The organism is Embleya hyalina (assembly GCF_003967355.1).
GTDB classification, from domain to species: Bacteria; Actinomycetota; Actinomycetes; order Streptomycetales; family Streptomycetaceae; genus Embleya; species Embleya hyalina.
In genome coordinates, this window is the sequence record NZ_BIFH01000052.1 from 12480 (window position 1) to 103633 (window position 91154).

Below are 91154 nucleotides of genomic sequence, written 5' to 3' on the forward strand. Positions count from 1 at the left end.
CACGGCACGGACGGAGGTCCCTCGGCGGGTGGCCGTCTCCGCACGGGCGGGCGCCCCCACGCGGGCGGGCGTCACCGCGCGGGCGCGCGTGACTCGGCGGGCGGCCGGCACGGCACGGGCGGGCGCCACTCGCCGGGTGGCGTTCTCCGTGCGGACGGCCGACATCGCGCGGCGGGCGAGGCCCGGTGGGCAGCTGTCACCGTGTGGTCGACCGCCTCGACGGTCGACCACCACCGCACGACGGCCCGCCCCGACGATCGGCCCTCACCGCACGCACATCGCCATCACGCACGCGTCGTCCTCGTACCGGGTGTGCCCCAGTCGACTGAGTACCACGTCCACGCACGTCCGCGCGCTCGCCCCGAGCACCAGCGGCCCCAGGCCCAGGAGCGCGCGGACCGCCTCCTCCGTACCCCGCCCACGTCGCTCGACCAGCCCGTCGGTGAAGATCAACAGCACGTCCCCGGACCTGAGTTCGACCCGGTCCTCGACGAACTCCGGCTCGTCCAACGCCCCGAGCAACACCCCGAACGGCGCCGCCAGCGCGTGCCCGACCCCGTCCCGGTACAGCAGCGGCGGCGGATGTCCGCCCTGTGCCCACGTCAACACCCGCGTCGCCGGCGCGAATCGGGCACACACGGCGGTGGCCACCTTGTCCGACGGAAGCGTATGCACCACGATCCGATTCAGCGCCGCCAGCATCGCGGCGGGACCGGCCCCGGTCATCGCCACCCCCTGGAGCGCACCGCGCAGCGTGGTCATCCCGGACGCCGCCGCGACCCCGTGCCCGGACATGTCGCCGACCGCGAGCAGCACGTCCCCGTCCGGCAGCGCGAGCGCGTCGTACCAGTCGCCGCCCACCTTCGAGTCCTGCTCGGCGGGAAAGTAGCGGGTGGCCACCTCGATCCCGGGCAGCTCGATCGGCCGGGTCCACCACGGCATCACCACCCGCTGCAGCTCGGCGGCGATGCGATGCTCCGAGCGCAACAGTCGCCGCTGGGCCAGCAATTGTGCCCGGGTCTCGGTCAACGCCTGCTGGGTGCGCCGGAGTTCGGTGATGTCGCGCAGCAGGGCCCAGATCGCGTGCGGGGTGCCGTCGGCGTCGAGGACCGGTTCGCCGACGAACTGGACGGACACCCGGGTGCCGTCGCGGCGCACGATCCGGAACTCGCCCTCGACGCCGTTCGCCTGTTCGAGTAATTCCCGCACCAGGTCGGCGACGAACGCCCGGTCCTCGGCCGCCGCGTGCTCGGCCAACGCGGCCAGCGGCAGCGGTCCCAGCGCCCGGTCCCGGTCGAACAGCGCGTACATCTCCGCGGACCAGCGCACGTCGTCGCGATCCAGGTGCCATTCGGCGCTGGCCACCGGACCCGAGCCGGGCGCGGCCCCGCGCGGCGCGGAGGTCCCGCGCTGCTCGGGCAACAGCCCGCTCGGATCCGGCTCGACGAACAACCGGCGCAGGTGCCGCCAGGGCAGCGCGGCGTCCTCGACGTCCTCGACCGTGAAGGGCGTCAAGGTGGTGGTGAAGGGCGCCGCCGGCCCGACATCCGAGGGCCGCACCACGCTGCGCGCGGGCGTACAGGCCGCGAGCCCCGGATCGTCCGCCTGCCGGTGCTCGGGGTCTTCGGTGTCCACACTCAGCCGGGCCAGATACTCCGCCGCCTGCCCGAGGCTGCACGCGAGCAGGTCGCACAGCAGGCCGCGTCGGTACGCGTCGTCGCCGGCCGCGGGATCCGCACCCGCGAGGCCCGGACCCGGTCCCGGCAGACCGCCCGGCCCCGCGACGGGGCCGAATCCGCTTCGCAGGGCGTCGAGTTCGGCGCGCATTCGGCCGATGTGCGCACGCCATTGGGACGGATCCACCACGGCGGCTGCGTCCACGGGGTGTTCGGGCCGTTCGCGCATCCGCTCGCGCTCCTCCGGACATGACCTGGCAGGGGTGCAATGAACTGTCGCACATCAAAGGCCCGGACGCGGATGAAACCACGGTAACCGGCATGCTTGTGGCGGATTGCCTATTTCGGCTGTCCGGAGATGGCGAAAGGGGCCCGATCGCGACCACGATCGAGCCCCCTGCGGCCCACGCGAACAGAACCGGACACCCCACCCGACCGGATTCGGGCAGCGGCGTCGCCACACGGCGTGTCGCGACGCCGGGCACCGGTCCGCAGTGTCGCCCCCGCCGGGCACGGATCAGCCCAACTCGTTCCCCAGGATCGAGATGAACGAGACCATGTCGCCCGGATATCCGCCCAGGTTGTGGGTCAGCGCCAACTTGCGCCCATCCGCCGGGATCCGCCGCTCCGCCGGCGCCACGCCGCGCAGTTGCAGCCACGCCTCGAACATCATCCGCAGCCCGGACGCGCCCACCGGGTGCCCGAAGCTCTTCAGCCCGCCGTCCGGGTTGACCGGCAGCCGACCGTCCAGGTCGAACGCGCCGGCCAGCACGTCCTTCCACGCGGTGCCACGATCGGCGAACCGCAGGTCCTCCATCAGGACCAGCTCGGTCGGCGTGAAGCAGTCGTGCACCTCGGCCATCGCCAGCTCTTCGCGCGGATCGGTGACCCCGGCCTGGCGGTACGCGTCCTCGGCGCAGGCGGCGATCTCCCGGAACGTGGTGTAGTCGTACTCCGGGTCGATCACCCCCGAGCCGTTGCCCGCCACCAGGGACAAGGCCTTGATGTACAGCGGCTTGTCCGTGTACAGGTGCGCGTCCTCGGCCCGGACCACGATCGCCGCCGCCGCGCCGTCCGCGACGCCCGCGCAGTCGAACACGCCCAGCTGCCCGGCGAGTTTGGGCATCGCGGAGATCTTCTCCGCGGCGATCTCCTTGCGGAACTGCGCACGCGGGTTGCGCGCGCCGTTGTAGTGGTTCTTCGCCGCGATGTGCGACAACACCTCGCGCATCTCGCCCTCGGAGACGCCGTACTTCTCGCCGTACGCGGGCACCACCATCGAGAACATGGCCGCCGCCGTGAGCGTGCGGGCGGTGCCGTCACCGGGGATCGGGAAGGCGTTCAGGCCCTGGAACCCGCCGTCCTTGACCTTCTCCACGCCCACCGCCATGGCCACGTCGTACGCGCCGGACGCGACCGCGTAGGCGGCCTGGCGCAGCGCGTCCGACCCGGTCGCGCACATGTTCTCCACGCGCGTGACCGGCTTGCCCTGGAGCTGCAACGGCTTGGCCAGGGTCAACCCGGACATGCCCGACTGCGCGGTGCCCAGCCAGTACGCGTCGACCTGCTCCTTGCGCACGCCCGCGTCGGCGAACGCCTCGGCGGTCGCCTCGATCAACAGGTCGTCGGTGCCCCGGTCCCAGTGCTCGACGAAGGGTGTGCAGCCCATCCCGACGATGGCGACGCGGTCCTTGATGCCGTGCGATCCCATGCCTATGCCTCCTCGGCGGCTCGGGCGGTCCGCACGGGGCGGGCCTTCCAGAAGTAGTTGTGGATCCCGTCGGCGGTGCCCAGTCGGCGGAAGGTCGGCTCGACCCGATCCCCGATGGCGACCTCGCTCGCGTCCATGTCGGTCAACTCGATCGGCAGCCGGCCGCCGTTGTCGAAGTCCACGACGGCGAACACCACCGGCGGGCTGGGGGAGTAGGCCATCCGGTCCACGGTGAACGTCTTGACCGTGCCGAGCACGTCGGCGGTGGGCACCGGCTCCATGTCGTCCAGGTTGCCACCGGTCATCGACACCCGCTGCGGTGGCAGGTGCACCGCGCCGCTCTCCCGGTCCCGGGCGCCGACGAAGCCGTACTTCCAGTCCACCGAGCGCACCGCGGCCGAGGACGAGGTACGGGCGGGCTCGGGACGGCGCGGCGGCTCGACCGGCAGCAGCCCGCGCCAGGCCAGGTACTTCCCGTACGGCAGCGGCGCGCCGCCGGCGATCTGCTCGGTGACCGTGCGGGTGGGCCGGTAGGCCGCGAGCGCTTCGCCGGCGCGGAAGAGGAACACGTCGGCGCCGTCGGACAGCACGACCAGCGCGATCACCGCGCCCGGGGCGGCGGCCTCGAGCGTGGCGGCCAGCAGCAGGCCCGGGTGGGCCGCGCCGGTGTTGCCGACGGTGCCCGAGAGGTCGTCGCCGAGCACCCCCTCGCGCAGCCCGAGCCGGCGCCCGAGGCCGGCGACCGCGCGCCCGTGCAGGCCGGCGACCACCGCGTGGTCCACCCCGTCGGCGGTCAGGCCGGTGGCCTTGAGCGCGTCGGTCCAGGCCCGGCGGCCCGCGGCGAGGTAGTTGTTCTCGCCGAACTTCTCCTCCCACAACTTCGACCGCACGTCGCCGGGGGTGCGCCAGCGGTCGACGAACTCGGCCGTGGCGGCGGCGCCGCCCAGATACTCGGCCAGGACCGGGCCGTCGGCGGGGCCGCCGACCAGGAGCGCGGACGCGCCGTCGCCGCCGGCCGCCTCGTCGGGGCTGCCGGGCAGGCCGACCCGGATGTCCGCGCCGACCACGAGCGCGCTGTCGGCGCCGGTCAGGGCGAGCCGGAGCAGCCCGGCCGCGGAGCGCACCGAGCCGCCGGCGTCCATCGCCGGCACCGAGCCGTCCAGGCGCAGCGCCGCGTGGATCGCCGTCGCGTTGGTGCGGTCCGTGTACGCGGGGGCGACCGTGGCGAACAGCAGCGCGCGCGGGTCGGCCCCGGGCGTGGCGCGCAGCGTGTTGCGGGCGGCCTCCACGCCCAGGGTGGTGGTGTCCTCGTCGAAGGACGCGACCGTACGGGTGCCCCGACCGCCCCCGGTGCCGGCCACGGCGGCGATGGTCTTGCGGTCGAGGCGCCGGTAGGGCAGGTAGGCCCCGTATCCGAGGATGCCGCGTCCCGTCGAAACTGCGGTTCCGTCAGTCGTCATTTCTCCGCTTCCGCCTCGTTCCACTCGGGTTCGTCGCGTTGCTGGGTTGCTCGGTTGCTGCGTGGTGCCGTGGCGGCGCCGGGTGTCCGGGCCGCCGCCGCGGTGGCTGGTGGGTCGGGCCGTCGGCTACGGCGTCTCCAGTCCGATCGCCCCGGCGGCCGCGAGTCGGTCGATCTCCTCGCGGGACATGCCCAGTTCGGTGCCCAGGACCTCGGCGGTGTGCTCGCCCACCCACGGCACCCGGCTCTCCGGGCCCTCGGCGACGCGGGAGAGCTTGACCGGGTTGCCCGGGGACAGGATCGGCGCCGGCTCCCCGTCGGTGCGCTCCATCTCGACGAGCATGTGGCGATTGCGGACGTGCTCGTCGTCGATCACGTCGCCCGGGTTGTACACCGGCCCCGACGCGACCCCGACGCCGCTCAGCGCCGCGCACGCCTGCAGGCGCGACTTGTCCGCGGCCCACGCCTCGATGCCGGGGCGCAGGATGTCCTCGATGTGGTCGAACCACTCCTGCGGTCCGCTCAGCCGGGGGTCGGTGCGCCACTGCGGCTTCCCGACCAGGTCGGCCAGCGCCGCGAACATGTGCGGACGGGCGCACTGGATCAGGAAGTAGCCGTCGAAGGCCCGGAACGAGTGGTTGATCAGCGGGGCCAGGCCCGGATCCTTGAGCCCCATCGACCAGTAGCTGATGCCCGCGTCGTTGAGCGCGACCATGGCGTCGAACATGGAGATGTCCACGTACTGGCCGACGCCGGTGGCGTCGCGGTGGCGCAGCGCGGCGAGCACCCCGATCACCGCGAACAGCGCCGAGCCGGAGTCGCCGAGCGCGCCGAGCGGGGACACCACGGGCGCGGTGTTCGGGTCCCGCTTGAAGTCGTACAGGCCGGCCATGCCCTCGGCGACCGGGGCGTACGCGGGCCAGGAGGCGTAGGGCGACTCGGTGGTGTTGCCGAAGCCGGACACCGACAGGTAGATCGCGCGCGGATTGACGGCGGCGATGTCCTCGAAGCCGAGCCCGAGCCGGCCGGCCGTGCCGGGCTTGAAGTTCTCGCAGACGATGTCCGCCTTCTCGGCCAGGCGCAGCACTATCTCGCGGCCCTCGGGATGCTTGAGGTCGACGGTCACGCTGCGCTTGCCGAGGTTGTTGCGCAGGAAGGTGACGCCGACGCTGCGGCCGAGCGGATCGCTCATCATCGGCAGCGCGGCGCGCCCGGACTCGCCGACGCCCGGCGACTCGATCTTGACCACCTCGGCGCCCAGACGGGCCAGCATCTGGGTGGCGTAGGGGAGCGCCTGCATCTGTTCGATGGCCAGGACCCGGATCCCGTCGAGCGGCTTTCCGAAGCGTTGCAGGTCGGCGCCTGCCACCTCGCCCAAGCGCATGGTCACTCACTCCCTGTCGTGCGGTCGTACGTGTGCCGCGCGGTCGGCCGGCCGGCCGAGCCTGCTGCAGCCGTGCGGCCGGCCCCGGGCCCGGACCCTCGGCAAAGCGCCGACCGGGCACCCCACACGAGTGCCCAATAGTCGCGAGACAGGCACCTCGTCACCATAGCTGACGGGCAGTCAGATGAGCATGGGTCGAGTTCCGTGCCGCTCGTCACGCGCCCGATTCGGGTGACACGCGAGGGCCCGTCGGCGTGTCCGCGGGGCGGTCGGGCACAAGCCGGCGGCACCGGCGACCCGCGCCGGTCGTTCGACCGCCCCATCCGCCCCCGCCCGGGACCGGGGCCGGGAACGAGTCCGGGACCGCTGCCGCCCGCACACGCGAGGTCCGTATCGCCTCCGTCCGCGTCCACCTGCCCGGACGACGTCCCCGAAGCCGCGGCCCAGGCCGCCGAATGGCCAACCGCCCCGGCACCCGCGAAAGCGCGCCGCGCCCAGCGCCCGCCGAGTCGGCCCCGACGGCGAATCGCTGTATTGTTGGTTGAGCCATGCAGATAACGCACGGCGAGCGACAAGGGGGCGGTCATCGATACCGCGACGACACCGTGCGACGAGCCGACAGCCGGCCGCGCACCCGACGAACTGGGACGCCAACTCGCGCGTCTCATGCGGCTCTCGGCCGCGGCCAAGGCGCGCAGTCGCGCCGAAGGCGGTCCGATTCCCGATGGGGGAGACCGGCTGCTGCTGGCCTATCTGGTCATGGAGGGACCCCGCCGGGTCACCGACCTGGCCGCGATGACCTATCTGGACGTGTCCACGGTCAGCCGACAGATCGCCTCGCTGGTCCAGCGCGGTCTCGTCGAGCGCCGCCCGGACCCCAACGACGGTCGCGGCACGCTGCTCGCGGTGACCGACGCCGGCGAGCAGGCCTTCGAGGTGTACCGCAGCCGCCGGCAGGCCGAGCTGGACCGGGTCACCCGCGACTGGTCCGCCGACGAACGCCGGACGTTCGTGCATCTCCTGGCCCGCTTCAACGACGACCTCGAACGCGAACAGGCACCGGCGCGCGACGCCATGCCGGGCGCGCCGGAAGGCCCCACCGCATGACCGACACGAAACCGCAGGTCCGGCCGCAGCAGGCGGCGGGAGACAGCGGCCTGACCCACCGCCAGATCATGACGATCATGTACGGCCTGATGGCCGGCATGTTCCTCGCCGCGCTCGACCAGACGATCGTCTCCACCGCGATCCGCACCATCTCCGACGACCTGCACGGGCTCAGCCAGCAGGCGTGGGCGACCACCGCCTACCTCATCACCTCGACGATCGCCACGCCGCTCTACGGCAAGCTCTCCGACCTGTATGGGCGGCGACCGTTCTACCTCGCGGCCATCACGATCTTCGTGGTCGGCTCGGCCGCCTGTACGTTCTCCACCTCGATGTACGAGCTGGCCGGCTTCCGCGCCCTCCAGGGCCTCGGCGCCGGCGGCCTGATGTCGCTCGCCTTCGCGATCATCGGCGACGTCGTGGCGCCCCGCGAACGTGCCCGCTACCAGGGCTACTTCCTCGCCGTCTTCGGCACCTCGAGCGTGCTCGGGCCGCTGGTCGGCGGGTTCTTCGCGGGCCAGGACGAGATCCTGGGCATCGCCGGCTGGCGCTGGGTCTTCCTGGTCAACGTGCCCGTCGGCGTGGTCGCGCTGCTCGTGGTCGGCAAGGTGCTGCGCATCCCGCACACCCGCCGGCCGCACCGCATCGACTGGTTCGGCGCGATCACCCTCGCCATGGGCGTGGTCCCGCTGCTGATCGTCGCCGAGCAGGGCCGTGAATGGGGGTGGGGTTCGGGAGTCTCGCTCGCCTGCTACCTGATCGGCGCCGTCGGCGTGGTCAGCTGGATCCTCGTCGAGCGCCGCATGGGTGAGGACGCGCTGATCCCGATGCGCCTGTTCTCCGACCGCATCTTCAGCCTGGCGTCGCTCATCGGCGTCATCTTCGGCATGGCGATGTTCGGCGGGTTCATGCTGATCCCGCAGTACTTCCAGATCGTCAAGGGCGCCAGCCCGACCAAGGCCGGCCTGCTGATGATCCCGGTCATGGTCGGCATGATGGGCTCGTCCATCCTGTCCGGCCAGATCACCTCCAAGACCGGCCGGTACAAGATCTTCCCGATCCTCGGCACCGGCATCGCGGCGATAGCGATGGGCCTGTTCGCGCTCTACGTCGACGCCGAGACGTCCATCGTGACCACCAGCATGTTCATGGTCCTGCTCGGCATCGGCCTCGGTCAGTGCATGCAGACGCTGATCCTGGTGGTGCAGAACGCGGTACCGCCCCGGGACATGGGCGTGGCCACCTCGGCGGCCACCTTCTTCCGGCAGATGGGCGCCACCGCCGGTACCGCGGTGTTCCTGTCCGTGCTGTTCAGCAACGTCTCCGGGGAGATCGCCAAGGCGTTCACCCGCGACGCGCGGACACCCGCGTTCAAGTCCGCGCTCTCCGACCCCGCCGTGCTCGCCGATCCGGCCAACGGGCCGGTGATCGAGATGGCCCGCAATCCCGGACCGGGCGGCGCGCAGGGCTCCGGTGTACTCAGCGACTCGTCGTTCATCCAGCACCTCGACCCACGCTTGGCCGCGCCGTTCAAGGAGGGTTTCTCCGAGGCGATGCAGCTGGTGTTCCTGATCGCCGCGTGCGTGATGGCGGTGGCGTTCGTCCTGGTGTTCTTCATCAAGGAAGTACCCCTGCGCACCATGTCCGGCCTGGAGGCGAAGGCCGCCGAGGAGGCGGAGCGCGCCGCCGAGGGGGCCGCCGCCGAGGCGCCCCGGGAGCCCGCCGCGACCGGCTCCGGCGCGACCGCCCGAACGGAGACCTCACCCGAACAGGACGCCCGCCGCGCGGCGGGCAGACGCTGGCCCGAGAACGACTGACCGCCGTGCGTGTGCCGGACGGACCCGACCGGGTCCGTCCGGCACACACACGATCGGGTACGGGCACACCGCCGGCTCACGCGAGCCGACCCGCCCGCCTCCGCACCATGCCCAGGCCGACCCACAGCGCCACGCCCAGGTTCACCACGGCCAACACCACGAACGTGAGCACCGCCGCGTGCGCCGAGGCATGCGCGCCGGCGCCCGTCGTGGACAGGAACATGGTGCCGAACGTGGCCACCCCCACCACGCCGCCGAACTGCATCAGCGTGACCAGTACCCCGCTCGCGTCGCCCGCGTGCTCGGGCCGGACCCGCCCCAGCGCGCTCGCCATCAGCGGCCCGAGCACCGCGCCCTGCCCCAGGCCCATCCCGGCCAGGCCGACCGCCAGCGCCACGCCGCCGTCCCGCCCGCCGTGCACCGAGGCCGCCATGCCCACGTACGACACGGACACCAGCGCGAAGCCCAGATACCCCAGGTGGGCCCGAATCCGCTCGGGCAACCGCCCCCACCACAACCCGGAGACGGCGAACCCGATCGCGCACGGCACATACGTCAGACCGGCTCGCAGCGGACTGTCGCCGAGCCCCGACTGGAGGTGCAGCGCGAGAGTGAACAGGAACCCGTTGTAGCTCGCCACCCCGACCAACAGCATGATCCCGCCGGAGAGCAGCCCGGGGGAGCGCAACACCGCGCCCGGCACCAGCGGCGATCCGCCGCGCGCCGACACCCGGCGCTCCACCAGGGCGAACGTGCCCATCCCGGCCAGCCCCGCGGCGAGCACCAGCCACCCCCACACCGGCCAGCCCTGCTCGTGCCCCATCACCAGCGGCACCACCAGGGCCAACATCGCCGGCGCCAGCACCAGTACGCCCGGCACATCCAGCCGTCCCCAGCCCGTGTGCTCGTCCGGCCCCGGCCGGTCGCCGCCCAGCGCACGCCACCCGACCGCGAGCAACAGCACCCCCAGCGGCACGTTGACCAGGAACACCGGCCGCCAACTCGTGCCCCACAGATCCGCGTCGACCAGCACCCCGCCCACGATCTGCCCGACGACCGCGCCGCCGGCTATCGCGGTCTGGTACAGCCCCATCGCCGCGGTCCGCCGCCGTCCCTCGAACCGGCGCTGGATCAGCGTCAACACCTGCGGCACCAACAACGCGGCCCCCGCGCCCTGCAGGCACCGGAACGCCACCAACTCCCCGGTGGAACCGGCCAGCCCACAGGCCAGCGAGGCCACCGTGAACAACCCGAGCCCGGCCAGGTACGCCCGCCCGTACCCGAGGATCGCACCCACCCGCGACCCGGTGATCAGCAACATCGCGTACACGATCGTGTAGCCCGCGATCACCCACTGCAGCCCGGCGCCCGACGTATGCAGGTCCGAACGCATCACCGGAGCCGCCACATTGACGATCGAGGAGTCGAGCACCGCCATGAACTGCCCGGCCACCAGCACCACGAGCAGCAGCGTGCCCGCGCCCCCGCCCCGATTCCCCTCCTCCCGGCGGCCCTTCGCCGCCCGGCGCCGCTCCCGGGCGGTCGACACCCGGGAGCCTCCCCCGTCGGGAGCGGTCGATCCGACCACCCCGGCCGCCGGGGTCGTCACCCGCTCCCCGTCCCCGTGCCGGGCGCCGCCGCCCGACTTCACATCCGTATCGTTCATGGCAGCGACTCTGCCCGCCGCCGGGTACCCGGACCAGTAGCCTGGTTATCCTGGTATCACCAGGCACCTGGCAATCGAGGCGACGATCGGCGCAGGATGGGTCGATGACCGGCAGCCCGCGCACCGACGCCACCCACCGCCCGGCCGCCCCGCGCCGGGTCGACCCGCCGACCGGGCCGGCCCCGATCCCGGCAGCGGCCCCGACCGCCGACGCCGGGCGGGCCGCGCCGGAATACGTCCGCCCCGAACGTGCCGCCTCCCGAGCCGAGTTGGGCGCCTTCCTGCGCAGCCGGCGCGAGCGGATCAGCCCGGAGCAGGTCGGCCTGCCCGCCGGCCGCCGACGCCGCACGCCCGGGCTGCGCCGCGAGGAGGTCGCACAACTGTCCGGCGTGGGCGTGACCTGGTACACCTGGCTCGAACAGGGCCGCCCGATCAACGTCAGCGCCCAGGTCATCGGCGGCATCGCCCGCACGCTGCGGCTCGACTGCGTCGAGTACGAACACGTCAAGCGGCTGGCCTGCGTGCCGAGCCTGGCCACGCTGCGCGCCGAGGACGAGGTGGACTCGGACACCCAGACCGTCCTCGACGACTTCGCCACGCTGCCGGCGGTGGTCCTGAACGGCCGCTACGACGTCCTCGCCTGCAACGCGCTCTACGCCCGGATGTTCCCGAGCCTGGTGGCGGCACCGAGGGAGCGGCGCAACGTGATCTGGGAGTTGTTCACCCGACCCGCGTGCTGCAACCCCTTCCACGAGTGGCGGCAGGAGTGCGTGGGCGTGGTCGGCGTGTTGCGCGGCAGCTACGCGCGCAATGTCGGCGATCCGCTGTGGACCGCGTTCGTCGACGAACTGATCGCCGCCAGTCCCGAGTTCGCGACGGCCTGGGCGGCCCATCCGGTCTCGCTCACCCGCACCCGGACCAAACTCTTCCGCCACCGCGACGTCGGGGTGCTGCACGTCCGGGGGATGCCCACCGACCTCGCCACCTCACCGGGCCAGCGAATGAGCGTCTACGTGCCGCAGGACGAGGTGACGCGCGAACGACTGGCCCGGCTGGCCGCGCCCGACTTCGTCCCGAGCCCGCCGCACGTACATTCGCCTTCGCCGAGGTAAGCCGAAGGGCCGGAGGATCGAGATCCTCCGGCCCTTCGATACTGCCCGTGCGCGATACTGGGATTGAACCAGTGACCTCTTCCGTGTCAGGGAAGCGCTCTCCCGCTGAGCTAATCGCGCGGGTGGTGTAGCGGTACGACGGTTGTACGGCGTGCGCGATACTGGGATTGAACCAGTGACCTCTTCCGTGTCAGGGAAGCGCTCTCCCGCTGAGCTAATCGCGCGGGCAGATCACCCTCGGCACCAGGCCCGGGTTCTCTTGGAGGTGGAGACGGGATTTGAACCCGTGTAGACGGCTTTGCAGGCCGTTGCCTCGCCTCTCGGCCACTCCACCAAGTGAAGGAACCATAGTGGTTGCCCACCACATTCCTCTACTTCTTCCGAGCGGACGACGAGATTCGAACTCGCGACCCTCACCTTGGCAAGGTGATGCTCTACCAACTGAGCCACGTCCGCCTGTCGACCCGGGTTGCGTTTCCGCGTCCCGGCGACGTTGAGAACTTTAGCGGATCCGAGGGCCATCACAAAAACCGATTCCCCGCGGACCCCGCCGCGCGACCCGCGCAACCTGCGAAAACGACCGAGGCCGGCCCGAACCGAGAAGGTTCGAACCGGCCTTCGGCGAGCGCCGACGGGGGCTCGTCCAGTACATCGGGCCGCCGTCGCGACGCCCACCGTCCGCCGTCCCGACGGCAGGTGTTCAGCCGCCGTGCGGCCGGTGGACGGACACGGCGCTCCATCGTGCGAGCGCCGGGAACCGCGAGGTCACCCGCGCCGCTCCCCGGAGGGCGCCGGTTCGGCCTCGACCGCGGCAGCCACCGGAACCGAGGGAGCCGGCACCTCGTCCGCGCTCGCGTCGGCCGCACGCTCGACCGCCGCGGCAGGCGACTGAGCGGGAACCTGCGGCAGTTCGGAAGCCCCGGCCTCGACCGCCACCACGTCGGACGCGACCTCGCCCGACTCACCCGGCGAAACGCGCGCCACGGCCGGTACGCCGGCCGCCGCTTCTTCGACCTCGACGGCCGGCACAACCGCTGTCGCCGCGTCGGCCTCGACGGCCGGTACGACGGATGTCGCAGCATCGGCCGATTCGACTTCGGCGGCCGGTACGCCGGCTGCTTCCACAACAGCCGACTCGACGTCCACGGCCGGCACAACGGTTGTGGCTGCTTCGACCGCTTCAACCTCGACCGCCGGCACGACCGCTGTCGCCGCATCGACCGACTCGGCCTCTACGGCCGGTACGACGGCTGTCCCCACAGCGGCGGACTCGACGTCCACGGCCGGCACAACGGTTGTCGCCGCTTCGACCTCCGCAGCCGGCCCGACCGCAGTCGCCGCGTCGGCCGCTTCGACCTTGGCGGCGGGCCCGACCGCTGTCGCCGCGTCGGCCGACTCGGCCTCTACGGCCGGCACGACGGCTGTCCCCACAGCGGCGGACTCGACGTCCACGGCCGGCACGAGGGTTGTCGCCGCTTCGACCTCCGCAGCCGCGTCGGTCGTTTCGACCTTGGCGGCGGGCACGACGGTTGTGGCTGCTTCGACCGCTTCGCCCTCGGCGGCCGGGACGACCGCCGGTGCCGCTTCCGCCGAGCCGGCCCCTTCACGTGACTCGGCCGCGTCGACCGGTGTGGCGCCGGGAGCCTCCGTCCCCGCCGTCGGCGGCGCCGCAGGGCGCGGCGGCGCGGACGCGGCCGGGGTCGCGGGAGCGACCGGCGCCTGCGGGACCGGCGGCGCGCCGGTCGGCACCGGCGAAGCGAACGCGCCGGCCGCACCGGGCGCGGTCGGCACCGGCGGAGCGAAGTACTGCCCGGTCGGCGCCTGCGCCGGATAGGCCGCCCACGGCGTCGGCGCCCCCGCCGGGAAACCGCCCACCGCTCCCGGAGCCGGGACCAGCCCCGACGCGAACGCCAGCGCCTCCCGCTCGTGCTGGAACGTGGTGATCCTCCGCACCACGAAAATCGCCGCGACCGCCGCCAGGACCAGCACGATGTCCGCCGCCCCCGACAGGATGTCGATGGTCTGCAGCCGATCGGCGTCCGACAACTCGATGTCGTCACCCAGCGGGTATGACAGCCGGCTCGCGAAGAACAACACCGACGCGCCGACCAGCAGCACCCACCAGGTCCACAACAGCGGCAGCCGCCCGGGCGTACGACCGCCGCGCTCGGCGGTCCGGGGGTCGCTCGCGCGCCACACGTCGTGCAGGATCAGCTTCGGGAACCACAGGCTCACCACCGGCACCAGCCAGCCACCGACCGCCCACCCGGTGGACAGGTGCTGCTTGGACGGGCCGAACAGGTCCACGTTGGCACGGGCCCGATACATCCAGATGATGAACAGCACCGCCGTCGCGATCATCGACAACACCAGGAACGTGATCGCCCCCGCCACCAGCGAGTCCGAGTCCTCGGCCCGGGTGCGCAGCGTGTCCGTGACACCGAGGTCGCCGGCGTCGACGATCTGCCGGAGCACGTCGGCCCGGTGGAAGAACGCCGCCGCGCACAGCCCCGCGAACACCGCCGACAGCGGCAGCAGGATGTACAACGTCACGGCGAGCCCGCGCAGCGAGCGGAACGGCTGCGGCATCCAGCCGCCGAAGGGCGAGGCCGGATACGGCCCCGGCATGCCATAGGGCGCCTGCGGCGCGAAGGCACCCGGCGCGGCCGGAGGATAGGCGCCCGGATACACCCCGGTGGGATACACCCCGGTGGGCGCGGGTGCGGGCGGAGCGTACGGATCCGGCGGCGTGGGCGCCGAGGGCGCCGCCGGGGCCGCGGTCGACCCGGTGACCACGGGGGCCGACACGGCGCCGGCCTGCTGCGGCGCGACGGCCGGAACGGCGCCGCAGTACGAACAGCGGTCGGCCCGCGTAGACCAGGTGTCGCAGGCGGAACAGTGCACGGATGAACGTCCTTCGATCGCGTGATGCGGTGGAGACTTCGACGGGTCGGGCGAACCGGCCCGGAGGGGTGGTCGCCGGTCTCGGGGTCGCCGGGTTCCATCCACCCGTGCCGCATCATGCCGTGCCCGAGCGTCACACGGGAACGGGGAATCGATTCAGGGCACTTCCGGGCGCGTCGCACCGGCGCGCGGGGGGCGCCCGCGGCGACCGACGCCGGGCCGCCCGGGCCGATCGGCCGCCTTCTACAATGGCGTTCTGACCCGCGCGCCGATCCTCAAGCAGGTGCCGCGGTCGCGACCCCGGAACGAACACGTGAGCCAGCCTCCCCCCATCGCCCACCTCGGCGGGCGCTTGGCCACCGGACTGCGGGATGTCACCCGTGACCCGGCAGCCCTGGACTCGCACGGCTTCTGGGCCGTGGTCGCCGACTTCGAGGGCGACCCGATCTGCGCCCGCTTCGACCACGTGCGCCCGGCCCCGCTGCCCGCCGCCCCGTGGACCGGTCCGCCCGCCCACACGTGGACCGACTCGCTCGGCGCCGACGCGTACCGCGCGGGGGTGCGCCGGATTCGCGAGTACATCGCCGCCGGCGACGTGTACCAGGTCAACCTGTGCCGCATGCTCAGCGCCCCGCTGCCCGCCGACGCCGACATCGTCGGCCTGGCGGGCCGGCTCGCGCTGGGCAACCCCGCCCCGTACGCCGGGGTGATCCGACTGCCCGAGCACGGCGTACAGGTCGCGTGCGCGTCGCCGGAGCTGTACCTGCACCGCGTCGGCGACCGGGTCAGCTCCGGCCCGATCAAGGGCACCGGCCGGACCGAGGCCGACCTGCTGCCCAAGGACCACGCCGAGAACGTGATGATCGTCGACCTGGTCCGCAACGACCTGGGCCGGGCCGCCGCGATCGGCTCGGTCACCGTGCCCGAGTTGTGCGTGGTCGAGCGGCACCCGGGCCTGGTCCACCTCGTCTCCACCGTCGCCGGCACGCTGGCCCCCGGTGTCGGCTGGCCCGAACTGTTCGCCGCGACGTTCCCGCCGGGCTCGGTCAGCGGCGCCCCCAAGAGCAGCGCGCTGCGCATCATCGAGGAACTGGAGCCGGTCCCGCGCGGCCCGTACTGCGGCGCGATCGGCTGGGTGGACGCGGACCGCCGCGAGGGCTCGCTCGCGGTGGGCATACGCAGCTTCTTCGTCCGGGACGGCCGCCTGTGCTTCGGCACCGGCGCGGGCATCACGTACGACTCCGACCCGCAGCGCGAGTGGGAGGAGACCCGCCTCAAGGCGCGGAACCTGCTCGCGGTGGCGACGGGGGAGCACCGGTCGGAGCCGGTCGGGGCCGGTCGGCGGCCGGACGCCGCGGGGGGGCACTCGCCGGCCTCGGCGGACGCCGGCGGCCGAGAGCACCCCGCGGGCCCGGAGCACATCGGCGCCCGCGAGCGAGCGACGGCCGCGGAGCGCCCCGGCGAGCGCCCGCGTCCCACGACGCCGGTCGCCCCCGGATACCCACCCGAGCCCGGGACCGGGCAGGATCGGGCCGCGCGGGATCGCGGCGGACCCCATCCCGCGGACACCTCGGAGGGCACATGAGCAGGATCTGGTTGAACGACCGCCTCGTGGACGACGAACACGCGGTGGTCCGGGTGGACGACCACGGGCTGACCGTCGGCGACGGCGTCTTCGAAACGCTGAAGGCCCGCGACGGACAGGCCTTCGCGACGACTCGGCACCTGGCCCGGCTGACCCGCTCCGCACGCGGTCTCGGGCTGCCCGACCCCGACCTCGACCTGGTTCGCCACGCGTGCGCCGAGGTGCTGGCGGCCGACCCGCTGCCGGGCATCGCCCGCCTGCGGATCACCTACACGGGCGGCCGCTCGCCACTGGGCTCCGAGCGTGGCAGAGCGGCGCCGACCCTGGTGGTCGCCCTCGCCCCGGCCAAACCCCGAGGGGAGAGCACCGCCGTGGTCACCGTCCCGTGGACCCGCAACGAGAACGCGCCGACCACCGGGCTCAAGACCACCAGCTACGCCGACAACGTGGTGATGCTCGGCCACGCCGCCCGGCACGGCGCGAGCGAGGCGCTGTTCGCGAACACCGCGGGCAACCTGTGCGAGGGCACCGGCTCCAACGTGTTCCTGGTCCTCGACGGCCGCCTGGTCACCCCGCCGCTGTCGGCCGGCTGCCTGGCCGGCGTCTCGCGCGCGCTGGTCCTCGAATGGGTCGGCGCCGAGGAGATCGACCTGCCGCTGGCCGCGCTCGCCGACGCGGAGGAGGTGTTCCTGACCTCGTCGTTGCGCGACATCCAGGCGGTGCACCGGATCGACGAGCACACCCGCACCGCGCCCGGCCCGCTCACCCGCAAGGCGATGGAGATCTTCACCGCCCGCGCCGCCGCCGACATCGACCCCTGACCCGGCCCGTCGGCCCGCCCGGGCCCCGTCCGTACCGGTGTGCCGGCCCGCCCCGATCCGCGCCCGTGATCTCGTGGTAGGCGCTCCGGCGCAGGTTGACCGGGTCCGCGCGCGGGCAGCACTGCCGATGACGGGGCGCACCATCGGGAAGGCGGGGGACGCGATGACCACCACTCTGCGACCGGCCGGACCGGGCCGGGACGGCGTGTACTCGATCTGCGCCAACGGCCGATCGGTCGGCGGCGTACACCTGACCCCGCTCGGCCCGTGGGGCACCGGCACCGGATGGATCCTGCACATCCAGGTGCTGCCCTCGCGCCGCCGCCGAGGCCACGGGTGCGTGGCGATGCTCGCGGCCGAGGAGATCATGCGCGGCCGGCGCTGTACCCGGATGGCCGCCGCGGTGCCCGAGGGCAACCGCGCGGCCACCGGCCTGGTCTCGGCCCTGGGCTACGCGCCAGACAGCACCCGACTGGTGGCCCCGGTGCGCGCCACCGGCCTGCCGCACGGGGTGCGGATGATGGACACCGACGAACGCGAGGCGTGGTGCGCCGCGGAACTGCACCGCTGCGCGGCGACGCTGCGCGCGGCGGGGTGGCCCGAACCCGCCGCCCGGGCCCGGGCGCACGCCCGCCTCGACCACCCCACCGCGCCCGCCCCGTACACGCTGGGCGACGGCGCGGCGGTGTGGGTGGCGCACGGCGTCGTACTGGCCCTGACCGCGCGCAACCCGGAGGCCGCCGCGACGCTCCTGCGTGCCGCCGGCCACGTGACGGCGACCCAGGGGCTGCCCGAGTTGGCCATCGACGTGCCCGACGAGGCCCGCACCCCGGAGCTCACGAAGGTGCTCACCGGGGCTCGATTCGCGCCGCGTACGCGTTATTGGGGGAAACCCATCCTGTGAGAAGTGGGGAACATCCCTGATCCTGGATCTACTCCACGGGGAGGAGATGAGTCGGCCGGTGTCCTCCCCGAGTACCGAACCGACCGTCGATCGTGGTGTTCGCGGAGCGAGACGGCCACGATGGAGGCAGGACGGCAACGGCCGTCGACCGATCCCGATCGACGCCGACCGACAACGAAGCTTCGTAGGTTTCGAACGAGGAGGCCGAGCGCATGTCCGGCGCAGATGTGGTGACCGGCGCGTTGTGCATGGCGCTGACGGGCCTGGGCCTGGTCATCGCGGTACAGAAGGCTCGCCAACGACGTTTCCTGAACGCGACGCGGTGGACCGCCGCGGCGCTGTTCCCGATCGGCCTGTACCTGACCGGCCTGGCCACGCTGGGCCGCCGGGTGGGCAGCGCGGTCGCCGACTGGGCGACCGACCTCGCCTTCGGCCTCAAGGCGTGGGGCGGCGTCGCGATCCTCGCGTTCGCCGTGATCCTGCTGATGATCACCCGCATGGTCGGCGGAAAGAAGAAGTCCGCGGAGCCGAGCGGCACCGCGTCCACCACCTCGTCCGACCTGTCGGCGCTGCTCGGCGGCGGCGGTCCGGCGGCGGGAGCGGGCGGTTCGGGTGGCGCGCTGCCGCGCAGCCAACAGCCGAAGCCGGCCGCCGCGCCGCGCTCGCGGCGATCGTCGCGAGCGAGCGGGGGCGACGACGAGTTCGCGGAGATCGAGGAACTGCTGCGCAGGCGCGGGATCTGAAGTCGGGGAATCCCGATTTGCGGATTTCCCCGGGATACCGTCGGTTACCGCGGGTCAGCGCGAGGTAGTAATCCGTGTCCGTGCACAACGGGGAGCGGTCGGGGATGGTGAATGTGAACGCATTCCCATGCGGCGGGATAGTCCCGCCCGAGTCGCGGCCTATGCCGCGCGCCGTGCCGGAAAATGTGTTCGAATGCGCGCTTTCTTTGTGGCCCGCCCGGGTCGGATGCGTATTCGGATCGCCGGCCCGCTCCTGCGACCGCTCGTCCGCCGGGCGGGCGGTGCGGGTCGCCGGCGCGGCCGTCCGCCGTCCGGGGCGTGAAAACGCTCCGCCGCCCCCATCGTGTGGACGATGGGTGCGGCGGAGCGCTGACGTGTGAACCCGGCGCCGCGGACAGGGGCGTGTCCGCCGTGCCAGAGCTCAGTTCTCGGCGAGGATCTGCGACAGTTCCCGGTCGAGATCGAAGAAGCGGTGCTCGTTGCCGGGGGCCACGGCAGCGTTCGTACGCTTCAGGAACGACTCCAAGGCCCGCGCGGGCGCTTCGAGCAGGGCCTCGCCCTCCGGAGAGCTGAGGGCGATGCAGACGATGCTCTGTCCGTGGCTCCGAGAGGGCCACACACGAACATCGCCGGTGCCGGAGGGCTGACGCAGCCCGTCGGCGAGAAGGTCGCGGGCGAAGACCCAGTCGACCGTCTCATCGGCACCCGTGTGGAAGGTCGCATGCACGGCGTACGGGTCCGACGAGTCGTAGCGCAGTCCCGCGGGGACCGGCAATGAGGACTCGCTCGAGACGACGAGGCGCAGGTGCAGCTCACAGCTGACCGTGGTGTTCATAAGCGCCATGGCCTTTCGCTCAGTGTGCGCTCGGGGATTCGCACGTCGGCGTTCGCAACATCCCACCTGCGGACCTCTTGTAAACGTCTCTGCCCGATATACGGGCGTCTGGGTACTCCTTAAGAGCGATGCGGAGGTGTACCGTTCGCCCGCATGATTTCCGGAAGGGAACAGGCGATCGGATCGGGTCGCTCCGATCGCCCGGAGCGACCCGCCCGGGTCGGTCCCCGACCGTAGGGTCTGCACCGAACCTCTGCCCCCTTGTAGCGTTGTCAAGCCAGGCCGGGCCGAGGTCGGCGCCGGCCCCGGGCGAACGGAGGCATCCGGTGGACGACGGCCGGTACGACGAGAGAGGAAGACGGACGATGGACACGGGGGTCGCGGAGAACAGCGCGCACGCCGCCGGGGAGCCCACCGCCGACCGGGACGCCCCGGCCGCAGCGGCGGCACCCGGGGGCGCGACGAAGGACGGCACGACCACCGGGGCGCCCGAGGCGAAACCATTCGGCTCCCGCGCGCCGGCCTTCATCAAGCGCTCCAAGCCGCTGCACATGACCTGGCAGATCGGCGTCGCCATCATCGGCTTCGCGATCATCGTGGGCGGCATCATCATGCTCCCGCTGCCCGGCCCCGGCTGGGCGGTCATCTTCCTCGGCCTCGCCGTCCTGGGCACCGAATTCGTCTGGGCCCAGCGCACGCTGCTGTGGACCAAGGACAAGGTCACCAGGGCCGCCACCCGCGCGCTCGACCCCAAGACCCGCCGCCGCAACATGATCATGCTCGCGATCGGCCTGCTCCTGATCGCCGCCGCGGTGGCCCTGTACCTGTGGAAATACGGCATGGCCCTGCCGTTCTGACCCCCGCCCCCACCCGTGCGAGCCGCCCCTTCACGACCCGGGCGGCCCCCGGAACCCACCCGTGGAGGGCGGTCACAACCGCCCCCACCCATGCGGTAATGTTCTCCCTGCACCCGGGCGATTAGCTCAGCGGGAGAGCGCTTCGTTCACACCGAAGAGGTCACTGGTTCGATCCCAGTATCGCCCACCAGCTCGGAAGGGGTATCCGCGTCAACGCGGATACCCCTTCTGCGTGTTCGGGAGCCGAACAGGAAGCCACCGGGGCGGCATCAGCCCTTGCCGCGGGCGGCGCCGGGCTCGGCGTCGCGGCGTTGCGGGCCGGGTTGCCGGACGGGCATCGCATCGGGATCAGCCTCGGTCCGGCGGTGGTGCGTCCGCTCTCGGATCGGCGGATCCACCTCGGCCGGCTGCTGTGCGGCGGGTATCGGGTGGACGTCGTCCGCGCCGCCGCTGCGGTGACCGACCGGGCGTTCGTCGTGCGTGGACATGCGGTTCGCGCAGGTGCCGGGCGAGCGCACGGCCTACATCGCGGCGGGGCGGGGCCGTCGACGACGGAGTGGATGTCCGGGGCTGCTTCGTGGACGCGGACAACGTGTGCGCGCCGTGGTGGAGTACCTGGGCGTACGCGGGCGACGGCGGATCGCCACCATCGCCGGCCCGCAGGTACATGTGTGCGGGCACGGATCGGCTGCGTGGTTGTCCGGACGCGGTGTCCGGGTCGGTGTTGGTCGCGCGTGGGCTTCGGGTGGGGTGGTGGGGCCGTCGGGATGCGCACGCTGTTGGTCGAAGAGCCGGATCTGGACGCGGTGTTCGCGGTGTGCGACCTGATGGCGGTCGGTGCGTTCCCGAGGACGTCGCGGTGGTCGGCTTCGACGGGGTGGGCCGGGACCGCGCTCACGACGGTGCGGCAACAGGTCGCGGAGCAGGGGCGGTTGGTGACGCGGTTGCCCCGGGACGCATCGGCGGCGGTGGCTCGGGGACGTCCGCGGTATCGGGTACGACGCTGGTCGAGGGTGACGCCATCGGGTCGTGATGTCGTGCCGGCCCGAGCGCCGAAAGCGCGTCGGTGTCGGGAAGTCGACATGATGAGGGTACGAATTTCGGTGCGATCCGAGGGTCGAGATCGGTGTTTTTCCGGCCGTATCACGTCCCGTGAGCGTCGGTGACCCGGACCCGATGTTCCACCGGATGGGGGATCGCGCGATGATCTCCCGGTGACCGATACCCGTCCCCCGATCCGCTGCGCGTGGTCGGGGGTACTCCAGTGACCGGCGCCGGGACCGGGCTGCTGTTCTCGCCCTGGCTGTGGCTGGTGATGCCACTGATCGTCTCCATCGACGCCGTAGTGCCCATCGTGCCCGGCGACGAACTCGTGATGGCCGCCGCGGCGGTCGCCGACGGCGACGTGCGCTACCTGGCCCTGGTCCTGCTGACCGCCGGAATCGGTGCCTTCGTCGGGGACCAATGCGCGTACGCGGTCGGCCGCGCACGGCTTCGCCGCGGGGGCGACGCCGTGCTCGGACCGCGCCGCCAAAAGGCGATGGACCTGGCCCGCAACGCGCTCGCCAAGGGCGGCATGTCGGCGCTGATCGCGGCCCGGTTCCTGCCCGGCGGGCGGACCGCGGTGAACATGCTCGCCGGCCGACTCGGCTACCCGCGACCGCAGTTCCGCGCGGCCACCCTGGTCGGCGCGCTCATCTCGGTGTCCTACGCGATGACGATCGGCACGCTGGCCGGCCACATCGTCGAGGACAGCCCGCTCCTGGTCGCCCTCGGCGGCATGGCGCTGGGCGCCTCCGTCCCGCTGATCGTCGGCGTGCCGGCACGTGTCGTGCGCGAGGTCCGCCGCCGACGCCACGCCGGCGAGGCGACCGCCGAGGCGTGATCCGATCCGACACGTGTGGGGCACGGGATCCACATCCCGCGCCCCACACGCGTATCCGGCGGGCGGACGAGCCCCGGGTACGCCGGGATCCGTCCCACCCGCCCCGCGCCTAACTCGCCCCGCGCTCCGTCAACATCGAGCGCATCAGGTCGATCTCCGAGCTCTGCCCGACGACCATCGTGTTCGCCAGGTCCTTCACCTGCTGGACCTGCGCGCGCGCCTCACCCTCGCGGGCCATCGCCACACCCGCCTCGTGGTGCGCGATCATCAGCTGGAGGAACATCACCTCGGCGTCCTTGCCGCGCAACGTCGCCAGCTTGTCCAACTGCGCCTGCGTGGCCATCCCCGGCATCAGCTGGGTGTCCGCACCGGCGGCCGGCGTGCCGTGCCCGGAGTGGCCCGGCATCGAACCCGGCGTCATCCACTGCATGACCGGCCGGGTCGAGCCGAGCGTCAGGCCCCACATCTGGAGCCAGGACGCCATCCGGCCGATCTGCTCCTGCTGGGTCAGCGCGATGTCGTACGCGAGCTTGCGCGTCGCGTCGTCCTGGGTCAGATCGCGGATCATCATCCCCATCTGCACGGCCTGCGCGTGGTGCGTGCGCATGTCGCGCGCGAACCCCGCCTCCACCGAGTCGTCCGCCGGCGGATTCGGCACCGCCGCCGGCGCCGGACCCAGCGCGCGCGCGGGCGCGGGCGGGGCGGCCGGCTTGCCCGACTCGTCCGAGGAACAGGCGGCCAGGACCGGAACGGCCAGCAGCCCGGTCGCGATCATCGTCGCGACGCGTGCGCGCGGCCTCACGAGGTCGGCTTCCCGACCCCGCCCGTGCACGGCGAACCGGGCTCCGGAGTCTGCTTGCCTTCCTTGTACTTCGTGATGAACTGGTCCAGGCGCGGGTCGCTCGCGTTGTCCAGCTTCAACTGCAGGCCCCACGCCGAGGCGACGATCGGCTTGTCGATGCCGTCGTACGGGCTCAGCATCATGTACGTCTTGCCCTTGACCTTGGACTTCAGCATTTCCAGCTGGTCCGCGGGCAGGTTGTTCTGGTACGTGATCCAGACCGTGCCGTGCTCCAGCGAGTGCACGCCGTTGCGGTTGGGGATCGGCGCGTCGTAGATCCCGCAGTTCTGCCACACCGGGTCGTGCTCGCCGCCCACCGGCGGCACCTGCCGGTAGGTGACCTCCTTGGGCTTGGAGATGTGCCCCTGCGCCGCGGTGTAGGTGCTCACCCCGGCTATGTCGCTCTTGGTGTTGGGGTCGGGCCGGACGTCGGCGATGACGTTGTTCGCGCTCGACTTCTTGTCGTCGTCGCTCGACGACATGACCACGGCGGTCAACCCCGCCACCAGCGCGAGGACCGCGATGCCGGAGGCGCCGAAGATGATCGCCGAACGACGCTTCGCGGCCTTGCGCTCCGCCTCGCGCTGCGCGGCCACCCGCTCACGCGTCGCCGCCATCCTGGCGGATCGCTGTGCCTTGCTCTGCTTCTTCGAGGTGTTGGGGGACTGTTGCCCCATGGCTCCGCCTTATTCCGATTCCGGATTCGTCTGTGGACCGTGCGAGGGTGTGCCGCGCGGATCACGTACGACTGACGCAGAGCACCGTCAGATCGGGGGCGTCCTTGGCGGGCGTGGGCGCGAGCGCGATGCCGACGGCGTCCGGATCGGCCAACCACGGCGGCAACATCGAGTACGGCGCGGGCGCGACCACCGGCGGCAGCGGCGGGACGGTGGCCGGCACACACGCGTGCGAGCGATCCCCGCAGCGTCCCGAACCGTCGCCCTTGTCGTCCGGACCGCCCGCGTCCCGCTCCTCGTGGGCCGAGTGATGGAAGGGACACACCGTCGGAATGGTCGCGGTCGACGGCAGTGACTCGGCGTGGACCGGGAACGCGCTGCCCAGGAGCGCGGCGCACGCCAGCACGGCCCCGGCCAGCAGCCGGATCACCGGCCGCAGCGGGACTGCCAGCGAGGCCATCCGTTGCGTCACGGGCCCTATTCTCACCCGAAGGAGTGACCCTGTGGGAAGTCGGGGCGCGATCTTTCGTCGTCGGGACGGCGACGTGACGACGACGTGACGGCGCAGGTGCCTCCGCCGACACCTCCGCCCCGGCGCCCCCACGCCGGGCCGGCGCCCGCCCGGCGTGGGGAAACCGAGGCAAGGTTCCCGCTCCCGGCTCGATAGCATCGGTGTGCGAGCGAGGGCATCGGCGTACCAGCGAGCCGAGCCGCGCCGCGCGACATCCGCCAACCACACGTCAGGAGACGAACGGTGTCCGAAGCCCGAGTGACCATCAGCCGCGACCCGGACCGGGACGAGCGGGTGGTGACCACGGGCACGACGGCCGCCGAGCTCTTCGACGGCGACCGCTCGGTGGTCGCCGCGCGCGTGGCCGGCCGACTCGTCGACCTGGCCTACGTCCTGGTCGACGGCGACGAGGTCGAGCCCGTCCTGATCGGCTCCGACGACGGCCTGAACATCCTGCGCCACTCCGCCGCGCACGTGATGGCGCAGGCCGTACAGGAGCTGTTCCCCGAGGCCAAGCTCGGCATCGGCCCGCCGATCAAGGACGGCTTCTACTACGACTTCGACGTCGAGACCCCGTTCCACCCCGACGACCTCAAGCGCATCGAGAAGAAGATGCAGGAGATCGTCAAGCAGGGGCAGCGCTTCGCCCGCCGGGTCACCACCGACGAGGACGCGCGCGCCGAGTTGGCCGACGAGCCGTACAAGCTGGAGCTGATCGGCCTCAAGGGCTCCGCCGCCGAGGCCGCCGAGGGCGCGTCCGCCGAGGTCGGCGCCGGCGAGCTGACCATCTACGACAACCTCGACGCGAAGACCGGCGAGCTGTGCTGGAAGGACCTCTGCCGAGGCCCGCACCTGCCCACCACCCGGCTGATCCCCGCGTTCAAGCTGATGCGCTCGGCCGCCGCCTACTGGCGCGGCAGCGAGAAGAACAAGCAGCTCCAGCGCATCTACGGCACCGCGTGGCCGAGCAAGGACGAGCTCAAGGCCTACACGACCTTCCTCGAGGAGGCCGAGAAGCGCGACCACCGCAAGCTCGGCGCCGAGCTCGACCTGTTCTCCATCCCCGAGGAGATCGGCTCCGGCCTGGCCGTCTTCCACCCCAAGGGCGGCATCATCCGCCGCACGATGGAGGACTACTCGCGGCGCCGGCACGAGGAGGCGGGCTACCAGTTCGTCTACACGCCGCACGCCACCAAGGGCAAGCTGTTCGAGGTCTCCGGCCACCTGGACTGGTACGCCGACGGTATGTACCCGCCCATGGAGCTGGACGAGGGGCAGAGCTACTACCTCAAGCCGATGAACTGCCCCATGCACAACCTGATCTACCGGGCCCGGGGCCGCTCCTACCGCGAGTTCCCGCTGCGCCTGTTCGAGTTCGGCACCGTCTACCGCTACGAGAAGTCGGGCGTGGTGCACGGGCTGACCCGCGCGCGCGGCTTCACCCAGGACGACGCGCACATCTACTGCACGCGCGACCAGATGGCGGGCGAGCTGGACTCGCTGCTGACCTTCGTGCTCAACCTGCTGCGCGACTACGGCCTCGACGACTTCTACCTGGAGCTGTCCACCAGGAACCCGGAGAAGTCGATCGGCACCGAGGAGAACTGGACCGAGGCCACCGAGACGCTGCGTCAGGCCGCGCAGAAGCAGGGTCTGGAACTGGTCGACGACCCGGGCGGCGCCGCGTTCTACGGGCCGAAGATCTCGGTCCAGGCCAAGGACGCGATCGGGCGGACCTGGCAGATGTCGACCATCCAGGTCGACTTCAACCTGCCCGAGCGCTTCGACCTGGAGTACACCGCCGCCGACGGCACCCGGCAGCAGCCGGTGATGATCCACCGTGCCCTGTTCGGCTCGATCGAGCGGTTCTTCGCGGTCCTGCTCGAGCACTACGCGGGCAAGATGCCGCCGTGGCTCGCGCCGGTCCAGGTGGTCGGCATCCCGATCACCGAGGAGCACGTGCCCTACCTGGAGGAGGTCGCGACCAAGCTCCGGGCGCAGGGCATCCGGATCGAGATCGACGACTCCGCCGACCGCATGCAGAAGAAGATCCGCAACGCGAACAAGTTCAAGATCCCGTACATGCTGCTCGCGGGCGACGAGGACGTCCAGGCCGGCGCGGTCAGCTTCCGCTACCGCAACGGCGAGCAGAACAACGGCGTCCCGGTCGACGCCGCGGTGGCCGAGATCGTCAAGGCCGTACAGGACCGCGTCCAGGTCTGACGCGATGTCGTCTGCGGCCCGGTGATCGCACGTCCGCGCGATCACCGGGCCGCGGTCCGCCCGTCACCGGGTCGTGGTCGGTGTGTGCCCACGGCATATGCTTCCTGGCATGACGAGCGAGCCCGAGATCCAGGATGGGGTTGGGGGGCCGGATGCCTTCGCCCGGCTGTGGACTCCCCATCGGATGGCGTACATCAAGGGTGAGAACAAGCCGTCGGGGCCGACGCCCGACGACGGGTGCCCGTTCTGCCGGATCCCCTCGCTGAGCGATGTCGACGGGCTCGTCGTCGCGCGGGGTGAGCAGGTCTACGCGGTGTTGAACCTGTACCCGTACAACGGCGGCCACCTGATGGTGGTGCCCTACCGGCACGTCGCCGACTACACCGACCTCGACGACGCCGAGACGATAGAGCTCGCCCGGTTCACCAAGCTGGCGATGACCACGCTGCGCAAGGTCTCCGGGGCGCAGGGCTTCAACATCGGGATGAACCAGGGCCACGTCGCCGGGGCCGGCATCGCCGCGCACCTGCACCAGCACCTGGTGCCCCGGTGGGGCGGGGACACGAACTTCATGCCCGTGGTCGGGCACACCAAGGTGCTGCCGCAACTGCTCGCGGATACGCGCGAGATGTTGGCCACCGCCTGGCCGGTCGACTGACCCGTCCACCCGCAGGATCCGAGCGGTTGTCAGTGGTTGTCAGCCGTTGTTGAGGAGAAGAACTTTGAGCGCACGACCGGTTCTCGTGTACGACGGCGACTGTGGTTTTTGCACCCGGTCGGTGGAGTTCGCGCAAAAGCACATTCCGTTCGACGCCGACGTGGTGGCCTGGCAGTTCGCCGAACTGGAGGAGTTGGGCGTCGAGCAGCACCGCGCCGAGCACGAGGTGTTGTGGGTGACCCCCGTCGGCACCGTGTACGGCGGCCACCACGCGGTGGCCAAGCTGCTGATGAACGCGGGCGGGCCGTGGGCCCTGGCCGGCGCGGCGCTGCGCGTGCAGCCGGTCAGCATCGCGGCACACGGGGTGTACCGGCTGGTGGCGGACAACCGCGACCGTATGCCGGGCGGGACGCCCGCGTGCGCGATGCCGGCCCACCTGCGGCCGGACACCGTCAACGCCGCGGGGTGACCCGCCGGACGGCCCTCGCGGTGGCCGCGTGTTCGATCACCGCGTATCTGCTGCTGGGCGCGTTCGGGTCCGCCGACATGTGGTGGCTGGGCGACCTGAAGGTCTATCGCCGGGGCGGCGTCGAGGTGCTGGCCGGCGACGGCGAGCTGTACACGATCCGGCCCGGGCGGCTGCCGTTCACCTACACGCCGTGGGCCGGGCTGACGTTCACCCCGCTGGCGTGGTTGCCGTGGGGCGCGGTCGAGGTGATCGGCGTGGCGGGCAACCTCGTGCTGCTCGTCGTGGCGACGTGGCTCGCGTGGGGGATCGTCGGGCCGCGCGGGGACCGGGTGAAGGCGACCGCGCTGACCGCCGCCGCGCTGCTGTGGACCGAGCCGATCCAGGAGAACCTGCGCTTCGGCCAGATCAACCTCCTTCTGGTCGTCCTGGTGCTGTCCGACTTCGCGCGGGCGCGCGGTGCCCGGTTCGCCGGGGTGGGAGTGGGCCTCGCGGCCGGGCTCAAGCTGACGCCGGCGATCTTCATCCCGTATCTGCTGCTGACCGGACGCGTGCGTGAGGGGCTGACCGCGCTGGGCGTGTTCGTCGGCACGTTCGCGGCGGCGTTCGCGGTACTGCCCCGGGAGTGCGCGGACTACTGGGGCGGCCTGTTCCTGGACGACACCCGAATCGGACTGGCCCAGTTCCCGGGCAATCAGTCCGTGCACGGCGCGGTGACCCGGCAGTTCGGCGCCGAGTCGCCGCCCGGGTGGTTGTGGCCGCTGCTCGCGCTGTCGGTCGCGGCCGTCGGGATGACGCTCGCGGTGCGGACGGCCCGGCGCGGGGCGACGCTCACCGGCGTGGGCCTGTGCGCGCTGACCGCGCTGCTCGTGTCGCCGATCTCGTGGACCCATCACTGGGCGTGGGCGCTGCCGCTGGTCGTGGTGCTGATCGACCGGGTCCGGCGCACCCGCGCCCCGGCCGCCACGCTCGCGCTGGTCGCGGTGCTCGCCGTGGCCGCGGCCTATCCGATGCACCGCGCCCGGGTCTCCGGGGTGCTGCCGAGCGGGATCGTGTGGACGGTGCCGTTCGGTGACGGTGGGGAGCTGAACCTGCACGGGTGGCAGCTGCTCGTGGGCAACGCGTATGTGCTGGTCGGCCTGGCCGTGCTGGTCGCCGGCGCCTGGTCCCTGGTCGCGGAGCGCCGACGAATCACCTGTTCGACCGGTTTGGCGCCGGTTGCCGAGCCCGACCCGGATCCGACTTCGTAGACTCGTCGTACTTTCGGCTGATCCGTCCCCGCCCGCTCCGGCTCGTGGTCACGGGTCGTACGGCGAGGCGGGCGCGATGCGGGCGAGGGCGCGGTGGGTGTTCGGGAGGTCTGCCGACGCGCGTTCGAACGATGATCCGACGATGCCTAGACTGGGCCGAACGAGTAACGGCCCGGTTGCCACGAAGGCGACGGAGGGCACGGGGGCGGAGACGGCGCACGTGGCGAACAGGAGGCCCCGGTTCGGGCGTTTCGGCCGGGCCCGTTCCCTCGGCATCGCCGTGATCGGCGTGCTGCTCGCCGCCGGCATCGTCGTCTTCGTCGGCGGTGCGGCGCCACCCCCGCCGACCACCCGGCCGCTGCTCCTCGGCGGCGTCATACCCGGTCCCCAGGGCCCGATCGCGCTGCCCACCGACGCGCCGCCCGTCGCGCCCACCGAGGCCGAGCGGGCCTGGCTCGCCCAGGGCACCGTCCCCGGGGCGACGCCGCGCGATCGCGAGACGGCCGAGCGCGCACTGCTCGACATGCGCACCCTGACCCAGCCTGACGGGTCGGTCGCCGCGGCCTGGTACGGCATCTGGAAGTACGTCTGGCCGCGCGACGCCGCGTGGGTCGCGGCGGCGTACACCGCCACCGGGCACGGCCGCGACGCGCTCGCCGTACTGCGCCGGCTGGCCACACTGCAACGCCCCGACGGCACCTGGGAGGCGCGCTATCGGCTGGACGGCGGCCCCGTCGGGGACAAGCGCGCCGCCCAGTTGGACGGCAACGGCTGGGTGCCGTGGGCGGTCTGGTTCTGGTACGTCCACCAGGACCCGAAGGCTCCCGAAACGACCGCCGCGCTCGCCGAGTTGTGGCCCATGGTGCGCGCGGCCGGCGACGCGGCGACCGGACGGCTGCGGCCGAACGGGTTGCCGCCGCGCGGCCCGGACTACTGGGAGACCCGGACCGATCAGGTCACCCTGGGCACCGCCGCGCCGCTGTCGGCCGGGCTGCGGGCATCCGTGGACCTGGCCCGCCGGATCGACCCGGTCGCGGCCGAACGCTGGGCGGGGCCCTCGCAACGGCTCGACCGCGCGATCCGGGACACCTTCGGCCGGCACGACTACCCGCGCACGGCCTCGGCCAAGGGCGGCGCGGACACGGCGGTGACCTGGCTCGGCCCGCCCTTCGCGCCGGCCGACGCCGGGGTCGCGAACGCGGTCCGCGGCGCCGCCGAACGGCTGACGCTGCCCAACGGGGGCATCCTGCCGGGCGAGCACTGGGCCGGCGACCCGACGGCGGCGTGGACCCCGGAGACCGCGTCGTTCGCGCTGTTCGACGCGGCGAGCGGGGACCGGGCCGGCGCCCGGCAACGGCTCGACTGGCTGGCCGAGCACCGCACCGCGTCCGGCTCCCTCCCCGAGAAGGTCTCCGCCGACGGCAAACCCGCCTCGGTGGCCCCCCTGGCCTGGACGTCGGCCGGTGTGCTGCTGACCCTGACCGCCCTGGACCGACCGCTGCCGATCCCCTGAGGGGACGGCGAGGCGGCCCGACCGGCCGGCTCGTCGTGGCGGCCGGCCGGGCCGCGTGGTCGGGCGTCAGGACTCCGTGTCCTCCGTGACCTTCGCGGCCAGCTGCGGGGGCATCGGGTCGTGGCGGCAGTAGGTGCGGGCGAACTGGCCCGTGCCGTGGCTGATCGAGCGCAGGTCGATCGCGTAGCGGCTGATCTCGATCTCCGGGACCTCGGCCCGGATCAGGGTGCGGCCCGAGCCGACGGGTTCGGTGCCGACGACGCGGCCGCGGCGCGAGCTCAGGTCGCTGAGCACGCCGCCCACGTACTCGTCGGAGACGGTGACCCGTACCTCGGAGACCGGTTCGAGCAGGTGGATCCGGGTGCTCGCGGCCGCCTCGCGCAGCGCGAGCGCGCCCGCCATCTGGAAGGCCATGTCGGAGGAGTCGACCGAGTGCGCCTTGCCGTCGGTCAGCGTCACCCGCAGGTCCACCATCGGATAGCCGGCCGCGACTCCCTTGTCCATCTGCGCGCGCACGCCCTTCTCCACCGACGGGATGAAGTTGCGCGGCACCGAGCCGCCGAAGACCTTGTCGACGAACTCGAACCCGGTCCCGCCCGGCAGCGGCTCCACGTCGATCTCGCAGATCGCGAACTGCCCGTGCCCGCCGGACTGTTTCACGTGCCGACCGCGCCCGCTCGCCTTCTCCGCGAACGTCTCGCGCAGCGACACCCGGTGCGCCACCGCGTCCACCGCGACCCCGTAGCGGCTGCGCAGCCGGTCGAGCAGCACCTCGACGTGCGCCTCGCCCATGCACCACAGGACCAGCTGGTGGGTGTCGGTGTTGTGCTCCAGGCGCAGCGTCGGGTCCTCGGCGACCAGGCGGGCCAGCGACTGGGAGAGCTTGTCCTCGTCGGCCTTGCTGTGCGCGCGGATGGCGACCGGCAGCAGCGGGTCGGGCATCATCCACGGCTCCATCAGCAGCGGATCGTCCTTGTCCGAGATGGTGTCGCCGGTCTCGGCCCGGGTCAGCTTGGCGATCGCGACGATGTCGCCGGCGATGCCCCGGTTCAGCGAGCGCTGCTGCTTGCCGAGCGGGACGGACATGGCGCCGATGCGCTCGTCCAGGTCGTGGTCCTCGTGGCCGCGATCGGCCATCCCGTGTCCGGACACGTGCACCGTCATGTCCGGGCGCAGCGTGCCGGAGAAGACCCGGACCAGCGAGATGCGGCCCACGTACGGGTCGGAGGTGGTCTTGATCACCTCGGCCGCCAGCGGGCCCTCCGGGTCGCAGGTCAGCGGGTCGCGGGGCTTGCCGTCGGGGGTGGTGACCGGCAGGACCTCGTGCTCGGGCGGCGCGGGACAGGCCCGGATGATGCCCTCCAGGAGTTCGATGGTGCCCAGCCCGTCCGGCGCGACCGCCAGCACCGGGTAGAACGAGCCGCGGGCGACCGCCGTCTCCAGGTCGCCGATCAGCGTGTCCACGTCGATCCGCTCGCCGGAGAGGTAGCGGTCCATCAGGGACTCGTCCTCGCTCTCCGCGATGATGCCCTCGATCAACCGGTTGCGGGCGTCCTCGATCAGCGGCAGGTGTTCGGGATCGGGGTCGAGGCTCTCCCGGGTGCCGGAGGAGTAGTCGTAGACGCGCTGGGTGAGCAGGCCCATCAGACCCGCCACACTCTCGTCCTCGCCGTGCAGCGGCAGGTAGAGCGGCAGCACGGTGTCCGAGTCGGGGTCGCCGAACACGCGCTGGCAGATCAGCACCATCTCGTCGAAGTCGGCGCGGGCCTGGTCGAGTTTGGTGATCACGATCGCGCGCGGCATGCCGATCGAGGCGCACTCGTCCCAGATCATCCGGGTCGAGCCGTCCACGCCGTCGGCGGCCGAGACCACGAACAGCGCCGCGTCCGCGGCGCGCAGGCCGGCCCGCAGGTCGCCGACGAAGTCCGCGTAGCCCGGGGTGTCGAGCAGGTTGATCTTGACGCCCTCGTACTCGACGGGGGACAGCGACAACGCCACCGACCGGTGCTGGCGGTGTTCGATGTCCTCGTAGTCGGACACGGTCGTCCCGTCCTCGACGCGACCGGCCCGGGGAATCGTCCCGGTCGCCACGAGCAGGGACTCCACCAATGTCGTCTTGCCCGCGCCCGTGTGGCCCACCAGCACCACGTTGCGCACCGCGTTCGGGCTCTCGGGCGCGGTTACCCTGCCGACGGTTCCGGCGCTAGCTCCGGATTTATCCGCCATGTGCCACCTCCTGGTTGTCCATCTGGTGCGGTCGTCGCAGACGTCCCGGACGCGCAGGTGCAAAGTCGGTCGTCGGTACGCCAACGTCCGCAAATCGATTCCTGAACGGCAGCATTGCCCCGACGCCGGACCGAGTACAAGTGTCCTCGCCGTACGCGCCCTTCTCCAACGCGGCACGCCCGGGTGCGGCACGCCCGGACGACGGGGGGCTCGGGACGTGCGACCGCGTCAGTACGATGGGCGCACCAGGCGGGTCGAGTCCATCGGATCCCCCGCCGCCCCGGCAATCCTTCGGGAAGGCGATGCTCAACAAATACGCTCGTGCCTTCTTCACGCGTGTGCTCACCCCGTTCGCGAGTTTCCTGCTGCGCCACAACGTCAGTCCGGACACGGTGACGCTGATCGGCACCCTCGGGGTGGTCGTCGCGGCGCTGGTGTTCTTCCCGATCGGCTGGTTCCTCACCGGCACGCTCGTCATCACCGCGTTCATCTTCTCCGACCTGGTCGACGGCAACATGGCGCGCCAGTTGGGTCGCTCGACCAAGTGGGGGGCGTTCCTCGACTCCACGCTCGACCGGGTCGCGGACGCCGCGATCTTCGGCGCGCTGGCGATCTGGTTCGCGGGCGACGGCGACAACCTGCGGATGTCGATCCTCGCCATCGTCTGCCTCGGCTCCGGCCAGGTGGTGTCGTACTGCAAGGCCCGCGCCGAGAGCCTGGGCCTGGCGTGCGACGTGTCCGGGTTGATCGAGCGGGCCGAACGGCTGGTCATCTCGCTGGTGGCGACCGGTCTCGACGGGCTCGGTGTGCCGTACATCCAGGAGGCGGCGCTCTGGTTCATCGCCGTGGGCAGCGTGATCACCGTCTTCCAGCGGATGATCGCGGTGCATCGTTCGGCGTCCGCGATCGACAACGCGCTGCCCGGAGGTGACAAGGGATGACCGAGGTCGGGCAGCGACTGGCCGACACCGGGTACGCCCTGGGCTGGTCCGTGGTCAAGCGGCTGCCCGAACCGGTCGCCGGCGCGGTCTTTCGGCACATCGCCGACGTCGCGTGGCGCAGGCGCGGCGGCGGGGTGCGGCAACTCGAGGCCAACCTGCGCCGCGTGCTCGGGCCCGACGCCACACCCGAGCGCGTCCGCGAGGTCTCGCGCGAGGGCATGCGGTCCTACCTGCGCTACTACCAGGAGGCGTTCCGCCTGCCGGTGTGGGACCGGGAGACGGTGCTGGCCCGGATGGAGTGCGACGTCACGCTGCTCGACAAGTGCAGCGCGCGCGGCAAGGGCGTCATCTTCGCCCTCCCGCACATGGGCAACTGGGACCACGCCGGCGCCTGGATCACGCTCAAGGGCTACCCGTTCACCACCGTCGCCGAGCGACTGCAACCGGAGTCGCTCTACCAGCGGTTCGTGGCCTATCGCGAGTCGCTGGGCATGGAGGTGTTGCCGCTGACCGGCGGCGACGGCAACACGTTCGGCACGCTGGCGCGGCGGCTGCGCGAGGGCCGGTTGTTGTGCCTGCTGTCCGACCGCGACCTGACCGCCGCCGGGGTGCCGGTGACGTTCTTCGGCGAGCCGACCCGGATGGCGGCGGGGCCCGCCGCGCTGGCCGTACAGACCGGCGCGGCGCTGATCCCGGTCACCCTCCCGTGGGACGGCAAAGTCGTCCGCGGCACGCTGCACCCGGAGATCGAGGTGCCGGCCGAGGGCACCCGCCGGGAGAAGATCGCGGTGATGACGCAGCAGGTCGCCGACGCCTACGCGCGGGCGATCGCGCGCGACCCGCAGGACTGGCACATGCTCCAACCGTTGTGGCTCGCCGATCTGGACCGACGCCGGCTCGCCCGGATCGAGGGGGTCAAGTGAGGATCGGCGTCGTCTGCCCCTACTCGTGGGACGTGCCGGGCGGTGTCCAGTACCACGTGCGGGACCTGGCGGCGAACCTGATCGCGCGCGGCCACGAGGTCTCGGTCCTGGCGCCGGCCGACGACGACACCCCGCTGCCCGACTACGTGGTGCCTGCCGGTCGGGCGGTGCCGGTGCGCTACAACGGCTCGGTGGCCCGGCTCAACTTCGGGTTCCTGTCCGCCGCGCGGGTGCGGCGGTGGATCCACGACGGGCACTTCGACGTGCTGCACATCCACGAACCGGCCACCCCCAGCTTGTCGTTGCTCGCGTGCTGGGCGGCGTCCGGACCGGTGGTGGCCACGTTTCACACCTCCAACGCCCGCTCGCGCGCGATGATCGCGGCCTACCCGATCCTGCAACCCGCGCTGGAGAAGATCAGCGCGCGGATCGCGGTCAGCGAGTACGCGCGCCGCACGCTGGTCGAACACCTGGGCGGCGACGCGGTGGTGATCCCGAACGGGGTGGATGTCGGCTTCTTCGCCGACGCGCCCGTCGAGCCCGCGTGGCAGGGCACGCCCGAGGCGCCCACCATCGGCTTCATCGGGCGGATCGACGAGTCGCGCAAGGGACTTCCCACTTTGATCGAGGCGTTTCCGAGGATCGTCGAGGCGTTTCCGGGCGTGCGGCTGCTGGTCGCCGGGCGCGGCGACGCGGAGGAGGCCGTGGCGGATCTGCCGGAGGCGCTGCGCGGGCAGGTCACGTTTCTCGGCATGATCGGTGATCCGGACAAGGCGCGGTTGTTGCGCAGCGTCGATGTGTACGTGGCGCCGAACACGGGTGGCGAGAGCTTCGGGATCATCCTGGTCGAGGCGATGTCGGCGGCGGCGCCGGTGCTGGCGAGCGACCTGGACGCGTTCCGGCAGGTGCTGGACGGCGGACGGGCGGGGGAGTTGTTCGCGGTGGAGGACGCCGAGGCGCTCGCCGCCGCCGCCGTGGGGTTGTTGCGGGATCCGGTGCGGCGGGAGGAGTTGCGGGAGGTCGGGCGCAAGCACGTGCGGCGCTATGACTGGGAGACCGTCGGCACGGACATCCTCGGCGTCTACGAAACGGTCACCGCCGGAGCGCCCGCCGCGTAGCGATCGCTCTCCCCGGGGCGTACTAGGGTCGCCGGGTGATGACTGTCATCTGGATCCTGCTCGCCGTGCTCGCGGTCGGGGTGTATCTGAGTTGGACCGCCGGGCGGCTCGATCGGCTGCATGCGCGGGTGGACTCCAGTCGGGCCGCCCTGGACGCGCAGTTGTTGCGGCGGTCGGCCGTGGCGCAGGAGATCGCCACCTCCGGGCTGTTGGATCCGGCGTCCTCGCTCGTGCTGGCCGGCGCCGCGCACGAGGCGCGCAACGCGGCCGAGGAGGAGCGGGAGGTCGCGGAGAGCGATCTGACCCGGGCGCTGCGGATCCTGTTCGAGGCCCCGGACCAGGCGGACGACCTTCGGGCCCGACCCGGCGGCGAGGAACTGGTCGCGGAACTGCAGACCGCGGTGCGCCGGGTGCCGATGGCGCGGCGATTCCACAACGACGCGGTGCGCGGCGCGCGGGCGGTGCGCCGGCACCGACTGGTGCGCTACCTGCGGCTGGCCGGCCACGCCCCGTACCCCGTCACCTTCGAGATGGACGACGAGGAACCCCACGCGTTGCAGCCCGGTGGGTCCTGACGGGAGCCACGTGCAGGCCACCGTGGACAGATTGGCCCGGGTAATTCGCCGGGGTGGCATGACATTAGGATCCACATCACCCGTACGATGGAGCCAACCGTCGTCGATCGCATCTGTGTGAGGTCATCCGTGTCCACCACCCCCGCAACCCCCCAGACCGGCACCGACCTGGTCAAGCGCGGCATGGCCGAGCAGCTCAAGGGCGGCGTGATCATGGACGTCGTCAACGCCGAGCAGGCGAAGATCGCCGAGGACGCGGGCGCGGTCGCCGTCATGGCGCTCGAGCGCGTGCCGGCCGACATCCGCAAGGACGGCGGCGTCGCGCGCATGTCCGACCCGGACATGATCGACGGCATCATCGGCGCCGTGTCCATCCCCGTGATGGCCAAGGCCCGCATCGGCCACTTCGCCGAGGCCCAGGTGCTCCAGTCGCTGGGCGTGGACTACATCGACGAGTCCGAGGTGCTCACCCCGGCCGACGAGTCGAACCACATCAACAAGTGGCGCTTCACCACCCCCTTCGTGTGTGGCGCGACCAACCTCGGCGAGGCGCTGCGCCGGATCACCGAGGGCGCGGCGATGATCCGCTCCAAGGGTGAGGCCGGCACCGGCAACGTGGTCGAGGCGACCCGGCACATGCGCACCATCCTCAAGGACATCAAGGCGCTCTCGGTCCTCGACGAGGACGAGCTGTTCGTCGCCGCGAAGAACCTCCAGGCGCCGTACGCGCTGGTCAAGGAGGTCGCCGAGGCCGGCAAGCTGCCGGTGGTGCTGTTCACCGCGGGCGGCATCGCCACCCCCGCCGACGCGTCGATGATGATGCAGCTCGGCGCCGAGGGCGTGTTCGTCGGCTCCGGCATCTTCAAGTCGGGCGACCCGGCCAAGCGCGCCAAGGCGATCGTGGACGCGACCCTGCACTTCGACGACCCGGACGTGATCGCCAAGGTCTCGCGCGGTCTGGGCGAGGCGATGGTCGGCATCAACATCGACACCCTCCCCGCCGAGCAGCGCTACGCCGGCCGCGGCTGGTAGTCCCGCGACACTTCGCACATGCCGTGGGCCGGGCCCGAACGCGATCCGCGTTCGGGCCCGGCTCGGTACCTACGACCGGACGAGGTTGACGTGTCCACCACTCCCATCATCGGTGTCCTCGCTCTCCAGGGCGACGTGCGCGAACACGCCATCGCGCTGGCCGAACTCGACGCGATCGCGCGCCCGGTGCGCAAGGTCGAGGAGTTCGCCGACCTCGACGCGCTCGTCATACCCGGTGGCGAGTCGACCACGATGTCCAAGCTCGCGGTCTCCTTCGGCCTGTTCCCGACGCTGCGCGCGCGGGTCGCCGAGGGCATGCCGGTCTACGGCTCGTGCGCGGGCATGATCATGCTCGCGGACAAGATCCTGGACGGCCGCGAGGACCAGGAGACGGTCGGCGGGATCGACATGATCGTGCGGCGCAACGCGTTCGGGCGCCAGAACGACTCGTTCGAGGCCGACGTCCCGTTCGCCGGGCTCGAGGGCGACGACCCCATCCACGGCGTGTTCATCCGGGCCCCGTGGGTCGAGTCGGTCGGCGCCGAGGTCGAGGTGCTGGCCCGGTTGAGCGCCGAGCCGTACGCCGACCGGATCGTGGCGGTTCGCCAGGGCAACCTGCTCGCCACGTCCTTCCACCCGGAGCTCACCCCCGACCGGCGTGTGCACGCGTACTTCGTGGACATGGTCCGTGCCACGCTCTGAGTCCGCGCGCCGGTAGGATCTTCCAGCCTGTACAGGTCCGTGCAGCGCACCCGCGACCCGAAGGAGTAGAGGCGGATGTCCGGCCACTCGAAGTGGGCGACCACCAAGCACAAAAAGGCCGTCATCGACGCCAGGCGCGGAAAGCTCTTCGCCAAGCTGATCAAGAACGTCGAGGTGGCGGCCCGCACCGGCGGCGGTGACGTCGCCGGCAACCCGACGCTCTACGACGCCATTCAGAAGGCCAAGAAGTCCTCGGTCCCGAACGACAACATCGACCGCGCGGTCAAGCGCGGCTCCGGTGCGGAGGCCGGCGGCGCCGATTACCAGTCGATCACGTACGAGGGGTACGGACCGAACGGTGTCGCGGTGCTGATCGAGTGCCTGACCGACAACCGCAACCGCGCGGCGTCCGACGTGCGGGTCGCGATGACGCGCAACGGCGGCTCGATGGCCGACCCGGGGTCGGTGTCGTACATGTTCACCCGCAAGGGCGTGGTGATCGTGCCGAAGAACGACCTGAGCGAGGACGACGTCCTGGGCGCGGTGCTGGACGCCGGCGCCGAGGAGGTCAACGACCTGGGCGAGACCTACGAGGTGGTCAGCGAGGCGACCGACATGGTCGCCGTGCGCACCGCGCTCGTCGACGCCGGGATCGACTACGACTCGGCCGACGCCAACTTCCTGCCCAGCGTCTCGGTCGAGCTGGACGAGGACGGCGCGCGCAAGATCTTCCGGCTGATCGAGGCCCTGGAGGACAGCGACGACGTCCAGGACGTCTGGGCGAACTTCGACGTGCCGGACGAGGTCATGGAAAGCCTGAACGCCGAGTAGGTCGGATTCTCCGAACGTGCGTGGGGCCGACGGCAACCGCCGTCGGCCCCACGCACGTTCGGGTCCGGTCCCGGCTACGGGTTGGTGTTTATCACGTACAGCAAAAAGCCCACGTACCACCCGGAGAACGCCGCCCCGGCGACCAGGACCGAGATGACCACCCCGCGCGGCCACTTGACCATCAGTCGGGCCAGCGGCAGCAGGATCGTGAAGGCCGGCAGCATGAAGCGCGGCTTGGAGTGGAAGAACCAGCCGTTGCTCGTGGTCAGTGCCAGGAACATCACCACGGCGCCGTAGACGTGCACCGACAGCGGGATCCGGCGGTCGCGGAAGGACCAGATCATCAGCGCCACCGACAGGATGATCACGAACGTGCAGACCACGTAGATCGGTCGGCCCAGGTGGGTGAGGTACTTGTTCATCCACTGGACGGTGCTTATGCCCCCGTCGAACCGCAGGTTGAAGGCCTTGTCCTGGATCCACATCCACCCGTCGGGGCGTCCGGCCAACCAGCCCACCCACGCGATGAAGCCCACGCAGGCCAGCGGCGAGATCAGCGTGGCCAGCACCGGGCGCCGCGCCTCCGGGGCCAGCAGGCCCACCCGCGCGCCGTCCTCCCGCCGCCGCAGCACGATCGCAAGCGCCGCCACCCCCAGCGCCGCGACCAGCGCGAACGCCGTGTTGCGGGTCAGCCCCGCGAACAGGCACAACACGCAGGCCAGGGTCCACTGCCGGCGCACCACCGCCAGCAGGCCCCACGAGGCGAACGCCACGAACAGCGCCTCGGAGTAGACCATGGTGAGCACCATCGAACCCGGCGCCACCCCCCACAGCAGCGCGAACAGGGTGGCCACCCGGTGGCTGCCGGTCAGTTCGCGCCCGAGCGCGTACAACCCCCACGCGGCCACCACGCCGGCGATCAGGGTGACCACCATCCCGGCGTTGAGCGCGGACAGTCCGGTCAGGTCGCAGACCAGGCGGACCGCCCAGGGGTAGCCGGGGAAGAACTCGACGTTGGTCCAGTACGGCTTGCCGGTCGGGGAGACCGGGATCTTGTCCACGTAGCCGAAGTCGGCGATGTCGCGAAACCACACGCCGTCCCAGGAGCCGAGCATCGACCAGAACGGCTTGCCCGTCGCCAGCGCCATCAGGCCGAGCACCACGAGGTTGACCGCGCGCGCGATCAGATACCCGAACACCGCCGTGCGGGCCGGGCGGAAGGACGCCCGTGCGCGGCGGAGCCCCTCCGCGCCGCCGAGCCGCACGCGCTCGGCGAGGCCGTCCGCGAACACGGTGTCGGGGGCCGCCGGCATCCTGGTCGCACCCTTCTCGGCGGCCGGCGGGGTCACGACGACCGGCATGGACGGCGACGGCATGAAAACCTTCCGGGCGGCGAGCGGGGAGCAGTCTGCAAGCGACCCTAGCGCTGCCCGTGCGGGCTCCCCGTCGGCGACCGGGCCGCTTGGGGAACGATCGTCACAGGGCTGTCATCGGGGCGTTATCGACCGGGGCAAGCCTACGTGTCGCTCGAACGAGTGATCACGGAGTGGCGATACCGAGGGGATCGGCGCGGCTGCACTAGGGTTTCCTCGGGCGAACACGTGTTCGTATCGGGTGTCGGTCGCCGCGGCGCGACGGACCACGACACGGGAACGACACGCGACGACACGGGGACCACGCGAATCCGACGCGAGGACGACACGAGAGGGGCGCGGCATGCGGGTCTTGGGGGTCGACCCCGGTCTGACCCGATGCGGCGTGGGCGTCGTCGACGGCGCGGTGGGCAAACCGCTGCGGATGATCGAGGCGGGCGTCGTGCGCACACCCGCCGACGCCACGATCGACGCCCGACTCCTCGGCATCGAGCAGGGCATCGAGGAGTGGCTGGAGCGGCACCGCCCCGACTGCGTCGCGGTCGAGCGGGTGTTCAGCCAGCACAACGTGAGCACCGTGATGGGCACCGCGCAGGCCTCCGCCGTGGCCATCGTGTGCGCCGCGCGGCGCGGATTGCCGGTCACCCTGCACACACCCAGCGAGGTCAAGGCCGCGGTGACCGGCAGCGGGCGCGCCGACAAGGCCCAGATCGGCGCCATGGTGACGCGTATCCTGCGCCTGGACGGTCCGCCGAAACCGGCCGACGCCGCCGACGCGGTGGCGTTGGCGATCTGCCACATCTGGCGCGGCGGCGCCTCCGACCGGCTCGCGGCGGCGGTCGCCGCGGCCCGCACCCCGGCCGGCCGGCTCCCGCGCGGCACCCGCCGCTGACCGGGGCCGCCCCGGCCGTACCCCGCCCCACCTCACCAACCACGCAGGAGCACTCGGGTGATCGCGTTCGTCTCCGGAACGGTGGCCGGCATCGGCCCCGACACCGCCGTCGTCGAGGTCGGCGGGGTCGGCCTGGCCGTGCAGTGCACGCCCACCACGCTCGCCGGCCTGCGGGTCGGCACACCGGCCCGGCTGGCCACGTCGCTGGTGGTCCGGGAGGACTCGCTCACCCTCTTCGGCTTCGCCGACGACGACGAGAAGCGCACGTTCGAGGTGTTGCAGACCGCCAACGGGGTGGGCCCGAAACTGGCCCTCGCGATGATCGCCGTCTACAGCCCCGACGCACTGCGCGCCGCGGTCGCCGCCAAGGACGCCAAGGCGCTGACCGCCGTGCCCGGGATCGGCCCCAAGGGCGCGCAGAAGCTGCTCCTGGACCTGAAGGACAAGCTCGGCGCGCCCACCGGCGCGGTCGGCGTCGGCAGCCCGGTGAGCGCGGGCTGGCGCGACCAGCTGCACGCCGCTCTGGTCGGCCTCGGCTACGCGACCCGCGAGGCGGAGGAGGCGGTCGACGCGGTCGCCCCCGAGGCGGACGGCGCCACGACCCCCGACATCGGCGCCCTGCTCAAATCGGCCCTGCGCGGCCTGAACCGCCGATGAACCCCTCCCGGCGGCCCGGCGACGACGCGGCGCGCACGGTGCCGGGGATGTCGCCGGCGTCCGGCAGGATGAACGCAGGCCGTACGACCACGACCCTGGGCGGAACACGATGACGCAGGACGGCGAACGCCTGGTGACCGCCGAGGCGGACGGCGAGGAGCAGGCCGTCGAGGCCGCGCTGCGCCCGAAGAACCTGGACGAGTTCATCGGCCAGGAACGGGTGCGCGAGCAGTTGTCCCTGGTGCTGACCGCGGCGCTCGGCCGCGGCGCGACCGCGGACCACGTGCTGCTGTCCGGCCCGCCCGGTCTCGGCAAGACCACGCTGTCGATGATCATCGCGGCCGAGATGGGCGTACCGATCCGGATCACCTCGGGCCCGGCCATCCAGCACGCCGGTGACCTGGCCGCGATCCTGTCCTCGCTGTCCGAGGGCGAGGTGTTGTTCCTCGACGAGATCCACCGCATGTCGCGGCCCGCCGAGGAGATGTTGTACATGGCGATGGAGGACTTCCGGGTCGACATCATCGTCGGCAAGGGACCCGGGGCCACCGCCATCCCGCTGGACCTGCCGCCGTTCACGCTGGTGGGCGCGACCACCCGGGCCGGGCTGCTGCCGCCGCCGCTGCGCGACCGGTTCGGTTTCACCGGACACATGGACTTCTACGCGCCCGCCGAACTCGAACGGGTGCTGAATCGTTCGGCAAGATTGCTCGACGTGGAGTTGTCCGCCGAGGGCGGGGCGGAGATCGCCGGCCGCTCGCGGGGCACGCCGCGGATCGCCAACCGGCTGCTGCGCCGGGTCCGCGACTACGCGCAGGTGCGGGCGAACGGCAAGGTCGACCGGGACATCGCGGCCCGCGCGCTCGACGTCTACGAGGTGGACGCGCTGGGCCTGGACCGGCTGGACCGGGCCGTGCTCCGGGCCCTGACCACGCTGTTCGGCGGCGGTCCGGTGGGCCTGTCCACGCTGGCCGTGGCGGTGGGCGAGGAGACCGAGACGGTCGAGGAGGTCGCCGAACCGTTCCTGGTCCGCAGCGGTTTCCTGGCCCGCACGCCACGCGGCCGGGTGGCCACCGCCAAGGCCTGGGCGCATCTGGGACTGAACCCCCCACAGGGTGCGCTGCCCGATCGGCACGGCGCGCAACAGAGCGTGTTGTTCGACAACGGGGCCGTGACCGGTAAGGATGCAACCGAGTGAGGCCGCTGCCTGTCGGGAACGCACGCGGCCGGTAGTCGTTGTTCCTGTAGTAAGTACCCGTCTAGACTCCGCCGAGGCTGCCGCGCCGTGGCCGGCCGAGTGTCACCGTCCGGGCCGCCGCGCGGCCTTGGGAAGGAATCGTTTCAAGCCGTGGACCCGCTTACCCTCCTCCTGCCAGTAATCATCGTCGTGGTGTTCTACTTCCTGATCATCAAGCCCGGGAAGGCACGCCAGCGACAGGCCATGGAAACGCAGAACTCGCTGGTTCCGGGGGCCGAGGTCCGCACGATCGCGGGTCTGTACGCGACGGTCACCGAGGTCGAGGACGATTCCGTCATCCTTGAGGTGGCCCCCGACGTGCACTGCCGCTTCGTGAAGAGCGCCATCGCGGCGGTCCTGTCCTCCGGCGACGAGCCCGAGGACGACGAGACCGACGACGAGCACGACGACGCTGCCGAGACCGGCGACGACGCCGTGCGTCTGGACAAGAAGCCCGAGGCCGGCGAGGACGCCGACGCCGCGGACGGCAAGACCGTGGACGTGACCAAGGCCGAGGGCGCGAGCAAGGCGTCCGAGACCGGCGACCGGCTGCGCAAGGACGACAAGCAGGACTAGCTCGGTTCGTGATGGCCGCGGTGGTCCCAGGGCCACCGCGGAGCAATACAGTCATGTGACCGGGGGTGACACCCCGGATACGAGAGCGCCCGACCAACCGTCGGGCGCCGTGCCGTGCCGGCGACCGTGGGGCAATCCCGACGCGGCGGCATCGAGAGGGAGATTGGGCGAAGGTGGCAGCACCGAAATCGAGTTCCCGAGGGCACCCGGGACGGGTCCTTGCCTTCATCGGGGTCGTGATCGTGGCGTTGTACGCGATCATGTTCTCGACCGGGGACAAGACCCCACGTCTGGGCATCGACCTCGCGGGCGGCACGAGTGTCACGCTCACCGCAAAGGCCGACCAGGGCCGTAACGGCGCGGTCAACAAGAGGAACATGCAGACCGCGGTGGAGATCATCCGCCAGCGTGTCAACGCGTTCGGTGTGTCCGAGGCGGAGGTGCAGACCGAGGGCGACAAGAACATCGTCATCAGCATCCCCAAGGGCAAGAACGAGAAGGAGACGGCGGAGCAGGTCGGTCAGACCGCGAAGCTGTTCTTCCGTCCCGTGCTCGAGGCGGCGCCGATCGCTCCCCAGGGCGGGACCAAGCTGCCGCTGACGCCGCCGTCGACGCCGCCCGCGAGTGCGCCTCCGGCGGCGGGCACGCCGTCCGCGAGCACGCCCCCGGCGGCCGAGTCGAACAAACCGCAGGGTCGGGTGATCCCGAACCTGAAGGACGCGTCCGGTGCCCCGACACCGCCGCCGTCGACCCCGCCCGCGACCACTCCGCCCGCGACGCCTCCGGCGAACACCCCGCCGGCCGGCGCCGACGCGAACGGCATCACGCCCGAGCTGCGCGCGAAGTACGCCGACCTGGACTGCAACCGTCCGGAGAACCGGGGCCTGGGTTCGGAGCCCATTCCGGAGGACAAGCCCACCGTGGCGTGCAGCCGCACCCAGGGCGAGAACGCGGAGAAGTACATCCTGGGTCCGGTGCTGATCCCCGGCACCGACGTGTCCTCGTCGAAGGCGCAGCTGCCGCAGAACGGTTCCGTCGGGGGCTGGGAAGTCGAGCTGAAGTTCAGCGACTCCGGCACCGACAAGTTCACCAGGATCACCGGTGACCTGGCGCAGGGCAAGTACCCGACCAACCGCTTCGCGATCGACCTGGACGGTGTGGTCGTCTCCGCGCCGTCGGTCAAGGCGGAGATCCCCGGCGGCAGCGCGGTGATCTCGGGCGACTTCACCCGCACCTCGGCGAACGACCTGTCGAACGTGCTCAAGTACGGCGCGCTCCCGCTGTCCTTCACCAAGAGCGACGTGACCACGGTGTCCGCCTCGCTCGGTGGCGACCAGCTCCGGGGCGGTCTGATCGCGGGTGCGATCGGCATCGTCCTGGTCATCCTGTACTCGCTGTTCTACTACCGCGGCCTCGGCCTGGTGAGCATCGCGAGTCTGGTGGTCTCGGCGGCCCTGACCTACGCCATCATGTGTCTGCTCGGCCGAAGTATCGGCTTCGCACTCAACCTGCCGGCGGTGTGCGGCGCGATCGCCGCGATCGGTATCACGGTGGACTCGTTCATCGTGTACTTCGAACGCATCCGGGACGAGATCCGCGAGGGTCGCACGTTGCGGCCCGCCGTGGAGAAGGCGTGGCCCCGCGCCCGGCGCACCATCCTGGTGTCCGACGCGGTGTCGTTCCTGGCCGCCGCGGTGCTCTACGTGGTCTCGGTCGGCAAGGTCCAGGGCTTCGCGTTCACCCTCGGCCTGACCACGCTGCTCGACGTCGTGGTGGTGTTCCTGTTCACCAAGCCGCTCATGACGATCCTCGCCCGGCGCAGGTTCTTCGCGGACGGCCACAAGTGGTCCGGCCTCGATCCCGTCGCGCTCGGCGCCAATCAGCGCCAGTCGTATCGCGGTCGTCGCTCCCGTGGGCGCGCGGCCGGCGTGAAGGAGGCGTGATGAGTCGCTTCTCCGACCTCAAGAACATCGGCGTCCGGCTGCACCACGGCGACGTCTCGTTCGATTTCGTCGGTCGCAAGAAGATCTGGTACTCGATCTCGGCGCTGATCCTGGTGCTCGCGGTCGGCGGCCTGCTCGGCCGCGGGCTGCACGAGGGCATCGAGTTCAAGGGCGGGTCGGTCTACACGATCCAGGACACCTCGGCCTCGCAGGGCGACGCGCGCAAGGCGGTGGAGCCGTTCACCGACGGCACCGAGGCCATAGTGCAAAAGGTCGGCGGCAGCGGTCTGCGGATCCAGCTCGCCGAGTCCGACGCGGACAAGACCAAGCAGATCTCGGCGGCCATCGCCAAGGATCTGAAGGTCGCGCCCGACAAGGTCAACACGCAGGTGGTCGGTCCCAGCTGGGGCAAGGAGATCTCCAAGAAGGCCCTCCAGGGCCTGGTGATCTTCATGATCCTGGTGGTGATCTACCTCACCTTCGCCTTCGAGTGGCGCATGGCCGTGGCCGCGTTGGTCGCGCTCATCCACGACATCGTGATCACCATCGGGGTGTACGCCCTGGTGGGCTTCGAGGTGACGCCCGGCACGGTGATCGGTCTGCTGACGATTCTCGGTTACTCCCTGTACGACACGGTCGTGGTGTTCGACACGGTCAAGGAGAACACCAAGAACATCACCAAGCAGACCAAGCGCACCTACAGCGAAGCGGCCAACGCCGGTCTGAACCAGACCCTGGTGCGCTCGATCAACACCACCGTGGTCGCGCTGCTCCCGGTCGCCTCGCTGCTGTTCGTCGGCGGCGGGCTGCTGGGCGCGGGCATGCTCAAGGACATCGCGCTGTCGCTGTTCGTGGGTCTGGCCGCCGGCGCGTTCTCGTCGATCTTCATCGCCACGCCGATACTGGCCGACCTCAAGGAGCGGTCGCCGGAGATGCGGCTGCTCGCGAAGAAGGTGGCCCAGCGTCGGGCGTCCGAGGCGAAGGCGGCCAAGGCCGCCGAGGCCGCGGGCATCCCCGCGGACCAGGCCGAGGGTCACCCGGACGTGGACGAGGAGACCGAGGCGGACGAGGACGAGACCGTACCCGCGCAGGGCGGCGCGGCTCGCGCGGGCGCCGCGCGCGGCCGGTCGCGCACCCGTCCCGCCGGCAAGAGGAAGCGCTGATGACCACCGACTCCGGCGAGCTGCGCAAACTGCTCGAAAGCCGGATCCGGGACGTGCCGGACTGGCCGAAGCCGGGCGTGGTGTTCAAGGACATCTCGCCGCTGCTCGCCGACCCGGTCGCCTTCGCGGCCCTGGTCGACGCGCTGGCCGAGCGCTGTGCCGGCCGGGTGGACAAGGTGGTGGGGATCGAGGCCCGAGGCTTCATCCTCGCCGCTCCGGTCGCCCTGCGGGCCCGGGCCGGATTCGTGCCGGTGCGCAAGGCGGGCAAGCTGCCGTGCGCCACCCACGCGCAGTCCTACGAGCTGGAATACGGCTCGGCCACCCTCGAGGTGCACCAGGACGCGTTCGGGGCCGGTGACCGGGTGCTCGTGATCGACGACGTGCTCGCCACCGGCGGGACCGTCGAGGCCACGATCGACCTGATCCGGCGGGCCGGAGCCGAGGTGGTCGGGGTCGAGGTCCTGCTCGAACTCGGCTTCCTGGACGGCCGGGCCCGGCTCGCGCCGGTGTTGCCGGACGGCGTGCTGGAGTCGTTCATCGTCGTGTGACACGCCGCCCGCGGCCGGTGCTCGGAGGCCGGAGGCGCCCCAGGTGGGGAGCCTCCGGCCTCCGCCGTTTCGGCGGCCGCCGAACCGGATGGCCGAGTGTCGACGGCGCGGGTCAGTACGATGGAATTTCCGTCATCTGTGGGAGGAGTTCCCTTGCCGGACGAGGTCGCGCCCGTCGCGTCGTCCTCGGGGGATGCCGTCGAACACGCGGCTCCCTCGGACGACGCCACACGTGCCACACCGGGGCCCGCGGGTCATCCGCCGGTGAGCGCCGGGGGAGCCGAGGAGGCTCCCGCCCGGGCCCGCGCCGACGCGCACGCCGAACCGCCGCAGGAGCGGCCCGCGGCGTCGGCCGAGCCGCCCGCGAACCGGCCCGGTCCGGCCGACACCCGGGGCCCGGCGTCCGAGGAGAGCGCCGACGGTCCCCGCGGCAGCGACGGCCACAGCGGCCCTGCGGCCGGTGCGGCCGGACCCGAGGCCCGGGGGCCGCGACCGGTCGCCAAGGCGGCGCCGAGCGCGGCGGGCGCCTCGCGCACCGGCGAGCGCTCGCGCTCGTTGCGGGTGGACGGGCCCAGCCGGGTCCGCGCCCGCCTGGCCCGCCTCGGCGTGCAGCGCAACAGCGTCTACAACCCGGTCCTGGAGCCGCTGCTCCGGGTGGTCCGGGTCAACGACCCCAAGGCCGACCTGCGCCAGATCGAGCGGGCCTACACCACCGCCGAGCGCTGGCATCGCGGCCAGCGGCGCAAGAGCGGCGACCCGTACATCACCCACCCGCTCGCGGTCGCCACCATCCTGGCCGAGCTGGGCATGGACCCGCCGACGCTGATGGCCGGACTGCTGCACGACACCGTCGAGGACACCGACTACGGGCTCGACGCGCTGCGTCGCGACTTCGGCGACACCGTGGCGATGCTCGTGGACGGCGTGACCAAGCTGGACAAGGTCAAGTTCGGCGAGGCGGCGCAGGCCGAGACCGTGCGCAAGATGGTCATCGCGATGGCCAAGGACCCGCGCGTGCTGGTGATCAAGCTCGCCGACCGGCTGCACAACATGCGCACCATGCGCTACCTCAAGCGGGAGAAGCAGGAGCGCAAGGCCCGCGAGACGCTGGAGATCTACGCCCCGCTGGCGCACCGCCTGGGCATGAACACGATCAAGTGGGAGCTGGAGGACCTGGCCTTCGCCATCCTCTACCCCAAGATGTACGACGAGATCGTGCGCCTGGTCGCCGAGCGCGCGCCCAAGCGGGACGAATACCTGGCCCTGGTCACCGACCAGGTGCAGGGCGACCTGCGCTCGGCGCGGATCAAGGCGACGGTGACCGGGCGGCCGAAGCACTACTACTCGGTCTACCAGAAGATGATCGTGCGCGGCCGCGAGTTCACCGAGATCTACGACCTGGTGGGCATCCGGGTCCTGGTCGACTCGGTCCGCGACTGCTACGCGGCGCTCGGCACGATCCACGCGCGCTGGAACCCCGTGCCCGGGCGGTTCAAGGACTACATCGCGATGCCCAAGTTCAACATGTACCAGTCGTTGCACACGACGGTGATCGGGCCCGAGGGCAAGCCCGTCGAACTGCAGATCCGCACCTTCGACATGCACCGCCGCGCCGAGTACGGCATCGCCGCGCACTGGAAGTACAAGGCCGAGGCGGTCGGTGCCAAGGGCGCCGCGAAGACCGACACCAAGTCCGCGCGCAAGGGCGAGGACCCGGCCAACGACATGGCCTGGCTGCGTCAACTCCTGGACTGGCAGCGGGAGACCGAGGATCCGGGCGAGTTCCTGGAGTCGCTGCGCTTCGACCTCTCCAGCCAGGAGGTCTTCGTCTTCACCCCCAAGGGCGACGTGATAGCGCTGCCGGCCGGCTCGACCCCGGTCGACTTCGCCTACGCGGTGCACACCGAGGTGGGACACCGCACCATCGGCGCCCGGGTGAACGGCCGCCTGGTGCCGCTGGAGAGCCGGTTGGACAACGGCGACCTGGTGGAGGTGTTCACCTCCAAGAGCGAGACGGCGGCGCCCAGCCACGACTGGCTCGGCTTCGTGAAGTCGCCCCGGGCGCGCAACAAGATCCGCCAGTGGTTCTCCAAGGAGCGCCGCGAGGAGGCGATCGAGCAGGGCAAGGAGGGCCTGACCCGGGCCATGCGCAAGCAGGGCCTGCCGCTGCAGCGGCTGATGTCGGGCGGCGGGGACACGCTGGTGACGCTGGCGCACGAGTTGCGCTACCCCGACATCTCCTCGCTGTACGCGGCGATCGGCGAGGGACACGTCTCGGCGCAGACCATCGTGCAGCGCCTGGTCGAGTCGCTGGGCGGCGAGGAGGGCGCGACCGAGGACCTGGCCGAGGCGACCCGGCCGACCACCACCCGGCGCCGGCCGCGCTCGACCGGCAATCCGGGCGTGGTGGTCAAGGGTGTCGACGACATCTGGGTCAAGCTGTCCCGCTGCTGCACGCCGGTGCCGGGCGATCCGATCATCGGATTCGTCACCCGGGGCAACGGCGTCTCGGTGCACCGCCAGGACTGCGGCAACGTGGAGTCGTTGTCCCGGCAGTCGGAGCGCATCGTCGACGTCGAGTGGGCGCCGACCGCGTCCTCGGTGTTCCTGGTGGCGATAGAGGTGCAGGCCCTCGATCGGTCCCGGTTGTTGTCCGACATCACGCGCGTGTTGTCGGACCAGCACGTGAACATCCTGTCCGCGTCGGTGGCCACCACGCGCGACCGGGTCGCGGTGAGCCGGTTCACCTTCGAGATGGGCGATCCGAAGCACCTGGGCCACGTGCTCAAGGCGGTGCGCGGGGTCGAGGGCGTGTTCGACGCGTACCGGGTGACCAGCGGACGGCAGCAGTAGCCCCACGCGGGGCGGGAGGCGGCGTCGGGAGGGTTTTCCGGCGCCGCTCGGTCGTTGTGTCCGGGGGAGCGGGGCGGGGGCCTGTGGGCGGCGCTCGGGGCCGCTGCGACGCGCGCCGTCGGGCCGGGAACGGGGCGGTGCGGGATCGGGACGCAAGCGGGTGCCCGGGCCTTGGTCGCGACCGGGTCCGGGCGGGGAACGCGGCGGGCCGGTCACGTCGGGAGCGCTCGGTCGTGACCGGGGCCGGACCGGAAAGCGCGGTGGCTCGGGCGCGTGGGGAGCGGGGCCGGGACGGGGCGGGCGCCGGCCCGGGCGCGGTCGGTCGTGGTCGGTCGTGGTCGCGTCCGATAACGGGCCGATGGCACCACGGGCGGGCCCGGACCGGCTGTCGCCGATCCGGGCCCGCCCGTGTGTGGTGTGCGTCGCCGCGCCGCGGAGCCGGCCGCGCCTACGCGAGGGATCCGCGTACGCGCACGCCCGCGCGACTCGAACCGCTCGGCCGGCCGCCCGTCCCGCTCAGCCGGAGAACTCCTCCAGCGCCTTGTTCGCCTCGGCCAGCCACTCCGCGCGGGCCGCGATCGACTCCTCGGCCTCGCGCAGCTTGCGCTCGTTGCCCGCCGCGCGGGCCTTCTCCGCCTGCTGGGTGAGCTTGTCGATGGACGCCTGGATCTGGTCCACCGCGGCCTGCGCGCGAGCCCGGGCCTCCGGGTTCGTGCGCTTCCACAGCTCCTCCTCGGCCTCGCGGATCGCCCGCTCGACCGTCTGGAGCCGGGCCTCCATCCTCGGCCGGGCGTCGCGCGGGACGTGGCCGACGGCCTCCCAGCGATCGTTGATCGAGCGCAGTGCCGCCCGAGCCGCCTTGACGTCCGTCACCGGGAGGATCGTCTCGGCCTCGACGAGCAGCACCTCCTTCGCGGCCTGGTTCTCCCGCTGCTCGGAGTCGCGCTCGGCGAACACCTCGCTGCGCGCCGCGAAGAACACGTCCTGCGCGGCCCGGAAGCGCTGCCACAGCTCTTCCTCGACGTCGCGCTGGGCCCGGCCGGCGGCCTTCCAGTCGTTCATCAGGTCGCGGTAGCGCGCCGCGGTGTCGGTCCAGTCGGTGGACGCGGACAGCGCCTCGGCCGCCTCGACCAACTTCTCCTTGACCCGCTTGGCGCTGTCGCGCTGACCGTCCAGCTCCGCGAAGTGCGCCTTGCGGCGCTTGGCGAAGTTGGACCGGGCCTGGGAGAACCGATGCCACAGTTCGTCGTCGGCCTTGCGGTCCAGGCGCGGCACGGCCTTCCAGGCGTCCACCAGCGCGCGCAGTCGCTCGCCGGCCGGTCGCCAGTCCGTGCTCTGGCCCAGCAGCTCGGCCTCGGCGACGATGCGCTCCTTGGCGCCCTGCGCCTCCTCCTGCGCCTTCGCGCGGGTGGCCTTGCGCTCCTCACGCTTGGAATCCACCACGGTCACCAGCGCGTCCAGGCGCTTGACCAGCGATTCCAGATCGCCGACCGCGTTCGCGTCGACGATGCTCGCGCGCAGGCGCTCGATCGCGTGGTGGGCGTCCTTGGGCGCGAGGTCGGTGGTCCGTACCCGCCGCGCGAGCAACTCCACCTCGACGGCGAGTCCCTCGTACTTGCGCCGGAAGTAGGCCAGGGCCTCGTCCGGGGAACCCGCCTGCCACGAACCGACGGAGCGTTCACCGTCCGCCGTCTTGACAAAGACGTTTCCCTGCTCGTCCACGCGGCCCCACGGGTCGCTGCTCACAGCGGCCTCCTTCGATGCTGAATGCGGCGCACTCTACACAGGACCCCCCGGGCGCGGGCCGGGCCGTGCCCGGGGAGTCGCGGTGGAACACGCGTGCGGTCGGTTGCTACTTGGCCACGGTCACGCTGTCGAGGACCACGTTCTCGTGCGGCGCGCCGTCGCTGCCGCCGTCCTCGGTGCCCGCGGCGGCGATCTTCTGCAGGACGTCCATCCCGCCGGTGACCTTGCCGAACGGGGTGTAGTTCGGCGGCAGTTTGCTGTCCCCGGTGACCAGGAAGAACTGGCTGCCGTTGGTGCCGGGACCGGAGTTCGCCATCGCCACCGTGCCCGCGGGGTAGGCCGCGGTGCCGTCCGCGCCGGCGGTGCCCAGGTTCTCGTCGACGAACTTGTACCCGGGACCACCCGTGCCGGTGCCGGTCGGGTCGCCGCACTGGAGCACCGCCAGGCCGCCCGTGGTCAGCCGGTGGCACTTGGTGTGGTCGAAGAACTTCTTGCCCGCCAGGAACGCGAACGAGTTCACCGTGTGCGGCGCCTTGGCCGCGTCCAGGGCGACCTTCACCTCGCCGCACGTGGTCTTGAGCGTCATCGTGTACGCGCCGGCCGTGTCGATCGACATCGCCGGCTCCGCGGTGAACTGCTCCTTCGTCGGATCGCCCGGCGCCGGCGCCGCACACGTCTTCGGCTTGGCGGCGGGCGGCGGCGACTGCGGCGCGGAGGGCTGCGTGCTCGGCGGGGTGTTCGCCGCGTTCGTCTTCTTGTCGTCCTTGTCGTCGTCACTCGTCGCCACCGCGAGCCATGCCCCGCCACCCGCCACCACGACCACCGCCGCGACCGCGGCGACGACCTGATTGCGCCGGCGCCGACGTGCGTGCGCGGTCCCGCGTCGCTCCTGCTGGCGCTCGAACTTCTCGCGCGCGAGCTGTCGCTGGCGCTGCTGTTTGGTGACCACCGCGTGCTCTCCTGGATTCGAATGGTTCGAACGGACTGATGTGGATGGGACTCGACCCGGACGGCCGTGCGACCGAGCCTGCGCCGGACGACGGCTTCCGGCACCGTGACGGGATCCGTGTACCGGTCCCGACCTGCGGTGATCCCACACGTGCGGAACCGGTCGCAGCTCGCGCACAGTCTAGGCACGCACCCCCGGAACCGGTTCGCGATCCGCCCCCGCGCGCCGGTAGTCTCGTATCCGATTCCCACGTCCGCCGCATACTTCCGTGCTTGCCCCCGTCGCCGGAAGACCCCGAGACCGAGAGGACGAACGTGATCGTCGCCGGGTTCCCCGCAGGGTCCTTCCAGACCAACTGTTACGTGGTCGCTCCGGGCGCCGGCGAGGAGTGCGTGATCGTCGACCCCGGGCAGGACGCGTTCGACGGCGTACAGGACATCGTCCGCGAGCACGGGCTGCGTCCGGTGGCGGTGGTGTTGACCCACGGGCACATCGATCACATGTTCTCCGTGGTGCCGGTGTGCGCCGAGCACAAGGTGCCCGCGTGGATCCACCCCGACGACCGCGACCTGCTCTCCGACCCGGCCAAGGGCCTGTCGCTCGGCGTGGGACAGCAGTTGTTCGGCGGGATGACCTTCACCGAACCCGAGGACGTGCGCCTGCTCACCGACGGCGCCGTGCTCGAACTCGCGGGCCTCGAGCTGACGGTCCATCATGCGCCCGGCCATACACAGGGGTCGGTGGCCTTCGGCACCCAGGGAAGCGCGGACATCCCGCCCATCCTGTACTCGGGTGACCTGCTGTTCGCCGGCTCCATCGGACGCACCGACCTGCCCGGCGGCGATCACGCGCAGATGTTGCGCTCGTTGTCCCGGGTGTGTCTGCCCCTGCCGGACGAGACCGTCGTCCTGTCCGGCCACGGCCCCCAGACGACGATCGGCCGCGAGCGCGCGAGCAATCCGTATCTGCAAGAGCTGACGCCGCCCGCGGGACCGCACCGAGGAATGTGACGGATTTTCATACCGTGAGTACCTTCAACGCCCCCAAGGGCACCTTCGACATGCTCCCGCCGTATTCGGAGACGTTCAACCGGATCCGGATCCAGTTCGGCCTGGAACTGCGCGACGCGGGTTTCCAGTACATCGAGACCCCCACCTTCGAGGAGACCGGCCTCTTCCTGCGCGGCGTCGGCGAGTCCACCGACATCGTGACCAAGGAGATGTACACCTTCGAGGACCGCGGCGGCCGCTCGCTGACGCTGCGCCCCGAGGGCACCGCGGCGGTGATGCGCTCGGTGCTCCAGCACAACCTGTACGCGGGCCGACTGCCCGTGAAGTTGTGGTACTTCGGCTCGTACTACCGCTACGAGCGTCCGCAGGCCGGCCGTACCCGGCAGTTCACCCAGGTCGGCGCCGAGGCGATCGGCAGCGACGACCCGCTGGTCGACGTCGAGATGATCGCGCTGGCCACCGAGGGCTTCCAAAAGCTCGGCCTGCGCGACTTCCGGCTGCTGCTCAACTCGCTCGGCTGCCGCGAGTGCCGCCCCGTCTACCGGGCCAAGCTGCAGGAGTTCCTGCGCGCGCTCGACCTGGACGAGGAGACGCACGCGCGGATCGAGATCAACCCGCTGCGCGTGCTCGACGACAAGCGGCCCGAGGTGCAGGCGCTGATCGCCGACGCCCCGCTGATCACCGACCACCTGTGCGAGGCCTGCGCCGAACACCACACGTTCGTGCGCGGCATGCTCGACGAGTTGGAGATCGCCTACGAGGACACCCCCCGGCTGGTCCGGGGCCTCGACTACTACAACCGCACCACGTTCGAGTTCGTGCACGACGGCCTCGGCGCGCAGTCGGCGATCGGCGGCGGCGGGCGCTACGACGGTCTGTCCGAGGACCTCGGCGGCCCCGACCTGCCCTCGGTGGGCTGGGCGCTGGGCATCGGCCGCACGATGCTCGCGATGGAGGCCGAGGGCCAGGCCGTGGAGACCCCCGCCGACTGCGACGTCTACGGCGTCGCGATCGGCGACGCGGCCCGCCGCGCGGTCTTCGCCATGGTCACCCAGCTGCGGATCGAGGACATCCCGGCCGACATGGCGTTCGGCGGGAAGAAGCTCAAGGGCGCCATGAAGGCCGCGTCGCAATCCGGCGCCCGTTACGCCATCGTCGTCGGCGATCGTGACCTCACCGAGGGCGTCGCCCAGATCAAGGACCTGTCGAACGGGGACCAGACCCCGGTTCCGCTCGACCAGGTCGTCACCGTCTTGAAGGAGAAGCTTCAGTGATCCGCACCCATGACGCCGGGACGCTCCGCGCCGAGCACGCCGGCCACACCGTGACGCTCGCCGGCTGGGTGGCCCGGCGGCGCGATCACGGCGGCGTGGCGTTCGTGGACCTGCGCGACGCCTCGGGCACCGTGCAGGTGGTCTTCCGCGACCTGGAGACGGTGCACAACCTGCGCTCCGAGTTCTGCGTGCGGGTCACCGGCGACGTGCGGGTGCGTCCCGACGGCAACGAGAACACCGAGATCCCCACCGGGGCGGTCGAGGTCGTCGTGGACGACTTCGAGATCCTGTCGGAGGCGGCGCCGCTGCCGTTCCCGATCGAGGAGTACACCCCGGGCACGGTCAACGAGGAGGTGCGGCTCAAGCACCGCTACCTCGACCTGCGGCGCGCGTCGATGGCGCGCAACCTGCGGCTGCGCTCGAAGGTCACCCGGGTGATCCGCGAGGTGATGGAGGACCACGACTTCCTCGACATCGAGACGCCGTACCTGACCCGGTCCACGCCGGAGGGCGCCCGCGACTTCCTGGTGCCGGTGCGGCTGCAGCCGGGCTCGTGGTACGCGCTGCCGCAGTCGCCGCAGTTGTTCAAGCAACTGCTGATGGTGGCCGGGATGGAGCGCTACTACCAGATCGCGCGCTGCTTCCGGGACGAGGACTTCAGGGCCGACCGGCAGCCGGAGTTCACCCAGCTGGACGTCGAGATGTCCTTCTGCGACGCCGAGGACATCCTGGCGCTGACCGAGAAGCTGATCGCGCGGGTGTGGCGCGAGGTGCACGGCGTGGAGATCGCGCTGCCGCTGCCCCGGCTGCCCTACGCCGAGGCGATGGCGCGCTACGGCTCGGACAAGCCGGACACCCGCTTCGGGTGCGAACTGGCGGACCTGACGGCCTACTTCGAGGGCACCTCCTTCCGGGTGTTCCAGGCCGAGTTCATCGGCGCGGTGGTGATGCCCGGCGGCGCCGCGCAGACCCGCAAGGAGCTGGACGGCTGGCAGGACTGGGCGAAGGCGCGCGGCGCGCGCGGGCTCGCCTACGTGCTGGTCGACGCGGAGACCGGCGAACTGCGCGGCCCGGTGGCCAAGAACCTGTCCGAGGAGCACCTGGCCGGGCTGGTCGAGGCGACCGGGGCGAGTAGGGGCGACTGCATCTTCTTCGCGGCCGGGCGGCGCACGGCGCAGCTCGAACTGCTCGGCGCGGCGCGGTTGGAGATCGCCCGGCGCGGGTCGCTGATCGACGAGTCGAAGTGGAACTTCCTCTGGGTCGTCGACTTCCCGATGTTCGAGCCGATCGAGGACGCGGCCGGCAACCACCAGGGCTGGCACGCGATCCACCACCCCTTCACGGCGCCGACGGCGGAGTGGCTGGACGGGTTCGACAAGAACCCGGGCGAGGCGCTGTCGAACGCGTACGACATCGTGCTCAACGGCACCGAGATCGGCGGCGGTTCGATCCGTATCCACCGTCGGGACGTGCAGGAGCGCGCGTTCGCGGCGATCGGGATGTCGGAGGAGGAGGCGCAGTCGCAGTTCGGGTTCCTGCTGGACGCGTTCGCGTACGGGCCGCCGCCGCATGGCGGGATCGCGTTGGGGTTGGACCGGCTGGTGGCGTTGTTGGGCGGGGCGGAGTCGATTCGGGATGTGATCGCGTTCCCGAAGACGGCTTCCGGTGGGGATCCGTTGACCGGGGCGCCGTCGCCGATCACGGTGCAGCAGCGGCGGGAGGCGGGGATCGACGCGAAGCCGAAGTCGGGGGCCGGTGGCGCCGGTGATGCCGGTGCCAAGGGTGCGGGTGCGGGTGCGGCTGGGGCTGCGGTTGCGGATGCCGAGAAGGTGTAACCGCCCGTCTGTCGGTGGATGTTGTGGGGCGGTCGGGCCAGTGGCTCGGCCGCCCTTCGGCGTTGGGGGCGGGTTCGGGGGGGCGGACGGGCGTGTGTGGGGGCGTGTGGACGCGTGTGGTGGCGGCGGGGCGGTGGGGGCGGGCGTAGGAAAAACGCTTCTGCACAGGGGGAAAGCGAGGGTGGGCGTCGGTGCCTACCTTGGAAGTCGAGCCGGTCGCCGGGATCGGTTCGGACTACCTCGGGGAGGCCGACATGGCGGTGGACTTGACCAAGCGGCGGGTGCCGGCGGAGTACGTGACGCGGTCGACCGTGCTGGGGCGGGGTTGGACGCAGGCCGCCATCGGGCGTTTCCTGACCGAGCCCGACGGGACGATGGCCAACATGCGATATCGCGGTTCGCCGCCGGTGCGGTTGTACGCGATGGCGCGCGTGCAGGCGATCGAGGGCACGCGGGAATGGCAGGAGTGGTTCCACGCGTCGCGGCGGCGGCGCGCGGCGGCGCTGGAGCGGGCGGCGGCCGGGGGCGTCGGGACCGACGGGGGTGCAACGGGCGGAGGTGGTGCGCCCGTTGTCGTCGGGGCCGGGGCCGGGGCCGAGGCCGAGGCCGGGGTCGAGGTGGGGGTTCGGGTCGGCTCGCATGTCGGAGGCGGGCGGGATGCTGGAGCGGGTCGAGGTCGGGGCTCGAATCGGGAGGTCGCATGAGCCACACCGTGCATATCAATCCGCTGCGGTGGTTCACCGACGGCGAGGGTGGCCTGGAGTTCGTCGAGTCGTTCGGCACGCCGGTGCCGGCCGACCTCCTGGAGGAGGCGCGGGCCGCGTCCTATCCGCAAGTCGGCGATCTGTTGGGGGTGTTGCGCGGCGAAGGGTTGTCGGCGCGCTGTTGGTTCAGTCTGTGGGTCGACGGCGCCGAGGTGACCGATCCGCTCCCGGAGCGGCCCGGGGGTGGTGACGGCGATCATCTGGGCGGGCTCGCGCTGGCGGTCGCGGGCGAGCGCAAGCGGATCGGCGGCGACGAGCCGGCGTCCGGGCTGACCTGCCGGGCTCCGGGGGAGGGTGCGGTGGAGCGGGCGGTGGTCGCGCTGGCCGAGGCGTTCGGGCCGCAGGTGATGTGGGCCGGGGACATCGGCGAGGTGGTGGTGGTGCCGCCGGGGTGGACCGCCGACCGGGTTCGGCGCCGACGGGCGGGGTGCGACATGGCCGATTCGTGAGGGATCTGCCCCTGTTCGTGGGGGTGGGGCATCTGGGAGCGTAGTCGCGGGAAGCCCCCGGGAGGGGGCGGCCACCCGACTCGTTCGACTGCTGGGAGCCTCGCCATGCCCTTCTCGCTGTTCGGTCGCAAGAAGTCGAAGCCCGCACCGTCCCCGGCGGCCCCGCCCACGGTCGGCGCGACACCCTCGGCCACCGTGCGCAGCGGCAGCGGCTCGGCGGTCAGCCTCGACAAGATCGAGCGCTCCGCGCCCGGTCTGGTCAGCCTCTACAAGGCGGCCGGGGTCAGCCTGGAGAAGAACAGGCTGGCCGGCGTGCGGGCGGCGGTCTATCTGGTGCTCGACCGCTCGGGCAGCATGGCGCCGTTCTACAAGAACGGCAGCGTCCAGGCGCTCGCCGACCGGGTGTTGGCGGCGGCCGCGCACTTCGACGACGACGGCACGGTGCCGGTGATCTTCTTCGACACGAAGGCATACGCGGCCGAGGAGATCTCGCTGGACAACTACGGCGGCCGCATCGCCGCGCTGCACAAGAAGCTCGGCCACATGGGCACCACCGACTACGTGTCCGCGATGGAGGCGGTGATCGCGCACTACCGCTCGTGCGGCGCGACCGACCCGGCCTTCGTGATCTTCCAGACCGACGGCGCGCCGAACAACGCCAAGGCCGCCGAGAAGACCCTGTGCAAGGCGGCCGAACTGCCCATCTTCTGGCAGTTCATCGGCTTCGGCCGAGACGAATTCCGCTTCCTGCACCGCCTCGACGACCTGCCCGCCCCGAAGTACCGCGTAGTCGACAACGCCGGCTTCTTCGAAGCAGGCGCCGACCCCCGCCGCATGCCCGACCCCACCCTCTACGACAACCTGATGAACGAATTCCCCGAATGGCTCCAAACAGCAAAAGCAGCCGGCGTCCTACGCTGACCCACACGCCCATCTCGCTTCGCCGCCGGGCGGGCGGCCGGGGCCTTCCCGGGTGGATCGGGCGCTTTCGGCGACGGTTGCGCCTCGGCCGGGAGTGCGGGTCCGGTCCGGGTCGGGTCGTGGGTGGGCCGCCGCCGGCGTGTGGGGCTCCGAGCGGCGGGGCTTCCGATGAGGCGGGGATGTTGGTCGGCGAAAACCGGCCTGCAGCGGCGGGCGGGGCGGGCGGCCGGGTCGAGTCCGCCGAGGCGCCGTCCCGGGTAGGTCGGGGGTGTTTGGCGGGCGCCGCGTTTGTGGTGGCGGAGCTTCGGCGCGGGCCCGGTCCGGGTCGTGGGGTGGGCCGCTGCCGGCGTGCGGGGCTCCGAGACTGAGTGTTTCCGACGAGGCGGGTGTGTTGCTCGGCGAAAACCGGCCAGCAGCGGCAGGCAGGGCGGCGGTTGGGTCGAGTCCGCCGGGCGTGCGTTCCCGAGTGGGCCGGATGTTTCCGGCGGGCGTTGCGCCTTGGGTGGCGGGTGGCGGGTGGCCTGGTGCGGGGTGGGTCTGGGTCGGTGGGTGGGCCGCTGCCGGCGTGCGGGCTCCGAGACTTGGGGCTTTAGACGAGGCGGGTGTGTTGCTCGGCGAAAAAGCGGCCTGCAGCGGCGGGCAGGGCGGCGGTTGGGTCGAGTCCGCCGGGCGTGCGTTCCCGAGTGGGTCAGGCGCTCCCGGCGGGCGTTGCGTTTTGGTGGCGGAGCTCCGGCGCGGGGCCGGTCCGGGTCGCGGAGTGAGCCGCTGCCAGCGTGCGGGGCTCCGAGACTGAGCGCTTCCGACGGGACGGGTGTGGTGCTCGGCAAAAAGCGGCCGGCAGCGGGGGAGGGGGGAGGGGGGAGGGGTCGGGTCGAGTTTGCCGGGGCGCCTTCCCGAGTGGGTCGGGTGCTCCCGGTGGGCGTTGCGCTTCCGGTGGCGGAGCTTCGGTGCGGGGCGGTCCGGGGCGTGGGGTGGGCCGTCGCCGGCGTGCGGGGCTTCGAGCGGCGGGCCTTCTGACGAGACGGGGGTGTTGGTTGGCGAAAACGGGCCTGCAGCGGCGCTCGGGGCGGGCGCTCGGGTCGAGTCCGCCGGGGGCCTTTCCGAGCGGGTCGGGTGTTTTCGGTGTGTGGTGGGTGTGTGGGTGGTGAGAGTTCGCGAAATCGGGCGGCGTGAGGTGCCGCAGGCTTGAGGCGAGAGAAAACCGCAGGTCAGTGGGAAGGGATGCCGTTTGGTGTGCCTTGGGGTCCGGTTTTGGACTTGACTGGGCACTTTCGGCCTCCTCGACGGCCCCGGTGGGGTCGCAGCGCGTGAGGCCGACTCCCACCGGGCGGTTTCGGTCTCCGCTCCGGTGTTGAGAGAGTCGGAGCGCACGAAACCGGCACTCGACGCCCGTCTTTCCGCCCCGACCGTGCAAAACCGCAGGTCACCGAGGCTCGAAGCCCACAACCACCCACCGAGATCCGGTTTCGAACCCCAACCTTTCCCCGACGCCCCGCGAAGCGCCGCGACCCACTCGGAAAGGCCCCTCGGCGGACTCGACCCGACCGCCCGCGCCCTGTGCGCCGCTGCCGGCTGGTTTTCGCCAACCAACACCCCCGTCTCGTCGGAAGCCCCGCCGCCCGAAGCCCCGCACGCCAGCGCCAGCCCACCCCGCGACCCGGACTGCCCCCGCACCGGAGCTCCGCCACCGGAAGCGCAACGCCCGCCGGAAACACCCGGCCCACTCGGGAAGGCGCCCCGGGCGGACTCGACCCGACCGCCCGCCCTGTGCGCCGCTGCAGGCCGGTTTTTGCCGAGCAGCACGCTCGTCTCGTCGGGAGGCCGGACCTTCGGAGCCCCGCACGCCTGCGGCGGCCCACCATCGGCTCTGATCGGCCCCGTGCTCCGCCACCACAAGCGCGGCGCCCGTCAAACACCCCCGACCCGCTTGGGAAGGCTCTTCGGCAAACTCGACCCGCCCGCCCTGTGCGCCGCTGCCGGCTGGTTTTCGCCGAGCATTACACCCGTCTCGTCGGAAGGCCCGACTCTCGGAGCCCCGCACGCCGGCGGCGGCCACTCCACGACCCGGGCCAGACCCGCAGCGGCACCCTCGGCCGAAAGCGCCCGACCCACCCGGGAAGGCCCTCGGCAGATCCAAGCCGACCGTCCGCCCGGTCTGCCGGTGGCTTTCCCCGGAGGCAATACGCCTGTCTCGTCGTCAAGAGTCCCAGGCTCCCGAACGATCCTCCGCCCCGTCCCGTCCCATCCCGGGCGGGTGGGTGCCATGGTGTCTGATTTGGCCTGTTGCCTTGGTGGTCGAGGGGTGTTGTTGGTGCGTCTGCCGGGTCTTGGTTGTTTCCGGCGGGTGGCTCTGGGGGGTCGGCGGATTCCGGTGTTCGTGTGTGGCGGGTGGTGTCGGGGGTGGGGGTTAGGGTCGGGGAGTGGATGCCGATCTTTTTACCGCTGCCGCCGAGGCGCGGCAGGCCAAGGACCCCTCGCTTGCGCCGCTTGCCGTGCGGATGCGGCCGCGTGAACTGGACGAGGTGGTCGGGCAGCGGCACCTGCTGGGTGAAGGGTCGCCGTTGCGTCGGCTCGTGGCGTCGGAGAGTCGGGTCACCGCGCCGAGTTCGGTGATTTTGTGGGGACCGCCCGGTACCGGCAAGACCACGCTCGCCTACGTGGTCAGCCATGTCACTCGTCAGCGGTTCGTGGAACTGTCCGCGATCACGGCGGGCGTCAAGGAAGTGCGCGCGGTGATCGAGGACGCGCGTCGGCACGCCGGGTCCCAGGGGCGGGACACGGTGCTGTTCCTCGACGAGATCCACCGCTTCTCCAAGGCCCAGCAGGATTCGTTGCTGCCGGCCGTGGAGAACCGATGGGTGACGCTGATCGCGGCGACCACCGAGAACCCGTACTTCTCGATCATCAGCCCGCTGCTGTCCCGGTCGCTGCTGCTGACCCTGGAGTCGTTGACCGACGACGACCTGCGCGAGGTGGTGCAGCGCGCGCTCACCGACGAACGCGGCCTGGCCGGGACGCTCACCCTCGACGCCGACGCCGAGGAGCACCTGCTGCGGATCGCGGGTGGTGACGCGCGGCGTGTCCTGACCGCGTTGGAGGCGGGTGCGGGGTCGGCCGCCGACAAGGGCGAGGAATCGATCACCCTGGCCACGCTGGAGAGCGCGGTGGACCGGGCGGCGGTGCGGTACGACCGGGACGGGGATCAGCACTACGACGTGGCGAGCGCGTTGATCAAGTCGATCCGGGGTTCGGACGTGGACGCGGCGCTGCACTACCTCGCGCGGATGGTGGAGGCGGGGGAGGACCCGCGCTTCATCGCCCGGCGGTTGATGATCTCGGCGAGCGAGGACATCGGGATGGCCGATCCGACCGCGATCCAGGTCGCGGTGGCCGCCGCGCAGGCGGTCGCGCTGATCGGCTTTCCCGAGGCGCGGATCACGCTGTCCCAGGCGGTCATCCATCTGGCCCTCGCACCCAAGTCGAACGCGGCATACCTGGCGATCGACGCCGCACTCGCCGACGTCCGGAAGGGGCTGGCCGGCCCCGTCCCGCCGCACCTGCGGGACGGGCACTACAAGGGCGCCGCCAAACTCGGCCACGCGCAGGGCTACATCTACCCGCACGACGACCCGGACGGTGTGGCGGCCCAGCAGTACGCGCCCGACGCCATCCACGGCCGCACCTACTACGAGCCCACCCGCCACGGCGCGGAGGCCCGCTACGCCGACATCACCACGTGGCTCCGCACCCGCCTGAACACGCCGACCCCGCCGACGTCCTGACGCGCGGACCCCACTCCACCCCACCCCGCGCCGCGCACCTCGGTACGAACAGCGCTGTGCCGCACCCGGCCCGCACCGAACGCCGCCCGTCGGGGTGATGCGCCGGGAGGTGCGTTCAGGTGGTGTGTGGGGTCCGTCCTGTGGGGGTGGAGTCGGACTTCAGGGGGACGGATCGGGGGGTGCGAGGGGCTACTGATGGGGGACGTCCGTGCTGGTGGGGGCGGGTGAGGATGGGCGGGATCCCGCTGTTCGTGCTCGGCCCTCCCGGAGTTGCCCGTGTTTCGTTTCGCGCTGCGCAATGTCGTCGCCCACCGGACCAGATTGGCGATGACCGCGGTCGCGGTGTTGCTCGGTGTGGCGTTCGTCGTGGGCACGCTCGTCCTGTCGGACACCCTGGGGCGGGCGTTCAAGAACACCGCCTCCAAGAGCTTCGCGGACGTATCCGTCGCCGTCCTGGACGACAACGTCGACCGCACCGGCTCGCGCGCGCACGGCCGACCCGAACCCACGCTCACCGAGGACACCCTCGCCCGGCTGCGCGCGCTGCCCGGTGTCGCGCGGGCGCGTGGTGTGCTGGAGGGGTTCACCGGCGTGGTGGACCGGGACGGTGACCTGCTCGGGTCGGGGTGGACGACGATCGGGACGAACTTCGTACCGGTCGGGGACGGCACCGATCCCCGCTTTCCGATGCGGTCCGGGCGCGGACCGGCCGCCGCCGCCGAGATCGCGCTCGACGTGCGGACCGCGGACAAGGGCGGCTTCCGGGTCGGCGACACCGTGCGCGTCGCGCTCGGCGGGCCGATGATCGCGGCTCGGCTGACCGGGGTGTTCGCGACCGACGATCCGCGCGTGTCGTCGGGTGGCTCGCTCGTGCTGTTCGAGACCGCGACCGCACAGCGGCTGCTGCTCGAGCCGGGGCGCTACGCCGAGATCGACCTGGTTCCGGTCCCCGGAACGAGTGAGGCGACGTTGCGCGCCGCGGCTCGGCGGGTGGTGTCGGACGCGGACAATCTGCGGGTCGCCTCCGGACGTACGCTCGCCCGCGAGCAGGTGGACATGATCGAGGCCGGCACCCGGCAGATGACGATCGCGCTGCTCGCGTTCGCCGGCATCGCGCTGTTCGTCGCGACCTTCATCATCGCCAACACCTTCACCATGCTGGTCGCCCAACGCACCCGCGAACTGGCCCTGTTGCGCGCGGTCGGCGCCCGCGGCGGACAGGTCACCCGGATCGTGCTGGTCGAGGCCGCGGCCGTCGCCGTGATCGCCTCCCTGCTCGGCTTCGCCGCCGGTATCGCGATGGCCGGTGCGCTTCGGGCACTCCTGGAACGATTCGGCGCGCATCTGCCCGCCGGCCCGCTGATCGTGGAGGGCCGTACGATCGCGGTCGCGTTGCTCGTGGGCGGTGCGGTCACCCTCCTGGCGGCGTGGTTGCCCGCTCGGAGGGCGTCCCGGATTCCCCCGGTCGCCGCGCTGAACGCGGTGGAGCGACCGGCGGGCCGCGGCGGACCGCGTGGCCGCGGCGCGCTGGGGGCGCTGGTGACGGCGGTCGGTGCGGCGCTCACCGTGTACGGCCGTTCGGCGGCCGGCGACAGCGGCCGGGTTCCGGTCGCGCTCGGTGCGTTCCTGCTGTTGAGCGGTGTCCTCGTGCTCACCCCGTCGCTTGCCCGACCCGCCATCGCCGTGGGCAAGCCACTGCTGGATCGTGTGTTCGGTGTGGCCGGTCGGCTGGCGCGGCGCAACGCGGTACGCAATCCCCGACGTACCGCCGCCACCGCGTCCGCGCTGACCATCGGGCTGTCCCTGATCGCCGGCCTGACCATGCTCGGCGCGTCGATCCGGCAGGCCGTCGAGGAACGGGCGATCGCCGAGATCGCCGCGGACTACCGGATCGGTACGGTCAACGGCGCCTCGCTCGACGCGGGCGTGCCGGCTGTCGTCGCCCGCGTGCCCGGGGTCACCGCGATGTCGCCGCTGGTCCGGGACTCGGTGCTGCTGGACGGCCACGAGGCGGCGGTGATCGCGGTGGAGCCCAAGGGCATCGAGCACCTGATCGACTTCGGCGGCCTCGCCGCGCCCGAGACCGGCGGCCGTACCGCGGCCGCCGACGCGCTGCGCCGCGGCGAGATCCTGATCACCGCGGACACCGCGAAGCGGCGGGGATGGGGCGTCGGCTCGGTGATCCCGATCGGCTACCCCGACGGCGCCCGGGGCACCGTCAAGGTCGGCGGCATCCAGGGCGACCTCGAACAGCTGACCAAGGTGACGGTGCCGGCCGCGCTCCTGGAGCGGCACACGGTCGACCGCGACATCCGTTCGATCATGGTCCGCATCGAGGGCGGCGGCAGCGCCGCGACCACGCGGGCGATCGAGCGCGCGATCGGCGACAACCCGCTCGTGCGGGTGGAGGATCGCGCCGCCATCCGCAAGTCCTTCAGTCGCACGGTCGACCTGCTGCTCAACATCATGTACGGGCTGCTGGCGATGGCGGTGCTGATCGCGGTTCTCGGCGTGATCAACACCCTGGCCATGTCGGTGTTCGAACGCCGCCGGGAGATCGGCATGTTGCGCGCGATCGGCTTGGACCGCTCGCGGGTGCGCACGATGGTCCGGGTCGAGTCGACGGTCATCTCGGTGTTCGGCGCGGTGCTCGGTCTGCTGGTCGGGGCGTTCCTGGCCTGGGGGATCCTGGGCACGCTGCGCGGCAAATTGCCGAATCTGGTCCTGGTCGTGCCCTGGGCCGGCGTCGCCGGGTTCCTCGCCCTGGGGGTCGTCGTGGGCGTCGTCGCCGCGGTCTGGCCGGCTCGCACCGCCGCCCGCACCGACATCCTGACCGCGATCGGTGCCGAATGACCGCCCTAACGGCCCTGGCCGCTCGCGCCGATCGCGGAGGCGCGGAGGCCGTCCGGGGCCGGGGTTCGCATGGCGCGGGCGATCTCGGGGTCCAGGCGGCCGGTGACCGCGCCCACCACCGTGCGGCGGACCAGTTCGGTCCACGCCGGTGCGCGGCGCATCATCGCGTGGCCGTCGGGGAGTTCGAATCGGCAGACGCGGTCGGAGACCTCGCGCGCGGCCAGCGCGTAGCGGTGCGAGGCCTTCGGGCTCGTGGTGTGGTCAGCCGTGCCGTGCACGACGACCAGGTCCCGGCCGGCGAGTTGTGCGTACGGTTCGTCGTCCTCGATCCAGGGCGCCAACGCGCAGATCGTGCGCACGCTGTCGTGGCCGGCCACCCGCAACGCGGTGCGGCCGCCCATCGAGTGGCCGACGAGGGTGACCTCGGCGTCGGGATATCGGGTACGGATGCCGTCGAGGGCCCACCACGCGTCCTGGACCGGGTCGCGATCGGGTTCGTTCCAGCCGCGCACCCGGTAGCGCAGCAGCCAGGTCTCGGCGCCCGCGGCGTGGGTCGCGCGGTGTACGGATCGCGCTATCGGCACCATGCGTCGATAGGCCAGGTTGCGGGTGGAGGCGGGTTGCCGACCCTGCGCCCGGCCACCGGGCAGGACCAGGACGACCGCGCGTACGGGCGTGTCACGCGGCGGCGACCACCTGCGCAGCGCGGCGAACGGCCCGGTGGATGCGTGCGCGTCCGGCATGCGGAGCCCTCCATGCTGTCGGCGTGGCCCCGGCGACCAGGCCACTCGCGTCGTGCGGGGCCCTTCACGACCACAAACCCCAAAACCCGAACGCCTCCACCACCCCGGTCGTTCCCACCGACACCGACCCTCTGCGCCTGCGCCCGCCTGTCACTCCCACGAGAGCGCCGGCGACCGCAATCACCCGCCCGCGCCTGCGACCGGTGATCACCCGCGCTCCCATTCGCGACCGAGCCCCTGCGACAGCGTTACCGACGTCGCGCGCGACCCCGCTCGCCTGCGCCTGCGTTCGCGACCGCGCTCGGCCTGGCGGTTGCGTGCACGCTCGTGCTTGCCGGGACCCCGCGACCGCATCCGCCCGCTTGCGCCCGTGCCGGCGACCGCATCCGCCTGCGCCTGCGACCGGTGATCACCCGCGCTCGCACTCGCGACCGAGCCCCTGCGACAGCGTTACCGACGTCGCGCGCGACCCCGCTCGCCTGCGCCTGCGCTCGCGACCGCGCTCGGCCTGGCGGCCGCGTGCATGCTCGTGCTTGCCGGGAGCCCGCGACCGCATTCGCCCGCCTGCGACCGCGACCGCGCCCCTGGCCGGTGGCCGTCCCCGCTCGCCGTCGGGACCGGGTCGGTGATCCCACTCGTGCCCGTGAGCGCGTTGTGGTGTCTGCGGATGTGAACTCGGGCGCGTGGGTGTTCGGGATCCGCCGGTGTCGGTGGGCGGCGTCGCGGCGGTGGGTCAGAAGCCTCGGGTGCGCTTGGACGCCGGGCGCATCTCGCGGCCCGTGCGCGGTGGCGGGGAGGGCAGGACGAAGCGGGCCGCCTCGGAGCCGACGTTGACGCCCGCCGCGAGCGCCAGCGCCAGGGACGCCGCGTTCACCAGGCTGCGCCAGCCGCTGTCGGTGTGGCCGAGGGCCAGTCCGAGCATGCCCTGGTACATCGCGCTGCCGGGCAACATCGGGCCGATCGCCGGGATCACGTACGGCAGCGCCGACGTCCCGTGCCAGCGGGCGAGCAACTGCCCGAGCAGCCCGAGCAGCCCGGTGGCCACCGCCGTGGCCAGCACCGGCGCGGCGCCCGCCTCGCGCAGCACCTGGAATACCGCCCAACCGACCGCCCCGCCCGCCGCCGCCATCGGCAGCAGCACCCGACGCACCTGGACCAGCACCGCGAAGGTCAGCGACACCGCGCCCGCCGCGAGGAGTTGCACGAAGCGGGGGTTGCCGTTGAGGTTGAAGGTCCCCTCGACGGTGAACTTCACGCCCACCTGGTCGCCGATGTACAGCACGATCGAGATGCCCACGATGATGCCGACGATCAGGTAGAAGACCTCCAGCAACCGGGCCGCGGCGGTGATGTAGAAGCCGGTCAGTCCGTCCTGTACGGCGGCGACCAGGGCCCGCCCCGGCAGCAGCGCGAACAGCCCGCCGGTGACCACGGCGTACGGGTTGATCCCCGCGCCGAGTTTGATCATCACCACCGTGATCGCCGCGGCCGGCATCGAGGCGAGCACGAACTGGTAGAACTCCGGGACGCCGCGCTCGGCGAGCAGCTGCGCCAACCGCTCGCCGATCAGCGCCGCGACGCAGGCCGCGACGGCCACGATCGGTCCGCCGCCGACCATCACGCTCGCGAAGGCCGCGATCAGCCCCGCGGACAGCAGCAACAGCGGGCGCGGGTACGGGTGTCGGTTGCGGCGGATGTCGGCGAGGCGGTGGTACGCCTCCTCCAGGGTCAACTCGGATCGGGTGATCGCCTCGACCAGCTGGTGCGCCTCGTCGAGCCGGGTGTAGTCGACGGCGCGGCGGCGCACCACCCGCTCGCCCGTGACCGGCGGTTCGACCAGCGAGGGCTGGTAGGACAGGGTGATCGCGACGAAGGTCACATTGGGCTGGCAACGTTCCAGGCCGTACGCGTCGGTGATGCCGAGCATCGCCGCCTCGACGTCCTCCCCGCCCTCGCCGCTGGCCAGCAGCAGCTCGCCGGTACGCAGCGCGAGATCGAGTACGCGCGGGACCGAGGGGCCGGCCTCGGGCTTCTCCGGCGCGGGCACGATCGGGATGCTCGCGGTGTGTCCGCTGAACCGCAGCTGGGTGCGCAGCCGGTCCTGCCACGGGCTGGCGCCGGATCGCGGCGTCGCGGACCGCTCCGGCTCCCAGGGCGCGCGAGCGCCCGGACGGGCGCGGCCGACCTCGTCCGCCGGTTCCTCCGGTTCGTGTCGCGAGTGCTGCTCCGACACCCCGTGTCGTCCCTTCCGCCGTTCCCGCCGCGATCCGGCTCGCGCCGGCGGCACCGTCGACCGGTCCGCCGTGGCGATCCGTCCGGGTGGATCGCCACCCGGTGCCGCGACCGGAAACGTTAGCCGGTTCCGGACCCGGGCCCCGGCCCGGCACGGCCGATCACGGAGGAGGAGACTGCCCGGCGGGCGCCGCATCATGCGAGGCCACGGGTCGGCCGACGGGCCCCGACGCGTGCCCGTCCCGAAGCGGCGGGCGAAAGCCTCAGCTCTCCCCGTGCACCCCGTGCAGCAGTCGGCGCAGCGCGCCGCCGAGTTCCGTCGGGTCGGCCACCGGGTGCTCGAATTCGAAGCGCACGTCACAGGTGCGGTCCGGACCGCCGGTGCGCAGCCGGATGCCGTGTCGGTCCAGCGACACCGGCGCCACCCGGTCCGCGCAGGCCGGCGCGCCCGCCACGATCGCCAGCCGGTACAGGTCGTCGCCGTGCGCCGCGGCCAGGTGCTGGAGCAGTTCGGCCTCGTGCCCGGCCAGCGGGTCGGGCGCGGCGTCGGCGTAGTCGTCGGGCTCGACGTGTCCGGTGCCCCACAGGTCGTCGACCAGCACCTCGCCGACCTCCAGACGCACGACCGTCCCGGCGCGCTCGGACGCGGTGGGGTCGGGGGCCGCCTCGGCCAGCAGCGCGGCGGCCCGCTCGGCGTCGGGGCCGGTGGGGATGCTCAGCCAGCCCGCGATCCAGCAGTGCGCGCGCACCCGGTGCGGCACGGCCACCGGCGCCACGTCGACCAGGTGCAGCACGGCGGCCACGTCGTCCCGGGACGTCAGCACCACCGCGGCGGTCTCGCCCGGGACGAGCAGCAGCAGCGAGCCGTCGGCCTCGACGGCCCGTGCGGCGGGGATCACGTGCTCCTCCCGGTCGCCGGGCAGGTCCAGGGTGGCCGACCCGGCGTGGGCGGCCAGGGTGCGGGCCCGCTCGGCGGTGCGCGGCCGCCGGGAAGAGACATCGGTGCGCCCGGCGTTGGCCTCGGTGGGAACAGACATGGCGTCCTCCAGGTGTGGCGCTCAGGTACGGCGCTCGTTTGCGACCCCCGAGTGGGCTACCGGCCGCGTCTTCGTTAAGGTTAGGCTTACCTAAGTACCCCGATCTTGGCAAGACGGCCCGATCCGGCGGCCCACCGCCCCGGCCCGACGGCTCGACCCAGGACCGGACCGGCCACACCCGCATCGACCGACCGCCCGAACCGCCCGAACGGCCCCGCACGGAGGACCCGACCTTGACCAACCAGACGCGCCCCAAGATCCGCCGCAGCCGCGCGCTCGGTGTGGCGCTCACGCCCAAGGCCGCCAAGTACCTGGAGAACCGGCCCTACCCGCCGGGCGAGCACGGCCGCGGCCGCAAGCAGACCTCCGACTACAAGACCCGGCTGATGGAGAAGCAGCGCCTGCGCTTCCAGTACGACATCTCCGAGGTCCAGATGCGGGCCGCGTTCGACCGCGCCAACAAGCACGCCGGCAAGACCGGCGACGAGCTGGTGGTCGACCTCGAGCGTCGCCTCGACGCCTTCGTGCTCCGGGCGGGCTTCGCGCGCACCGTCTACCAGGCGCGGCAGATGGTCACCCACGGCCACATCGAGGTCAACGGCGGCAAGGTGGACAAGCCCTCCTACCGCCTCAAGCCCGACGACGTGGTCGCCGTGCGCGAGCGCAGCCGCACCAAGCCGCTGTTCCAGGTGGTCCAGGCCGGCGGCTTCGCCGCCGCCGAGACCCCGCGCTACATCGAGGCCCGCCTCGACAAGCTGATGGCCCGTCTCGACCGCCTCCCGCAGCGCCGCGAGGTCCCGGTGATCTGCGACGAGCAGTTGGTCGTGGAGTACTACTCCCGCTGATCGACGACATCGACAAACCGACACCGAAGGTCGATCGACACACGACACCGGGTCGCGACACACGCCACGCCGACCGCGCGGGTTTCCTCGGACGAGGGGACCCGCGCGGTCGCGGTAGGGTCGGGTTTTCCGAGGTGGGCGACGCGTATCCGCCGCCTCGACTGATCCCACTCATCAAGGAGCGCATGACGGTGTCGGGTGGCGAAGTCGCGCTGATGATCATCGCCGTTTTCTGGGCGATCCTGGTCGCCTTTCTCGCGGTGGCTCTGGTGAAGCTGGCGAAGGTGCTCAAGGAGGCCACGACCCTGGTCGCAGGGGTGGCGGACCGGGCGGTCCCGCTGCTCGACGAGGTCACCGAGACGGTCCGGGCGACCAACGCCCAGATGGGCCGCGTCGACCAGATCGCGGGCAACGTGCAGACCATGACCACGAACGCCACCGCGCTGTCCTCCACGGTCGCCGCCACGCTCGGCGGGCCCCTCGTGAAGACCGCCGCGTTCAGCTACGGTGTGCGCCGCGCGTTGTCCGCGCAGCAGCGCGCCGAGCTCAGCCGCCGGGTGCGGACCGCGGCGAAGGCGCAGAAGGTCGCGCGGCAGCGCAGCATGCGCGGGAGGGGCTGACCGATGGCGAGACTGTTCTGGATCGCGGTCGGCGCCGGCGCCGGCGTCTGGGCCGCGCGCAAGGTCAAGGACAAGGCGTACAAGTACACGCCCGAGGGCGTCGCCGACAATGTCACGGGCATCGGCGAGGCGATCAAGTACTTCGCGGACGAGGTGCGCGCGGGCATGGCGGAGCGCGAGCAGGAGTTGTACCGGGCGATCGGCGCGGACGTCGCCGCCGCGGCCCTGCCGCCCGCCCCGAGCCGGCTGATACTGCCCGGCGCGCGCGAGCCGCACGAGCACCGGCACGACGGGCGGGACCACTACGACCCGCGCGAGCTGTACGAAGGCAAGGCACGGTACGACCGAAGGGACGGCACCTGATGGAGTCGGCAGAGATCCGCAAGCGCTGGCTGCGCTTTTTCGAAGAACGCGGACACACCGTCGTCCCGTCGGCGTCGCTGGTCGCGGACGACCCCACGCTGCTCCTGGTGAACGCCGGCATGGTGCCGTTCAAGCCCTACTTCCTGGGTGAGGTCAAGCCGACCTTCAAGCGGGCCACCAGCGTGCAGAAGTGTGTGCGCACGCTGGACATCGAGGAGGTCGGCAAGACCACCCGGCACGGCTCGTTCTTCCAGATGTGCGGCAACTTCTCGTTCGGCGACTACTTCAAGGAGGGCGCGATCGCGCTCGCCTGGGAGCTGCTGACCAACTCGGTCGCCGACGGCGGCTACGGGCTCGACCCGGAGAAGTTGTGGATCACCGTCTACCTCGACGACGACGAGGCCGAGCGCATCTGGCGCGACGTCATCGGCGTGCCCCCCGAGCGCATCCAACGCCTGGGCAAGTCGGAGAACTTCTGGTCGATGGGCGTGCCCGGCCCGTGCGGCCCGTGCTCGGAGATCAACTACGACCGCGGCCCCGCGTACGGCGAGGAGGGCGGCCCGGCGGTCAACGGCGAGCGCTACCTGGAGATCTGGAACCTGGTCTTCATGCAGTTCGAGCGCGGCGCCGGGACCGGCAAGGACGACTACCCGATCCTGGGCGACCTGCCCGCGAAGAACATCGACACCGGGCTCGGCCTGGAGCGCCTGGCGTGCATCCTCCAGGGCGTCGACAACCTGTACGAGATCGACACCTCGCGGATGATCCTGGACCGCGCCGCCGAACTCACCGGCAAGGTCTACGGACAGGACCACACCACCGACGTGTCGCTGCGCGTGGTGGCCGACCACGTGCGCACCGCCGTGATGCTGATCGGCGACGGCGTGGTGCCGGGCAACGAGGGCCGCGGCTACGTGCTGCGCCGGATGATGCGCCGGGCGATCCGCAACATGCGGCTGATGGGCGCCGAGGGCGCGACGCTGCACGACCTGGTCGAGACCACGATCAAGGCGATGGGTCCGCAGTACCCGAACCTGGTCGAGGACGCCGAGCGCATCGACGCGGTCTCGGTGGCCGAGGAGAAGCGCTTCCTGGCCCGGCTCCAGGAGGGCACCGCGCTGCTCGACGAGTCGATCGTCAAGGCGAAGAGCGCGGGCTCGCGCGTGCTCCCCGGCGAGGTGGCGTTCCTGCTGCACGACACCGAGGGCTTCCCGATCGACCTGACCCTGGAGATCGCCGCCGAACAGGGCCTGGCGGTCGACGAGGACGGCTTCCGCCGGCTGATGAACGAGCAGCGGCAGCGGGCCAAGAAGGACGCGCAGGCGCGCAAGCAGGGACTCGCCGACCTGTCCGTGTACCGCGAGGTCGCGGACTCGTCCGGCGGCACCGTGTTCACCGGCTACCTGGACACCGCCAACGAGGTGACCGTGGTCGGCCTGCTCGTCGACGGCGTACCCGCGCCCGCCGCGCAGGAGGGCGACGAGGTCGAGGTCGTGCTCGACCACACCCCCTTCTACGCCGAGGGCGGCGGCCAACTCGCCGACACCGGCCGCATCCGGCTGGAAACCGGCGCCGTGGTCGAGGTCCGCGACGTACAGACCCCCGTCGCCGGTGTCACCGTGCACCGCGGCCGGGTCCAGGTCGGCGAGGTCGTGGTCGGCGCCAAGGCGCTGGCGCAGATCGACACCGACCGGCGCAACGCCATCGCCCGCGCGCACAGCGCCACCCACCTGACCCATCAGGCGCTGCGCGACGCGCTCGGCCCGACCGCCGCGCAGGCCGGCTCGGAGAACGCGCCCGGCCGCTTCCGCTTCGACTTCGGCGCGCCGGGCGCGGTGCCGGGCAGCGTGCTCACCGACGTCGAGCAGAAGATCAACGAGGTGCTCGCGCGCAACCTCGACGTCACCGCCGAGGTGATGTCGATGGACGAGGCGAAGAAGCAGGGCGCCGTGATGATGTTCGGCGAGAAGTACGGCGACCGGGTCCGCGTGGTCACCATGGGGGACTACTCCAAGGAGCTGTGCGGCGGCACGCACGTGCACAACACCGCGCAGCTGGGTCTGGTCAAGCTGCTCGGCGAGTCCTCGATCGGCGCCGGCGTGCGCCGGGTCGAGGCGCTGGTGGGCGCCGACGCGTACAAGTTCCTGGCGCGCGAGCACACCATCGTCAACCAGCTCACCGACGTGGTGAAGGGCCGGCCGGAGGAACTGCCCGAGCGGGTCGCCTCGATCATGGCCAAGCTGCGCGACGCGGAGAAGGAGATCGCCGCGCTGCGCGGTGCCCAGGTGCTCCAGGCCGCCGCCGGCCTGGTCGACGGCGCGCAGGACGTGAACGGCGTGGCGCTGGCCGCCGCCCGGCTGCCCGACGGCACCACGCCCGACGACCTGCGCAAGCTGGCGCTGGACGTGCGCGGCCGGCTCGCGACCCGCCCGGCCGCGGTCGCGGTCGTGTCGGTGGTCAACGGCAAGCCGATGGTCGTGGTCGCCGCCAACGACGGCGCGCGCGAGCGTGGCGTCAAGGCCGGCGAGCTGGTTCGTGTCGCGGCGCAGACCCTCGGCGGAGGCGGCGGCGGCAAGGACGACGTGGCCCAGGGCGGCGGTTCGGACCCGACGAAGGTGGCCGACGCACTGGCCGCGGTCACCCGGACAGTCGCCGAACGTACATCCTGAGTCGTTCCCTGCCTTCGTTCCCCCGGCGGGTGTGGAAGTCTGGAACCGGACTCCCGCACCCCCGGGGGACTTGTATGCCGGGGCGTCATGCCCGAATAGTCAGTGACGCAGAGTCTGTGACGGAGAGCCGACCTTGAGACGCGGAGTACGAATTGCGGTCGACGTGGGAGACGTTCGCGTCGGCGTCGCGGCCAGCGACCCGCACGGACTGATCGCCACCCCGGTGGAGACCGTGCCCGCCGGCCGGCGGGACGTGGCCCGAGTCCTGGAGATCGTCGCCGAATACGAGGCGATCGAGGTCGTGGTCGGGCTGCCGCGTTCGCTCTCCGGCAAGGAGGGCGCGGCCGCGGCCAAGGCGCGGCTGTTCGCCGGCCGACTCGTGGCCGGGCTCGACCCGACGATCGAGGTGCGCATGGTCGACGAGCGACTGACCACCGTCACCGCGACCCGGGGGCTCCAGGCCTCCGGCGTCAAGGCGAAGAAGGCCCGCGGGGTCGTCGACCAGGCGGCCGCGATCGTGATCCTGCAAAACGCGCTCGACACCGAGCGAGGTTCCGGACGTCCTCCGGGCCAGGCCGTGCTCCCCGCTCCGGCCGGGTCCGCATCCGACTCTGAAAGGCCCACGGCATGAGCGATCTCGGACTGCGCATGGAGTCGGAGCCGCGCAGTCGGCGACGGGGCAAGGACGACGGGTCACGCGGTGGGCGGCGTGGGGGCCGGGGCCGCAAGAAGAAGAACCGCAGCGGTTGCGCGGTCTCCCTGGCCCTCGTGGTCGTGCTCTCCATCCTCGGCGGCGGCGGTTATTGGGCCTACGGATTCCTGAAGGACCGTTTCGGCCCGCCGCCGGACTACAGCGGCAGCGGTTCCGGTTCGCTCGTGGTCGAGATCAAGCCGGGTTGGGCCACCCCGCAGATGGCCAACGAACTCAAGCGGGTCGGGGTCACCAAGAGCGTCGAGGCGTTCACCAAGGTCGCCCGGGAGGACAAGGACCAGCGCGCGTCCAAGATCCAGCCCGGCGCGTACACGATGGCCAAGCACATGTCCGCGAAGTCGGCCTTCGAGATCCTGGTGAACCCCAAGAACAAGCAGGACTTCATCCTGCGGCCCGGCATGCGCTCCGCACAGGTCTTCGAGTCCCTGGCGAAGACGCTCAAGGTGCCGAAGGAGAAGGTCGAGGCCGCCGCGAAGGATCCCTCGCTCGGACTGCCGGACTACGCCGGCGGCAACATCGAGGGCTTCCTGTTCCCCGCCTCCTACATCGCCGCGCCCGGGATGGACCCGCTGGTGGTGCTCAAGGAGATGGTGGCTCGGGCGGTGAAGGAGTACGACAAGGACGGTCTGGCCGCGAAGGCGCAGGCGATGGGCAAGAAGCCGTACGACGTGATCATCATCGCCAGCCTGGTCGAGGCCGAGGGCAAGACCACCGACGACAAGGGCAAGGTCGCCCAGGTGATCTACAACCGGCTGGGCAAGAACATGTCGCTCGGTCTGGACTCGACGGTCAACTACTACCTGGGCAAGAGCAACATCCAGCTCACCAACAAGGAACTCAACGACGCGAGCAACCCCTACAACACGCGGGTGAAGAAGGGTCTGCCGCCCGGGCCGATCGGCAGCCCGAGCAAAGCCGCGATCGACGCGGCGCTGGCGCCGCCGGCGGGCAAGTACCTCTACTTCGTCACCGTCGACCCGATCGCGGGCACCACCAAGTTCACCGACAAGGACTCCGAGTTCCAGGACTTCAAGGCCGAGCTGGCGAAGTGGATCAAGGAACATCCGACCTCGTGACGCCTTCGACCCCACCCCTGCCCCCGCGCCGGGCCGCCGTGCTCGGCTCGCCCATCCGGCACTCGTTGTCCCCGGTCCTGCACCGGGCGGCGTATGCCGAACTGGGCCTGGCCCACTGGTCCTACGACGCGTTCGACATCGACGAGGCGGCCCTGCCCGGCTTCGTCGCCGAGATGGACGCGTCGTGGGCCGGGCTCTCGCTGACCATGCCGCTCAAGCGGGTGATCCGGCCGCTGCTCGACGAGATCGGCGCGGTCGCGCGGGACGTGGACGCGGTGAACACCGTGGTGTGCACCGCCGACGGTCGCCGGGTGGGCGAGAACACCGATGTGCCGGGCCTGGTCGCGGCGTTGCGCGAGCGCGGGGTGGACCGGGTCGGGTCGGCGGCGGTGCTGGGCGCGGGTGCCACCGCGACCTCGACGCTGGCCGCGTTGCGGGAGGTCACGGACGGGCCGGTGCGGGTGTACGTGCGGGGTGCGGAGCGGGAGCGCCAGATGTACGCGGCCGGGGAACGGCTCGGCGTCGCGGTGACCGTGCGTCCGTGGACGGAGGCCGCCGAGGCGCTGGCCGCGCCGCTGGTGGTGGCGACCACGCCCAAGGGCGCGGTCGACCATCTCGCGATCGAGGTGCCGACCGCGCCCGGCGTGCTCTTCGACGTGCTCTACGACCCGTGGCCCACCGCGCTCGCGGGCGCGTGGGGACGCGCGGGCGGCACGGTGGTGGGCGGCCTGGACCTGCTCGTGCACCAGGCGGTGCTCCAAGTCGAGCTGATGACGGGCCGGCCGGGCCCGCTCACCGCGATGCGCACGGCCGGCGAGGCGGCCCTGGCGGGCCGAGGCTGACGAGCGGAGCGAGCCGGGCGACGCGGATCACCGACCCGCGCTCGCCGGGCTTGGTCGGCGTGGTGGCGTTGTCCCCAGGTTTCGGGTTTGGTGTGATCTTCGGACCGGAGTTGGGGACGACGCAACGTGACCGGCGTACGATCCTGCGTATCGTCGCAGACGTGTTCCTCGGACTCACTCTCCTGTGCGCGTTGCTCGGTTTCGTAGCCGGGCTCGGGCTGCCCCGTCCCATCCATCTCCTGCTCGCCCGAAGCCCCGGCCCCGGTTCGGTCGGTGGCATCGCCTCGCCCCGTCGTCCGCCGGTCCTGCCCGTCGAGCCGGTGTCGGCCGCGAGCGGGCGCTTCGGTGCGCTGCCGCTCGCCGCGGTGACCGGGCTCGTGTGCGCCCTCCTCGCCTGGCGCCTCGGGCCCGGCCTCGACCTGCTCGCGTTCCTGGTGCTCGCCGTCGCGGGGGTCACCCTCGCCGTGGTCGACATGCGCGCCCTGCGGCTGCCCGATCCGGTGCTGCTGGTCACCCTGGCCACCGGCCTGACCCTGCTCGGCATGGAGTCGCTGGCCCTGGGCGACTTCACCGCCTACCGGCGCGCCCTGCTCGGCGGCGTCACGCTGGCCGGTTACCACCTGTGCCTGGCCGCGCTCTTCCGCGGCTCCCTGGGCATGGGCGACGTCAAGCTCGCCGGCGTGCTCGGCATACATCTGACCTGGCTCGGCTGGGGCGTGCTGGTCACCGGCGCGTTCCTGGCCGTGCTGCTCGCGGGGCTGACCGCCGGGGCGCTGATACTCGTGGGCCGAGCGCGCCGGGACAGCCGGCTCCCGTTCGGCCCCTGGCTGCTGCTCGGCGCGCTCGGCGGCGTGTTGTGCGGCGCCGAGTTGTCCCGATTGCATCTCGCCTGGTGAGACGGCATCGGTTCACGCGGCGCTGTCCGGAAGATGGACGCGGGGATTGGGGCCCGCCCCGGGCATGAAAGGATTCGGGTGGAGATTCGCCGGGCGGATCCCGTCCGGTGCTGCTCGGTGGATCGTGCCGGACCTCCGTGCCGCCGTCCGGAGCAGGCACGCGTGACGCGCAAGAAGGAGCATTCGTGGGCAACCTACGCTGGCTGACCGCCGGGGAGTCGCACGGCCCCGCACTCGTGGCCACCCTCGAGGGGCTGCCCGCCGGCGTGCCCGTCACGACCGACCTGGTCGCCGACGCGCTCGCGCGCCGCCGACTGGGCTACGGGCGCGGCGCGCGGATGAAGTTCGAGCGCGACGAGGTCACCTTCCTCGGCGGCGTCCGGCACGGCCTCACCCAGGGCGGCCCGGTCGCGATCATGGTCGGCAACACCGAGTGGCCCAAGTGGGAGACGGTCATGTCGGCCGACCCCGTGGACCCGGAGGCGCTGGCCGCGCAGGCCCGCAACGCCGCGCTGACCCGCCCCCGCCCCGGCCACGCCGACCTCGCGGGCATGCAGAAGTACGGCTTCGACGAGGCCCGGCCGATCCTGGAGCGGGCCAGCGCCCGGGAGACCGCCGCCCGGGTCGCGCTCGGCGCGGTCGCCAAGGCGTTCCTGGAGCGCGTCGCCGACATCCGGATCGTCAGCCACGTGGTCGAGTTCGGCGCGGCCAAGGCGCCGGCCGGCGTGTTCCCCGGCCCCGACGACACCGCGCGCCTGGACGCCGACCCGGTGCGCTGCTTCGACCCCGAGGCGTCGGCCGCGATGGTCACCGAGGTGGACGACGCGCAGAAGGCCGGCGACACGCTCGGCGGCGTGGTCGAGGTGCTCGCCTACGGCCTGCCTCCGGGCCTGGGCAGCCACGTGCACTGGGACCGCCGGCTCGACTCGCGCCTCGCGGGCGCGCTGATGGGCATCCAGGCGATCAAGGGCGTCGAACTCGGCGACGGCTTCGAATTGGCCCGGGTGCGCGGCTCGAAGGCACACGACGAGATCGTCAACACCGCCGACGGCGCGCGCCGCACCTCGCACCGCTCCGGCGGCGTGGAGGGTGGCATGTCCACCGGCGAGGTGCTGCGCGTACGTGCGGCGATGAAGCCGATCGCCACCGTGCCCCGCGCCCTGGCCACCTTCGACGTGCGCACGGGCGAGCCGGCCCAGGCCCACCACCAGCGCTCCGATGTCGCGGCGGTGCCCGCCTCGGGCATCGTGGCCGAGGCGATGGTCGCCCTCGTGCTGGCCGACCTGGTCACCGAGAAGTTCGGCGGCGACTCGGTCGCCGAGACCGCCCGCAACGTGCGCGGCTACCTGGACGCGCTGGAGATTCGGTAGCGCCATGGCAGATATCGGGGACGCCGGGGACATCGCCGACGGCGTGCACACCACGCGCGACCGGGACGGGGGCGGCGCCCGCCCCCTGGTGGTCCTGGTCGGGCCGCCCGGCGCGGGCAAGACGACGGTGGGCCTGCTGCTCGCCGCGGCACACGGGGTGGGCTTTCGCGACACCGACGCCGACGTCGAGGCGCGGGCGGGCAAGCCGATTCCGGACATCTTCGTGGACGAGGGCGAGCCGCACTTCCGTGCGCTCGAACACCGGGCGGTCGCCGACGCGCTGGCCGCCCACCCCGGCGTACTCGCGCTCGGCGGCGGCGCGATCCTCGACCCGGCCACGCGCGATCTCCTGGCCGGCCACCACGTGGTCTTCCTCGACGTCGACCTGGCCGACGCGGTCAAGCGGGTCGGCCTCGACGCGCCGCGCCCGCTGCTGCTCGGCAACCCCAGGGCCCGCTGGCGCGAGCTGATGCGGGCACGCCGCCCCCTGTACACCGAGGTCGCCGCGGTCACGGTGAACACCGCCGGCCGCACCCCCGAGGACGTGGCCGCCGAGATCGGGCGCACCCTCGAGACCACCGCATCCCACCGGGCCCGACCCGAGCCCACCAGGCCCGAGAAAGACGTGAAGCGATGAGCGGTACCCCCGCCGAACCCGTCCGGATCCGCGTCGGCGGCACCTCGGAGCCCTACGACGTGCTCGTGGGCACCGGCCTGCTCGGCGAACTCGCCGCGCTGATCGGCACCTCGGCCCGCCGGGTGGCGATCCTGCACCCGGAGGCGCTGGCCGCCACCGGCGAGGCGGTCCGCGAGGACCTGGCCGCGCAGGGCTACGAGGCGATCGCCGTCCAGGTGCCCAACGCCGAGGACGCCAAGGACGTCGCGGTCGCCGCCTACTGCTGGTCGGTGCTCGGCCAGACCGGCTTCACCCGCTCCGACGTGATCGTCGGCATCGGCGGCGGCGCCACCACCGACCTGGCGGGCTTCGTCGCGGCGAGCTGGTTGCGCGGCGTGCGCTGGATCGCGATGCCCACCACGCTGCTCGGCATGGTCGACGCGGCCGTCGGCGGCAAGACCGGGATCAACACCGCCGAGGGCAAGAACCTGGTCGGCGCGTTCCACCCGCCCGCCGGCGTGCTCGCCGACCTGGCCACGCTGGAGTCGCTGCCGCGCAACGACTACGTCAGCGGCCTGGCCGAGGTGATCAAGGCCGGATTCATCGCCGACCCGGTGATCCTGGACCTGATCGAGGCCGACCCCGAGGCGGCCCGCGACCCGCTGGGCAAGGACACCGCCGAGCTGATCACCCGGGCCATCCGGGTCAAGGCCGACGTGGTCTCCGGCGACCTCAAGGAGGCCGGCCGCCGGGAGATCCTGAACTACGGCCACACCCTCGCGCACGCGATCGAGAAGGCCGAGCGCTACAAGTGGCGGCACGGCGCGGCGGTCAGCGTCGGCATGGTCTACGCCGCGGAGCTGGGCCGGCTCGCCGGTCGCCTCGACGACGCCACCGCCGACCGGCACCGCACCGTGCTCGCCGCGGTCGGACTGCCGCTGACCTACCGCGGCGACGCGTGGCCCCGGCTCCTGGAGACCATGCGCGTGGACAAGAAGTCGCGCGGCGACATGCTGCGCTTCATCGTCCTCGACGGCCTGGCCAAGCCGGTCGTCCTGGAGGCCCCCGACCCGACCCTCCTGGTCGCCGCCTACGCCGAGGTCTCGGCGTGAGCGCGCGCCGGGTGCTGGTCCTGAACGGCCCCAACCTCGGCCGGCTCGGCAGCCGCGAGCCGGACGTCTACGGCGCGACCTCGTACCAGGGTCTGGTCGCCGAGTGCGAACGCCTCGGCGCCGAACTCGACTTCGCCGTCGAGGTCCGCGAGACCAACGACGAGGGCGAGATCATCCGCTGGATGCACGAGGCCGCCGACGGCCGCATCCCGGTGGTGATGAACCCCGGCGCGTTCACCCACTACTCATACGGGCTGCGCGACGCGGTCGCCCAGCGCACCGCGCCGTTCATCGAGGTGCACATCTCCAACCCTTACGCGCGCGAGAGCTTCCGGCACACCAGCGTCGTCGCCGCCGTCGCCAGCGGCACGATCGCCGGCTTCGGCCTCGGCTCCTACCGCCTGGCGCTGCGCGCGCTCGCCGAGGAACTCGACGGCTGAGCACCACTCCCGCCCGGGGCGTCACCCACGTGGGTGACACCCCGGGCGGAGCCGCCGCGCCTCGCGGCACCTCACCCGAGCAACCGCCCGATCGCCGTCGCCACCTCCGGGTGCCCCAGATACGCGCCGATGTCGTGCGCGCGATCGAGCGGATTGGCCACCGAGCACTCCGCCGCCAGCCCACTCCAGTCGTCCGCCAGCGGGCACCCGATCGCGACCGGATCGGTCCGGCACCACGCGTTCAACCACGGCCCCGCGATCGGCGGCAGATGCGGCCCGCCGATCCGCAGCCGCGAGTAGACGGTGTCCATCCCCAGCGGGCTGCCCACGGTGATCAACCCGGCCACCGGCACCGCCGGCCCCAGCCGGGTCAGCAGATCCATCGCCACCACCGTGCCCAGGCTGTGCGCGACCAGCACCACCGGACCGTCGGCGGGCATCCCGGCCAGCACCTGGTCGAGCACGGCCGTGCGCGTGTCGTCCTGATCCAGGTAGGCCGCGACGTCCTTGAACGCGGCCTTGATCACCAGCCGGTCCACCCCGGTGTGCGCGGCGATCCAGCCCAGCGGCTCACGCGTGGTGCGCACCACGTGGTCCCAGATGCTCTCGGTCGCCGGCTCGGCCGCCTCCGGAGGGGGCATGCCCGCCCGGCGCGCGGCCTCGTCGAGCAGGCGGTCGTACAACTCCCGCGCCGACGCGGACAGCGGCGCCTCGCCGGGCAGCGCCGACTCCATCACCTGCACGAGCCGGTCGCCGTAATAGGGGAACCACACGTCGGCCGGATCGATGGTCGGCAGCCCCGCCAGGGTCAGCCCGCTGTTCAGCCCCGCCGCCCAACCGCGCCGCAACTCGTCCGGATCGCGCCCCTGCTGACTGCGCCCGTGTACGAACACCAGACGCAGCCGGCCCCCGAACGCCTCCGGCCGCCCGGTCGCCCCGGCGACCGGAACCGCCTCGGTGACCTCGATCGGCGGCCGGGGAGCGGGCACCGTGGACAGCAGCGCCGGCGCCGAGCCCAGGCCCGAGCCGGGACCCAACTCGGCGAGCAGCGCCCGCTGCGCGTCGCCCGTGGTCAGCGCCGCGAGGCGGGCCAGGATTACGCTGATCCGCACCCCCTCGTTGGCGATCCACTTGATCTCGGCCTGCCCCTGCTCGGGCCGCCACGGCTGATCGTGCAGGTTCAGCACGGCCCCGGACGCGTCGTGCGCGGGCACCCCGCTGTGATGCAGCGCGACCGTCTCCCACTGGTCGTTGAACACCGGCGAGCCGGAATTGCCCGGCTCGGTGTCGGTCTCGTACTGGAGGAAGTCGTCGAAGCGCTGGGTGAAGCGGTTCTGCCGGATGGCGATCTCCTTGAGCCGCCCGTCCGGGTGACCGATCACGTTCACCGGATCGCCGATCACCAGCTTGCCCTCGGCCGCGAGCAGCCACAGATGCCCGAAGACCTGCCCCGCCGGCCGCCCGTCGCCGCCCGGCCGCAGCGCCACCAGGGCGAAGTCCAGGTCCTCGTCGGTCAGGAACAGCGTGTCTGGATCCGGCGTGAAGCGGGTGGTGTGCGCGGGCAGGTCGTTGTCGATGCCCATCTCCGCGCCGAACTCGGCGAACGCGCCGCGCGCGGTCGCCGCGTCGGGGAAGACGTGATGGTTGGTCAGCAACAGGCTCGGCGAGACCAGGAAGCCGGTGGCCTGGGGTTGCACCGGGCCGCCGGTGGAGTACCAGATCCGTGCCACGCACGCGGCGGCGCGCATGCCGCGGGCGAGGAAGTTCAGGCTCTGCAGATCGTTGGTGGCGCCGATGATGCGCTCGGCGAGTCCGGGCCCGCTCTCCTGCGGCGACGTGGCCAGCAGCACCTGCCCGGGCACCTCGTGCTGCTCCACCAGCCGGGCCGCGCGTAATTGCAGCCGGTGGTCGTCGTCCGGGAATCGCCGACCGTCGGCGCGCCGCGCCTCGATCGTGGACCGATCCGCCTCGGCCGCCGCGTAGCGCGCCGCGGCGGCGCGCAGTCTGCCCACCAGCCGCTCGTCCGCCGCCGATGTGGCAGTTCCGTCATTTCCACTGATTTCCACTGAAGCCCACCCCCTCGCAGGAAGGGTAGAACCGGGCCCGGGCCGCTGTCCGGATATCGGGCGATTGCGTTGGTCGGAGCCCGCGGGATCACCCGTCCGAGCCCGCGGGAGGCCCGGCGCCGACCTGCGGGACCCCCGGCCGGAGCCCGAAGGATGCAGTTCCGCCGAGTCACACCGGGCTACCCCCACCTCACGGGACTACGCTGTTCCCATGCCCGAGGCCCATGATCGACGCCGTGATCGACTGCGTTCCCGCCTGGCCGGTGCCGGCGCCGACGTCGCCCTGATCACCAACCTCGTCAACGTGCGATACCTGACCGGGTTCACCGGCTCCAACGCCGCGCTGCTCGTGTACACGCCGGGCGCGCCGGGCGAGGGGGCCGGCTCGGGCGCGGTGTTGTGCACCGACAGCCGCTACGCGGCCCAGGCGGCCGAGGAGTCGCCGGGCGTCGAACTGCTGGTCGAGCGGGCCTGCGCGCAGGCGCTGACCACCCGCGCCGCGCGCTCCGGCGCGGTCCGCCTGGCCATCGAGGAGCAGCACGTCACGGTCGAGCTGTACCGCGCGCTGGGCCGGGTGCTGGCCGAGGAGAGCGCCGCCGGGGAGCTGGTCGCCCTGGGCCGGGTGGTCGAGGACCTGCGTCGGGTCAAGGATCCGGAGGAGATCGCCGCGCTGCGGATCGCCTGTGAGATCGGTGACCGGGCGCTGGGCGAGATGATCGAGTCGATCCTGGTCGGCCGGACCGAGCGGCACATCGCGATGGAGCTGGAGCGGCGGATGGCCGACCACGGCGCCGACGCGGTGGCCTTTCCCACGGTGGTGGCCACGGGGCCGAACTCGGCGATCCCGCACCACGATCCCGGGGACCGCCGGGTCGAGGACGGCGACTTCCTCAAGATCGACTTCGGTGCGCGCTACCGCGGCTACCACGGCGACATGACCCGCACGTTCGTGATCGGCACCGAGCCCGCGGCCTGGCAGCAGGAGATCTACGGTGTGGTCTTCGCCGCCCAGAAGGCGGGCCGCGAGGCGCTGGCGCCGGGGGTCGAGGCGGTCGTGGTGGACAAGGCCGCGCGCGATGTGATCGCGCAGGCCGGCTACCTGGACTTCTTCGGACACGGCCTCGGACACGGCGTCGGTCTGGAGATCCACGAGGACCCGCATCTGGGTCCGACGGCGACCGGTAAGCTGGACGCTTGCATGCCGGTCACCGTCGAACCGGGGATCTATCTCCCGGGCCGCGGCGGTGTCCGCATCGAGGACACCCTTGTGGTTCGTCCGCTCGAAGACGGCGGGCCCGAGCTACTCACCATCACGACCAAGGAATTGCTCGTCCTGTAGCGGGCCGGTGCCCGCCGCCTCGTCCGACGAGCGAGAATCCGGTCCCAGAAGCACGCAGGAGACACCACACTCGTGGCCACGACCAACGACCTGAAGAACGGCATGGTGCTCAAGCTCGACAACGGCCAGCTCTGGTCCGTCGTCGAGTTCCAGCACGTCAAGCCCGGCAAGGGCGGCGCGTTCGTTCGTACGAAGCTCAAGCATGTCCTCTCCGGCAAGGTCGTGGACAAGACCTTCAACGCCGGCACGAAGGTCGAGACGGCCACCGTGGACAAGCGCGGCATGCAGTTCTCGTACAAGGACGGCTCCGACTTCGTGTTCATGGACACGGACACCTACGAGCAGCTGCCGATCTCGCCCGAGACCGTCGGCGACGCCGCCAACTACCTGCTCGAGGGCTTCGACGCGACCGTCGCGATCTACGAGGGCGCCGCGCTCTACGTCGAGCTGCCGGCCTCGGTCGAACTGCTCATCGAGTACACCGAGCCGGGTGTCCAGGGCGACCGCTCCACCGGTGGCACCAAGCCCGCGAAGCTGGAGACCGGCTTCGAGATCGCGGTTCCGCTCTTCATCACCACGGGCGAGAAGGTCAAGGTCGACACCCGTTCCGGTGACTACCTGGGCCGCGTGAACAGCTAGTGGCCGGTGCCCGCAGCAAGACCCGGAAGCGCGCGCTGCAGATCCTGTTCGAGGCCGACCAGCGCGGTGTCGATCCGGTGACCATCCTCGCGGACTGGGTCGGCCGCTTCCGGGCCGACAAGGCGGAGCCGCAGGTCGCCGAATACACGATGCGGCTGGTCGAGGGCGTCCAGGAACACCGCAAGCGCATCGACGACCTGATCGGCACCTACGCCGTGGGGTGGACGCTGGACCGGATGCCCGGCGTGGACCGCAACGTCCTGCGCCTGGGTATCTACGAACTGCTCTGGGAGAGCGACGTCCCCGACGTCGTGGCCATCGACGAGGCGGTCGAGCTCGCCAAGGAATACTCCACGGACGAGTCGCCGGCCTTCGTCAACGGCCTGTTGGCCCGGATAAAGGATCTCAAGCCGACGCTGCTGCGCTAGCGTCCGCCGCCGGACCCGTCGAGCCGCCCACCCCGCCCGGGTGGGCGGCTCGACGCGTTCGTGCCGGCCCGGATGAGGCGGCCGATTTCCCGTACCGATAATGAAGATCATGAAATCCGATCGAAAGGGCTCCCGGCTGCGGGAGATCGGCGACGAGCCCGATTATCGGTTCACCCTCGCCAACGAACGCACGTTCCTGGCCTGGATCCGCACCGCGCTCTCCCTGCTCGCGGGCGGGGTGGCGGTGGTGCAGCTGGTGCCGGACCTGGCCCCGCGGGCGCAGCGTCTGGTGCTCGGGCTGGCCCTGGTCGGTTTGGCGCTCACCCTGTCGGCCACCGCGTACCGGCGTTGGTACCGGATCGAGCGGGCCATGCGGCTGGGTCGCGCGCTGCCGTTCTCCGCGTTGCCGCTGGTGGTGTCGGTGGGCCTGGTGATCGTGATCGTGGTGAGCGTCGTGCTCATGCTCGTGTCCTGATGGCCCGCACCGTCCCGCTGCCGGGCGCGCCCCTGGATCCGGGGCTGCAGCCCGAGCGCACCCGGATGGCGTGGTCGCGCACCTCGCTGGCGTTCGTCGCGAACGGGGCGCTGCTGGTACGGGCCGGTCACGTGCCGGGGCGCTGGTGGTTCATGCTGCCGGGCTTCGCGGTGATGGCGGCCGGCTTCGGGGTGTACGTGGTGGGGCTGCTGCGGCATCGACAGGTCGACCACGCGGTTCGGGGCGGCGGCGCCGCGGTCGGTGATCGGGCGATTCGCGCGACGCTGCTGACGGTGCTGGCGGCGTGTGTGCTGGCGGCGGTGGTGCTGGTCGGCCGGCCCTGACGGAGCCCTTGTCGGCGGCGTGGGTCGCGGCGAGAATGCGCGCCATGACGACCGACGATCTCGGCATCCGTGGATTCGCCCGTGGCACCGATCGGTACGAGCGGGCGCGACCGTCCTATTCGAACGAGGCGATGGATCATCTGTGCGCCGGCGCGGGGATCGGGCCGGGCACCGCGGTGCTCGACCTGGCCGCCGGTACCGGCAAGTTGACCCGGTTGCTGGCCGAGCGCGGGGCGCGGGTGAGCGCGGTGGAGCCGTCGGCCGCGATGCGCGAGACGTTCGCCCGGATGGTCGAGGGGGTGCCGGTGCTGGCCGGCACCGCGGAGTCGATACCGCTGCCGGACGGCGCGGTCGACGTGGTCACCGTCGCCCAGGCGTTCCACTGGTTCGAGCCGGAGCCGGCGCTGCGCGAGATCGCGCGGGTGTTGCGACCGGGCGGGGTGCTGGCGCTGCTGTGGAACGAGCGGGATCAGGAGAACGCGCTGGTGGACCGGCTGTACGAGGTGGCCGAGTGGCCGTTCGGCGGCCTGCGCGACTACCGCCCGGCGGTCGCCCGCAGCCCCTGGTTCGAGCCCGCGGAGCGGACCCTGTTCCGGCGCCGCGAGTCGCTGACGCACGACGCGATCGTGGAGCGGATCGCCACGTTCAGCTACGTGACCGCGATGGGGGACCGGCAGCGCGGCGAAATGCTGGCGCGGGTACGGGAGTTCGTCGGGGAGTACGCCGAGCCGGTGGAACTGGCCCATGTCACCGACACCTACCTGGCCCGGCGCCGGGAGCTGCCGGCGCCGCGGTGAGGGCGCCGCGGCCTACAGGCTGCGGGCGTCGCGCCACCACCACGCCTGGCTGAGGTTGTCGGGCAGTTCGCCGGAGGCGCCGAGTTGGCGCATGCCGGCGCGCAGGCCGTCCTTGAGCACCTCGACCCCGTCGTCGCCGACCGCCTTGGTCCAGGCGCCCTGGATCCAGGACAGCTCGGCCCAGATCACCCGCAGGCACTCGCGGCCGCGTTCGGTGAGGGTGATCCGGCGGGCGCGGCGGTCGGCGGGGTCGGGCCTGCGGTCGACGTAGCCGTGGCGGGCCAGGTGCGAGACCACCTCGCCGGCCGACTGCTTGGTCATGCCGAGTCGGCGACCGAGTTCGGTGGCGGTGGTGCCGTCCTCGCCGATCAGGGTCAGCGCGAAGCCGTGCGTGGGCCGGATCTCGTCGAAACCCGCGGCCGTCATGCGGTCGGAGAACAGTTGACTGATCCCACGCACGGCGGTGACCAGCAACGTCACCAGTTCGGGCCCGGAGGAGGTGTCTTGCTGCACGAGGTAAGAATACCTGTCTAATTTGCCGGGGAAACCCACGACGCCGTCCCCGACCGAGGTCGGGGACGGCGCGCCGGTCGAATGACCATTACCCATGGATCATGCCGTAGCGGCCCGCCCGGGGAGGGGACGGCGTGCCGCTCGGGTGTCGTGTCCGGCCGACGGCGCGCGGATCACGTGCCCAAGCCCGCCTCCGTGCGGGCGCCTTCGGGTTACACGTGCACGGCTACCGCGCCCTCGCGCTTTTCGCCCTGGCGCACGAACAGGGCCAGGACGATGCCGACCGCCATCGTGATCGCGGCGATGGTGAAGGCGAGTTGCATGCCGTCCAGGAACGTGGTGTCCGAGGCGTGTCGGATCGCCTCCGTCGCCGGGCCGTCCAGCTGTTTGCCGCCCAGCAGGTCCGGTCGCAGCGGCGGGAATCCCTGGGCGACCGAGCCCTCGATCCCCTCGCGCTGCCCGTGCGGCATCGTGGCGTAGTCGCCGGCCGCCGCGGGCCACCGGTCCGGCAGTACCGAGGAGACCTTGGCCGCCACCACCGCGCCGAGCACGGCGGTGCCGAGCGCGCCGCCGACCTGCATCGCGGCCTGCTGGATCCCGGAGGCCACGCCGGAGAGTTCGAGCGAGGCGTTGCCGACGATGATGTCGGTGGCGCCCACCATGATCGGGCTGAGCCCGAACCCGAGCAGTACGAACGGCAGCATGGTCGCGCCGAAGCTCGCGTCCTCGCCCAGCCGGGCCAGCAGCGCCATCGCGGTCGCGGACAGCGCCAGGCCGGCGATGATCGGAATGCGCGGGCCCAGCTTGGTGATCGCGAGGCCACCGATCGGCGAGCCGATCATCATCACCACCGACATCGGCAACATCCGTACGCCGGTCTCGGTCGGGCTGAGCCCGTTGACGCCCTGGAGATAGAAGGTGATGAAGAACATCGCGCCGAACATCGCGAACGCCATGAAGATCATCAGCACGATGCCGATCGAGAACGACCGGTTGCGGAACATCCCCATCGGCATCAGCGGTTCGGCCGCCCGGGTCTGCCACAGCGCGAAGACCACGAGCAGGATCACCGCGGCGGCCATGAAGCCGAGCGTGTAGGCGCTGCCCCAACCCTTCTCGCCGCTCTTGATCACACCCCACACCAGGCAGAACATCGCCACCGACAACAGCACTACGCCGAGGTAGTCGATCCGGTTGCTCGCACCGGCCACCCGGCTGTTGGCCAGCGCCCAGATGCCGACCACCAGCGTCAGTACGCCGATCGGCACGTTGATGTAGAAGACCGACTGCCAGCTGACGTGTTCGACGAGCAGACCGCCGACGATCGGACCGGCGGCGGTGGCGGTGGAGATCGCCGCGCCCCAGATGCCGATCGCCATGTTCAGCTTGTTGCCGGGGAAGCTGTTGCGCAGCAGGCCGAGCGCGGTGGGCTGGAGCAGCGCGCCGAACACGCCCTGGAGCACCCGGAACGCGATCAGCATCGAGACCGACTGGGAGAACGCGATGAGCAGCGACGTGGCGGCGAAGCCGGCCGCGCCGATCAGGAAGATCGTCTTGTGGCCGTAGCGGTCGCCGAGCTTGCCCGCCGGGATCAGGCACACCGCGAGCGCGAGCAGGTAGCCGTTGGTGACCCATTGCAGGTCGGCGAGCGAGGCGTCGAGGTCCTTGGAGATGGCCGGGTTGGCGATGCCGACGACGGTGCCGTCGAGGGCCACCATCATCACGCCGAAGGCGACCGCGAGGAGGGTGAGCCAGGGATGGCCCTGCATGCCCTTGCGGGCGGGTGGTGCGGAGGGATCCGGAGGGGGTGCGTCCGGTGTCGCCGCCGTCGAAGTCTGGCTCATGCGTCCCCTACATCCATCCGTGTTCAGCGTCGTATCGAACCATCGAACGATATGGCACTGTGTGCCAAGTAGCCAAATCACTCAAGTTGCACGCAGTGACAAGTGCCATACTGTGCAGGGCCCAAGGAGAGGAAGACGCAACGTGCGGGACACGGTCGGCGCCGCGACGGGTTTGCGCGAGCGCAAGAAGGAACGCACGCGCGAGGCCCTGGCGGACGCCGCGCAGGAGCTGTTCCTGCGCAAGGGGTACGACGCCACGACCATCGACGAGATCGTCGCCGCCGTGGAGGTCTCCCGGCGCACCTTCTTCCGCTACTTCGCCGGCAAGGAGGAGGTGGCGCTGGCCCGGGCGATGGAGTTCGAGCAGCTGTTCCTGTCCGCGCTGGCCACCCGACCGGCGGACGAGGCGCCGCTGACCGCGCTGCGCCGCGCCGGCGCGGAGGTGTTGTCGGAGTTCGGCGACGAGCCGGACGGCGGCACGGGCCACGAGTTCCTGCGCATGCGCCGACTGATCGAGGGCACCCCGGTACTGATGGCCGCCTCGCTGCGCAACGCGATCGAGCTGGAGCGGCGGATGGCGGCGGAGATCGCCCGCCGCGAGGGCGTGGACCCCGAACGCGACCGGCGTCCGGCGCTGTCGGTGACCCTGTACCACTCGGTCATGCGGGTGGCGATGGACGAGTGGGCCGAGGACGAGGTGATGGACACCGCCGGCCTGTCCCGAATCGTCGAAGCCGCCTGGGACGACATGGCCACGATGCTGAACGACCGCTGGACGGCGGGCGAACTGGGACGCGACTGACCGCCGACGACGGGGCCACAACCCGCGAGCCACAACGGTGCCGGGGCGAGCGGGCCGGGGGGCGAGCGGGCCACGGGGCGAGCGGGCGAGCGGGCCGGGTGTGGGATTTGGGGTGCGGGATCCGGGGTGGGCGCGTTGGGGAGCGGGAGTTGTGGAGAGCCGGGGCCGGAGTTGCCGAGGCGGGGCGGCAGGGGCGGGGGCGTGCGGGCCGGCGGGGCCGGGGGCGTGCAGGGCGCGGAAGTTGCTGGATGAGTCGGTTTCGGTCGCGGAGTTGTTGGTGAGCTGGTCGGGGTGCCGGAGTCGTAAGGCGCGGGGGCAGGTAAGCGGAGTCGCTGGGTGGACGTGTGGGCCGGAGTCGTGGGGTGAGTGGGGTGCGGGGCGGGAGTCGTAAGGCGCGGGGGTCGGGCAACTCGAGTCGCAGGGTGGACGTGTGGGCCGGAGTCGTGGGGTGAGTGGGGCGCGGGGCCGGAGTCGTAAAGCGAGTTATGCGGCAGCCGGAATCGCAATGTGAGCGAGACGGGAAGGCGGAGTCGTATTCGCGGCGTTGCTTCTTTTT

At 71.9% G+C, this 91154-nt stretch carries 76 protein-coding genes, 5 tRNA genes and 1 pseudogene; 57 read left to right on the forward strand and 25 right to left on the reverse strand.

Annotation, left to right across the window (positions count from 1 at the left end; all coding sequences use genetic code 11):
* Positions 1 to 264: 264 nt before the first annotated feature.
* The 4 genes from EMA17_RS46625 to EMA17_RS46640 form a co-directional block, all read right to left on the reverse strand.
* The gene (locus tag EMA17_RS46625; protein WP_126643310.1) at positions 265 to 1905 is read right to left on the reverse strand and encodes a PP2C family protein-serine/threonine phosphatase; all 1641 of its coding nucleotides are present in this window, start codon (positions 1903 to 1905) and stop codon (positions 265 to 267) included.
* A gap of 288 nt (positions 1906 to 2193) precedes the next feature.
* A complete protein-coding gene (locus EMA17_RS46630; protein WP_126643311.1) occupies positions 2194 to 3387 on the reverse strand; it encodes an acetyl-CoA acetyltransferase in 1194 nt (397 codons plus the stop codon).
* Between the two features lie 2 nt (positions 3388 to 3389).
* Positions 3390 to 4847, reverse strand: coding sequence for an OB-fold domain-containing protein (locus EMA17_RS46635; RefSeq protein WP_126643312.1), 1458 nt, complete (start codon positions 4845 to 4847; stop codon positions 3390 to 3392).
* A gap of 126 nt (positions 4848 to 4973) precedes the next feature.
* A complete protein-coding gene (locus EMA17_RS46640) occupies positions 4974 to 6230 on the reverse strand; it encodes a CaiB/BaiF CoA transferase family protein (protein WP_246127338.1) in 1257 nt (418 codons plus the stop codon).
* 666 nt (positions 6231 to 6896) lie between these two features.
* Here EMA17_RS46640 and EMA17_RS46645 point away from each other — a divergent pair.
* Together EMA17_RS46645 and EMA17_RS46650 are read left to right on the forward strand one after the other, a co-directional pair.
* Entirely contained in the window at positions 6897 to 7337 is a 441-nt protein-coding gene (locus EMA17_RS46645) for a MarR family winged helix-turn-helix transcriptional regulator (protein ID WP_126643314.1), read from the forward strand.
* Complete coding sequence (locus EMA17_RS46650) at positions 7334 to 9154, forward strand: MDR family MFS transporter (protein ID WP_126643315.1); 1821 nt, start codon at positions 7334 to 7336, stop codon at positions 9152 to 9154. Before EMA17_RS46645 ends, EMA17_RS46650 begins: the two co-directional genes overlap by 4 nt.
* 76 nt (positions 9155 to 9230) lie before the next feature.
* Here the strand turns inward: EMA17_RS46650 and EMA17_RS46655 are convergent, their stop codons facing one another.
* Positions 9231 to 10820, reverse strand: coding sequence for an MFS transporter (locus tag EMA17_RS46655; RefSeq protein ID WP_246127329.1), 1590 nt, complete (start codon positions 10818 to 10820; stop codon positions 9231 to 9233).
* A gap of 104 nt (positions 10821 to 10924) precedes the next feature.
* On the opposite strand from EMA17_RS46655, the gene EMA17_RS46660 reads away from it, so the two are divergent.
* A complete protein-coding gene (locus EMA17_RS46660) occupies positions 10925 to 11932 on the forward strand; it encodes a helix-turn-helix transcriptional regulator (RefSeq protein ID WP_126643316.1) in 1008 nt (335 codons plus the stop codon).
* A gap of 48 nt (positions 11933 to 11980) precedes the next feature.
* On the opposite strand, the gene EMA17_RS46665 is transcribed toward EMA17_RS46660, so the two are convergent.
* The 5 genes from EMA17_RS46665 to EMA17_RS46685 form a co-directional block, all read right to left on the reverse strand.
* Positions 11981 to 12052, reverse strand: a tRNA-Val gene (locus tag EMA17_RS46665).
* A 32-nt stretch (positions 12053 to 12084) separates the two neighbouring features.
* A tRNA-Val gene (locus EMA17_RS46670) sits at positions 12085 to 12156 on the reverse strand.
* A 36-nt stretch (positions 12157 to 12192) separates the two neighbouring features.
* Positions 12193 to 12266: transfer RNA gene (locus tag EMA17_RS46675), tRNA-Cys, on the reverse strand.
* A gap of 49 nt (positions 12267 to 12315) precedes the next feature.
* Positions 12316 to 12388: transfer RNA gene (locus tag EMA17_RS46680), tRNA-Gly, on the reverse strand.
* Between the two features lie 309 nt (positions 12389 to 12697).
* A complete protein-coding gene (locus EMA17_RS46685; RefSeq protein ID WP_126643317.1) occupies positions 12698 to 14836 on the reverse strand; it encodes a DUF4328 domain-containing protein in 2139 nt (712 codons plus the stop codon).
* A gap of 313 nt (positions 14837 to 15149) precedes the next feature.
* On the opposite strand from EMA17_RS46685, the pseudogene EMA17_RS46690 reads away from it, so the two are divergent.
* The 4 genes and pseudogenes from EMA17_RS46690 to EMA17_RS46705 form a co-directional block, all read left to right on the forward strand.
* Positions 15150 to 16151 (forward strand): annotated as a pseudogene (locus EMA17_RS46690) (chorismate-binding protein); the annotation flags it as partial.
* A 266-nt stretch (positions 16152 to 16417) separates the two neighbouring features.
* Positions 16418 to 17242, forward strand: coding sequence for an aminotransferase class IV (locus tag EMA17_RS46695; RefSeq protein ID WP_126643318.1), 825 nt, complete (start codon positions 16418 to 16420; stop codon positions 17240 to 17242).
* 163 nt (positions 17243 to 17405) lie between these two features.
* Positions 17406 to 18146, forward strand: a complete 741-nt coding sequence (locus tag EMA17_RS46700) for a GNAT family N-acetyltransferase (RefSeq protein ID WP_160161815.1) — start codon at positions 17406 to 17408, stop codon at positions 18144 to 18146.
* A gap of 212 nt (positions 18147 to 18358) precedes the next feature.
* On the forward strand, positions 18359 to 18889 hold the full coding sequence (locus EMA17_RS46705) for a hypothetical protein (RefSeq protein ID WP_126643320.1): 531 nt from the start codon (positions 18359 to 18361) through the stop codon (positions 18887 to 18889).
* Between the two features lie 421 nt (positions 18890 to 19310).
* On the opposite strand, the gene EMA17_RS46710 is transcribed toward EMA17_RS46705, so the two are convergent.
* The gene (locus EMA17_RS46710) at positions 19311 to 19724 is read right to left on the reverse strand and encodes an SsgA family sporulation/cell division regulator (RefSeq protein ID WP_026218464.1); all 414 of its coding nucleotides are present in this window, start codon (positions 19722 to 19724) and stop codon (positions 19311 to 19313) included.
* 365 nt (positions 19725 to 20089) lie between these two features.
* On the opposite strand from EMA17_RS46710, the gene EMA17_RS46715 reads away from it, so the two are divergent.
* Both EMA17_RS46715 and EMA17_RS46720 read left to right on the forward strand, forming a co-directional pair.
* Positions 20090 to 20581 carry a TIGR02611 family protein gene (locus tag EMA17_RS46715; protein WP_126643321.1) on the forward strand — a complete coding sequence of 164 codons (492 nt, stop codon included), beginning with the start codon at positions 20090 to 20092 and terminating at the stop codon, positions 20579 to 20581.
* Positions 20582 to 20696: 115 nt separating this feature from the next.
* Positions 20697 to 20771: transfer RNA gene (locus EMA17_RS46720), tRNA-Val, on the forward strand.
* 79 nt (positions 20772 to 20850) lie between these two features.
* Here EMA17_RS46720 and EMA17_RS46725 read toward each other — a convergent pair.
* Entirely contained in the window at positions 20851 to 21069 is a 219-nt protein-coding gene (locus EMA17_RS46725; RefSeq protein ID WP_126643322.1) for a hypothetical protein, read from the reverse strand.
* 776 nt (positions 21070 to 21845) lie between these two features.
* Here EMA17_RS46725 and EMA17_RS46730 point away from each other — a divergent pair.
* Positions 21846 to 22466, forward strand: coding sequence for a DedA family protein (locus tag EMA17_RS46730; RefSeq protein WP_126643323.1), 621 nt, complete (start codon positions 21846 to 21848; stop codon positions 22464 to 22466).
* Positions 22467 to 22575: 109 nt separating this feature from the next.
* Here EMA17_RS46730 and EMA17_RS46735 read toward each other — a convergent pair whose 3' ends face one another.
* From EMA17_RS46735 to EMA17_RS46745, 3 genes are all read right to left on the reverse strand, one after another.
* On the reverse strand, positions 22576 to 23241 hold the full coding sequence (locus EMA17_RS46735) for a DUF305 domain-containing protein (protein ID WP_246127330.1): 666 nt from the start codon (positions 23239 to 23241) through the stop codon (positions 22576 to 22578).
* 23 nt (positions 23242 to 23264) lie between these two features.
* On the reverse strand, positions 23265 to 23984 hold the full coding sequence (locus tag EMA17_RS46740; protein WP_246127331.1) for a thioredoxin-like domain-containing protein: 720 nt from the start codon (positions 23982 to 23984) through the stop codon (positions 23265 to 23267).
* Positions 23985 to 24045: 61 nt separating this feature from the next.
* Positions 24046 to 24456, reverse strand: a complete 411-nt coding sequence (locus EMA17_RS46745; protein ID WP_126643325.1) for a hypothetical protein — start codon at positions 24454 to 24456, stop codon at positions 24046 to 24048.
* 282 nt (positions 24457 to 24738) lie between these two features.
* Here EMA17_RS46745 and thrS point away from each other — a divergent pair, with 282 nt between their 5' ends.
* From thrS to EMA17_RS46770, 5 genes are all read left to right on the forward strand, one after another.
* Entirely contained in the window at positions 24739 to 26718 is a 1980-nt protein-coding gene (gene thrS, locus EMA17_RS46750) for a threonine--tRNA ligase (RefSeq protein ID WP_126643326.1), read from the forward strand.
* Between the two features lie 97 nt (positions 26719 to 26815).
* On the forward strand, positions 26816 to 27376 hold the full coding sequence (locus EMA17_RS46755) for an HIT family protein (protein ID WP_126643327.1): 561 nt from the start codon (positions 26816 to 26818) through the stop codon (positions 27374 to 27376).
* 64 nt (positions 27377 to 27440) lie between these two features.
* Positions 27441 to 27845, forward strand: coding sequence for a thiol-disulfide oxidoreductase DCC family protein (locus tag EMA17_RS46760; RefSeq protein WP_126643328.1), 405 nt, complete (start codon positions 27441 to 27443; stop codon positions 27843 to 27845).
* Positions 27842 to 29092, forward strand: coding sequence for a glycosyltransferase 87 family protein (locus EMA17_RS46765; protein WP_126643329.1), 1251 nt, complete (start codon positions 27842 to 27844; stop codon positions 29090 to 29092). Before EMA17_RS46760 ends, EMA17_RS46765 begins: the two co-directional genes overlap by 4 nt.
* 220 nt (positions 29093 to 29312) lie before the next feature.
* Positions 29313 to 30605 (forward strand): glycoside hydrolase family 15 protein, encoded by a 1293-nt coding sequence (locus EMA17_RS46770; RefSeq protein ID WP_126643330.1) that lies wholly within the window; start codon positions 29313 to 29315, stop codon positions 30603 to 30605.
* Between the two features lie 66 nt (positions 30606 to 30671).
* Here EMA17_RS46770 and EMA17_RS46775 read toward each other — a convergent pair whose 3' ends face one another.
* Complete coding sequence (locus EMA17_RS46775) at positions 30672 to 32831, reverse strand: elongation factor G-like protein EF-G2 (protein ID WP_126643331.1); 2160 nt, start codon at positions 32829 to 32831, stop codon at positions 30672 to 30674.
* Positions 32832 to 33067: 236 nt separating this feature from the next.
* Here EMA17_RS46775 and pgsA point away from each other — a divergent pair, with 236 nt between their 5' ends.
* From pgsA to EMA17_RS46810, 7 genes are all read left to right on the forward strand, one after another.
* Entirely contained in the window at positions 33068 to 33772 is a 705-nt protein-coding gene (gene pgsA, locus EMA17_RS46780; protein WP_170222373.1) for a phosphatidylinositol phosphate synthase, read from the forward strand.
* Positions 33769 to 34695: a phosphatidylinositol mannoside acyltransferase gene (locus EMA17_RS46785; RefSeq protein WP_126643333.1), complete on the forward strand. Its 927-nt coding sequence runs from the start codon at positions 33769 to 33771 to the stop codon at positions 34693 to 34695. The genes pgsA and EMA17_RS46785 overlap by 4 nt, the downstream gene beginning before the upstream one ends.
* On the forward strand, positions 34692 to 35813 hold the full coding sequence (locus EMA17_RS46790; protein ID WP_126643334.1) for a glycosyltransferase family 4 protein: 1122 nt from the start codon (positions 34692 to 34694) through the stop codon (positions 35811 to 35813). Before EMA17_RS46785 ends, EMA17_RS46790 begins: the two co-directional genes overlap by 4 nt.
* A 38-nt stretch (positions 35814 to 35851) precedes the next feature.
* Positions 35852 to 36388, forward strand: a complete 537-nt coding sequence (locus tag EMA17_RS46795) for a LemA family protein (RefSeq protein ID WP_126643374.1) — start codon at positions 35852 to 35854, stop codon at positions 36386 to 36388.
* A gap of 87 nt (positions 36389 to 36475) precedes the next feature.
* Entirely contained in the window at positions 36476 to 37420 is a 945-nt protein-coding gene (gene pdxS, locus EMA17_RS46800; protein ID WP_078974445.1) for a pyridoxal 5'-phosphate synthase lyase subunit PdxS, read from the forward strand.
* 90 nt (positions 37421 to 37510) lie between these two features.
* The gene (pdxT, locus tag EMA17_RS46805) at positions 37511 to 38122 is read left to right on the forward strand and encodes a pyridoxal 5'-phosphate synthase glutaminase subunit PdxT (protein WP_126643335.1); all 612 of its coding nucleotides are present in this window, start codon (positions 37511 to 37513) and stop codon (positions 38120 to 38122) included.
* 75 nt (positions 38123 to 38197) lie between these two features.
* Positions 38198 to 38953: a YebC/PmpR family DNA-binding transcriptional regulator gene (locus tag EMA17_RS46810; RefSeq protein WP_126643336.1), complete on the forward strand. Its 756-nt coding sequence runs from the start codon at positions 38198 to 38200 to the stop codon at positions 38951 to 38953.
* Between the two features lie 74 nt (positions 38954 to 39027).
* Here EMA17_RS46810 and EMA17_RS46815 read toward each other — a convergent pair whose 3' ends face one another.
* Positions 39028 to 40314 carry a mannosyltransferase family protein gene (locus tag EMA17_RS46815; protein WP_160161816.1) on the reverse strand — a complete coding sequence of 429 codons (1287 nt, stop codon included), beginning with the start codon at positions 40312 to 40314 and terminating at the stop codon, positions 39028 to 39030.
* Between the two features lie 355 nt (positions 40315 to 40669).
* On the opposite strand from EMA17_RS46815, the gene ruvC reads away from it, so the two are divergent.
* From ruvC to EMA17_RS46855, 8 genes are all read left to right on the forward strand, one after another.
* Complete coding sequence (gene ruvC, locus EMA17_RS46820; protein WP_078974441.1) at positions 40670 to 41218, forward strand: crossover junction endodeoxyribonuclease RuvC; 549 nt, start codon at positions 40670 to 40672, stop codon at positions 41216 to 41218.
* 57 nt (positions 41219 to 41275) lie between these two features.
* A complete protein-coding gene (gene ruvA, locus EMA17_RS46825; protein ID WP_126643338.1) occupies positions 41276 to 41875 on the forward strand; it encodes a Holliday junction branch migration protein RuvA in 600 nt (199 codons plus the stop codon).
* Between the two features lie 109 nt (positions 41876 to 41984).
* Positions 41985 to 43073: a Holliday junction branch migration DNA helicase RuvB gene (gene ruvB, locus EMA17_RS46830; protein WP_126643339.1), complete on the forward strand. Its 1089-nt coding sequence runs from the start codon at positions 41985 to 41987 to the stop codon at positions 43071 to 43073.
* A gap of 150 nt (positions 43074 to 43223) precedes the next feature.
* Positions 43224 to 43688 (forward strand): preprotein translocase subunit YajC, encoded by a 465-nt coding sequence (yajC, locus tag EMA17_RS46835; RefSeq protein ID WP_160161817.1) that lies wholly within the window; start codon positions 43224 to 43226, stop codon positions 43686 to 43688.
* Between the two features lie 173 nt (positions 43689 to 43861).
* Positions 43862 to 45631, forward strand: a complete 1770-nt coding sequence (gene secD, locus EMA17_RS46840; RefSeq protein ID WP_126643341.1) for a protein translocase subunit SecD — start codon at positions 43862 to 43864, stop codon at positions 45629 to 45631.
* Complete coding sequence (gene secF, locus EMA17_RS46845) at positions 45631 to 46794, forward strand: protein translocase subunit SecF (RefSeq protein WP_126643342.1); 1164 nt, start codon at positions 45631 to 45633, stop codon at positions 46792 to 46794. Before secD ends, secF begins: the two co-directional genes overlap by 1 nt.
* On the forward strand, positions 46794 to 47342 hold the full coding sequence (locus EMA17_RS46850) for an adenine phosphoribosyltransferase (protein WP_126643343.1): 549 nt from the start codon (positions 46794 to 46796) through the stop codon (positions 47340 to 47342). Before secF ends, EMA17_RS46850 begins: the two co-directional genes overlap by 1 nt.
* A gap of 264 nt (positions 47343 to 47606) precedes the next feature.
* Positions 47607 to 50195: a RelA/SpoT family protein gene (locus EMA17_RS46855; RefSeq protein WP_371863227.1), complete on the forward strand. Its 2589-nt coding sequence runs from the start codon at positions 47607 to 47609 to the stop codon at positions 50193 to 50195.
* Between the two features lie 516 nt (positions 50196 to 50711).
* Here the strand turns inward: EMA17_RS46855 and EMA17_RS46860 are convergent.
* Both EMA17_RS46860 and EMA17_RS46865 read right to left on the reverse strand, forming a co-directional pair.
* Positions 50712 to 51941, reverse strand: coding sequence for a DUF349 domain-containing protein (locus tag EMA17_RS46860; protein ID WP_126643345.1), 1230 nt, complete (start codon positions 51939 to 51941; stop codon positions 50712 to 50714).
* 106 nt (positions 51942 to 52047) lie between these two features.
* On the reverse strand, positions 52048 to 52890 hold the full coding sequence (locus tag EMA17_RS46865) for a peptidylprolyl isomerase (RefSeq protein ID WP_126643346.1): 843 nt from the start codon (positions 52888 to 52890) through the stop codon (positions 52048 to 52050).
* 314 nt (positions 52891 to 53204) lie between these two features.
* Between EMA17_RS46865 and EMA17_RS46870 the strand changes: the two genes are divergently transcribed.
* From EMA17_RS46870 to EMA17_RS46905, 8 genes are all read left to right on the forward strand, one after another.
* Positions 53205 to 53900: an MBL fold metallo-hydrolase gene (locus tag EMA17_RS46870; RefSeq protein WP_126643375.1), complete on the forward strand. Its 696-nt coding sequence runs from the start codon at positions 53205 to 53207 to the stop codon at positions 53898 to 53900.
* Between the two features lie 14 nt (positions 53901 to 53914).
* Positions 53915 to 55174: a histidine--tRNA ligase gene (gene hisS, locus EMA17_RS46875; RefSeq protein WP_126643347.1), complete on the forward strand. Its 1260-nt coding sequence runs from the start codon at positions 53915 to 53917 to the stop codon at positions 55172 to 55174.
* Complete coding sequence (gene aspS, locus EMA17_RS46880; protein ID WP_126643348.1) at positions 55171 to 57009, forward strand: aspartate--tRNA ligase; 1839 nt, start codon at positions 55171 to 55173, stop codon at positions 57007 to 57009. Before hisS ends, aspS begins: the two co-directional genes overlap by 4 nt.
* 191 nt (positions 57010 to 57200) lie before the next feature.
* Positions 57201 to 57713, forward strand: a complete 513-nt coding sequence (locus EMA17_RS46885; protein WP_126643349.1) for a hypothetical protein — start codon at positions 57201 to 57203, stop codon at positions 57711 to 57713.
* Entirely contained in the window at positions 57710 to 58222 is a 513-nt protein-coding gene (locus EMA17_RS46890; RefSeq protein ID WP_126643350.1) for a hypothetical protein, read from the forward strand. Before EMA17_RS46885 ends, EMA17_RS46890 begins: the two co-directional genes overlap by 4 nt.
* A gap of 105 nt (positions 58223 to 58327) precedes the next feature.
* Positions 58328 to 59143 (forward strand): vWA domain-containing protein, encoded by an 816-nt coding sequence (locus EMA17_RS46895; RefSeq protein WP_126643351.1) that lies wholly within the window; start codon positions 58328 to 58330, stop codon positions 59141 to 59143.
* A 2420-nt stretch (positions 59144 to 61563) separates the two neighbouring features.
* Positions 61564 to 62925, forward strand: a complete 1362-nt coding sequence (locus EMA17_RS46900; protein WP_126643352.1) for a replication-associated recombination protein A — start codon at positions 61564 to 61566, stop codon at positions 62923 to 62925.
* Between the two features lie 276 nt (positions 62926 to 63201).
* Positions 63202 to 65778 (forward strand): ABC transporter permease, encoded by a 2577-nt coding sequence (locus EMA17_RS46905; RefSeq protein WP_126643353.1) that lies wholly within the window; start codon positions 63202 to 63204, stop codon positions 65776 to 65778.
* A 5-nt stretch (positions 65779 to 65783) separates the two neighbouring features.
* Here the strand turns inward: EMA17_RS46905 and EMA17_RS46910 are convergent, their stop codons facing one another.
* The 3 genes from EMA17_RS46910 to EMA17_RS46920 all read right to left on the reverse strand — a co-directional run bounded on the left by EMA17_RS46910 (position 65784) and on the right by EMA17_RS46920 (position 69790).
* Positions 65784 to 66521: an alpha/beta hydrolase gene (locus EMA17_RS46910; RefSeq protein ID WP_126643354.1), complete on the reverse strand. Its 738-nt coding sequence runs from the start codon at positions 66519 to 66521 to the stop codon at positions 65784 to 65786.
* A gap of 733 nt (positions 66522 to 67254) precedes the next feature.
* Entirely contained in the window at positions 67255 to 68754 is a 1500-nt protein-coding gene (locus EMA17_RS46915) for a threonine/serine exporter family protein (RefSeq protein WP_246127333.1), read from the reverse strand.
* A gap of 262 nt (positions 68755 to 69016) precedes the next feature.
* Positions 69017 to 69790, reverse strand: coding sequence for a DUF2470 domain-containing protein (locus EMA17_RS46920; RefSeq protein WP_126643355.1), 774 nt, complete (start codon positions 69788 to 69790; stop codon positions 69017 to 69019).
* A gap of 233 nt (positions 69791 to 70023) precedes the next feature.
* On the opposite strand from EMA17_RS46920, the gene rpsD reads away from it, so the two are divergent.
* The 12 genes from rpsD to aroQ all read left to right on the forward strand — a co-directional run bounded on the left by rpsD (position 70024) and on the right by aroQ (position 81351).
* Positions 70024 to 70635, forward strand: coding sequence for a 30S ribosomal protein S4 (rpsD, locus tag EMA17_RS46925; RefSeq protein ID WP_078974422.1), 612 nt, complete (start codon positions 70024 to 70026; stop codon positions 70633 to 70635).
* Between the two features lie 185 nt (positions 70636 to 70820).
* Positions 70821 to 71255: a DUF948 domain-containing protein gene (locus tag EMA17_RS46930; RefSeq protein ID WP_126643356.1), complete on the forward strand. Its 435-nt coding sequence runs from the start codon at positions 70821 to 70823 to the stop codon at positions 71253 to 71255.
* 3 nt (positions 71256 to 71258) lie between these two features.
* Positions 71259 to 71618: a DUF6167 family protein gene (locus EMA17_RS46935; protein ID WP_126643357.1), complete on the forward strand. Its 360-nt coding sequence runs from the start codon at positions 71259 to 71261 to the stop codon at positions 71616 to 71618.
* Positions 71618 to 74287 carry an alanine--tRNA ligase gene (alaS, locus tag EMA17_RS46940; RefSeq protein WP_126643358.1) on the forward strand — a complete coding sequence of 890 codons (2670 nt, stop codon included), beginning with the start codon at positions 71618 to 71620 and terminating at the stop codon, positions 74285 to 74287. The genes EMA17_RS46935 and alaS overlap by 1 nt, the downstream gene beginning before the upstream one ends.
* Positions 74288 to 74420: 133 nt before the next feature.
* On the forward strand, positions 74421 to 74918 hold the full coding sequence (gene ruvX / locus EMA17_RS46945) for a Holliday junction resolvase RuvX (protein ID WP_126643359.1): 498 nt from the start codon (positions 74421 to 74423) through the stop codon (positions 74916 to 74918).
* Complete coding sequence (gene mltG, locus EMA17_RS46950) at positions 74915 to 76075, forward strand: endolytic transglycosylase MltG (protein WP_126643360.1); 1161 nt, start codon at positions 74915 to 74917, stop codon at positions 76073 to 76075. Before ruvX ends, mltG begins: the two co-directional genes overlap by 4 nt.
* On the forward strand, positions 76072 to 76917 hold the full coding sequence (locus EMA17_RS46955; protein ID WP_246127335.1) for a shikimate dehydrogenase: 846 nt from the start codon (positions 76072 to 76074) through the stop codon (positions 76915 to 76917). Before mltG ends, EMA17_RS46955 begins: the two co-directional genes overlap by 4 nt.
* 161 nt (positions 76918 to 77078) lie before the next feature.
* Positions 77079 to 77813 carry a prepilin peptidase gene (locus EMA17_RS46960; protein WP_126643361.1) on the forward strand — a complete coding sequence of 245 codons (735 nt, stop codon included), beginning with the start codon at positions 77079 to 77081 and terminating at the stop codon, positions 77811 to 77813.
* 185 nt (positions 77814 to 77998) lie between these two features.
* Entirely contained in the window at positions 77999 to 79183 is a 1185-nt protein-coding gene (aroC, locus tag EMA17_RS46965) for a chorismate synthase (RefSeq protein ID WP_126643362.1), read from the forward strand.
* 4 nt (positions 79184 to 79187) lie between these two features.
* Positions 79188 to 79820, forward strand: a complete 633-nt coding sequence (locus EMA17_RS46970) for a shikimate kinase (protein ID WP_126643363.1) — start codon at positions 79188 to 79190, stop codon at positions 79818 to 79820.
* Positions 79817 to 80911 carry a 3-dehydroquinate synthase gene (aroB, locus tag EMA17_RS46975; protein WP_126643364.1) on the forward strand — a complete coding sequence of 365 codons (1095 nt, stop codon included), beginning with the start codon at positions 79817 to 79819 and terminating at the stop codon, positions 80909 to 80911. Before EMA17_RS46970 ends, aroB begins: the two co-directional genes overlap by 4 nt.
* Positions 80908 to 81351: a type II 3-dehydroquinate dehydratase gene (aroQ, locus tag EMA17_RS46980; protein WP_078974412.1), complete on the forward strand. Its 444-nt coding sequence runs from the start codon at positions 80908 to 80910 to the stop codon at positions 81349 to 81351. The genes aroB and aroQ overlap by 4 nt, the downstream gene beginning before the upstream one ends.
* A 71-nt stretch (positions 81352 to 81422) precedes the next feature.
* Here the strand turns inward: aroQ and EMA17_RS46985 are convergent, their stop codons facing one another.
* Positions 81423 to 83363 (reverse strand): trypsin-like peptidase domain-containing protein, encoded by a 1941-nt coding sequence (locus EMA17_RS46985; protein ID WP_246127336.1) that lies wholly within the window; start codon positions 83361 to 83363, stop codon positions 81423 to 81425.
* Positions 83364 to 83628: 265 nt separating this feature from the next.
* Between EMA17_RS46985 and EMA17_RS46990 the strand changes: the two genes are divergently transcribed.
* The 6 genes from EMA17_RS46990 to EMA17_RS47015 all read left to right on the forward strand — a co-directional run bounded on the left by EMA17_RS46990 (position 83629) and on the right by EMA17_RS47015 (position 87439).
* Positions 83629 to 84756, forward strand: a complete 1128-nt coding sequence (locus EMA17_RS46990; RefSeq protein WP_126643365.1) for an aminopeptidase P family protein — start codon at positions 83629 to 83631, stop codon at positions 84754 to 84756.
* 72 nt (positions 84757 to 84828) lie between these two features.
* Entirely contained in the window at positions 84829 to 85395 is a 567-nt protein-coding gene (efp, locus tag EMA17_RS46995) for an elongation factor P (protein WP_078974410.1), read from the forward strand.
* Positions 85395 to 85823 carry a transcription antitermination factor NusB gene (gene nusB, locus EMA17_RS47000; protein WP_078974409.1) on the forward strand — a complete coding sequence of 143 codons (429 nt, stop codon included), beginning with the start codon at positions 85395 to 85397 and terminating at the stop codon, positions 85821 to 85823. The genes efp and nusB overlap by 1 nt, the downstream gene beginning before the upstream one ends.
* Before the next feature lie 100 nt (positions 85824 to 85923).
* A complete protein-coding gene (locus EMA17_RS47005; protein ID WP_126643366.1) occupies positions 85924 to 86298 on the forward strand; it encodes a YidH family protein in 375 nt (124 codons plus the stop codon).
* Positions 86298 to 86642 carry a DUF202 domain-containing protein gene (locus EMA17_RS47010; protein ID WP_174861536.1) on the forward strand — a complete coding sequence of 115 codons (345 nt, stop codon included), beginning with the start codon at positions 86298 to 86300 and terminating at the stop codon, positions 86640 to 86642. The genes EMA17_RS47005 and EMA17_RS47010 overlap by 1 nt, the downstream gene beginning before the upstream one ends.
* Positions 86643 to 86686: 44 nt before the next feature.
* Positions 86687 to 87439, forward strand: coding sequence for a class I SAM-dependent methyltransferase (locus EMA17_RS47015; protein WP_246127337.1), 753 nt, complete (start codon positions 86687 to 86689; stop codon positions 87437 to 87439).
* 12 nt (positions 87440 to 87451) lie between these two features.
* Here EMA17_RS47015 and EMA17_RS47020 read toward each other — a convergent pair whose 3' ends face one another.
* Positions 87452 to 87952: a MarR family winged helix-turn-helix transcriptional regulator gene (locus EMA17_RS47020; protein WP_160161818.1), complete on the reverse strand. Its 501-nt coding sequence runs from the start codon at positions 87950 to 87952 to the stop codon at positions 87452 to 87454.
* 212 nt (positions 87953 to 88164) lie between these two features.
* The gene (locus EMA17_RS47025) at positions 88165 to 89796 is read right to left on the reverse strand and encodes an MFS transporter (protein ID WP_170222374.1); all 1632 of its coding nucleotides are present in this window, start codon (positions 89794 to 89796) and stop codon (positions 88165 to 88167) included.
* A 142-nt stretch (positions 89797 to 89938) separates the two neighbouring features.
* Between EMA17_RS47025 and EMA17_RS47030 the strand changes: the two genes are divergently transcribed.
* Positions 89939 to 90598 (forward strand): TetR family transcriptional regulator, encoded by a 660-nt coding sequence (locus tag EMA17_RS47030; protein WP_160161819.1) that lies wholly within the window; start codon positions 89939 to 89941, stop codon positions 90596 to 90598.
* The last annotated feature ends 556 nt before the right edge of the window (positions 90599 to 91154 follow it).

What these genes read in the sequence shown, in the direction of transcription:
- alaS (WP_126643358.1), top strand. Translation starts at nt 71,618, where the DNA reads ATGGAGTCGGCAGAGATCCGCAAGCGCTGGCTGCGCTTTTTCGAAGAA.
- EMA17_RS46755 (WP_126643327.1), top strand. Translation starts at nt 26,816, where the DNA reads ATGCTTCCTGGCATGACGAGCGAGCCCGAGATCCAGGATGGGGTTGGG.
- EMA17_RS46850 (WP_126643343.1), top strand. Translation starts at nt 46,794, where the DNA reads ATGACCACCGACTCCGGCGAGCTGCGCAAACTGCTCGAAAGCCGGATC.
- EMA17_RS46655 (WP_246127329.1), bottom strand. Translation starts at nt 10,820, where the DNA reads ATGAACGATACGGATGTGAAGTCGGGCGGCGGCGCCCGGCACGGGGAC.
- EMA17_RS46735 (WP_246127330.1), bottom strand. Translation starts at nt 23,241, where the DNA reads ATGATCGCGACCGGGCTGCTGGCCGTTCCGGTCCTGGCCGCCTGTTCC.
- pgsA (WP_170222373.1), top strand. Translation starts at nt 33,068, where the DNA reads ATGGGCGCACCAGGCGGGTCGAGTCCATCGGATCCCCCGCCGCCCCGG.
- EMA17_RS46645 (WP_126643314.1), top strand. Translation starts at nt 6,897, where the DNA reads ATGCGGCTCTCGGCCGCGGCCAAGGCGCGCAGTCGCGCCGAAGGCGGT.
- EMA17_RS46935 (WP_126643357.1), top strand. Translation starts at nt 71,259, where the DNA reads ATGGCGAGACTGTTCTGGATCGCGGTCGGCGCCGGCGCCGGCGTCTGG.
- EMA17_RS46970 (WP_126643363.1), top strand. Translation starts at nt 79,188, where the DNA reads ATGGCAGATATCGGGGACGCCGGGGACATCGCCGACGGCGTGCACACC.
- ruvB (WP_126643339.1), top strand. Translation starts at nt 41,985, where the DNA reads ATGACGCAGGACGGCGAACGCCTGGTGACCGCCGAGGCGGACGGCGAG.
- EMA17_RS46635 (WP_126643312.1), bottom strand. Translation starts at nt 4,847, where the DNA reads ATGACGACTGACGGAACCGCAGTTTCGACGGGACGCGGCATCCTCGGA.
- EMA17_RS47015 (WP_246127337.1), top strand. Translation starts at nt 86,687, where the DNA reads ATGACGACCGACGATCTCGGCATCCGTGGATTCGCCCGTGGCACCGAT.
- pdxS (WP_078974445.1), top strand. Translation starts at nt 36,476, where the DNA reads ATGGAGCCAACCGTCGTCGATCGCATCTGTGTGAGGTCATCCGTGTCC.
- EMA17_RS46710 (WP_026218464.1), bottom strand. Translation starts at nt 19,724, where the DNA reads ATGAACACCACGGTCAGCTGTGAGCTGCACCTGCGCCTCGTCGTCTCG.
- EMA17_RS47010 (WP_174861536.1), top strand. Translation starts at nt 86,298, where the DNA reads ATGGCCCGCACCGTCCCGCTGCCGGGCGCGCCCCTGGATCCGGGGCTG.
- EMA17_RS46740 (WP_246127331.1), bottom strand. Translation starts at nt 23,984, where the DNA reads ATGGGGCAACAGTCCCCCAACACCTCGAAGAAGCAGAGCAAGGCACAG.
- EMA17_RS46640 (WP_246127338.1), bottom strand. Translation starts at nt 6,230, where the DNA reads ATGCGCTTGGGCGAGGTGGCAGGCGCCGACCTGCAACGCTTCGGAAAG.
- EMA17_RS46630 (WP_126643311.1), bottom strand. Translation starts at nt 3,387, where the DNA reads ATGGGATCGCACGGCATCAAGGACCGCGTCGCCATCGTCGGGATGGGC.
- EMA17_RS46795 (WP_126643374.1), top strand. Translation starts at nt 35,852, where the DNA reads ATGACTGTCATCTGGATCCTGCTCGCCGTGCTCGCGGTCGGGGTGTAT.
- EMA17_RS46695 (WP_126643318.1), top strand. Translation starts at nt 16,418, where the DNA reads ATGAGCAGGATCTGGTTGAACGACCGCCTCGTGGACGACGAACACGCG.
- mltG (WP_126643360.1), top strand. Translation starts at nt 74,915, where the DNA reads ATGAGCGATCTCGGACTGCGCATGGAGTCGGAGCCGCGCAGTCGGCGA.
- EMA17_RS46930 (WP_126643356.1), top strand. Translation starts at nt 70,821, where the DNA reads ATGACGGTGTCGGGTGGCGAAGTCGCGCTGATGATCATCGCCGTTTTC.
- EMA17_RS46920 (WP_126643355.1), bottom strand. Translation starts at nt 69,790, where the DNA reads ATGTCTGTTCCCACCGAGGCCAACGCCGGGCGCACCGATGTCTCTTCC.
- EMA17_RS46910 (WP_126643354.1), bottom strand. Translation starts at nt 66,521, where the DNA reads ATGCCGGACGCGCACGCATCCACCGGGCCGTTCGCCGCGCTGCGCAGG.
- EMA17_RS47005 (WP_126643366.1), top strand. Translation starts at nt 85,924, where the DNA reads ATGAAGATCATGAAATCCGATCGAAAGGGCTCCCGGCTGCGGGAGATC.
- EMA17_RS46890 (WP_126643350.1), top strand. Translation starts at nt 57,710, where the DNA reads ATGAGCCACACCGTGCATATCAATCCGCTGCGGTGGTTCACCGACGGC.
- aroB (WP_126643364.1), top strand. Translation starts at nt 79,817, where the DNA reads ATGAGCGGTACCCCCGCCGAACCCGTCCGGATCCGCGTCGGCGGCACC.
- ruvC (WP_078974441.1), top strand. Translation starts at nt 40,670, where the DNA reads ATGCGGGTCTTGGGGGTCGACCCCGGTCTGACCCGATGCGGCGTGGGC.
- secF (WP_126643342.1), top strand. Translation starts at nt 45,631, where the DNA reads ATGAGTCGCTTCTCCGACCTCAAGAACATCGGCGTCCGGCTGCACCAC.
- EMA17_RS46810 (WP_126643336.1), top strand. Translation starts at nt 38,198, where the DNA reads ATGTCCGGCCACTCGAAGTGGGCGACCACCAAGCACAAAAAGGCCGTC.
- EMA17_RS46660 (WP_126643316.1), top strand. Translation starts at nt 10,925, where the DNA reads ATGACCGGCAGCCCGCGCACCGACGCCACCCACCGCCCGGCCGCCCCG.
- EMA17_RS46725 (WP_126643322.1), bottom strand. Translation starts at nt 21,069, where the DNA reads ATGTCCACGCACGACGAACGCCCGGTCGGTCACCGCAGCGGCGGCGCG.
- EMA17_RS46705 (WP_126643320.1), top strand. Translation starts at nt 18,359, where the DNA reads ATGTCCGGCGCAGATGTGGTGACCGGCGCGTTGTGCATGGCGCTGACG.
- EMA17_RS47025 (WP_170222374.1), bottom strand. Translation starts at nt 89,796, where the DNA reads ATGAGCCAGACTTCGACGGCGGCGACACCGGACGCACCCCCTCCGGAT.
- EMA17_RS46815 (WP_160161816.1), bottom strand. Translation starts at nt 40,314, where the DNA reads ATGCCGGTCGTCGTGACCCCGCCGGCCGCCGAGAAGGGTGCGACCAGG.
- EMA17_RS46625 (WP_126643310.1), bottom strand. Translation starts at nt 1,905, where the DNA reads ATGCGCGAACGGCCCGAACACCCCGTGGACGCAGCCGCCGTGGTGGAT.
- EMA17_RS46715 (WP_126643321.1), top strand. Translation starts at nt 20,090, where the DNA reads ATGGACACGGGGGTCGCGGAGAACAGCGCGCACGCCGCCGGGGAGCCC.
- EMA17_RS46895 (WP_126643351.1), top strand. Translation starts at nt 58,328, where the DNA reads ATGCCCTTCTCGCTGTTCGGTCGCAAGAAGTCGAAGCCCGCACCGTCC.
- EMA17_RS46650 (WP_126643315.1), top strand. Translation starts at nt 7,334, where the DNA reads ATGACCGACACGAAACCGCAGGTCCGGCCGCAGCAGGCGGCGGGAGAC.
- EMA17_RS46700 (WP_160161815.1), top strand. Translation starts at nt 17,406, where the DNA reads ATGACCACCACTCTGCGACCGGCCGGACCGGGCCGGGACGGCGTGTAC.
- EMA17_RS46990 (WP_126643365.1), top strand. Translation starts at nt 83,629, where the DNA reads ATGCCCGAGGCCCATGATCGACGCCGTGATCGACTGCGTTCCCGCCTG.
- EMA17_RS46785 (WP_126643333.1), top strand. Translation starts at nt 33,769, where the DNA reads ATGACCGAGGTCGGGCAGCGACTGGCCGACACCGGGTACGCCCTGGGC.
- EMA17_RS46775 (WP_126643331.1), bottom strand. Translation starts at nt 32,831, where the DNA reads ATGGCGGATAAATCCGGAGCTAGCGCCGGAACCGTCGGCAGGGTAACC.